This window comes from Streptococcus sp. M143 (assembly GCF_000162495.1).
Classification (GTDB): Bacteria; Bacillota; Bacilli; order Lactobacillales; family Streptococcaceae; genus Streptococcus; species Streptococcus dentisani.
Window position 1 is genome coordinate 56,564 of record NZ_GG730099.1, and the last position, 115,019, is coordinate 171,582.

Annotated in this window: 86 protein-coding genes and 1 other RNA gene (1 of these 87 cut by a window edge); 11 read left to right on the plus strand and 76 right to left on the minus strand. The window is 41.4% G+C overall.

Annotated elements, in window-relative coordinates; genetic code table 11:
* The 10 genes from mvaD to HMPREF0850_RS11890 form a co-directional block, all read right to left on the minus strand.
* On the minus strand, window positions 1–507 hold the 5' portion of the coding sequence (mvaD, locus tag HMPREF0850_RS11850) for a diphosphomevalonate decarboxylase (protein WP_000375371.1). 447 nt of this gene lie to the left of the window's left edge; 507 of the gene's 954 nt are visible here — the first part of the coding sequence; it begins with the start codon at window positions 505–507; its stop codon lies off the left edge, out of view.
* Window positions 489–1,367 carry a mevalonate kinase gene (gene mvk, locus HMPREF0850_RS11855; protein ID WP_000163330.1) on the minus strand — a complete coding sequence of 293 codons (879 nt, stop codon included), beginning with the start codon at window positions 1,365–1,367 and terminating at the stop codon, window positions 489–491. The genes mvaD and mvk overlap by 19 nt, the downstream gene beginning before the upstream one ends.
* A 119-nt stretch (window positions 1,368–1,486) precedes the next feature.
* Window positions 1,487–2,509 carry a choline-binding protein CbpF gene (cbpF, locus tag HMPREF0850_RS11860; RefSeq protein ID WP_000670349.1) on the minus strand — a complete coding sequence of 341 codons (1,023 nt, stop codon included), beginning with the start codon at window positions 2,507–2,509 and terminating at the stop codon, window positions 1,487–1,489.
* A 98-nt stretch (window positions 2,510–2,607) separates the two neighbouring features.
* The gene (locus HMPREF0850_RS11865; RefSeq protein ID WP_000517999.1) at window positions 2,608–3,297 is read right to left on the minus strand and encodes a response regulator transcription factor; all 690 of its coding nucleotides are present in this window, start codon (window positions 3,295–3,297) and stop codon (window positions 2,608–2,610) included.
* Between the two features lie 11 nt (window positions 3,298–3,308).
* Window positions 3,309–4,733 carry an NADP-dependent phosphogluconate dehydrogenase gene (gene gndA / locus HMPREF0850_RS11870; protein WP_000158790.1) on the minus strand — a complete coding sequence of 475 codons (1,425 nt, stop codon included), beginning with the start codon at window positions 4,731–4,733 and terminating at the stop codon, window positions 3,309–3,311.
* Between the two features lie 76 nt (window positions 4,734–4,809).
* Complete coding sequence (gene mapZ / locus HMPREF0850_RS11875) at window positions 4,810–6,258, minus strand: cell division site-positioning protein MapZ (RefSeq protein WP_000039117.1); 1,449 nt, start codon at window positions 6,256–6,258, stop codon at window positions 4,810–4,812.
* Window positions 6,259–6,270: 12 nt separating this feature from the next.
* A complete protein-coding gene (locus HMPREF0850_RS11880; RefSeq protein ID WP_000659722.1) occupies window positions 6,271–7,428 on the minus strand; it encodes a THUMP domain-containing class I SAM-dependent RNA methyltransferase in 1,158 nt (385 codons plus the stop codon).
* Between the two features lie 83 nt (window positions 7,429–7,511).
* An RNA gene (gene rnpB, locus HMPREF0850_RS12920) (RNase P RNA component class B) lies at window positions 7,512–7,893 on the minus strand.
* A 20-nt stretch (window positions 7,894–7,913) separates the two neighbouring features.
* Window positions 7,914–8,243, minus strand: a complete 330-nt coding sequence (gene gpsB / locus HMPREF0850_RS11885; RefSeq protein WP_000146526.1) for a cell division regulator GpsB — start codon at window positions 8,241–8,243, stop codon at window positions 7,914–7,916.
* 69 nt (window positions 8,244–8,312) lie between these two features.
* Window positions 8,313–8,840 carry a DUF1273 domain-containing protein gene (locus tag HMPREF0850_RS11890; RefSeq protein WP_000205313.1) on the minus strand — a complete coding sequence of 176 codons (528 nt, stop codon included), beginning with the start codon at window positions 8,838–8,840 and terminating at the stop codon, window positions 8,313–8,315.
* A gap of 66 nt (window positions 8,841–8,906) precedes the next feature.
* Between HMPREF0850_RS11890 and recU the strand changes: the two genes are divergently transcribed.
* Window positions 8,907–9,503: a Holliday junction resolvase RecU gene (gene recU / locus HMPREF0850_RS11895; RefSeq protein WP_000248780.1), complete on the plus strand. Its 597-nt coding sequence runs from the start codon at window positions 8,907–8,909 to the stop codon at window positions 9,501–9,503.
* On the plus strand, window positions 9,500–11,647 hold the full coding sequence (gene pbp1a, locus HMPREF0850_RS11900; protein ID WP_001041843.1) for a penicillin-binding protein PBP1A: 2,148 nt from the start codon (window positions 9,500–9,502) through the stop codon (window positions 11,645–11,647). Before recU ends, pbp1a begins: the two co-directional genes overlap by 4 nt.
* A 174-nt stretch (window positions 11,648–11,821) precedes the next feature.
* Here the strand turns inward: pbp1a and HMPREF0850_RS11905 are convergent, their stop codons facing one another.
* The 3 genes from HMPREF0850_RS11905 to HMPREF0850_RS11915 form a co-directional block, all read right to left on the minus strand.
* Window positions 11,822–20,164, minus strand: coding sequence for an SIALI-17 repeat-containing surface protein (locus HMPREF0850_RS11905; RefSeq protein ID WP_000357565.1), 8,343 nt, complete (start codon window positions 20,162–20,164; stop codon window positions 11,822–11,824).
* A 172-nt stretch (window positions 20,165–20,336) separates the two neighbouring features.
* A complete protein-coding gene (locus HMPREF0850_RS11910; protein WP_001042688.1) occupies window positions 20,337–26,882 on the minus strand; it encodes a SpGH101 family endo-alpha-N-acetylgalactosaminidase in 6,546 nt (2,181 codons plus the stop codon).
* A 283-nt stretch (window positions 26,883–27,165) separates the two neighbouring features.
* Window positions 27,166–29,148: a peptide ABC transporter substrate-binding protein gene (locus HMPREF0850_RS11915; protein ID WP_000842567.1), complete on the minus strand. Its 1,983-nt coding sequence runs from the start codon at window positions 29,146–29,148 to the stop codon at window positions 27,166–27,168.
* A gap of 245 nt (window positions 29,149–29,393) precedes the next feature.
* Between HMPREF0850_RS11915 and rfbD the strand changes: the two genes are divergently transcribed.
* Window positions 29,394–30,248, plus strand: coding sequence for a dTDP-4-dehydrorhamnose reductase (gene rfbD / locus HMPREF0850_RS11920; protein ID WP_000600920.1), 855 nt, complete (start codon window positions 29,394–29,396; stop codon window positions 30,246–30,248).
* Window positions 30,249–30,308: 60 nt separating this feature from the next.
* Here the strand turns inward: rfbD and rfbB are convergent, their stop codons facing one another.
* The 20 genes from rfbB to HMPREF0850_RS12020 form a co-directional block, all read right to left on the minus strand.
* The gene (rfbB, locus tag HMPREF0850_RS11925) at window positions 30,309–31,355 is read right to left on the minus strand and encodes a dTDP-glucose 4,6-dehydratase (protein WP_000170498.1); all 1,047 of its coding nucleotides are present in this window, start codon (window positions 31,353–31,355) and stop codon (window positions 30,309–30,311) included.
* Between the two features lie 9 nt (window positions 31,356–31,364).
* Window positions 31,365–31,961, minus strand: a complete 597-nt coding sequence (locus HMPREF0850_RS11930; protein ID WP_000131470.1) for a dTDP-4-dehydrorhamnose 3,5-epimerase family protein — start codon at window positions 31,959–31,961, stop codon at window positions 31,365–31,367.
* Window positions 31,962–32,831 carry a glucose-1-phosphate thymidylyltransferase RfbA gene (gene rfbA, locus HMPREF0850_RS11935; protein WP_000676133.1) on the minus strand — a complete coding sequence of 290 codons (870 nt, stop codon included), beginning with the start codon at window positions 32,829–32,831 and terminating at the stop codon, window positions 31,962–31,964. It lies immediately after the preceding gene.
* 38 nt (window positions 32,832–32,869) lie between these two features.
* Window positions 32,870–33,958 (minus strand): non-hydrolyzing UDP-N-acetylglucosamine 2-epimerase, encoded by a 1,089-nt coding sequence (wecB, locus tag HMPREF0850_RS11940; protein WP_025168410.1) that lies wholly within the window; start codon window positions 33,956–33,958, stop codon window positions 32,870–32,872.
* A gap of 60 nt (window positions 33,959–34,018) precedes the next feature.
* Window positions 34,019–35,464, minus strand: coding sequence for a flippase (locus HMPREF0850_RS11945; RefSeq protein ID WP_000527159.1), 1,446 nt, complete (start codon window positions 35,462–35,464; stop codon window positions 34,019–34,021).
* The gene (locus HMPREF0850_RS11950; protein WP_000451557.1) at window positions 35,454–37,388 is read right to left on the minus strand and encodes an HAD-IA family hydrolase; all 1,935 of its coding nucleotides are present in this window, start codon (window positions 37,386–37,388) and stop codon (window positions 35,454–35,456) included. The genes HMPREF0850_RS11945 and HMPREF0850_RS11950 overlap by 11 nt, the downstream gene beginning before the upstream one ends.
* Window positions 37,389–37,486: 98 nt before the next feature.
* Window positions 37,487–38,389, minus strand: a complete 903-nt coding sequence (locus HMPREF0850_RS11955; protein WP_000361937.1) for a glycosyltransferase family 2 protein — start codon at window positions 38,387–38,389, stop codon at window positions 37,487–37,489.
* Window positions 38,390–38,396: 7 nt separating this feature from the next.
* Complete coding sequence (locus HMPREF0850_RS11960; protein ID WP_000828637.1) at window positions 38,397–39,641, minus strand: hypothetical protein; 1,245 nt, start codon at window positions 39,639–39,641, stop codon at window positions 38,397–38,399.
* Between the two features lie 18 nt (window positions 39,642–39,659).
* The gene (locus HMPREF0850_RS11965; protein ID WP_001035790.1) at window positions 39,660–40,757 is read right to left on the minus strand and encodes a glycosyl transferase; all 1,098 of its coding nucleotides are present in this window, start codon (window positions 40,755–40,757) and stop codon (window positions 39,660–39,662) included.
* Window positions 40,758–40,766: 9 nt separating this feature from the next.
* Complete coding sequence (locus HMPREF0850_RS11970; protein ID WP_000458859.1) at window positions 40,767–41,648, minus strand: glycosyltransferase; 882 nt, start codon at window positions 41,646–41,648, stop codon at window positions 40,767–40,769.
* A 1-nt stretch (window position 41,649) separates the two neighbouring features.
* On the minus strand, window positions 41,650–42,474 hold the full coding sequence (locus tag HMPREF0850_RS11975; protein ID WP_001076787.1) for a LicD family protein: 825 nt from the start codon (window positions 42,472–42,474) through the stop codon (window positions 41,650–41,652).
* On the minus strand, window positions 42,471–43,214 hold the full coding sequence (locus tag HMPREF0850_RS11980; RefSeq protein WP_001005724.1) for a WecB/TagA/CpsF family glycosyltransferase: 744 nt from the start codon (window positions 43,212–43,214) through the stop codon (window positions 42,471–42,473). The genes HMPREF0850_RS11975 and HMPREF0850_RS11980 overlap by 4 nt, the downstream gene beginning before the upstream one ends.
* A gap of 5 nt (window positions 43,215–43,219) precedes the next feature.
* Window positions 43,220–44,587 carry a sugar transferase gene (locus HMPREF0850_RS11985; protein ID WP_001013651.1) on the minus strand — a complete coding sequence of 456 codons (1,368 nt, stop codon included), beginning with the start codon at window positions 44,585–44,587 and terminating at the stop codon, window positions 43,220–43,222.
* A gap of 21 nt (window positions 44,588–44,608) precedes the next feature.
* On the minus strand, window positions 44,609–45,292 hold the full coding sequence (locus HMPREF0850_RS11990; RefSeq protein ID WP_001142537.1) for a tyrosine-protein kinase: 684 nt from the start codon (window positions 45,290–45,292) through the stop codon (window positions 44,609–44,611).
* Between the two features lie 9 nt (window positions 45,293–45,301).
* On the minus strand, window positions 45,302–45,994 hold the full coding sequence (locus tag HMPREF0850_RS11995; RefSeq protein WP_000664138.1) for a capsular polysaccharide biosynthesis protein: 693 nt from the start codon (window positions 45,992–45,994) through the stop codon (window positions 45,302–45,304).
* Between the two features lie 8 nt (window positions 45,995–46,002).
* Window positions 46,003–46,734 carry a capsular polysaccharide biosynthesis protein Cps4B gene (cps4B, locus tag HMPREF0850_RS12000; RefSeq protein ID WP_000565374.1) on the minus strand — a complete coding sequence of 244 codons (732 nt, stop codon included), beginning with the start codon at window positions 46,732–46,734 and terminating at the stop codon, window positions 46,003–46,005.
* 1 nt (window position 46,735) lies between these two features.
* Window positions 46,736–48,181 (minus strand): LCP family glycopolymer transferase CpsA, encoded by a 1,446-nt coding sequence (gene cpsA, locus HMPREF0850_RS12005; RefSeq protein ID WP_000166971.1) that lies wholly within the window; start codon window positions 48,179–48,181, stop codon window positions 46,736–46,738.
* A gap of 188 nt (window positions 48,182–48,369) precedes the next feature.
* Window positions 48,370–50,331, minus strand: coding sequence for a peptide ABC transporter substrate-binding protein (locus HMPREF0850_RS12010; RefSeq protein ID WP_000593538.1), 1,962 nt, complete (start codon window positions 50,329–50,331; stop codon window positions 48,370–48,372).
* A gap of 146 nt (window positions 50,332–50,477) precedes the next feature.
* Entirely contained in the window at window positions 50,478–52,445 is a 1,968-nt protein-coding gene (locus HMPREF0850_RS12015) for a peptide ABC transporter substrate-binding protein (RefSeq protein ID WP_000837390.1), read from the minus strand.
* 169 nt (window positions 52,446–52,614) lie between these two features.
* Window positions 52,615–54,225 carry a glycoside hydrolase family 13 protein gene (locus tag HMPREF0850_RS12020; protein ID WP_001156778.1) on the minus strand — a complete coding sequence of 537 codons (1,611 nt, stop codon included), beginning with the start codon at window positions 54,223–54,225 and terminating at the stop codon, window positions 52,615–52,617.
* Between the two features lie 152 nt (window positions 54,226–54,377).
* Here HMPREF0850_RS12020 and HMPREF0850_RS12025 point away from each other — a divergent pair, with 152 nt between their 5' ends.
* Window positions 54,378–55,862 carry a DUF1846 domain-containing protein gene (locus HMPREF0850_RS12025; protein WP_000743606.1) on the plus strand — a complete coding sequence of 495 codons (1,485 nt, stop codon included), beginning with the start codon at window positions 54,378–54,380 and terminating at the stop codon, window positions 55,860–55,862.
* 132 nt (window positions 55,863–55,994) lie between these two features.
* Here the strand turns inward: HMPREF0850_RS12025 and HMPREF0850_RS12030 are convergent, their stop codons facing one another.
* The 5 genes from HMPREF0850_RS12030 to HMPREF0850_RS12050 are packed head-to-tail and all read right to left on the minus strand — an operon-like array spanning window position 55,995 to window position 59,923.
* On the minus strand, window positions 55,995–57,026 hold the full coding sequence (locus tag HMPREF0850_RS12030) for a sensor histidine kinase (RefSeq protein WP_001007875.1): 1,032 nt from the start codon (window positions 57,024–57,026) through the stop codon (window positions 55,995–55,997).
* On the minus strand, window positions 56,993–57,691 hold the full coding sequence (locus HMPREF0850_RS12035) for a response regulator transcription factor (protein WP_000404916.1): 699 nt from the start codon (window positions 57,689–57,691) through the stop codon (window positions 56,993–56,995). The genes HMPREF0850_RS12030 and HMPREF0850_RS12035 overlap by 34 nt, the downstream gene beginning before the upstream one ends.
* A 12-nt stretch (window positions 57,692–57,703) precedes the next feature.
* A complete protein-coding gene (locus HMPREF0850_RS12040; RefSeq protein ID WP_000588282.1) occupies window positions 57,704–58,426 on the minus strand; it encodes a hypothetical protein in 723 nt (240 codons plus the stop codon).
* Window positions 58,426–59,214, minus strand: a complete 789-nt coding sequence (locus HMPREF0850_RS12045; RefSeq protein ID WP_000665381.1) for a lantibiotic ABC transporter permease — start codon at window positions 59,212–59,214, stop codon at window positions 58,426–58,428. The genes HMPREF0850_RS12040 and HMPREF0850_RS12045 overlap by 1 nt, the downstream gene beginning before the upstream one ends.
* A 1-nt stretch (window position 59,215) precedes the next feature.
* The gene (locus HMPREF0850_RS12050; RefSeq protein ID WP_000400712.1) at window positions 59,216–59,923 is read right to left on the minus strand and encodes an ABC transporter ATP-binding protein; all 708 of its coding nucleotides are present in this window, start codon (window positions 59,921–59,923) and stop codon (window positions 59,216–59,218) included.
* A gap of 275 nt (window positions 59,924–60,198) precedes the next feature.
* Here HMPREF0850_RS12050 and HMPREF0850_RS12055 point away from each other — a divergent pair, with 275 nt between their 5' ends.
* Window positions 60,199–60,681: an S-ribosylhomocysteine lyase gene (locus tag HMPREF0850_RS12055; protein ID WP_000032544.1), complete on the plus strand. Its 483-nt coding sequence runs from the start codon at window positions 60,199–60,201 to the stop codon at window positions 60,679–60,681.
* A gap of 59 nt (window positions 60,682–60,740) precedes the next feature.
* Here HMPREF0850_RS12055 and HMPREF0850_RS12060 read toward each other — a convergent pair whose 3' ends face one another.
* Both HMPREF0850_RS12060 and pflB read right to left on the minus strand, forming a co-directional pair.
* Window positions 60,741–62,846, minus strand: a complete 2,106-nt coding sequence (locus HMPREF0850_RS12060; protein ID WP_001063429.1) for an ATP-dependent Clp protease ATP-binding subunit — start codon at window positions 62,844–62,846, stop codon at window positions 60,741–60,743.
* A 391-nt stretch (window positions 62,847–63,237) separates the two neighbouring features.
* A complete protein-coding gene (pflB, locus tag HMPREF0850_RS12065; RefSeq protein ID WP_000260613.1) occupies window positions 63,238–65,553 on the minus strand; it encodes a formate C-acetyltransferase in 2,316 nt (771 codons plus the stop codon).
* Between the two features lie 236 nt (window positions 65,554–65,789).
* On the opposite strand from pflB, the gene dinB reads away from it, so the two are divergent.
* Window positions 65,790–66,851, plus strand: a complete 1,062-nt coding sequence (gene dinB, locus HMPREF0850_RS12070; protein WP_000904542.1) for a DNA polymerase IV — start codon at window positions 65,790–65,792, stop codon at window positions 66,849–66,851.
* Between the two features lie 33 nt (window positions 66,852–66,884).
* Here dinB and HMPREF0850_RS12075 read toward each other — a convergent pair whose 3' ends face one another.
* Both HMPREF0850_RS12075 and HMPREF0850_RS12080 read right to left on the minus strand, forming a co-directional pair.
* The gene (locus tag HMPREF0850_RS12075; protein WP_000273565.1) at window positions 66,885–67,730 is read right to left on the minus strand and encodes an undecaprenyl-diphosphate phosphatase; all 846 of its coding nucleotides are present in this window, start codon (window positions 67,728–67,730) and stop codon (window positions 66,885–66,887) included.
* A 61-nt stretch (window positions 67,731–67,791) separates the two neighbouring features.
* A complete protein-coding gene (locus HMPREF0850_RS12080) occupies window positions 67,792–69,681 on the minus strand; it encodes a DUF2207 domain-containing protein (protein ID WP_000750615.1) in 1,890 nt (629 codons plus the stop codon).
* A 132-nt stretch (window positions 69,682–69,813) separates the two neighbouring features.
* Here HMPREF0850_RS12080 and HMPREF0850_RS12085 point away from each other — a divergent pair, with 132 nt between their 5' ends.
* Together HMPREF0850_RS12085 and HMPREF0850_RS12090 are read left to right on the plus strand one after the other, a co-directional pair.
* Entirely contained in the window at window positions 69,814–71,376 is a 1,563-nt protein-coding gene (locus tag HMPREF0850_RS12085) for an ABC transporter substrate-binding protein/permease (RefSeq protein ID WP_000732052.1), read from the plus strand.
* Entirely contained in the window at window positions 71,376–72,116 is a 741-nt protein-coding gene (locus HMPREF0850_RS12090; protein ID WP_001075499.1) for an amino acid ABC transporter ATP-binding protein, read from the plus strand. The genes HMPREF0850_RS12085 and HMPREF0850_RS12090 overlap by 1 nt, the downstream gene beginning before the upstream one ends.
* A 93-nt stretch (window positions 72,117–72,209) precedes the next feature.
* Here the strand turns inward: HMPREF0850_RS12090 and HMPREF0850_RS12095 are convergent, their stop codons facing one another.
* The 24 genes from HMPREF0850_RS12095 to HMPREF0850_RS12210 form a co-directional block, all read right to left on the minus strand.
* Entirely contained in the window at window positions 72,210–72,425 is a 216-nt protein-coding gene (locus HMPREF0850_RS12095) for a capsule biosynthesis transcriptional regulator (protein WP_001130035.1), read from the minus strand.
* A gap of 102 nt (window positions 72,426–72,527) precedes the next feature.
* Window positions 72,528–73,424, minus strand: a complete 897-nt coding sequence (locus HMPREF0850_RS12100; protein ID WP_000242874.1) for an SPFH domain-containing protein — start codon at window positions 73,422–73,424, stop codon at window positions 72,528–72,530.
* 77 nt (window positions 73,425–73,501) lie between these two features.
* Window positions 73,502–74,752, minus strand: a complete 1,251-nt coding sequence (gene ilvA, locus HMPREF0850_RS12105) for a threonine ammonia-lyase IlvA (RefSeq protein WP_000947308.1) — start codon at window positions 74,750–74,752, stop codon at window positions 73,502–73,504.
* Window positions 74,753–74,830: 78 nt separating this feature from the next.
* Complete coding sequence (gene ilvC, locus HMPREF0850_RS12110) at window positions 74,831–75,853, minus strand: ketol-acid reductoisomerase (protein ID WP_000290683.1); 1,023 nt, start codon at window positions 75,851–75,853, stop codon at window positions 74,831–74,833.
* 65 nt (window positions 75,854–75,918) lie between these two features.
* The gene (gene ilvN, locus HMPREF0850_RS12115; RefSeq protein ID WP_001253806.1) at window positions 75,919–76,395 is read right to left on the minus strand and encodes an acetolactate synthase small subunit; all 477 of its coding nucleotides are present in this window, start codon (window positions 76,393–76,395) and stop codon (window positions 75,919–75,921) included.
* A complete protein-coding gene (locus HMPREF0850_RS12120) occupies window positions 76,388–78,088 on the minus strand; it encodes an acetolactate synthase large subunit (protein ID WP_000411731.1) in 1,701 nt (566 codons plus the stop codon). The genes ilvN and HMPREF0850_RS12120 overlap by 8 nt, the downstream gene beginning before the upstream one ends.
* 263 nt (window positions 78,089–78,351) lie before the next feature.
* On the minus strand, window positions 78,352–80,433 hold the full coding sequence (gene fusA / locus HMPREF0850_RS12125) for an elongation factor G (protein WP_000090349.1): 2,082 nt from the start codon (window positions 80,431–80,433) through the stop codon (window positions 78,352–78,354).
* Window positions 80,434–80,712: 279 nt separating this feature from the next.
* Entirely contained in the window at window positions 80,713–81,183 is a 471-nt protein-coding gene (rpsG, locus tag HMPREF0850_RS12130) for a 30S ribosomal protein S7 (protein WP_000087873.1), read from the minus strand.
* 19 nt (window positions 81,184–81,202) lie between these two features.
* Entirely contained in the window at window positions 81,203–81,616 is a 414-nt protein-coding gene (gene rpsL / locus HMPREF0850_RS12135) for a 30S ribosomal protein S12 (RefSeq protein WP_001142332.1), read from the minus strand.
* A gap of 317 nt (window positions 81,617–81,933) precedes the next feature.
* A complete protein-coding gene (locus tag HMPREF0850_RS12140; RefSeq protein ID WP_000772068.1) occupies window positions 81,934–82,533 on the minus strand; it encodes a response regulator transcription factor in 600 nt (199 codons plus the stop codon).
* A gap of 1 nt (window position 82,534) precedes the next feature.
* Complete coding sequence (locus HMPREF0850_RS12145; protein WP_000890465.1) at window positions 82,535–83,632, minus strand: sensor histidine kinase; 1,098 nt, start codon at window positions 83,630–83,632, stop codon at window positions 82,535–82,537.
* A gap of 4 nt (window positions 83,633–83,636) precedes the next feature.
* On the minus strand, window positions 83,637–84,371 hold the full coding sequence (locus tag HMPREF0850_RS12150; protein WP_000794222.1) for an ABC transporter permease: 735 nt from the start codon (window positions 84,369–84,371) through the stop codon (window positions 83,637–83,639).
* 12 nt (window positions 84,372–84,383) lie between these two features.
* A complete protein-coding gene (locus HMPREF0850_RS12155; RefSeq protein ID WP_000216049.1) occupies window positions 84,384–85,259 on the minus strand; it encodes an ABC transporter ATP-binding protein in 876 nt (291 codons plus the stop codon).
* Window positions 85,246–85,440 (minus strand): hypothetical protein, encoded by a 195-nt coding sequence (locus HMPREF0850_RS12160; protein WP_000709165.1) that lies wholly within the window; start codon window positions 85,438–85,440, stop codon window positions 85,246–85,248. Before HMPREF0850_RS12160 ends, HMPREF0850_RS12155 begins: the two co-directional genes overlap by 14 nt.
* The gene (locus tag HMPREF0850_RS12165; protein WP_000390701.1) at window positions 85,437–85,643 is read right to left on the minus strand and encodes a hypothetical protein; all 207 of its coding nucleotides are present in this window, start codon (window positions 85,641–85,643) and stop codon (window positions 85,437–85,439) included. Before HMPREF0850_RS12165 ends, HMPREF0850_RS12160 begins: the two co-directional genes overlap by 4 nt.
* A gap of 124 nt (window positions 85,644–85,767) precedes the next feature.
* Window positions 85,768–87,435 (minus strand): DAK2 domain-containing protein, encoded by a 1,668-nt coding sequence (locus HMPREF0850_RS12170; protein ID WP_000036686.1) that lies wholly within the window; start codon window positions 87,433–87,435, stop codon window positions 85,768–85,770.
* Window positions 87,436–87,437: 2 nt separating this feature from the next.
* Window positions 87,438–87,803: an Asp23/Gls24 family envelope stress response protein gene (locus HMPREF0850_RS12175; protein WP_000216441.1), complete on the minus strand. Its 366-nt coding sequence runs from the start codon at window positions 87,801–87,803 to the stop codon at window positions 87,438–87,440.
* A gap of 152 nt (window positions 87,804–87,955) precedes the next feature.
* Window positions 87,956–88,144, minus strand: a complete 189-nt coding sequence (rpmB, locus tag HMPREF0850_RS12180) for a 50S ribosomal protein L28 (protein WP_001140948.1) — start codon at window positions 88,142–88,144, stop codon at window positions 87,956–87,958.
* Window positions 88,145–88,249: 105 nt separating this feature from the next.
* Complete coding sequence (locus tag HMPREF0850_RS12185) at window positions 88,250–88,924, minus strand: LiaF transmembrane domain-containing protein (RefSeq protein ID WP_000725706.1); 675 nt, start codon at window positions 88,922–88,924, stop codon at window positions 88,250–88,252.
* Between the two features lie 5 nt (window positions 88,925–88,929).
* Window positions 88,930–89,376: a LytTR family DNA-binding domain-containing protein gene (locus HMPREF0850_RS12190; protein ID WP_000776584.1), complete on the minus strand. Its 447-nt coding sequence runs from the start codon at window positions 89,374–89,376 to the stop codon at window positions 88,930–88,932.
* A 113-nt stretch (window positions 89,377–89,489) separates the two neighbouring features.
* Entirely contained in the window at window positions 89,490–89,993 is a 504-nt protein-coding gene (locus HMPREF0850_RS12195) for a phosphatase PAP2 family protein (protein WP_000800930.1), read from the minus strand.
* Between the two features lie 96 nt (window positions 89,994–90,089).
* The gene (locus tag HMPREF0850_RS12200) at window positions 90,090–91,850 is read right to left on the minus strand and encodes an ABC transporter ATP-binding protein (protein ID WP_000428389.1); all 1,761 of its coding nucleotides are present in this window, start codon (window positions 91,848–91,850) and stop codon (window positions 90,090–90,092) included.
* Window positions 91,840–93,609 carry an ABC transporter ATP-binding protein gene (locus tag HMPREF0850_RS12205; RefSeq protein ID WP_000731804.1) on the minus strand — a complete coding sequence of 590 codons (1,770 nt, stop codon included), beginning with the start codon at window positions 93,607–93,609 and terminating at the stop codon, window positions 91,840–91,842. Before HMPREF0850_RS12205 ends, HMPREF0850_RS12200 begins: the two co-directional genes overlap by 11 nt.
* Window positions 93,593–94,054 carry a MarR family winged helix-turn-helix transcriptional regulator gene (locus tag HMPREF0850_RS12210; protein WP_000360523.1) on the minus strand — a complete coding sequence of 154 codons (462 nt, stop codon included), beginning with the start codon at window positions 94,052–94,054 and terminating at the stop codon, window positions 93,593–93,595. The genes HMPREF0850_RS12205 and HMPREF0850_RS12210 overlap by 17 nt, the downstream gene beginning before the upstream one ends.
* A 192-nt stretch (window positions 94,055–94,246) precedes the next feature.
* Between HMPREF0850_RS12210 and HMPREF0850_RS12215 the strand changes: the two genes are divergently transcribed.
* Window positions 94,247–94,951 (plus strand): CD20-like domain-containing protein, encoded by a 705-nt coding sequence (locus HMPREF0850_RS12215; protein ID WP_000675581.1) that lies wholly within the window; start codon window positions 94,247–94,249, stop codon window positions 94,949–94,951.
* 49 nt (window positions 94,952–95,000) lie between these two features.
* On the opposite strand, the gene HMPREF0850_RS12220 is transcribed toward HMPREF0850_RS12215, so the two are convergent.
* Complete coding sequence (locus tag HMPREF0850_RS12220; RefSeq protein WP_000532894.1) at window positions 95,001–95,717, minus strand: YebC/PmpR family DNA-binding transcriptional regulator; 717 nt, start codon at window positions 95,715–95,717, stop codon at window positions 95,001–95,003.
* Between the two features lie 96 nt (window positions 95,718–95,813).
* Window positions 95,814–97,184, minus strand: coding sequence for an MATE family efflux transporter (locus tag HMPREF0850_RS12225; RefSeq protein ID WP_009014108.1), 1,371 nt, complete (start codon window positions 97,182–97,184; stop codon window positions 95,814–95,816).
* A gap of 109 nt (window positions 97,185–97,293) precedes the next feature.
* On the opposite strand from HMPREF0850_RS12225, the gene HMPREF0850_RS12230 reads away from it, so the two are divergent.
* A complete protein-coding gene (locus tag HMPREF0850_RS12230) occupies window positions 97,294–97,848 on the plus strand; it encodes a GNAT family N-acetyltransferase (RefSeq protein ID WP_000060282.1) in 555 nt (184 codons plus the stop codon).
* Between the two features lie 56 nt (window positions 97,849–97,904).
* Here HMPREF0850_RS12230 and recA read toward each other — a convergent pair whose 3' ends face one another.
* The 8 genes from recA to rpoB form a co-directional block, all read right to left on the minus strand.
* Window positions 97,905–99,053 carry a recombinase RecA gene (gene recA, locus HMPREF0850_RS12235; protein ID WP_001085442.1) on the minus strand — a complete coding sequence of 383 codons (1,149 nt, stop codon included), beginning with the start codon at window positions 99,051–99,053 and terminating at the stop codon, window positions 97,905–97,907.
* 54 nt (window positions 99,054–99,107) lie between these two features.
* Window positions 99,108–100,364: a competence/damage-inducible protein A gene (locus HMPREF0850_RS12240; RefSeq protein ID WP_000642699.1), complete on the minus strand. Its 1,257-nt coding sequence runs from the start codon at window positions 100,362–100,364 to the stop codon at window positions 99,108–99,110.
* Between the two features lie 72 nt (window positions 100,365–100,436).
* Complete coding sequence (lytR, locus tag HMPREF0850_RS12245; RefSeq protein WP_009014109.1) at window positions 100,437–101,471, minus strand: glycopolymer--peptidoglycan transferase LytR; 1,035 nt, start codon at window positions 101,469–101,471, stop codon at window positions 100,437–100,439.
* Between the two features lie 4 nt (window positions 101,472–101,475).
* Window positions 101,476–101,997: a GNAT family N-acetyltransferase gene (locus HMPREF0850_RS12250; RefSeq protein ID WP_000455526.1), complete on the minus strand. Its 522-nt coding sequence runs from the start codon at window positions 101,995–101,997 to the stop codon at window positions 101,476–101,478.
* Window positions 101,987–102,430: a tRNA (adenosine(37)-N6)-threonylcarbamoyltransferase complex ATPase subunit type 1 TsaE gene (gene tsaE / locus HMPREF0850_RS12255; protein WP_000288226.1), complete on the minus strand. Its 444-nt coding sequence runs from the start codon at window positions 102,428–102,430 to the stop codon at window positions 101,987–101,989. The genes HMPREF0850_RS12250 and tsaE overlap by 11 nt, the downstream gene beginning before the upstream one ends.
* 103 nt (window positions 102,431–102,533) lie before the next feature.
* Window positions 102,534–103,157, minus strand: coding sequence for a hypothetical protein (locus HMPREF0850_RS12260; RefSeq protein ID WP_009014110.1), 624 nt, complete (start codon window positions 103,155–103,157; stop codon window positions 102,534–102,536).
* A gap of 204 nt (window positions 103,158–103,361) precedes the next feature.
* Entirely contained in the window at window positions 103,362–107,027 is a 3,666-nt protein-coding gene (gene rpoC, locus HMPREF0850_RS12265; RefSeq protein ID WP_000228787.1) for a DNA-directed RNA polymerase subunit beta', read from the minus strand.
* 32 nt (window positions 107,028–107,059) lie between these two features.
* Complete coding sequence (gene rpoB, locus HMPREF0850_RS12270) at window positions 107,060–110,671, minus strand: DNA-directed RNA polymerase subunit beta (RefSeq protein WP_000907159.1); 3,612 nt, start codon at window positions 110,669–110,671, stop codon at window positions 107,060–107,062.
* A 442-nt stretch (window positions 110,672–111,113) separates the two neighbouring features.
* Between rpoB and HMPREF0850_RS12275 the strand changes: the two genes are divergently transcribed.
* Complete coding sequence (locus tag HMPREF0850_RS12275; protein WP_000723759.1) at window positions 111,114–114,830, plus strand: pullulanase; 3,717 nt, start codon at window positions 111,114–111,116, stop codon at window positions 114,828–114,830.
* Window positions 114,831–115,019 lie beyond the last annotated feature (189 nt).

Here is a 115,019-nt window from a genome sequence, read left to right on the forward strand (position 1 = left end):
TAGTTTCAAGTCTGTCTCTACAGGGTAAATTTCCCCACTATCCTTATCCCAAGCACCTAGTGGTCCATAAAAACTGCGAGAAGAAGAGCCTGAGGCAAACTTAGCCTCCTGAGCCAACTGACTCCGATTCAAACCAAGCTGGAAATAAGCATTGCAGGCCTTGACCAAGGCGGACAAACCACTGGAACTGGAGGATAAACCAGCCGCAGTCGGCATATTGTTTTGGGTATCAATACGGACAAAACCTTCCCCAGCCGGACGGTAACGGTCAATGATTTTGCTCATCTTGGCATGCTCAGCCTCACTCTGAAGCTGACCATTGATATAAAAGGCATCAGCAGTCGCATCCGTCGGTAGAGGCGACAAGGTCGTCTCTGTATACATGTTTTCCAAAGTCAGAGAGATGCTGCTAGTAGCAGGAACCATCTCTTTTTCTTTTTTCTTTCCCCAATATTTGATAATGGCAATATTTGCGTAGGAACGTACTGTTACAGGCTTTCGATCCATGTCTGAACAGCTCCTTTCTCTTCTAATCGTTTTGCTAGTTCTTGTGCTTGAGCTGGATTGGCTACCAAGGCGATAATACAGCCTCCTAGCCCACCACCACTCATCTTGGCACCCAGAGCACCATGGCTCAGAGCCGTTTCAACGAGGGAGTCTGCTTCAGGGCTACTGACACCAATTTCTTTTAGATGTAAATGCGCTTGACTGAGGATTTGCCCCAATCCTTCAGCATCTTTTCGTCTAATTGCATCTTCTGCCTGCTGGGTCAATTCTCCCAAGGCATGCAAAAACGGCAGAGCATCCTTCCCCTTGCTTTGAACCACTTGGATGGCTTCGCGTGTATGACCATAAACGCCTGTATCTGCAATCACCAAATGGACGGATAGATCCATCTCTAGCTCTGTAAATCCAACGTTCTTGATAAAGCGAATAGGTTGGTCACTGAGACAGGTCTTGGCATCCAACCCGCTTGGATTCATATGGGCAATCATCTCAGCCCGATTGACCAAGATTTCTAGTACATCATGAGGCAGGTCGGCTTGATAGTAGTCAAAAACAGCTCGAATGGCCGCTATGCTGATAGCTGCTGACGAACCCATTCCCCGTTTTTCAGGAATAGCCGAGTCAATCACACAGCGAATGCAGGCTTCTTTGATATCCAAATACTCCAGTGAAGCATACACCGCCATGGACAAGGTATCTTCCTCATAAAGACGCCACGGGCTTTCAGCAGGGACCACCTTGCAAGTCACTTCCACCTCTACGAGAGGTAGGGAAATGGCAGGATAGCCGTAGACAACTGCGTGTTCCCCTATTAAAATAATCTTACTATGTGCCTGACCGACACCCACTTTTTTTGTCATGTTTTCCTTTAACCAGACGAAAAGACCGTCTTACTTTTCATACAGTAGTATTTTCTCCTATCTATTTTATTATATTTTCACAAAAAAAGCGATTGTTTCCTTCACAATCGCCTCTTTCATTATTGGACCCATTCGCCATTATAGTTGACAGAATAGCCTTCTACAGTCGTATTCACTGCTAAAGCGCCTGAGCTATAAGCATAGTACCATTTGCCATTGACCTGGAACCAACCAGTCGTCATATCGCCATTACTTGCATTTAGATAATACCAAGCCGAACCTTCCTGATACCAACCGGTTGCCATAGCTCCTGATGAACGGAAGTAGTACCACTTGTTACCGACATAAGCCCAGCCAGTTTTCATATCACCATTTGATTGGTCTAGGTAATACCAAGTTGAACCATCTTTAATCCAACCAGTTGCCATAGCTCCTGATGAACGGAGATAGTACCACTTGTTACCAAGATATTTCCAACCAGTTTGCATAATTCCAGTTTCTGGGTCTAGGTAGTACCATGGAGCCGCTTTTAGCTTCTCTTCATCATAGGTTAGAGGATAAGCCTTGATCCAACCACGTGCTATCTCCCCAACAGTCAATCTGTTGATGCGAGAATCAAAGCCACCATCCTCCTGTAAATAATACCAATGCCCTTCGTCAGAAATCCAACCAGTTTTTAAAGTGTGATAGCTACGCTGATCTTCAAAATAATAGACTCGTTTCTCTGCTGGACTATCATATTGTTCCCCATGATGTTTGTTGGTATTTGTAGCGGTTTTTGCTTCTAACACTTGCTTGCCAACAAATTCTTGTAGTACCCCATCTTGACCAAAGTAAAACCAATCTGGTCTAAAAGCAATATCTTGCCTTAGAGAAGAACCAATCGTAACCCCTTTGTGCGGAGCAGGTATATATTGCCAGCCGACAACCATCTCTCCAGATAGAGGATCAAAGTAATAGTACTTCCCATCAATCACTCGCCAGTAGGTTTCTTTGAGGTCCCCCTTCTTGTAGTAGGTTCTACCATTTTCTTGGACAAATTGCCAGCCTTCTGAATCATCTGCCAATACTGTACTTGTCGCTAACAGACCAAGAAAGAAGACTGCTAGTGCGACTTGCATGATTTTTTTCAAGAATTTCATTTTAGTATCCTCCGCAACTGATTGTAGCAAAGACCTTACCGTATGTCAATATATAGGAAATCCTCAAAAAAAGCAGTCACACAACTGCAACTGCTTTTCTATTCTTGCATGGTATACCCAACACCACGCACGGTTTTAATGTAGCTTTTTTGACCCTTTACATCAAGCTTGCTACGTAGATAACGGATATAAACATCCACGATATTGGTTTCTGTCGCACTTTCGTACTTCCAAACACTTTCCAACAACTGCTCACGAGTCAAGACCTTCTTGCTTCCCATGAGAGTGGCCAAAAGGTCATACTCACGGCGCGTCAGAGCAATCATCTCCTCGCCACGATAAACGGTATGATGTTCTACATCCATACGCAGATTGCGGTAAGACGTTGGGACCTTCATCTGACTACAGTGTTGGTCGATAAAGTCCCGACCTCGGAAAATCGCTGAAATACGAGCCACCAGCTGATCAATAATCACTGGCTTATAGATGTAAGAAACGGCGAAGCGCTGGATTGTCTCAATCTGGTCTTGCAATTCTTCGCGATGGTCCAAGACCATGATCACTGAGGCTGGTTTTGTCCGACTCAGCCTCTCTGCAAAATCCTGAGCCGTCATATCCCCCAGACGAGCATTCAGTAAAATCAAGTCATAATCTATCTGGAGAGCCATGGAGAGGGCTTTTTGCCCCTCCTCTACAAGATCAACACGGTATTGCTCTTTTTGGAGTTCCAGACTGAGAAAATGAGCGAGATTTCGTTCTTTCTCAAGTAATAAAATCCGTTTCCCCATGGCAGACCTACTTATTTTTCGTCATACCAAGAGTAGTGGAATGTTCCTTCTTTGTCTTTACGTTGGTAAGTGTGGGCACCAAAGTAGTCACGTTGCGCTTGGATCAAGTTAGCTGGAAGGTCAGCTGAACGGTAGCTATCAAAGTAAGTAATAGCTGCTGAGAAGGTTGGTACTGGTACACCAGCTTGAACAGCAAGAGCTACGATATCACGAACTGCTTGTTGGTACTTGGCAGTGACATCCAAGAAGTATTCATCCAAGAGAAGGTTAGCAAGGTCTGCATCACGGTTGTAGGCATCTGTAATCTTTTGCAAGAAACGTGAACGGATGATACAGCCATCACGCCAGATAGATGCGATGTCCGCAAATGGCAAGTTCCAGTTATTTTCTTTAGAAGCCACACGCAATTGAGCAAAACCTTGTGCGTATGAAATGATTTTTGAGAAGTAAAGGGCTTGACGGATCTTTTCAATCAACTCAGCCTTGTCTCCTTCAAACTTGAAAGCAGCTGGTTTTGGAAGAACCTTGCTAGCATGCACACGTTCTTCTTTGTAAGTTGAGATATAGCGCGCAAATACTGACTCAGTGATAAGTGACAATGGTACACCAAGGTCAAGAGATGATTGGCTAGTCCATTTACCAGTTCCCTTGTTACCTGCAGCATCAAGGATGTAGTCTACGATTGGTCCATCCTGACCTTCATCATCTTTACGGCTCAAGATATCAGCTGTGATTTGGATCAAGTAGCTGTCCAATTCACCCTTGTTCCACTCAGTAAAGATTTCAGCCATGTCTTCTGCAGAAAGGCCTAGCAAGTGTTGCATCAAGTCATAGCTTTCTGCGATCAATTGCATGTCACCATACTCGATACCGTTGTGGACCATTTTCACATAGTGACCAGCTCCATCAGGACCGATGTAAGTCACACATGGCTTACCATCTTCTGGTGCTTTAGCTGAGATTTCTTCGAGAACATCAGCAACCAATTCGTAAGCTTCTTTTTGTCCACCAGGCATGATAGAAGGACCTTCAAGGGCACCTTTTTCACCACCAGAAACCCCAGTACCGATAAAGTTGATACCTGAGTTTGCTAGTTCTTCATTACGACGGATAGTATCTTTGTAGAAAGTGTTTCCCCCATCAATCAAGATATCACCCTTGTCAAGGTGTGGAAGAAGGGCTTGGATGGTTGCGTCTGTACCAGGTCCAGCTTGAACCATCAGCATGATACGACGAGGTTTTTCGATTGAGTTTACAAAGCTTTCAACGTCATAGCTTGGCACAAAGTTCTTTTCTGGATGGCAAGCAATCACGTCTTCTGTTTTTTCTTTACTACGGTTGTAAATGGCAACTGTGTAACCACGAGATTCGATATTTAGGGCAAGGTTACGACCCATTACGGCCATACCTACGACACCAAAGTTAGCTTTTGTCATGTGACACTCCTCTTGTTTAATATGTTTTATTTTATCATTTTTACCTATGAAAGGAAAGAATTTTGTAACAATTGGACTAGTAGTCCAAGTCATCCGCGTGACCAGCTCCATTACCGACAAAGTATCCAGTCTTACAGTTGAGGGTGAAGAGATAGGTTCCATCTGGTTTGTAGAGGTTGTAATAACCATTTCCGTTTACGATATTGACCCGTTCTAGGATATATTGATTGCCAGTGATATAGCCACGAGCACGTGATGTTGCTAGGATTTGTTCCAAAACACCATCTGCAAAATTCCAGGCAGGGTTGCTGCTATCCTCTACAGCTGATTGGTTGTACGGTACACGACTAGCACTTCTTTGAAGATTGACACCATCGCTAGACAAACCTCCACTTTCTGGTCTGCTGGCAGGCGCTGAACTTGATGAAGCAGACGAACTGCTCGTACTGCTATCAATCGTTGTACTTGAACTTTCTTGGCTACTGCTACTTGAACTTGAACTAGAGGCGCTTGTTTGCTGGCTCTTACCAAGGCTAATGGCCTTATCTAACAGTTTATCTAGCTCTGTATTCCCTGTTTTAATTTCTGTAAATTTAGCATCTGCCTTGACCTTCGCATTGGTATCCAAGACACCATCAGTAATTGCTGGAGTTTCAAACTGATTATTCACTTCTTGCACAGCCTTGATTTGAGTTTCTAAACTATCATACTTAGACTTGGCAAGGGTATATTCTCGACTGCCTTCGAGTTTATCTAGTTGAGCCTTGAGTTGGTTCAACTTGTCAAACTGACTATTTTTCAAGGCTGTTTTATTAGCATCCGTATAAAAGGCATCGTAGAGGGTATTAAACTCTTGTAGAGCCGCTTGTGTTTCTTGATTGCTAGAAGATGATTGAGAAGACTGGATAGCTTGGTTGGAGCGAGTTACTTGACGATAGATATAGTAACTACCTGCCAAGATAAGGGCTGTAGCCAAGGCTGAGCCGATAACAAACACGCGCTTCTTTTTAGAATTAGAAATTGTTTCTGATTCTGCCTGAGCTGAGCGTGAAAGTAGAGCTGTCTCTTCCTCTTCTTTCTCATCAGCAACCTCTGCTGGCGTTTGCTTTTCCAACACAAGCGGTTCCAAGTCTTGATTTTCTTCTCCCAAAGGAGGCAAAACCACATCCGAGCTTGTAGATTCCACTGAGTCTGACACCGTTTCTTCTGAAACTGTCTCGGGTTCCTCTATGATTGGTGCCGACTCTTCAGTGATTTCTGAGACTTCCTGTGTCAATTCTTCTTGAGCCTGAGCTTCCTGCAGTTCTTCTTTTTTAAATTGACGTGTTTCAAACTTGTCGGCTTCGATTTCCTCGCGGTGCTGTTTGATGTATTTATCCAAGATATTGTCCTCAGGCAATACTCCAGCTTCAACTTCTTCATTTTTACGGATGACTTGACCAACTGTCAGATCTTTCGCCTCGTCAAAATCAAATTTGGATTCTTGATGCTCTTTTTTATGGCGATTGTGTCTTTTTTTACTCATCTGTCTTCCTTTCTACTTTACCTCTTGGCGCTTCACACGCTGACCAAAGTATTGATACAAATCCACTTTTAAGGTTCCGTTATAAAGTTTGCGCTTTTTATCCGCTGGACTTCCGTACTTACTTTCAAAAGCTTCGTCACTCGTCAGGATAAATTTGCTCCAGGTTTTCAGTGGGGCAAAGACCTGTCCCATTTCTGCATAGAGCTTGGTAACTCCTGCATCATCAGATAAACGCTCTCCATATGGTGGATTGGAAATGATGACGCCATTTATTTTGTCTGAGCGCAAGTCCTGTACCCGCATTTGCTTAAAAGTGATATCTCCAGCCACACCAGCTGCTTGAGCATTGGCTTTGGCAATTTCCACCATACGAGCGTCTATATCACAGCCCATGATATCCAGTTCCAGTTCACGGTCAATTTTCTTGGCAGCATCAGTACGCACTTCTTGAATTAACCGGTCGCTGACCCAGTTCCATTCCTCAAAAGCAAAGGAACGGCGAAGGCCTGGTGCCATCTTTCTGGCAATCATAGCCGCCTCGATACAGAAAGTTCCTGAACCACAGGTCGGATCAATCAAGGGCTTGTCTGGATACCAGTTAGAGAGTTGTAAAATCGCCGCTGCCATATTTTCTTTTATAGGCGCTCCACCCTTTTCCGTACGATAACCACGTTTAAAAAGGCTAGAACCTGTCGTGTCAATCATGACAGTTGCCACATCCTTAAGGATGGATACCTCTATCTTAAACTCGGGACCAGTTTCCATCAAGGGAACACCTTCTGGGCGGGCATAGTGTTTTTGTAATTTCTTGACAACGGCTTTCTTAGAAATGGCCTGAACACTGGGCTCATTGTGAAGTTTAGACTTAACGCATTTGGCCTTTGAAATCGGAAAACGAGCCCCAAGCGGGAGATAGTTTTCCCAATCTAGAGCAAAAACGCCTTGAAAAAGCTCTTCAAAGGTCTTAGCTGGAAAACTCCCGACTACGATCTTGATGCGATCCGCTGCACGAAGCCAAAGATTGGTCTCGATGATAGCTCTCACATCTCCTTGAAAACGGACACGACCGTTTTCAACCTGGCAATCATAGCCTAACTCTCGCACCTCACGTCCAACGACAGCCTCGAGCCCCGCTGCAGCAGTTGCGATTAAATTAAATTTTTCTTTCATTTCTAGTCTTGCAAGACCTTTCTTTTGTTCACTTTAAAAAATGAGGTTGAGAAAGATTTCTCAGCCCCAACCTATATGCAATTTTCTATAAGCCATGTTTTGTTCCAGAAGTGACTAGGACCACTTCCTTCGATAATCATCTGTCTACCGCTAACAGCCTATAACTGATAGCAGTCAGAGTACTACGTTCGTTTCCGTGCACTCCATGCCCCGACCAAAATTTGGGTTGCTAGCTTGAGGGGTTTACCGCGTTCCACTCTCTCCGTTTCCAGAAAGACTCCGTCACTGTGGCACTTTCAAGCCTACTCTGACTTATCCGAAGACTTAGCCATTTCGACTGCCGTAACGATCTCTCGTCCCTAGGCTTATGGTTTCGCCTAGCACAAACACTACAGGCATCACAGCCTGTGCTAGCATGGACTTTCCTCATGAAAAGGGATTCTCTTCACGCGATTATCCAAAAATTGCATCTAATAGACACCTAATTACAACTCAGAATTGTCTACGATTTGTTTACCGAATACTTCTTTTTCAAGTCGATTCAATCGTTTCAAAATATCAAAATTTGTCATTGGAGTAGAACTTGTTACTTCGATAGAACTTTGTTGAGTAGAACTTGCCTGTGGCTTGTTAGACAATTCCTCCTTCAAATCAGCAATCTCCTGACGAAGAGATTTAACCAAAGCCGCGTAAGTCTCGTAGTCCTTGATCACATCGTCTAGGAACTCGTCTACCTCTGCCTTACTATATCCACGAACTTCACGTCCAAACTCTTGTTCAAAAATATCTTTTGCCGAAAAAATAATACTTGCCATTTCTCTCTCCATTCTTGATTGCTATTCTTATTATATAAAAAAAGACAAACAAAAATCAAGGTCAAAGCCTCACTTTTCGGAAAAATTTTCTGCTACTTCATTCAGATCCTCAAATGTTAATCTTTTTGTAATATAGCCTTCTTTATTTTTCATCATCTGGTAAAAATACTGTAACTTGGTTTCATTTTCTTCGTCATAAAAGAGGTAACAAGTATCTGTATTTTCCAGCAGGAATTTCTGATAATCGCGTAATTGTCCCTTGTGTTCATATTGTGGATAGGCATATTTGACAAAGTCAACCTGCTTAAACTCACTAAGTTTGATTTGATTGGCTTCATTCCAGTTACTACCATGGGTTTCAAAGGCAAAAATCGTTGCCAACTGAAAGCCATAGTCTGCTTGCATGTCTTTCGCCACTTGAAGTACCCAGTGCTCAAAGCCCAGAGTTCCTGTAAAGACAAGCCATGTCACTCCGTCCTCAGCTAGACGTTCCAGGTCTCTCCGAATGGCTGTCTTGATAATATCAACGCGAATATCCTTGTCATTAAAGAGACCAAGGTCGAAGGCAGAATAGCCTAAAATCAAGGCTGTTGTCATTTTTAACCCTTTCTTTGTAAATTTATGATATAATAGAGTGATGTTATTGTACCAATAAGGAGAATTATGGTCAACTATCCACATAAACTTTCATCACAGAAGAGACAAGTACCCCCGTCACAAACTAAAAATTTCGCAAATCGGGGAATGTCTTTTGAAAAGATGATCAACGCTACGAACGACTACTATTTGTCGCATGGGTTAGCAGTTATTCACAAGAAACCGACTCCCATCCAAATCGTACGTGTCGACTATCCCCAACGAAGTCGAGCCAAGATCGTTGAAGCCTACTTTAGACAGGCCTCAACGACTGACTATTCAGGGGTTTATGATGGATACTACATCGACTTTGAAGCAAAGGAAACCAGGCAAAAACATGCGATCCCGATGAAGAATTTCCATCTCCATCAGATCCAACACATGGAACAAGTTCTTGCCCAGCAAGGAATCTGCTTTGTCCTCCTTCACTTTTCTTCTCAGCAAGAAACCTACTTATTGCCGGCCATTGACTTGATTCGTTTCTATCATCAAGATATGGGACAAAAGTCAATGCCACTTGGATATATTCGAGAAAATGGATATAGGATTGAGCCTGGTGCCTTTCCACAGATTCCCTATCTCGAAGTTATCAAAGAACATTTACTAGGTGGTAAAATAAGATGAACAAACAAACTTTCCTGCGAATAGTTAAGTATGTCAGTATCTGCCTCTTGACTGTATTTATCGCAGCTATTATGCTAGGTGGAGGCCTTTTTCTCTACTATGTAAGCAAGGCTCCGGCTCTATCCGAAAGCAAACTAGTCGCTACAACGTCTAGTAAGATCTATGACAGCAAAAATGAACTGATCGCTGATCTGGGTTCTGAGCGCCGTGTCAATGCACAGGCTAATGAAATCCCTACGGAGCTGGTCAATGCAATTGTCTCTATTGAAGATCATCGTTTCTTCAGTCACCGAGGAGTAGATACAATTCGTATCCTAGGCGCTTCCTTACGAAACCTCCGTGGTGGGGGTGGTCTTCAAGGTGGTTCTACCTTGACACAGCAGTTGATTAAACTAACCTATTTCTCAACATCAACATCTGATCAAACACTTTCACGTAAGGCACAGGAAGCTTGGCTAGCCGTTCAGCTAGAACAAAAAGCGACCAAACAAGAGATCCTAACTTACTACATCAACAAGGTCTATATGTCCAACGGAAATTACGGAATGCAAACGGCAGCCCAAAACTACTATGGTAAAGACCTCAAAGATTTAAGTCTACCTCAATTGGCTCTCCTAGCTGGAATGCCCCAGGCTCCAAATCAATATGATCCCTATTCTCATCCAGAAGCGGCACAAGAACGCCGTGACCTTGTCCTCTCGGAAATGAAAAGTCAAGGCTACATTTCTGCCGAACAATACGAAAAAGCCATTAACACTCCCATTACAGATGGACTGCAGAGCCTCCGTTCTGGAAACAACTATCCAGCCTATATGGATAATTATCTCAAAGAAGTAATCGACCAAGTCGAACAGGAAACTGGTTACAACCTTTTGACAACAGGAATGGAAGTTTATACCAATGTTGATCCAGCCGTTCAACAACGTCTCTGGGATATCTACAATACCGACGAATACGTTAATTATCCAGATGATGAGTTGCAAGTAGCTTCTACCATCGTTGATGTCACAAATGGAAAGGTCATTGCCCAGCTAGGTGCACGCCATCAATCTAGCAATGTTTCCTTCGGTATGAACCAAGCTGTCGAAACAAACCGCGACTGGGGTTCAACCATGAAACCAATCACAGATTACGCGCCAGCCTTGGAGTACGATATCTATGACTCAACCGCTTCGGTTGTTCATGACGTACCATATAACTATCCTGGCACCAACACACCTGTCTACAACTGGGATAAGAGTTACTTTGGAAACATCACGTTGCAGTATGCTCTTCAACAATCACGGAACGTTACAGCTGTAGAAACCTTGAATAAAGTCGGTTTGGATAGAGCCAAGACCTTCCTAAATGGACTCGGTATTGACTACCCAGATATGCACTATGCCAACGCGATTTCAAGTAACACAACAGAATCTAACAAAAAGTATGGGGCAAGCAGTGAAAAAATGGCCGCAGCCTATGCTGCCTTCGCCAATGGCGGTATTTACCATAAGCCAATGTACATCAACAAAATCATCTTTAGTGATGGTAGTTCAAAAGAATTCTCTGACCCTGGTACTCGGGCAATGAAAGAAACTACTGCCTACATGATGACGGAAATGATGAAAACGGTTCTAACCTACGGAACTGGTCGTGGTGCCTACCTATCATGGCTACCACAAGCTGGTAAGACTGGTACATCAAACTATACAGATGACGAGATTGAAAAATACATCAAAAACTCTGGTTATGTAGCTCCAGACGAAATGTTTGTCGGCTATACTCGTAAATATTCAATGGCTGTCTGGACCGGTTACTCTAACCGACTTACTCCTATCGTTGGTGATGGCTTCTACGTTGCAGCTAAGGTCTACCGTTCAATGATGACCTATCTCTCAACTGATGATCACCCTGGAGATTGGACCATGCCTGAAGGCCTTTACAGAAGCGGAGAATTTGTCTTTAAGAATGGAGCACGCAATACGTGGACTCCTTCATCATCTACACAACAAAGTTCGACATCTGAAAGTTCTAGCTCAACATCTGAGAGCTCGACTTCTCAGTCAAGTTCAACTACTCCAAACACAAGTCAAACGCAGACGATTCCTCAACAATCAGGAACTACACCTGCTGAGCAAAACCAACCAAGTCAACCGCAACAATAAGCAAAATCCTGAGAATTTTACTTCTCAGGATTTTTATTCTTTATAGCTCAATAGTTTATCCCAACAGCACCATAACTCTTTTGATAGTTTCTCTAACTTTTGTAGAGGTTATGGTGCTGTCTTTTTCACTTTCTCTTGATGCTAAAATTTGTCAAAAGCAAAGGTAATCAGATGCTATTCCTTTTTCCCTTTCGCGATAAAGATAGCGGATAGAGCTAGGCTAACGCCTGCAAGGAAGAGAGCTGTGTCAGATTTGCTTTCACCTGTTGCCGGAAGCTCCTTCTGATCATCCTGTTTAACTTCTGGAGTCTTAGTATCAGCGAGTGGACTTAAGTTCAATTTGTACTCTGGTTTTTCAACTGTCGGTGCTGGTTGGTCTCCTGCTGTACCAAGTGGACCTGTGTACTCTGGTACTTCATGTACTGCTGCTTCTACCGCGTTCACACCACCTGTAAACTCTGGTTTCTCTACTGTCGGTGCTGCCTGGTCGCCTACTGTTGATAAGGGACCTGTGTACTCTGGTACTTCATGTACTGTTGCTTCTACCGCGTTCACACCGCCTGTAAACTCTAGTTTCTCAACTATCGGTGCTGGTTGGTCTCCTGCTGTACCAAGTGGACCTGTGTACTCTGGTACTTCATGTACTGCTGCTTCTACCGCGTTCACACCACCTGTAAACTCTAGTTTCTCAACTATCGGTGCTGGCTGATCTCCTGCTGTACTAAGTGGGCCTGTGTATTCTGGTACCTCATGCACTGCTGCCTCAGCCGCATTCACACCACCTGTAAAGTCCGGTTTGCTCAAAACTGGTGGTTCTTCTTCACCCTTGCTTGATTGAACCGATTCTTCTGTTAATGCTTGATGGAAGCTTGCCAATTCATAAAACTCAGCCTTGCCACCTTCCCAGACTAATTTGACGTCTAGAAGAGAGCCACCATTTCGGATAGCAAAGGTTTGGAGACTAGATGTAATGGCACCGAGGTCTGTCCAACTGTCTTGACCATCCTTGAGTGTTCTAGCAAGAACACGTGCTTTCGCTCCTTCAGGAAGACTGGAAACGAGACGAAGGTGGTTGGCATTGGTTGGCTCAGATAAGTGATACACCAATTCGCCCTTGTCTTTTTCAGACTTGTAGCTGGTCAAGACTTTGCCGTCTACAAGGTTGTTGTAGAGATTACCTTGGCTTTCTCCACTATTTCCTTCTACTGTTGGATCATTGATTGGTTTGACAAATTCACCGTCATTGATGACCAATTCTGTAAAGCCTACAAACCGGGCATCATAGTCTGCCGTATAGAGGACACGGAGATAGTTAGCTTTGACTGGTGTCGTCAATTCTCCTTCGATGTAGCGATTTCCTGGCATCTTAGAATCATGTGTCCAACCATCTGTCAGAGAATCATCGTGTTGGCTATTGGCTACACCATCTCCTACTGTCACGACATCTGTCCAAGTTTTACCATCTTGGCTGACTTGGATCTTGCCATCACGAAGGTAGTTTTGAGTTCCGTCTTGGATGTAGGCTCTAATCTTCTTGATAGTGCGTTCGCTACCAAGTTTCAAGGTCACATGACCATCTTTATGGGCATAGTCTGAAAACTCAACGAAGTTGTTGTAAACACCGTCAAATAGTTGATCTAGGTTGTTCAGTTTACGAACATCATTGCTGCCGTATGTTGGATGAATGCCCATAGTTGTAGATTCTAGTTTGGTTGGTTGCACTTCTTTGGTTGTCACAAGGAGAGAAGTGGCTGTGACAGCTTGTTCCTGATCTGTTTTGTTGACCAGACGCACATAACGTACTAAGTGGGTTGCCACAGATCTGTCTGTCAACTGGCTGGCTGGTGTCCATTCTTGTGCATTTGCAGAATACTCTAGGCTAAGAGAAGGGTTGGCTTGGCCTTTGAGCTGGATGCTCTTGATCTGATGGATACGGTCAAGCTTCATACCTAGATAGCTATGAGCAGGGAGTTTGGTTCCAGCTGGAATTTGAAGTTCGTAACTGCCTAAGCTATCCACTACTGGTGTTTCCTTCAAGGCGTCGACGTTGGTGTCTGTTAACTCACTGTTTCCAGAGCGTGTCTCAACAGAGAAGTCCTGAATACGCCACCAGAGGTCGAGGGCCTTGGTATTGCGTACTCGGATGTAACGAGCATTGATCGCTCTGGTCACTTCCTTGGTTTGTTCTCCTGATAGGCGATCCAACTCTTGCCATGCAGTTCCATCTGTAGAGTACTCAAGTACACCTGTGGCAAGCTTATCACCCGTTCCTTGGCGAAGTCGTACTTTAGTGACTGACTTGACTTCACCGAGGTCAAGTTGTGCCCAGGCATCTACTGGTGTCGTATTGCTACCGTCAGCATTTGCCATCATGGCTTCTGTATTGTCCTTGCCATCAGTGATTTGACGGGCTGAGGTATTTAGTTTGTAAACTAAGTTTGAGCTTAGACTAACTGTCGTTGCTTGCTGGCTACGAGCTTTTTCAACTGACCGGTTAACTGCAATTTCCTGAACTGCAAACCAAGTGTTCTCGCGATCTGCTGTCGCAATCATGCGAACTGCCTTGGCCTTGATATTGAGATTTTCAAACTTAAGAAGGGATTCATTTCCGACATAGCTTGGCTCTTTCAAGGTTACCCAGTTGTCATTTTCATCTTGATACTGTACTTCTGCCTTACTAAAGGTATCACGTGGATTTGCCTGCGTTCCCATTGCAAAGGTCAAGGTTTGAATCGCTACTGGTTTGTTGAACTTCATACCAATATAATCACCTGTCTTGATGCTATTTGGTGATTTAATAATCGCATGAGTTGCCAAATCGCCATCCGTTACTTCTGCCAAGCCACCCTCTACACCTGTTCGATTGGTGATAAAGGTACTGATGATTTGATCTGGATGCAAGACTTTTTGAACTTCAGACGCCAAAACTTCTTTCAAGGATAGGATAAATGGACGAATATGTTGAACACCCAATTCAGCTTTTTCCATATGGTCTACATAATGGAAGGTATGAGTTTGAGACTGTTCGTAGAACTTCAAGCCTTTATAGTAGCTATCCCAAAGTTTGGCTGCATCGTTGGTAGCCATGGCTTCAGTTCCTGTAAGGAAGGCATCGAGAGCATTCATTTGGTCGATTGCATTATCCAACCAATAGTGGATTTGGGCAACCATTTTTTTATCACCTGATGCTTTATAGAGCTCAGCTGCTTCTTTAATCTTGGCAAATTCTGCACGCAAGGCTATACGTTCAGCAGTCACATCCTGACCTGCTTTAAGCTTGGTCATGAAGTCTGTTAATTTTGGAGCCAAGTCTACAGATTCTTCTAGTTTGACGACACGATTATCCATGTTTTGGTTGATCATGTGCTTACCAAGTTCACGGAAGGCTGCCGATACCTTGCTATCTTCAAAATGACCATTTTCTACAAAGTTGAAGGCAATGTCATTGATTTTCTTAGCTTCTTCTTCTGATTTCCACTGTTTCCATGAGTATTGAGCTCCTGAAAAGAGGGCAATCTTAGATGGTTCAGACTGTTGCATTGGGTTCAACATGATACCAGACAGCAAACTTGGATCCACATTTGGATGAAGGAATTTCTCACCACCACCTAGAATCAAGTGTTGTTTAGAGTTATCTGTTACAGGCCAGTTAATCCAAAGTGAAACTGGGCGATAGGTTTTGCCACCTGCGGATAGATTGTTCTTGAGAGTTGATAGGAAGCTTTCAGAGACTTCACCCCAAATCTTACCACCCGTCAAGGTCATGGATGTTGAACTTGGGAGATTTTCATTGAGAGATTTCAACTCATCTTCACGTCCATTACCCCAATACTGTCCAGGAACAAAGATCATTTCTTTACGAAGACCGCTGTAAGTTCCCTGCATTTCAGTCAACCACTTGGTCATATCTTGCATCAAGCGGTTGTAGCTATTGTAGCCTCCAACTGGGCTTGGAGCATCATCTGCTAGGATACCAAATTCACGGACACCCACTTTCATCAACTGGGTAAATTTAGCCTTGATGGTTGCCAAATCTTCTTGGTAATGCGCTTCATTGCCAAAGCGGATGCGGTTGTTCATGAATGGATGGATGGTCCAGACATAGCGGGTTTTACTTTGATTTCCGACACGAGCAAGTTCACGGATTTCAGCTAGTTTTTCTTCTGGATAGAGTTCACGCCATTTCTTGTTGTGGTATGGATCATCTTTTGGTGCAAAGAAGTATTGGTTCAATTTCAAATCGCCACCGTAACGCATGAGCTCTGCACGATCGGCATTCGACCATGGATTTCCATAGTAACCTTCGATAAAGCCACGGTTCTTGAGCTCTGCGTAATCTTCTACTGTCACATTGCGAAGGACTGGCACTTGGCTTTCCTTAAGCATGTGTTTCAAGGTTGTCAAACCATAGAAGACTGCATCCGTGTCTTTTCCGACGATAGAAATTGAGTTATCCTTGATGGTCAAGGCATAGGCATCAATCTTGTCAAAGAGACCTGCTGAAACATTGGACAAGTTTTGCTCTGCTTGTGAACCTTGTCCATGCACTCCAAGATAGATATTGGTTGCGCCAGCGATTGCTGTCTTACCAGTTGTATAAGATACTTGATTATCCTGCAAGACACTCTTCAAGCGATTGCGAGTATAGATGTCGAGTTGATCCCCCATAACCAGATTGACTTGCTTACGAAGGGCTGTAACACCTTCGCCATAGGTCACTTTTTGTGGAGTTGGGAAGACCTTGTACTCTTTCTTGAGATAGTCTGCGCTCTTGCTAGCAGCTGCAATGCTGTCTTCGCTAGCTGGTTTACTTGCTGTGAATTGATCTGCCAATTCAACTGTTCCATCACCTGTTTGCTCTACTTTTGGTTTTTCAGGTGTAGTTGGTTTTTCTGGTTGACTCGGTGCAGGCGTTTCTTGCTCTTCTTTGACAGGTTTCAATAGATGAACTTCAGCTGCACTTGCAAAACCACCAACGCCTTCCAATACTTTCAACTCAATCTTGTTGGTATCTACCGCCGCAAAGTTGACTGTTTTTTCTTGGGCGTTGTTGTCCCAGCTTCCTTCTGAAACCTTGACCATTTGGCCATCTTTTTGTGCGTAGATTTCGTAGCGCGTCACGACACCATTTCCACCACCTGGACGTGGAAGATAAGTCAAGCCATTGACTTTTTCTGCTTCTTTCAAGGTCATAGTAAGAGTGTATGGCGCAGTGTCACCAGTCCACTTAGTATGCCAGAAGGTATTTGGATCATTGTCAAAGGCCTTTTCAACAGCGCCTTCAGTCGCGTTCCCTGGAAGTTGCTGACTGCTTGCGGTTGCAGTAATCTTATCATTTGCAATCAAACGAGGATTTACAAATGGTTTATCTGACAACTCTGCACTATGCAAGATTCCTTTGAAACCACCGATGCTTTCAAGCGGTAGTACCAAGCTATTGTGGGCAAAGCGAGGGTGAGCTGGATTTGTGATACGCTCAATCTTTTCACCATCTACATAGACTTCGGTTGACTGTGGTTTGGTTACGATGGAGATTTGATAACGTTTGTTCTTTTCAAGTTTTTTATTGAATTGAATATGGAACTGTTCAAATTGATAAGCAAGGTAGCCATCTTTATCAGCTAGATAGATACGGTTGTCCCCACTTGTTGAGAAGGTTTGTTCACCGTCTCCAGTGACAGTTACATCAAACTTCAAGACATGACTTGGACCAACATCACCTGCCAAGCCTTCGATACTGCTGTCTTTCTCAAAAGCCAATCCCTGCTCGCTTGTCTTCACTTTCTTGCTCGCATAGTTCTTGACTGTTTCAGGATTGATGGTAAACAAGTCGCTTTGATCAATCTCTTTATCAGGATTTGACTGTGGCGCATAAGGGCTCGTTGGTAGGGTGCGTTCTGCAAAGGTCGCAGCTGCACGGTCAGATCCCCAAGTGCGCTCTGCAGTGGTTTGCATGCTCTTGAAGAAGCGTTTGAAGATGTCATAAGAGGTCAAACCTGTCTCATGAAGGTCGATATTGTCATTCCAAACTGCGTGCCCACCACCAAGGATACTTGGATGAGAAGCTGGTAGAAGTGGACCGCCACCTGTTCTAAAATCATTCGGTGTCCAGCTATTGTACTGACGTTCGTAGTTTGCATAGTCCCCGTAGGCTGCTTGACTATTGCTTCCACTTGGCACACTATAGGTCGGTACATCCGTGATGTTGATAATCTTAGCTCCCTGAGCAATGGCTTCATTTGGTCGTTGCCAGCTAATACTCCAGATATCAACTTCTACTCCGTTCCAATCAACAGGAGTGTTCCCACGTTTCGCACTGAGTGAGCCCCAGATTCGAGGGGTATAGCCTTTTCCTTTAATGTATTTGATAAGGTCATTGACATAGCGACGATAGCTTTCTCTGCTGCCATAGTATTCATCCGTTCCGATATGAACAGTGGACACGCCATGAAGCGGTGCATCTGGACCATCGAGGAGTTTGTCATAAACTGATTTGACAAATTTAAGAGTTTCTTCGTACTTGTTATCCAAGTCTAGCATGGCTACGCGCTCAACATTGTGCTTGCCTGCATAATCGCTCAAACTACCTTGATACATGAGGTCTGGGCGAACTTTGACAAATGATAGTGCATGACCTGGTGTGTCAATTTCTGGCACTAGGTTGATATGCAAGGCCTTGGCAAGTTTAATCAGATTTTGCATTTCTTCCTTGGTATAATGCTCATCTGATGTCAATTTTTGGCCATTCTTACCGACAATGTCTGTCTCCACACGGAAACCAGTCTTGGCATGTTCAAGGACATACTTGAGTTCTTCCTCTTTAGAAAGATTCTTTCCTGCCAAGTGTTCCTTGAGAAAGATATAGTTATCATTAAGGTGCAACTGCAAGTCGTTCATCTTGTAGTAAGCCATGTTGAGCATGATGTCTACAAGGGTGTCGTAAGGGATAAATTTACGACCTGTATCTAGCATAAAGCCACGGTGGCTGAAACTTGGGAAATCACGAATTTCGCCATTTTGTAGGTCTGTTTCTCCCATTTGAAGAAGAGTCCGAGTGGCGTAAAAGGCTCCTGTGTTTGTGGCAGCTTCGATGGTAATCACATTATTTTGGATAGTGATGCCATACCCTTCCTTACCGTAACCCTTGTTTTCAACCTTTTTAAATTCGATTCGTTTTTGAGCTTGCTTGTCACCTGTTGCTAGTTCCAATCCACGGCTGGCAAGGTCTGACTGGTAGAAGGTTGCTGCCTGATCAAAGCCTGAATTTCCTGTCGCAAGAACTGTATCTGAAGTGATAGAAGATTGGCCTTCTTTCCCATACCATTGTTGAACAGCTGGTGCTACTTTTGGTTTGACACCCACACCCTCATCTTGATGTAGCCCCTTGATAACAACTTCAAACTCTTTGGTAAAGGTATGGCTGTCTTTGATTTGTTGTACCATGACCTTGACACGTTGATCTGTCAGAGGTTGGTAGATGCGATTTTGAAGGTCAATCACACCCTGCTTGTTACTGCCAATCAGACTAACCTGACCCGGCAAACTTGGTAGGACAAGAGACTTGCCATCTTCAGCCACATCCAACTGATCAACTTGGCGGATATCCGTTACCTTACTATGGTCCGGAACGTTTGAATAAGCTCGAATTTCTTGAATTCCAACGTTTCTCCAGCCCATTGTTCCCGCTTGATAATCATTGACTTCAAGTTTGAGATACTTAGCTTTGATACTCTCAGCTAAGTCTACTTTCTCATCTAAAACAGGGTCTCCAGTCTTGGTATGAGCGAGTTTCCATTGTTTTTCTCCATTAGCACCCACGTCTTCTTGACCTGCGTAATAGAGACTCCAAGATTTGATATTTGGGTCATTTTGCCCATTACGAAGACGACGATCCCAGTCAATTTCTACATGCTTGATGAGGGTGGTTTTTGGAAGAGTCAATTCGAAGGTTGGTTTTGGTACATCTCTGTCCGTTGCCCAACGAGTATTGTCATCTCCATCGATAGCCTTATCTGCAGTAAAGTGGGTCCCAGTCTCATGGTTGCTCGCCTGAGCAGTAGCGCCTTCGAGGTGGTTTACATCTTCTCTATCTTCGATTGTCTTTTCAGCTGGTTTTGTTGCGGGTGGAGTGGTTTCCGCAGGTTGATTATCCGCCTTTGGTGTTTCAACCGGTTTCGGCGTTTCTGCTGGCTTGGGACTTGCAGGACTTGTCTCTGGTTTTGCCTCCTCACTTGCTGCAGGTTTTGTTCCTTCTTCGGTTGCCTGACTACCCTCTTGATTTCCTTCTGTTGCAGCTTCTGCATCTGCTTTTTCAAGCGCAGCGGCTAAATCATCTGGTAACTTATCCAGGGCTTGAACATGAGTGATACTTCCCTCTGTCTCTGAAGGCGCTGCTGTTTCTGCTGCCTGAACCATATTGGCTCCAAAGATACTAGCACCAATCATAACTGAGGCTGCACCAATTGCAAATTTGCGGATACTATAATGACAGCGTTTCTCAAAAAAGTGTTTGTCCATATTTCTCCTATTTCCTTTCATCCGCCTACGCTAGTAAGCGTTATCATTTCTCCTTTTAAAAAGGAGAGAACCAAGAGGTCCTCTCCAGGTGTTTGATTCATTTTCCGACTCTGACTCCCATAGAAGTCCAAGTCACTTATCCAAACAATGTAGTTGTGGAATAAATAAATATCTATTCTTTTTTACTGTTAATAGCAAAGAGGGCAGCTGACAATGCTAGGCTGATTCCTGCTAGGAAGAGGGCTGTATCAGACTGGTCTTCTCCTGTTTCTGGGAGTGTCTTTTTGCTTTCTTCATTTTTCAGAGTATCTTTGATTTCTGATGTCTTTGTATCAGCTAGTGGAGCTGGTGTCAACTTATACTCTGGTTTCTCAACAGTTGGTGCTGGTTCATCACCTGCTGTACCTAGTGGGCCTGTGTACTCTGGTTTTTCATGTACAGCTGGCTCAACTCCATTGACGCCACCGGTGTATTCTGGCAATTCGTGAACCAAGGCTTCAACCGCATTGACTCCTCCCTTGAACTCAGGAACCTCATGAACAGCTACTTCTGCTGCATTGACTCCGCCCTTGAACTCAGGGACTTCATGAGCAGCTGCTTCTGCCGCATTAACGCCGCCCTTGAACTCTGGGACTTCATGAGCAGCTGCTTCTGCCGCATTAACGCCGCCCTTGAACTCTGGGACTTCATGTACAGCCACTTCTGCCGCATTAACGCCGCCCTTGAACTCTGGGACTTCATGTACAGCCACTTCTGCCGCATTGACTCCGCCTTTGAATTCTGGGACTTCAAGAACTGGTGGTTGCTCTTCACCCTTACTGCTTGTCGGAGCATCAGGTTTCGGAGCGGAATCTTTTAATTGATTGAGATAATCTGCAAAGTATTTCACCATTCTTTCCGTCAAGAGATGGCTATCCATAGCATATTTCATGCTTGCCTGAACTCCAGCTACTTCCTCTTGATTTTCTTTGTCTGTCAATTTTTGAGCCTTAGCTAAAGCCGCTTCATAGCCGGACATGTCAAGCGGTGTTTCTGCTACCTGTGGACGATTAAAGATAAGTTCTGCTGCAGATTGGTATTTATCTCCACCATCTCCGTATGTCTTGGTACCAGTAAGGACAATCTTCTTAGCCTTGATTATCTTACCAAAGTTAATATCTTTCGGCTTATTATTATCAGGCCAATCAGTTGCAGTAAAGGTGTGCTCCTTGCCAGACTCATCTGTGACAACCAGTTTCACATCTCTCAGGTTACCGTTTGAACCTGAACCACGTGGTACATAGCGAAGTCCTGTGATTTCAGTAGGTTCTTTCAATACCATGGTTGCAGGCTTGCCTACATCTCCACCATTCCAAGATGTATGCCATAGACTAGACACATTACCATCAAAGGCATTCTCTAGACCTTCACCTGGTTGAGCTGGCGCATCCAAACTTTCAAAGTCTTCTGCTACCAAGGCTGTCTTCTTCTGAACCAAAGCATTCTTCAAGGCTTCAATCTTGGCAATCTCTGCACGCGCTTCTTCGACACTGATATCATCATCTGCCTGACTGAGGTTAAAGACCGCTTCTTTCAATGCATCCATAGACTCTTTGGTGTAGTTGGTCATGGCAACCGTTGGCAAGTAGTTCTTCAGAGCATTTTCTGTCAACATCTTACCTGTTAGGGTAATTTCTTCGATTTGAAGATTATCCATCATGAAGTCGTTATATCCACGGAAGTTGGCATTTCCACCAGAATCACCACGAGTATTGCTTGCATTTCCAGTTGAGTAGATACCTACCCAAGTATCACCTGTTTCTGCACCAGTCACGAGGAAGGTTGCCTTCTTGGCTTTCTTAGAATCTGTCCAGGTATTTGGCAATTCATGCATTTCCAAGTTGCTTGCTTTCGTACCACGGTTACCAGATTGGAATTCTCCCTTACCAACTACAAAGGCGTAGGTATTGTCTGATCCTGCTTCGTATTCAAAAGTTACACGATAGGTCTTACCTGCTTCAAAGCGGAAGTTTTGTGGAATGGTTTGGTAAACCAAGTTACGACGGCTAACCAGTCCATTTGTCTTCAATGACCAATTTCCTTCAATAACATCATCGACTTTCTTACCGTTCCAACCACGCTGTGTATATGGATCGTGTTTTTCAGACAAGTGAGTGCGGTTGTCTTCAACACCTTCGACACCACCCACTACGAATGGGAAGATCCCCTGAGCAACATTTTCAAAGTCTTGTTTAAATGTTCCTTTACCTGTATCATGCTTATCTCCGTACATGCTTGAATTATTTTCAAAGGTACGAATTTCATCAAAGTAAGTTGCTTCATCACCAGCTTCACGACTCAATGTCAAAGTAACATTTGATACGTCCGATCCTGTTGTAAAGAAGGCGTACATGTTTTGGAAGTAACTTGTATCGTCAACTGTAGCATTGTCACGGCGATTGTTATGAGCGTATGCTTTGATATAGTTGAGAGCGAGTGACTTATTGGTATAAGTAGTCACTTCTTTCTCGCCAGTATTCACTGTGATACTTGCCTTAGCATTACTACGGTTATCAACACCGACATAAACAGCATACTTGGTATTTGGTTTCAAGCCAGTCAGTTTCTGAGTAAGGCTGACCTTGCTCTTATTGCCTTGTATACGAAGCATTTCATTTGCGCCTTGTGATTTGACAATTTCTGCCTTAGAAGCATCACCAGAAATGGTCCAGTGTTTCAAGGTCCCACTGTTAAATCCTTGGTCATAGATATGCATGCCTTCGCTCCATGACATTTCAGGATTGGTTTGTTTTGAACGATAGAGAACGTATGGTTGATTTGCTAGAAGGTCTAGGGTAATCTTGCCATCTTTTACAGTTAGTTCTTGCTCTTCTGTCTTACCTTGGTCAGTTAATTTATAAAGGTAAACCTTGCTATTTGCCCAATCACTTGGAAGTGTCCAAGTTGTTGCACCAGCTTGCGTATTGAAGTAGTACATCTTTTCCTTATCAGCAGGAAGTTTCTTACCATTTGCATCCCAGTTCCAAGGAGTCAAATAAGCTGAACCATCTTGGATAACACGTCCATTGAGCGTTACTGTACGTTCGCGGTATTGCGGGCTATTGACATCATTTGACTTACGAGTCACAACAACCTTGTTACCTGCTGCATCGACTAGCTCAACCTTCATTTCTGGAGTCCATTTATAGGTGCTACCGTTATCGGTCATGGTAACTGGTGTGCCATTTTCCCATTTGCTTACAGTGAAGTGTTGGAAATATTTGGTCATCAAGTCATGGGCAAACAAGTTGGTTACATAGCCATTGTAATCACTTCGTCCTTGCCAGCCTTCAAAGTCTTTCATGCTGTAGCCACCTAGAAGTGGATAGTCGGCTGCACCACCGTAACTTCTGTAGTCTCCTACCCAAGCATCTTTTTGGTGATTACGGATAAAGCGCGTGATGGCGCTGTTGATACCTTTATTAGTGTAGCCACCATAGGTCAAGTCAGCTGCCCAGTGTTGGAAGGTAGAGTCGTATTCACCACCATGGCCCCACTCAATCGCAAAGCGCCAGCCTTGTTTGTTGATTTCTTTTGCAAGAACGTGGGTAGCCCAGGCACCGTTATCACCTGATTGCCCATTACCCCAAACGTCCACATAGATAAAGTCGAGACCGTCACCAAGTTTTTTCTTCAAGTCTTCCCAACGAGCCAAGCGTCCATGTGCTAGGTCATAAGCAGCATCAATGTTGATACCTTGGTCTAGCCAGTTCCAGCCATAGCTATAGCTACCATCTGGATTCTTACGGAGGATTTTTTCATTGAAGTATTTAGACTCAGGATAAGTCTCAGAAGCGTTAACATGGATACCTAGATGAGCACCATATTTCTTCGCTTTCGCAATCAAGGTCTTGAAGTCTTCAACACCACCAATACGTTTACCAATATCAGCATAGTTCAAGTGACCAGAGTCATGACCTTCACTACCATAACCTTTAAGGAGAACACCTTGTCCTAGACCATCTGTATGAAGATTGATCTTCTTGATACCATCCAAGGTCATAAGGAATGGGTTTTGTGCTTGTGAACCAAAGTTCATCGCGATACGATAAGCTGTGATATCCTTGACTTTTTCCCAACCTTGAGGGTTGTTCATGATGCTACGATAAGCAATAGCTCCATCTTGCCAATCCACTTTATTGTCTGCATTGGCATCTTCAGTGATAACAACCTTAGCACTTGGAAGTTCCTTGGTATACTCTGGGAAGACAATGCCCTTATAAGCTTTTTCCCATTGCCATTCAGAACTATGAATTCCGACATAGTTAGCATTCCCGACTGTTTCCTTGTAGGCTGTCAAGCGGGTCCAGTCATAAGAACCTCCACCGTAGCTGTTTTGAGAGTTACTCCAAACACCTGCAGCAAGCTTGTCTGTAGAAACAAATCCATACATGTAACCCTTGGCCAAGTCTTTCATTGGATTGGTTACATCGATATGATCATCTCCGCTGACATGGGTATTGTTTGACATGGTTGCCCCGTCAAACTTGGCACCAGCTTGATCACTCGAAACAGAGACCAAAGCATTGCCAAGGAAACTAATAGAAGAAAGCAGTTTTCTTTCATCATCAATCTTTTGACCTGGAGTAACTTGATTATGGTTGACAATCTTGGTCACATCAAAGTGCAATTGATTATCCACAACTTGCAAACGAACTGTCATTTCCGCATTGATAAGATTAGCATCATCGCGAAGCTTCATCAAGTACTCTGCAGTTGTCTCATTGATTTTTTTGTAAGTAACTTCAGGTGTAACTTCGTGTTTGTTGATAAATACTTTATTGAATTGTTGGACTTGTCCTGGCAAGGTATGCCCGTTCAAACTGTATTCTTTAATACGTGGGAAGGCTTGGTCAATCACTGCTTTGAGGACCTTAGACTGAATAGTGTCATAAGTCACCTTGCTATCATCAACTTCAGGACCTGTTTCTTTTTCAGCAGGAGTATCCTCTGTTTTTACACCCTCTTGGTTATCAGTTTTAACACTAACAACTGTTCGCTCATCGCCATAAGAACCCGCCTTGAGAAGAATTTTCTTCTCATTTTTAAGATGGTCATTGACCGCAGCTGGTAGAGTTACTGTATCAAAGAGCTTCACATCATTATTCGTTGCATTGAGCTGACCATCTGACTTGAGGGTAATTGATAGGCGGTTAATTGATCCTGTTTCAGGGGCAGCGACACGACTACCTCTATACCAAGTGCTGGTTGTTGGAGATTTATACTCCCAGAACCAGCCATCCTTGTCATAACCGACAAAAACATTATTATTGGTATCTTTAAATTTCAGGAAGACACCAAAGCGTGATTTGCCCTTTTCAGAATCATCTTTGAAGGTTAAATCAACAGTCGCATTTCCATTGGCATCAACGGTCAAACCCTTCTTTTCAAATAGGGCTGGTTTGCCTGCGTTATCATTTTGAGCAGTTGAGGATAGTTGGTTGTAGCGGACACCTTTTTCTTCTCGGATAGTGACTGTTCCCTGTTGTTCTTTTTTCTCTACTGTTTGCCATTCAGGAGTTACTGTCTTAGGTGTTTCAGGTTTAGCAGCTGCAGGTCTGTCCTCTTTTGGTTTGTCTTCGGTTGGTTTTTCTTTCTCTTCCAAGTCTGCAGGTTTGACACTTGAAATTCCCTTCATGTGATCTTGGATCCATTTCAATTGAGCAGGTGAGAAGAGAATACCACCACTCCGTTGGCCAACAACTCCATTTTGATGAACACCGACCAGTTTTCCTTCTGTATCAAAGATACCGCCACCACTAGCACCTGGTTTTCCTCCTTGATAACCGATCCCTTGGACACCTTCTCCATATTGTTCTGCAAAATCAACTGTAGTGTTGACAATCGGATTCAATTTCCCTTCTGGATAACCAAAGACATGGAGCTTATCTCCGATTTTCTTAACTACTGGCTTTTTGGTTACTTCAACAGGCGTATTTTCCAGAACAGTTCGCAATCGAACAAGAGCCAAATCATTCTTGTAACCTTTTAGGAAACCTTCACGATCCCAGTGAATAATGTCTTTTTTACTAAATTTAACATCTGGTAGTCCTGGATAGGAAATGCTATAGATATCCCCATCCCCCTTATCATTATAAACAACCTTGCGATTATTACCATCTGGAACGTCTTTTATAAAGTTATGTGAAACAGTTAAAACCAGATTTTCGCCAATGACAATCCCACTACCTTCACCTGATGGTGTCTTGATTTTGACAGTTGCTCCGTAGTTTAATTCACCATTCTTTGTTTTAGCTACATCTTCTGGAACGAGATTCTCAGTATCTTTAGCTAATTGATCCTTATCAACTTCTTTCCCTTTATCTTCAGCCTTATCTAATTTGCCCTCTAAGCCTTCTGGTAACTTATCTGAACTAGCTGATTTTTCTTTTTCAAGTGCTAATAGTTCTTCTTCTGTCTTAGGTCCATCCGTAACTTCTGGAGAACCTTGGTCTTCTCCTGCCTTAGGCGCTTCAAAATCACGCCCATCATTTTCTTTTGCTGTTGCAAGAGCAGTAGCTAAATCCGCTGGTAAATTCGCCGTGGATCCAGACTGCACGCTATCTGCAAGAACTGTACTTGTCCCAAAGAATGCAGCCCCAATCATAACAGAAGCAACACCTAATGAAAATTTCCGAATACTATATTTACAACGTTTTTCAAATGATCTTTTATTCATAAACTCCTAAATCCTTTCATTTTTGAGTAAGCGTTTACATTTTCTTTTTAAAAAATACTCCTTCCTCTGAAAGTGCAATGCTTAACCCTGATAAATAAAAAATAATTATGTTTTTAATATAACAAATAATAGCTGAGAAAGCAATAGGAAACAAGTAAAATTAAGGAAAATTTTCTCTATTCTGACAAAAAGAAGCTCCAAATTTAGAATCTTTCTTTACAAATGTAAAAAAGGATTCAGCATTCAAGAGAAATACTAAATCCTTTCTTATATTCTGCAACAGTTATTTCACATGTTTTGCGAGATCTTCTTGAGCCTTTTTATTAGACTCTTCTTTTTCTTTCAGCCATTTTTCTTGGGCTTTTTGGTATTCTTCTGTTGTTACTGGCTTATCTTGTACTTCTAGATATTTGTACAAAAGGGCTTCGCTCATACCTTTGTTACCTGAGTAAGCAAACGGAAGAGTAAATGGTACCATCTTAGACAACATTGGACGACCAGTTTGAGAAGTTGTTGGGATGATCAAGGCACTATCTGTCAACCAAGCTTGGGCAGCAGCATATTTTTCATAACGTTTTGAAACGTCAGTAGTTTCTTCCCCAGCTTCCACAACCATTTTTTCGTAGTCTTCCAAACCAACTTGCTTGGCAGCAGCGTTGTTGGTTCCAGAGTCAAATCCTAGGTAAGTCTTTGTATTTTCTCCTACAGATGGTTTGATAATATCAAGGTAGGTAGATGGATCCGCAAAGTCTGGAGACCAACCAACGTTATCTGAGATATCCCAATCTTCACCAGCAGCAGTCTCGGCAAAGTAGGTGATGTTCAAGACATCGTCTTTTTGAAGTTGTTGGATATCCACAACTACATTATCTGTTCCCAAAGTTGCTTCAAGTGACTGTTTCAAAGATTGCACACGTTGAACTTTCGTTGTGTTTGTTTGGTCTACAGGCATATCCAAGTGGATTGGGAATTTCACACCTTCTGCTTGAAGAGCTGTCTTAGCCTTGGCGAATTCTGCTTTGGCTTTTTCTGGATTGTAAAGTCCATCTTGGGCATCATCCAAGTTCACGTTGCTCCACTCGTCACCGTATGTCACCAATTTTTCTTTGACCAACTCACCAAAGTTTTTACCATCTGCTTGAACAAATGTAGGTGGGACAAACAAGTTGCGAAGCAGTTTAGTCGCACCACTTGCGCCGTTTACTTGAGAGGCATAGGCAGTTCTATCAAAACCAAAGGCAAGCGCTTGACGGAAATCTTTATTTAGAAGAGCTTTCTTGGTAGATGTTTTTTGTTCATCAGCTGTCTTAGAAGTATGTTGATAAGACTGACGGTCGATATTGATACCAACTAAGAAAGTTGTTGAATCTTGTTGTGTGTAAACAATATTGTCTTTAAAGGCTTTTTCAGTCTCTGGGTAGCTCGCGCTTGTTGGGAAGAGACGTGCCATTGTATAGCTGCCATCTTTGAAGGCTTCAGTTGGTTTGTTGGTATCTTGGCCATCCCAGTATGACAATTTCACCTTGCCAATGTGGACATTATCTTTATCCCAATAGTTTGGATTCTTTTCAAACTCAACAGAAGATTTGGCTACAATCGATTTGAGCAAGAATGGTCCATTATAGAGAATACTACTAGGATCTGTCCCTTTGGCGAAGTCATCCCCTTTGGAGTTCAAGAACTCTTCATTTACTGGAGCCAAAACTCCCATCGTTGTCTTAGAATTCCAGAAGCTTTCTGGCTTGTTCAATGTGTACTGAACTGTATAATCATCAAGGGCTTTGATTCCTACTTGAGAGAAGTCTGTAATTTCTCCTTTAACATAGGCGTCCAATCCTTTGATTGATTCTTGAACTAAATAAAGACCATCAGATTTTTTATCAGCAGCATATTTAAGTCCTGTTACAAAGTCTTGAGCTTTGACTGCCGCGTATTCTTCACCTTCAGAAGTATACCATTTTGCATCCTTACGGATAGTATAAGTGTAAGTCAATCCATCCTTGGATACTGACCAATCCTCAGCCATAGACGGCACAAAGTTCCCGTAGCGGTCATTTTCTAGCAGACCATCAACCACGTTGCTGGTAATATTTGCTGTAGCTGCTTTATTAGTTGTCAAATAGTTCAGGTTATCAGGATCCGTCTCATAAATGTATGAGAATGTCTTCTCACCTTTGGCGCTTGAACCTGATCCAGAGCATGCAGCTAAAGTAGTCGCTGCCAATAATGTCACGCCCGCAAGGGCAAATAGTTTTGAACTTTTCATCATTTTCTCCTTTAAAACTTTCTCTCCATTATAGACTCTTTTCAAAAAGATGTCAACAGAATTTTCAGAATTTTTGTGTTAATTTGGTATATTCTGAAAAATAGTTTCAAGGATATTCTAAAGTAATAATTATTCGTCTCTCTTGGGCTTTACTAACAAAGTTTATACCGAAAAAAGTTTCACTAAAAACCAATTTTTCTATATTTTTGCTATAATTAAGTATAAGAACAATCAAGGAGAAAGATATGATCTTAATTACAGGTGCAAATGGTCAACTCGGTACAGAACTACGTTATCTGCTAGATGAAAGAAATGTGGACTATGTTGCGGTGGATGTGGCCGAAATGGATATCACTAATTCTGAAATGGTTGAAAAAGTATTTGCTGAGGTTAAGCCAACTTTAGTCTATCATTGCGCAGCCTATACTGCTGTTGATGCAGCTGAAGATGAAGGAAAAGAACTGGATTTTGCCATAAACGTAACTGGAACTGAAAATGTTGCTAAGGCCTCTGAGAAATACGGAGCTACTCTGGTCTATATCTCAACAGACTACGTCTTTGATGGAAAGAAACCCGTCGGACAAGAATGGGAAGTTGATGACCTACCTGATCCGCAGACAGAGTACGGACGTACCAAGCGAATGGGTGAAGAGCTTGTTGAAAGCCTTACGTCACAGCATTACATTATCCGCACTGCTTGGGTCTTTGGAAATTATGGAAAAAACTTTGTTTTTACCATGCAAAATCTAGCCAAAACCCATAAAACTCTCACTGTAGTCAACGACCAACACGGTCGCCCAACTTGGACACGTACCTTGGCCGAATTTATGACCTACTTGACTGAAAATCAAAAAGAATATGGCTACTACCACTTATCAAATGATGCAGCTGAGGATACCACTTGGTATGACTTTGCTGTTGAAATTCTTAAGGACAGTGATGTTGAAGTACTACCAGTAGACTCCAGCAAGTTTCCTGCCAAGGCTAAACGCCCCCTCAACTCAACTATGAGCTTGGCAAAAGCAAAGGCGACAGGTTTCGTCATTCCAACCTGGCAAGATGCCCTTAAAGAGTTTTATAAACAAGAAGTAAGAAAATAAAAGATTACGACACACATAAAAAGCAAGAGACCTTGAATTCTCTTGCTTTTTTGTATGCATTTATTTAATCACTTGTTGTTTCTTAGCATAGTTAGCTTCGACTGCTTCTTTTTCTGATTTCCACCAGTCTTGGTTATCCGTGTACCACTTGATGGTCTCTTTGAGACCTGCTTCAAAGTTGGTGAACTCTGGCTTCCATCCTAGCTCATCACGAAGTTTGCTGGCATCAATAGCATAACGCAAGTCGTGGCCAGCACGGTCGGTCACATGATCATAAGCGTCAGCTGGCTGTCCCATTTCCTTAAGGATGAGCTCTAACACTTCCTTGTTGTTCTTCTCACCATTAGCACCGATCAAATAAGTTTCGCCGATTTGACCCTTGGTCAGAATTGTCCAAACGCCTGATGAATGGTCATTGGTATGGATCCAGTCACGGACGTTTTTACCTTCACCATAGAGTTTTGGCTTGATACCGCTCAAGATATTGGTGATTTGTCGTGGAATGAACTTCTCAATATGCTGGTAAGGACCATAGTTGTTGGAACAGTTGGAAATAGTAGCTTTGACGCCAAATGAGCGCACCCAAGCTTTGACAATCAAATCTGAGGCCGCCTTGGTTGATGAGTAAGGTGAGCTTGGATTGTACTTGGTTTCAGCCGTAAATTTCTCACCCGGCCCTTCTCCATGACCTGGCAAATCTTCACGCAGAGGGAGATCCCCATAGACTTCGTCAGTTGACACATGGTGGAAACGAAGGTCGTATTTACGAGCCACTTCCAAAAGTGTGTAGGTTCCAATGAAGTTGGTGTGGATAAAGGGACTCGGGTCATTGAGCGAGTTGTCATTGTGGCTTTCTGCCGCATAGTGTACAATGGCATCCGCTTCAGCTGCTAACTTATCTACCAAGGCTACATCAGCAATATCTCCAACAACTAACTCAACACGGTCGCCTAAAATTTCTTCAATATTGGCACGATTACCTGCATAAGTCAGCTTGTCCAGCACTGTCACATGCACATCTGGAAAGTTATTGTAAACATAGTGGACAAAGTTAGAGCCAATAAAACCAGCCCCACCTGTCACGATGATGTTTTTATATTTAGTCATATTATTTCCTTATTCCAAATCTTCTTTTTTCAAAGGCTTCACGTCCTTAAGTAGGGGATGATGTTTGTCCGCTTCAGATACCTCTGCTTCTTCCAGATTTTCCCACTCAATTCCTAATTCTGGGTCAGAGTAGTTAACAAAGGCATACTTAGGTTTGAGTTCAAGCGCCCAATAGTCATTAACCAGATAGCTATAAGAAACTGTATCAGATAGGACTTGAAATCCATTGGCTACGCCACGAGGGACAAAGATTCCCTTACTAGCATCAATCTCTGTCTGGTAAACATTCCCAAAAGTTTCACCCTCACGCAAATCAACCCATGATCCTAGAACCTTCCCATTATCTGCAACAGAGATGTACTTGTCCCAAGGCTCAGCATGGAGGCCTCGAAGAACATTTTTGCGAGAAAAGCTGACGTTATTTTGCAGTTTCCCTTCAGCAAAGAAGCTTTCAGGAAAGCCAAGTGGCAGCATTTTTTCCTTTTGGAAATTTTCCTTAAACCAGCCACGATTGTCTCCATGAACTGGAATGTCAAACTCTAACAAACCTGGAATTGCATCAATCTTACGCACTGCAAGTGTTTTTCCAAAAAAATTATCTGTCATCTAAATTTCTCCAATCAAACGGAGCAAGTATTGTCCGTATTCATTCTTCTTCAACGGCTGCGCCAATTCATGCACTTGCTCTTTACTGATATAGCCCATACGATAAGCAATTTCTTCCAGATTTGCCACTTGCACGTTCTGCATACGTTGAACCGTTTCGATATATTGAGCTGCTTCTAAGAGACTTTCGTGAGTTCCTGTATCCAACCAAGCAAAACCACGTCCCATAAGCTCAACAGACAAATCACCACGATCCAAGTAAGCCTTGTTGACATCTGTGATTTCTAATTCTCCTCGAGGACTTGGTTTGATACTCTTGGCAATTTCGACAACATCGTTATCATAGAAATACAGTCCTGTCACTGCATAGTTAGAGCGCGGCTGTTCTGGTTTTTCTTCGATGGAGATAGCATTCATATTTTCATCAAATTCTACAACACCAAAACGTTCTGGATCCTTAACGTGGTAACCAAAAACAGTCGCACCTTTCTCTTTCTTGGCTGCTTTTTGAAGCATTGTGCTCAGACCAGGACCATGGTAGATATTGTCGCCTAAAATCAAGGCAACGCTATCGTCACCGATAAATTCTTCACCGATAATAAAAGCCTGAGCAAGCCCATCTGGATTTGGCTGTACCGCATAGGAAAGCTTAATCCCAAATTCGGAGCCATCCAATAGCAAGTCCTTAAAACGGGGTAAATCTTGTGGTGTTGAGATAATCAAAATGTCCTTAATCCCGGCCAACATCAAGGTTGACAAAGGATAGTAAATCATGGGTTTATCATAAACCGGCATCAGCTGTTTTGACGCAGCGCGTGTAAGGGGGTACAGTCGGGTACCTGAGCCACCCGCAAGAATAATACCTTTCATAATAGGGTACCTTTCTATATTACTTTATCTGAACACACTCAAATTCCACGTAAAATTCGAACAATCTGTTTACTAGCATCACCATTTCCATAAGGGTTACTTGCTTGACTCATTTTTTTATACTCTTTAGGATCATCCAAAAGCATCTTAAAACTTTGATAAATTGTCTCTTCATCAGTTCCTACTAATTTCAACGTTCCAGCAGTCACTCCTTCAGGTCTTTCTGTAGTATCACGCATGACCAATACGGGCTTACCTAAAGAAGGCGCTTCTTCTTGAACTCCTCCCGAATCAGTTAAAATCATGTAACTATGATTCATAAAGTTATGAAAGTCAAGGACATCTAAAGGTTCAATAATCTGAATCCGTTCTGTGTCTCCAAAAATTTCCGCGGCTGTTTCACGCACCAAAGGATTCTTATGAATTGGATAAATTACCTTAACATCGTCATATTCATTTAAAACTCGTTTAACAGCTCTAAACATATGCCTCATAGGTTCTCCGAGATTTTCACGTCTGTGAGCAGTCAATAGAATGAGACGATTATCAGCGTTTAAATCTAAATCAGGGTGTGTATAATCCTTTTGTACTGTGGTTGTAAGTGCATCAATCACCGTATTGCCAGTCACATAAACATTGTTCCTACCCTCTTTTGTTAGATTTTCTTTAGCTAATTCTGTAGGGGCAAAATGATAATTTGCAATAATAGAAGTCGATTGTCTATTAAATTCTTCTGGGAAGGGACTTTGCAGGTTGTAAGTTCGTAACCCAGCTTCAACATGGCCAACCTTAATTCCAAGATAAAATGCTGCCAAAGCTGCTGCATATGTTGTAGTAGTGTCACCATGAACTAGAACAATATCTGGTTGTTCTTCTTCTAAAACAGGTTTAATTTTTTCTAAAATACTTGTTGTTATAGAGAACAAGGTTTGATTAGCTTTCATTATTTCTAAATCATAGTCTGGTTGAACTCCAAACAATTCCAAAACAGGGCTAACCATCTCCTTGTGCTGACCAGTTACACAAACAACTGTTTCCATATCTGCCTGTTTTTTCAACTCATTCACTAATGGACACATTTTTATCGCTTCTGGACGTGTACCAAAAACTAGCATTATCTTCATGATTTCCTCCTAAATCAATAATTAAATTCTTTATTTGTTTATACATTTCAATTTCTGACCAATTTACTTCTTCTTTGCAAGAAGAGAAAATAATTGAATCGTCACTTCCTCCTTTAATAAAAGCAGAATTACTAAATATAATGAAAAGAAAGCAAAACCTGCTAGCATTAGAGAATAAAATGGTATAGTTATCGTTATCAGCTGATTCAAAATGATTAGTGGTATTGTAGAAACAACTGTTGCAATTATCACATTAACCAAACTCTTTATCGATATATTTGATACTAAATATTCTTTTGAAAAATGTAGTTGTACCATCATCTGCGACAATTCCGCAAAAAGAGTTGCGACAGAAGCACCAATAATTCCAAACTTAGGCATTAACAGTAGATTCAAAATAAGATTAATCATAGCACCAATCGTTACTGCAACCATAAAATATTTTTCTCTATTCATTGGAATCAATATTTGATTTCCTGTAATATTCGAAAAACCAGAAATAAGTAAAATTGGCATAAGTATTTGCATGGCTAAAGTCGCAGGAAGATACTGACTTCCTCCTAGTAATAAGATACTATCTTTCGCCTCTACAATAAAGAATACCATCAATGGAATCGCAATAAAAAATATAACCGCAGATGACTCCTTTAATATTTTTCTAAAATTCGAGGTGTCATTTTTACTAATATAAAATGAAAGTCTCGGTAGCAAAACTGCACTAATAGATGTAATAAGAGAAAGCAAAATCCACTTAACCTTTGATGCCACAGAATAGTATCCCACAGCCTCATTACCATTAATAAAACCGAGCATAACTGTATCTAAATTAGTATAAATATTTACTGCAAGTAATGAAGCAAATAAATACCACATCGGTTTAAAATGATGTTTAAATTGTAAATTTTTATATAATTTAATATTAATGAAATGTCGGCTATGCCATAGATTTAAGATATTTGAACTTAGAGAAGAAAACAATGAAATACTAGCAAAAACAATATAATCCTCTGGCCTTTTCACAAGTAGAAAAATCAATATTAATGATAGAATTTTAAACACTACTGACCGAGTAGTAATATAAGTATACTCTTCCATTCCACTATACAACCAATTTAAGGCAAAAGGAGAAGATAAAATTGTCCCACATGTGAGCAATAAGAGTGAAAATTCTTTATTCAATTGTGTTATAAATATAGTCAAAAATAATAGTATTGCAGTTGTTATTATAGACATAGCAACGTTTATAATCATTAACTCCTGCACTACCTTTGACAACTTGTCTCTATCATCTCTAACACTTGCTACTGCTTTGATACCATAAGTTGAAATTCCCAGAGAAGCAAGTAAAATACCATAATTCCCTATTGAACTAAAAAATGAAGTTAAACCTATACCAGTTGGATTCAATATTCTAGATATATAAGGAAAAGTGATTAATGGGAAGATGATATTTGATAGCGTCAGGACAATATTTAATAATGCATTCAACTTTATGGATTTATTCCCCATAATTTTTCAACCTCAATTTCAAATCTAAATATTTCAATAAAAATATAACTCTTGTATATAATTCTGGAATAAATAGGAAATTGACACCACCAAACAATCTATAAACGAAATCAACCCAAAGTAGATCGCTTTTCTCTCTTAATAACGTTTTTAAAGATTTTTTCGTAGTCTTAAGAGTTACTATCTCACCAAAATTTTCAACAACTTTTTCTTTTAAAGATTCAGAAAATGATTGTAACTTAGGTATATAAATACATTCTTTTTTTAGCGACATCATTAGCCATAGATTTTTTTGTTCAAAAGGGAGAAACTTCATTTTCTTATAAGCTTCCAAAATTTCTGAAAATCCAAATACTAACTCTTCTTGATAATCTTTAACTGCCTGATAAATACTCACATGTTTCTTATCATCTTCAAGAATGGGAATAATTTCACTATCTTTTTTATATTTCAAAACTGGACCATGATCTGCTACAAAAATATCTTCATAAAATTCAAAATTTCTACTCACAATATCATAAAATTCCGATTTATTTGGATAATCAGAAAATAATAGACCAGTTTTATCCGTTTTATTTTCTACTGAGTAAACATTGAGCATCAATCCTAGATAATAACCTACTATTCTCTTGTCTGGAAGAGCCTTTTTGATACTATCTTGTATCGTTCCTTTCCAACCCACATCGACTAAATATACTTCATTTTGATTTTTAGTTAAACGTTCTATATAATCACGTAGTAATTGACTGTCTTTTTTCTCTTTATTGAACTTCGTAATGAACTGAGGATGTTTTTTTAGTTTCTCTAATAAATGATCGTCTACTGTTAATACATATGTTGGTTTCTCTTTTAAATCTTGACAAATCGATGTGATTTCATTATTAGCAAAGTTCAAGTTTAATAAGAAATTTTGTAATGTAATTTTTTTATATTGACGAAAAATCATCTCAAATTCTTCATTCTCTAAAGAAGTAAAAGAAGAATATAATGTCGATCGTCTAGAAACATAAAAATATTCTGTACAAATCTTTTGATTTTTCCCAAAAAAAGTATCTTGATATATATCAAAAAGTCTTTTCAATAACTGTCCTTCTCTTGAGCAAAAGAGTGCTATTTGAACATCATCTTGAATCATCTTTTTATGCAATTTCGAAATAAAGAATACGATGTCAGCTAAAAAAATATTAAACGGTGCTTTTTTACTGTTAGAAAATAAAATTTGATTATAGAGTCTTACCAACTCTTTCTCTGCTACTGTTGTATTTTTATCTATGTATTGTCTATAAATAGCATTTAATCCTAGAGAACGCGGTACTTCATAATCAGATTTATAATTATCTCCTATCATGGTAATGTCTGTAGGATTTAAATTTAATTCTTTCAAAATTAGCTTATATAAATTTCCTGTGGATTTACGGCAAGCTTTCTCACTCGAAATATAGATAGAAGAAAAATAATCAAAAATTTCAAATTTTTTTAATATAGTTTCTATTAATTCTCTATCAGTATAAAAATCCGAAACTAAGATAATCTGTTTTGAATCACTTTTCAATTTTTTTAAAACTTCTTTAATTTCCGAATCCAAGTAAATATGTTGTAATTCAATTTTCAATTCTAGAATTTTAGCTCTATGAATAAACTCTTCTTTCGATGTATTTTTTATCTTATCTTTAATTTCATTATATATTCCAGACAAAAGATCTAGATAACACATTTCTTCAGTGCCTAACTCTTTATTGTTTTCGACACTTTTTCTGATCTTGTATAATATTGCAGGAGATACATCAAAATTCAGCTCCAAAGCCATTTCCTTAGCCCACTGATACAAAGTTTGCTCAGGATGACAATTCCTATGTACAACAGTATCAAAAAAATCAAATGCAACTATTTTTGTTTTTATTTGAGATATATCAAACACTTCCATGTTTCACCTAACTATTTTAAATTATGATCCTATAATGACCACTCTCTTTGCTTATTTAATCTAATTATCTTAGTGCATCTACAGTTATAAGCAGTAACTTATTCGTTTATGAAAATAAATGGATAGGATGGATCAATTCTATTAAATACACCATCTAAATAATATTTATACTTTCTTCTAGAACAATCTCTTCTCAAGAAACAATGATAAAGTTGTTGCAGGAATAAATAGAACAAGAAAACAGTATACCTTAGTTTACTATTTACATTTCTTCGAACAAATACAACTCTATTTCTTGCCATTAAATATTCTTGAAGTCCATTAACCGCTTTTATAGAGACCGAACCTTTATGATAAACATAACTTTGAGTAAGACATATATTCTTATATCCTAATTTTTTAGCTCTATAACACCATTCAGTTTCTTCATAAAATAGAAAATAGCTTTCAGGTATATATCCAATAATTTTCAAGATAGAGGTTTTGAACATCAAACACGCTCCCCCAATATAGTCACTTTCGATTTTAGAAGGAAGTTTGTCTCTCTGAGCACCATGATTTTTTAAAGTTACAATTCCTCTATTAATAAAAATATCACCACCTGTAGATTGTACCAAGTTATTATTTTTATATTCAACTAACACTGGACTAACAAAAGCAACAGAGGAATTATCTTCTAGTTCTCGTTTACACGATTCCAAAAAATCAACCTCAATTAGTGTATCGTTGTTTAATATACAAATGTAGTCATATCCATTATCCTCAGCATACTTTATTCCAATATTGTTTCCATTCGCATATCCTCTATTTTCTAGACTAGTGATAATCTTAATAGGGGATAGCGCCCTGGATAACTCTTTGACACTATCATTAACCGAATTATTATCTACAATCACGATGTCATACTCATTTGATTTTATAGTACTTCTCAAACTTTGTACACATTCAATCGTATCTTCATAATTATTATAATTGAGAATAACTATACATACTTTATCCATTATACACCTAATTTTCTATGTCATTTTTTAGCCTATAGTCATAGTAGAATATTAATGCAAGAACAATTGCCAATGAGAAACTTCTCTGCGCTCCAAAGATATTTAAAGAAATTGAAGTAATTATTAAATTAGTTAAGAGTGCAATAAAAAAGGCTCGGTCAACTCTATATTTATCATTTGACATTCTTAGAATTAAATTGATTATTTTATAAAATATATAACCATACATAAAAATTGCGGCCACACCAAATTGAACAAACAACTCTAAAAAACCTAAATCATCTAGGTACATCTTAACAGCACCTGGCCCAGCCAAAATAAAATTACTATTTATATTACTTGATGTTAGAATTCCAACCCCAAGTTTCCATACACCATTAGCTAATAAACCAAGATAGTATTTCAACTCCCAGTATCTAAATCCTAACCCCATATCAAATGATCCAGTATCTATATTTAAATACGCTTTAATATAATCCAATCCACCTCCATAAACGAATACTATAATTACAGTTATAAAACTTAAAGAGGTGAGCAATCTAGAAGTTCTTCTAGAATATACAAACATGAGAAAAATTGAAATCAAAACAGAAACCAATAGCATTCTTGTCTGATTTACAAATGTTATATACATTAATATCAAGAACAAATAATAAAAGTATTTCCTATTTCCAAATTTAAAATAGAAAAAAGCGGAGATTAGCAAACCTATTATAATTAATGGCGTTCCATCTATTCGTACCGAAAATTCATTTCTATACCACAAATCTCCGAATTCTCTTAAAATAGATGGAAATAGTTCAACTTGAAATAATGTATATAAAAACCAAGTGAATGCTCTAATCCCAAGAGAAAACATAAAAATATTGAGTGTATTATCTAAAATTTTTCTCATGTTTTCTTGTTTGTTTTTAAAAAGGTAAATCAATACAAAAAATAGAAAAATCCATATATATTGCCTAGATGCCAAAAAAATACTACTCACACTGTAATTATAAAGAGTTTTAGCTCTTAAGATCTCATATATAATACATATAAATAAAAAAGTACCATAGATAAAAGCAGATTTAGAAATTCTTTTAGCATTAACAATCAGTATAGGAATCATTAAAAATAAGAGTGCAATAGATAAAATAGTTAATAAGTTTCTGTGCCAATATAAGTTGAGGGAAAACATAAGAAACATTCCCACTGATAGCATCACTGTAAAATAGTATAGAATCTCTATAAATTCAAACTTCTGTCTCTTCATTCATCTCTCCACAAAAAATTACAATTGATTAATCAACTGATGAATCATCTCCGCTCTTTTTTCCCAAGTATTACTTTTCAAAAAATCTTCTCTAGCTATACTGTCATATTTCAAATTATTATTTTCAATCAATTGCACCAGATTCATTTGGTAATCTGAATAATTTGAATACATGTATACAAATGGTTCAAATCTCAGAATTTCCTTATAACATACCGTAAGTATATTTTTGTTAAAGTTAATATATTCATACAACTTGACTGGATCCACTGCTTCAACAATATCATTAATTTGAAACGGCATAATAAGAACATCTGCATTCTCAATATACTGATAAATCTTCTCGTGTGGTACACTTCCTAAATAATGAATTCTATCATGTTCAGGAATAACAGCTTTACTAATCGGACCAATCAACTTATATTCAATATTATCAAAATCTTCTAAACTTCGTAAAATGATATCAAAATCAAACCAATGACTGATAGTTCCAACATATGCAAGTACAAGCTTTTGGTTATTCTTTTTATGCTGAGTAGGAATGCTTAAGATTTTACCATTATAACCATTTCTAACCACCACTATTTTATCAACCTGTTCTTCCAAGTTATAATCAGAAATAATATTTTCTCTTAATTTCTCACTCGAAACCAAGATTAAATTAGCTCTATTGACCAGTTTCTCTTCTAAATCCTTTAATCGCTGGCGTTCCTCTCTATCCTCTATAAAAGCCACATGATAATCCATACAATCATATATTATTTTTTGTTCTGAATTGTCTACAAGAGATGCAAACTGCATTGGATTTGTCAAATATACATATTCTGGTTTAAAGGTCTTAACTTTTCTTCGAATTTTCCAAGCAACAATTTTATCATTCAGTTGCTTTAGTTTAGGTGACCTATTAACAAAAGGTAGGGCATAAATACGTGATATATTTGTAATGTTAGTATTTCTATCCTCAGTCAACCCTTTTCTATTATACCAATAGCGATACAGAACTAGTATCTCATAAAAATTAGATAAGCTTTCTGCAATAAATTGTGGACGCTGTTTTATCCAATTCCAATCAACATTTGTCACATATAAAATTTTTTTCATCATTTTTTTATTCATTTTTAATAATTACCGACTAATTTTATTTTTCTCCATTAAAGTTAAAAAATAACTAGTGGATTCAAAGTTGCATTTGTTTGAAAATAAAGTTTTTTCTACTAAGTTTGTATAAACCTGATTAGTTGCAACATTTTGATGGTGCAATACCTTAATCTTCGGTGTGTAAATTCTCTTGTATCCTTTTAATTCAGCTTCATAATCTAATATCTCTGTTTCATAGTAGAAGAAGGTGTTAGGGTTAAAAGCATACTCCTCTTTTTCGATAAAATCTCTTGAATATACAATAAACGAACCATGAAGAATTGGGTTTTCTACCTGTTTTCTATAGTCTACTGATCCTTTTTTACGTCTATTTTGATAGATTGCTGTTCGAAGAGTTTTACTAGCTTTCATCCAACATTTGATTTTTAAAACTAGACTAACTTGGCTCCCTTTTTTAAATTTTTCATTTAGAGTTTTAACTTCTTCATAAGTATAATGTGTCAACCGTTTTGGGTTTTGGTGAAGTTGATAAGTAGTCGAGAAGATATCTGGCCCAAGCAAATGGAATTTCTCCTCACGATAGATATCTGTCACGATTTTTTCAAAATCTTCTGTTTCTATCTCAATATCGTTATTCATGATAACCATGAAATCGGGGTTATACTTTTCCTTAGCAAATTGATAAGCTACATTATTTCCACGAGCAAAACCAGCATTTTCATGATTAATCAATACATCAATCTCTGAATCCGACTCATAAAGCTCTTGTAGTTTTTCACCCGTACCATTATTAGAAAAATTATCAATAATGATTATCTGTTTTGAATTGGAATTCGCTTCCTTTATTGATTTAACACAAGAAATAGTTTCCTCTAATACTTTGTAATGCAAAATAATATAACAAAACAAATTATTGTCCTCCTAAATGCGATTTCTTTTCATCATCACTAGGCTCTTCGTGAAGATAGTTTTCCCCATAAAGTCTTTTCAAGTAGCGATCATACTCCGTTGGAACTTTAAAGAAGGTATCCTCAAAAGGCTTCTCTACTCCTTCTCCCCAAATCTCTACTGGCATAACTTCTTTAGCAAATAAAGAGGCATTGATAGTTCCAGCATACCTCTGCTTTTTCCAATCATACTTTTTATAGAGATTATCCAAGCGTCTATAAACAGAATTTTGAGGAAATAGTTTTGCAAATCCTAGCTTTTTAAAGAAACCGATGATTAGTTTTTGCTTAACGGAATGCATATCCACATGATCTCCAACATAAGTAGTTCCTAAACTTGCTAAAAAACGATACCAGTATACTTTACCGAAGTAAAGCTTTCTTGAAAATGAATGATTTGGGGCACCATCCAAAGGAATGATATCAATCAAATGCAGGCCTAAATTGGTATTTCGTGGCAAGCCCAAACGTTTCCGTTCATCTTCTAAAAGGAATAAGCGAGGAAAGTAGCAATGTAAAGTATCGCAATATTGATAAGCAAGAACCTGATATTTGCCTGCGATAATTCTACCCTTAAAGATACCTGGAAGTTTATCGTAGCCTTCACGGGGCACAGCAATATCCATGTCATCATCCCATGGAATAAAGCCATCATATTTGACTGCCCCAAGTACACTCCCCCCACGAAGGAAGAAATCTATTTTGTTCTCTTTACAAATTTTTTGAAACTCTTTTATAGCATCCAATTCAACTTTCTGAATCAATTTAACCATTTCTGTTTGGTTCAAAATTTATATCCCCTTTTCGCTCTTAAGACTTTTCTTATAAATGAAATATTCCCTACAAAATAACGCTTAAAAAGGCGTTTAGGTTCATTAGCTACGCGGAATAACCATTCCAGATTCAATTTTTGCATCCATAATGGAGCTCGTTTGATGTGCCCTGATAATACATCAAAACTGCCACCAACACCCATAAAAACAGCATTAATTCCATTATCCATGAATGATTGGATAATATATTCTTTCTTAGGAGAAGTAATCCCTACAAACACAAAGTCTGGTTTTCTATCTTTAATATCTTCCTGAATCTTTTCTTCATCTTCAGGTGAAAAATATCCATTTCTATAACCAACAACATCAAGATCAGGATATCTTTGTTTAAAAGCTTTTAGCATATCTTGCAAAATTTCTTCTTTGGCTCCAAAAAAGTAAACTGAGTATCCTTTTTTATTTGATAACTCTAGCAAATTTTGCATCAAATCTATACCAGCTACTCGTTCAGGGACAGGCGCTCCTAAAAACTTACTCGCTAAAACCACTGAAGCACCGTCGGCATTAATTATTCCTGATTCATTAACGATTTTTTTAATTTTCTCATCTTCATGGCACTGATTAATTTTATCCGCGTTAACTCCCATCAAGTGCAAAGGATGCTTCTTTAAAACATACTGTTCAACAGCATCCACTGTTTCTTTCATCGTTAATGGATCAATAGTAATTCCTAATATTTGAATTCTCTCATTCATATGAACTATTTCGCTCCATCCTTCATCAATACAACTTTAACTGTCTTCAATAAAATTTCAACGTCTTTCCAGATTGTCCAACCATCAATATAGGCCACATCTAATTTGACAACTTCATCGAAATTCTTGATTTCACTTCGTCCACTGACCTGCCATAATCCTGTTATCCCAGGTTTAAAACTTAAACGACGTTTTTGTTCTGGGGTATAGTGTTCATACTCGTCCACTGTTGGTGGTCGTGTACCTACCAAACTCATATCTCCCTTTAGAACATTATAAAACTGTGGCAGCTCGTCCAAGCTAGTCTTTCGTATAAAACGACCAATTTTCGTGATACGTGGGTCATCATCCACCTTAAACATTCCACCCTGCATGGTATTTTGTTCCATGAGTTCTCTTTTTTTGTCCTCAGCATCTACACACATGGAGCGGAACTTGTAAAAAGTGAAGTGGCGACCATTTTTTCCTATACGCGTCTGAGCAAAAATAGCAGAGCCCCCATCCTTTCGAATCAAAGGGACCAGTACAATACTGACTAGACCACATAGTATCAGCCCTACTAGAGAACCGATAATATCAATAATCCGCTTAGCAATCACGTGGCTAGTCTTATAAAATGTTGTAGAAAAAGTCACAACGTTTAATCCTGCCATCTCACGAATTTGCTTGTTACGTGCCAAACTACGATCAAAAGCATTTAGATTGACTGTCACATCAATTCCCATCGTTTCAAACTGAGAGATAAGCTCTCCAATATTGTATTTTTCACTTGGAAGATTGATAAAGACTTCATCGACCACCTCATGAGTCGCAAAGTCTACTATCTCCTCCTCTGCTACTACCTTTAAAGAATTATGCTGAAAATCTGGTTTGTCTAAAACACTGACAGCTACCAACTCCCCAACAACCTCATTTGATTCTATTAATCTATCCAGTACCTTTTCGGCACGAGAAGTTGCTGTGAGCAAGAGGATCTTCTTACTTCCTTTAAAATTGGGGTAAGCCCGCTTCCAATACCACTTGATAAATAGGTTTAGCACATAGACTAAAAGAGCATCTAATGTGAGGAAGTAAATCATGCCTCGTCTGGAAATACTAAATCGATCTTCTAAGAAAAAATTAGAAATACTAATCGCTAGCGCAAAGAATAGGATATATTTCAATGTCTGGACAAGTTCAAGCAAATATCCCCTTTTAAAGAAATCTTGTCCATAATCACTGATATAAAAGACAAAATAATGGAGGATATAAAGTGCAATAGCTGTTGTTGAAACAATCTCCGTTTCTCTCACAGCGCTAAGCAGATAAGTCAATAAAATAACAAGAAAACTCTGGATTATGGCCAATGAAGGCTTTACTACTTTTCCATTCATCTCTATCCCCCAACCTATTTTTTATTTTTTCCCGTAATCTCCATAATTTCCATAAGGACTGTGTTTGTATACTGAAGTATCGAATTTATTCAACACAACTCCCAAAAACGGCTTCCCAGTTTGTTCCAACTGTTCTTTCGCTTTTTGAATATCTCGTCGATTTGTTTCACCTGCTGCTGTCACTAAAATAGAAGCATCACATTTTCGCGTAATGATAGCCGCATCAATCACGACACCGACAGGAGCAGTGTCTACAATGATGTAGTCAAAATATTTACGCAAGGTTTCAAGCATTGTACTTAAATTCTTACTTTGAAGAAGGGCCGTCGGATTTGGTGACACAGTACCAGCCTGAATCACAAAGAGATTTTCGATATTGGTATCACAAAGTCCTTGTGACAGGTCTGTAGTTCCTGATAGAAATTCTGTCAGACCTGTGATTTTATCCCTTGCTTTAAAGACACCTGACATAACAGAATTGCGGATATCTCCATCAATCAACAGCGTTTTGTAACCTGCACGCGCAAAAGCCCAAGCGATATTAGTGGAAGTCGTTGATTTTCCTTCTCCTGGTTTCACAGAAGTGATAGAAAATACTTTCAAATCATCTCCACTTAACTGTAGGTTCGTGCACAAAGCATTATAATACTCCTCTGCCTTTTTTACAAGATCCAATTTTGCCTGTGAGATTTCTAACGTTGGCATAACTTCCTCCTATTTCATTTTGTCCAAATCTGGAACGACCCCTAGAAGTGGAATTTGCAGTAAATCTTCGACATCTTCAGGACGTTTCACACGGGTATCGAGCAACTCAATCAAAAGAACAGTAATTACTGTTACGACGGCTCCTCCAAGAAAACCAAACAAGGTGTTGCGTCGAACATTTGGAGAAGAGGGAGTCGTAGCTGGTCGCGCTTCTTCAAGTGTCGTTACATCAGATACTCGCGTTACAGCGATGATCTTTTCTGCAGCAGCTTCTCGTAGAGAATTAGCAATGCGGCTGGCTTCCTCTGGTTGTTTATTCTTGACAGAGATTGAGACGATACGAGTGTCAGTTGGTACCGTCACTTGAACTTTGCTGGCTAACGTTTTTGCTGGCATATCCAATTTCAAATTTGTCGCTACCTTTTCCAATACATCCTGCGAAAGGATAATCTCGCGGTAGTCTTTTACCAGATAAGATCCTGCCTGCAAGTCCTGATTCGTCAGTCCCGGCTTATCTCCTTGATTACGGTTGACTACGTAAATACGCGTGGTACTCGTATATTCTGGCTTAACAATAAAAGCGCTATATGCAAAAGCTCCCGCCCCCGTCACCAGTGCCACTAATAAAATAATTAGCTTGCGTTTCCATAAGGTTTTAAATAATTGAAATACATCGATTTCTATCGTATTTTGTTCTTTCATCATTTCTCCTAAATTAGTTGATCCATTACAATTTTTCGAGGATTGTCTATAAAGAGTTCCTGAGCCTTCGCTTCTCCGTATTTTTGGGTAACAAGGTCATATGCTTCTGCCATATGAGGAGGTCTACCGTCTAGATTGTGCATATCACTTGCAATCACATGAACCAAATCCTGCTCTAAAAAATACTGAGCTCTTTTTTTCATGAATTTATAACGTTCTCCAAAAAGTTTGGGTTTGAGGATGTGTGAACTATTTACTTGCGTGTAACAGCCCATATCGATCAGTTCTCGAACGCGTTTTTCATTATTTTCAAGAGCATCATAGCGCTCGATGTGGGCAATGACTGGAGTAATTCCCAACATCAAGATCTTGCTCAAGGCGCTATGAATATCGCGATAAGGGGTGTTCATACTAAACTCTATCAAGGCATAACGACTATCATTGAGGGTTGGAATCCGCTTTTTTTCCAGCTTGTCCAGAACATCTGGTGTGTAGTAAATTTCAGCCCCGTAAGCAATGACCAAGTCACTCGCCACTTCCTTAGCTATTTCCCGAACCTGAAGAAAGTTTTCTGCTATCTTCTCTTCCGGAGTTTCAAACATGCCCTTGCGACGGTGAGAGGTAGAGACAATGGTTCGCACCCCCTGCCTGTAGGCTTCTATCAAGAGAGACTTGCTTTCCTCTCTTGACTTGGGACCATCATCTACATCAAAGACAATGTGCGAATGAATATCAATCATTTCATCTACCCTCCAACACGTCTTGAATAGCAGTTTTGACAGATGCAAGGCTACTGTCGTCAATTTCCATCATATAGAGGTTACTATCTGGCATCGCATAAGAAGGAAGATTCATCCGTCCTGTACCTTTCAAGTCTTGCGAATTCACTTTGTAAGTTCCACCACTTTCCAACTGAGCATTGACCAAGTTCATCATGGTCTCAAGCGGCATGTTTGTTTGGATAGAATCTTGCAAACTATCAATAATCGTACTATAATTTTTCAGTGCTTCGGTCGACGTTAATTTTTGAAGGATAGCCACAATCACCTTTTGTTGATTGCGCCCGCGGTCACGATCGCCATCTGCTAGGGAGTAGCGCTCGCGAACAAAACCGAGAGCCTGTTCTGAATCAAGATGAACATTGCCTACAGGGAATTGAAACTTCCCGTGTAGAGCTGTGAATTCCTGATCATTATAAACATCTACCCCACCCAACAAATCAATCAATTTCAAGAAAGAAGTGAAGTTCAATCGCACATAGTAATTGATATCCACTCCATAGAGATTTTCTAAGGTGTGGATGGATGAATCAACTCCATAAATGCCCGCATGGGTTAATTTATCTTTTTGATTATTTCCACCGTCTGCGATTGGTACATAGGCATCACGTGGCGTTGTGGTCAAGAGGATTTTCTTGGTATCTCGATTGACAGTCATCAGGATATTGACGTCTGAACGCGACACTGAACTAATCGGGCCATAGGTATCAATTCCACTCACATAAATATTGAAAGACTGATTCTTAGACGTCTTAGGAGCTTCTACTTTTTTAGTGAATCCCTTAGTATAAATCTTTTTTATCTTCGATGCGTAATCTGGATACTCTGACTCGATGATATTTTCAAAGACACTGTTTAAGACAATAGCCTTAGTATCACCTGCAATCAGACTCTTGTAAGCCGCCAAGTAAGACGAACTCTGATTGACCGTCAAATCGGTATTCTGACTTGACTTGATATCAGCTAGTAGTTTTTGAATATTTTCATTATCAGTCCCAGTCGGTGCTGTCACACTCGTCAGTTGCGTAACATTTCCAACCTCACTATCTGCTAAAACAGCAACACTGATAGAATATTCTGAGTAATTAGAAGTCGCATTTAAACGATTGGTCAGTCCAACAAACTGCTGTACTGCAAAGAGCGACACAGAGCTGACAAGGATAGAGAGCACCAATAGAAAAATGGTGAACTTTTCAGCTTTTTTATAGATAATCAAGAGCAGCCCTACTAAGGCAACTAGTAGAACTAACGCAGTTGCCACTAGATTAAGATATCTAAAAGCAAGGATATGGTATTTAAAAATCAAAAACAATAAAAAGCCAGCCAACAATAGATAAATAGCTAACAAGGCTATGTTAACGCTTCGCTTTACTTTCCCCGAGCGAGATCTCTTTGAACGTTTCGTCATGACACTCCCCTATACTATAATAATTAAAGTAATTATATCACAAAAGTAGGACAAATTCCATTCATTCCCACAATTCTCAGCGTTTTCATTCCTTTTTTCTTAGCTATATTTTGAAGTGACCGCTTTCATTATTTAGGACCTTGAGCAAACAAAAACAAGATCTCTTGCAAGAGACCTTATTTAACTTTTTATTTGATATGATTTTCAAATTCTTTTTGACTTTGTTCGATGGCTTTTTTTCGTTCTTCTTCCCACTTAGTCTTGGCTTCATCAAATTGTTTCTTGGTAACAGGGTCTTTTTGTAATCTCATATACTTATAATTATTTCCGTCACCCTTGATACCTACTAGGGAGTAGGCACGTGTAAACGGAGTTACTTTAGTTACAGAGGCTGTACCACCATTTGACATAGCAGACATGACTAGAGAATTGTCAATCATCCAAGCTTGAGCTTCAGCGTATTTTTCATAACGCTTAGCGACATCTTTGTTCTCAGCATCTGCTTCTTTTAAAAGTTTCGTATAGGTATCTAATCCCAGACTCTTGATGAGCTCTTGGTCTTCCTTGGCATCAAGACCAAAAATCTTGAGATAGAAGCCAGTTTCAGCATTGAATGGATCTAGATAAGTTGATGGATCCTGGTAATCACCAACCCAACCATCAAAGTTTAGGTCGTAGTCACGAGCTGCTGGATTTGGTGCTAGGAAGGCAACATTTCCAAAGTCATCTGTAGAAAGCTGTTGAACATCAATGACGATATTGTCAGAACCTAGTACTGTTTCAAGGGTTTGTTTAACCGAGTTCATACCAGAAACCGCATTTTTATTCGTCTGATCAACAGGGACATCCAAATGGATTGGGAAAGTCACGCCTTGGGCTTCCAATTCCTTTTTAGCTTCCGCAAATTTTGCTTGGGCCTTTTCCTTGTTGAAGTAAGCATCTTGAGCATCTGCCAAATTGATACCTGACCACTCAGTTCCATAGTTTACAAGTTTAGATGCTGTTACTTCTCCAAAGGTCTTATCTCCCACCTGGACAAATGTTGGGGGAACCAGAGTATTACGAAGGGTTTTGCTCGCTGCTTCTTCACCGTTAGATTGAGCAGAGTAGGCTGTTCGATCAATTCCAAAGTTGATAGCCTGACGGAAATTTTTATTTAAGATAGCTGTTTGAGCTGATTTCTTTTGTTCGTCCGTTGTTTTAGCGGTATGATTATAGGTTTTGCGGTTGACGTTAAAGTTAAAGTACCAAGATGTCTTGTCTTGTAAGCTATAGAGGATATTGTCTTGGTATTTTTCTTTTGTCTTAGCATAATTCGAACTGTTTGGATAGACTCCTGCAATCGAGTAAGCACCACTTTCAAAGTTTCGAATGGTCATCTCCTGATCTGACCCATCAAAGTAGGCTAACTTAACTTTTTCAATGGTTACTTTATCATGGTCATAATAGTGTGGATTCTTCACATATTCGATCGAAGATTTTGATGTGAAATCTTTTAACAGATATGGACCGTTATAAAGGATGCTGTCTGGTGTCAAGGTACCAAAGTCTTTATCTTTTGATTTCAAAAACTCTTCGTTGACTGGGAAAAGAATACTATTGGTTGTCTTAGAGTTCCAATAAGGTTCTGGTCGTGTCAAAGTGTACTCAACCGTATAGTCATCCAAGGCTTTGACACCAACAGTTGAAAAGTCATTGGTCACACCCGTCACATAGTCATTCAATCCCTTGATTGAATTTTGAATCAGATCCATGGCTTGCCCCTTGTTGTCCGCAGCATATTTGATCCCAGTGACAAAATCCTGAGCTTTGACTGAAGCGTATTCCTCACCATCAGCCGTATACCACTTGGCATCTTTTCTAAGCTTGTAGGTATAGGTCAAACCATCTGATGAAACAGACCAATCCTCCGCAAGAGCAGGTACGAGGTTCCCATAGCTGTCATTTTCTAGCAATCCATCTACGAGATTGGTAATAACGGCAGTGTTATCTGCATAATAATCTAGAAGATAGTTAAAAGTTGTTGGATTCGCACTAAATGTTGATGAATAAGTGCTAGTATCTGTGTTGGACTGTCCACATGCAGAGAGCAAAATCCCTGTCGCTAAGACAAGACCTGTCCCGATTAGTCTTTTTTTCAGTTTGATCATCATTCACTCCTTTATGTCACTTTTTATAACATAACCATATTTTATCAAATTTATTCAAAAATGTAAAGTTACTGCCTTTATGACAACTGGTGTCTCAAAACAAAAAAGAAGCACAGTTTCCTGCAACTTCCTTTTCTGTTTATAGATTACTTGACGTGTTTTTCAAGTTCTTTTTGGTATTTGGCATTTGTCTCGATTTTTTCTTGTTGCCATTTCTTGAAGGCTTCTTCGTATTCTTTTGCAGTCACAACGTCATTTTGCAATTCCAATCCTTTGAATACAAATGGGTCTCCCTTGATCCCGACTTGAGAGTAAGCTTTTGTAAATGGTACAGTACGGCTAACCGTTGGAGAACCACCTGAAGAAGCAACTGGGATTAAAAGTGAACTATCCGATACCCAAGCTTGAGCTTTAGCATATTTTTCATAACGCTTATTAAGGTCGCTGGTTTCAGCTGCGGCATCATCCAAGAGTTTCTTGTATTCGTCTAGACCGACCTGAGCCATCACTTCTGGATCTTTTCCGCGAGTGATCCCCAAGTGTTTAAGAGCAGAACCCTTCTTAGCATCAAGAATGTTGAGGTAGGTAGCTGGGTCCTGATAGTCTGGCCCCCAACCAGTTCCATTCAAGTCATAATCTTTTTGGGATGGCACTTTGGCTTGGGACGTAATACTCATTTTTTCATTATCTGTCATTTGAAGGACATCAACAATGACATTCTCTGTACCAAGTGTTGACTCGATAGACTGCTTGAGTGAGTTGGTTTGTTGAACGGCAATGACATCGGTCTGTTCAACTGGAACATCCAAACGGATTGGGAAGGTGACACCCTTGGCCTGCAATTCTGCCTTAGCCTTTGCAAAGGCTGCCTTGGCTTTTTCAGGACTGTATAGCGTATCCTTGCCATCTGTAAGGGCTACATCTTTCCACTGGTCACCATAAGAAACGAGCTCTGCCTGAGCCAACTCTCCAAATGTCTTTTCACCTACTTGAACGTAGTCATGAGGTACTAGGCTATTACGGATAATCTTGTCCGCCCCTTCTTCACCATTCAACTGAGCCGTGTAAGAGTGACGGTCAAGGGCAAAGTTCAGTGCCTGACGGAAGTTCTTGTTGAGAAGAGCTTCTTTGGTTGATGTTTTTTGAGCTTCGTCTGTTTTGGCTGTTTTATTGTAAGACTGGCGGTTTACGTTAACAGTGAGGTAGTAGCTTGTCGCTTCTTGTGGACTGTAGACAATCTTATCGCCGTACTCTTTCTTAGTTGACTCAAAGTTTGAGCTTGTTGGGAAGAGACGGGCTGTTGTATAAGCACCTTGTGTAAAGCTGCGAATCAAAGATTCTTGGTCAGATCCATCGTAGAAAGTTAGTTTGATGTTGTCAATCTTAACATTGTCCTTATCCCAGTAGTTTGGATTCTTTTCATATTCGATGACTGATTTTGAAGTCAATGATTTCAAGAAATAAGGACCGTTATAAAGAATACTTGATGGTGTTGGTGCACCATAGTCACTCCCTTTAGAATTCAAGAATTCTTCATTAACTGGAAGCATGGTTGCAGTTGTGACTTTAGAGTTCCAGAAACTTTCTGGTTTATTGAGTGTATATTCAACCGTATAATCGTCAACAGCCTTGACTCCTACAGTAGAAAAGTCATTGCTTTCACCACTAATGTAGGCAGCCAAACCTTTGATAGAATCTTGAAGGAGAGAGAGGCCGTCTGATTTACCATCAGCTGCATGTTTCAGACCCGTAACAAAGTCCTGAGCCTTGACTTCAGCATACTCTTCTCCCTCAGAAGTATACCATTTTACACCCTTACGAAGTTTGTAGGTATAGGTCAAGCCATCTTTAGAAACAGACCAATCTTCTGCAAGCGACGGAATCAAGTTCCCGTATTTATCGTTTTCCAAGAGGCCATCGACAACGTTGGCTATAACGTCAGAAGTTGAGCTCTTGCTCGTCACGCTGTAGTCCAAAGATGATGGATCTATTGCATAGACATAAGAAAATGTCTTGGGAGCATCAGCCTTCTTTTCACTTTGCCCACAAGCAGTTAACAGTAGGGCTGCACTCAAAACAGCACCTGCTCCTAAGAGCCACTTTTTCGATTTCATAAGTAATCTCCTTAAAGATAGTGTTTTCACCATTATACCCTATTTTTTCATAAAAGCAAGGACTTTCGACAGATTTTTTAGAAAATTCTAACAAATATTTTTTAAAGATTTTTCTACATAATTTTTAGTAAAAGAACCTCAAGCATCAAAGACTTGAGGTTCTCTCATTTTAGTCAGTCATTTCCACACAGAAGGCATCCCATGGAGCCAAGGTCTGTTTCTCAAGCGCTTCTTGAGCCACAGTGTTTTCAATCAAGACAGATTTCACTTTTCCTTCTACTGAAAAGTTTTGTTTTTCATTGGACAAATTAGCCACGACTAGGAATCGACGGTCACCGTCCTTACGGATATAAGCAAAGACCTTATCAGTCGTATCAAGTAGTTCAAAGTCAGCTCGAATCAGCCAGCTATTCTCCTTACGGATTTGAACCAGCTTCTGATAGGTATAGAAAATAGAATCTGGATTTGCCAGTGCTTCTTGAACGTTGATTTCTTCGTAGTTTGGATTGACTGCCAACCAAGGGTAACCTGTTGAGAAGCCAGCATTTTTACTCTCATCCCATTGCATCGGAGTACGGGCATTATCACGACCGATGACACGGATACTGTCCATAATTTCCTCCAGAGAAACACCTTTTTCAAGAGCTTCACGCGCATAGTTGAGGGATTCTATATCCTCTACTTGGTCCAGTGTTTCAAACGGATAATTGGTCATCCCAATCTCCTCACCCTGGTAGATATAAGGTGTCCCTCTCATGAGATGAAGCAGGATTGCAAAGGCTTTAGCAGATTTTTCACGGTATTCTTGGTCATTTCCCCAGATAGAGACGATGCGAGGGAGGTCATGGTTGTTCCAGAAGAGGGAATTCCAACCGTCTTCAACTCCCAACTCTGTCTGCCATTTGTTGAAAATTTCCTTTAATTTCCCTACATTTAACTCTTTTTGGTAGTGCCACTTAGGTTGCCCTTCCTGATACTGAAGACAGATGTGTTCAAACTGGAAGACCATTGACAATTCTTGTCCTTTTGGATCCGAGTAAAGCTTAGCAATCTCTGGCGTTGCTCCCCAGGTCTCTCCTACTGTCAAGAGATCTTTGTCGCCAAAGGTTGCTTGATTCATTTCCTTGAGATAGGGATGGAGCATAGGACCATTATTCACTACCTTCTCATCAGGAATTTTCCCAATCATGTCAATGACATCCATACGGAAACCGCCAATGCCTTTATCAATCCAGAAGTTCATCATCTCATAAATTTTCTGGCGCACTTTTTCATTTTCCCAGTTGAGATCAGGCTGTTTCTTACTGAAAAAGTGGAGATAGTATTGACCCGACTTTTCATCGTATTCCCAAGCAGATCCACTAAAGATAGACTCCAAATCATTGGACTCATCCCGCCAGATATAGTAGTCTCGCTCAGGGCTGTCAGGATTTTCACAGGCCTCTACAAACCAGGCGTGTTCATCCGAGGTATGATTGACCACCAAGTCCATGATAATTCGAATATCACGCTTCTTAGCTTCTGCGATCAGTTCATCCATATCCTCCATGGTTCCGAAAATAGCTGCAATGGCTTGATAATCAGCAATATCATAGCCATTATCGTCCATAGGGCTGTCATAAACAGGAGAAAGCCAAATCGCTGTGATTCCTAACTTAGCTAGATAGTCTAACTTACTAGTAATTCCTGGCAAATCGCCAATCCCATCTCCGTTGCTGTCCATAAAACTCTTTGGATAGACTTGATAGACTACGGCATTGTGCCACCATTTTTCTTGCATTTTCTTACCTCATTGTTTTAATAATCTACAGTCTATGATAGCGCTTTTTTTAACTTAGTGCAAGCGTTTGCCTAATCTTTTTAATTTCTTTTTTAGCTCCGTAGTTTCCTATCTTCCAATTTTTTATTATAATAGAGGTCAGAGGTAAAAAAATGAAAAAACAAGCTTTTAGTTCTGAACAATATTTGAATCTACAGCGCGACCATATCTTGGAGCGCATCAACCAATTTGATGGCAAGCTCTATTTGGAGTTTGGTGGCAAAATGTTAGAAGATTTCCACGCTGCCCGTGTTCTTCCCGGTTATGAGCCTGACAACAAAATCAAGCTCTTGCAAGAATTGAAAGAGCAGGTTGAGGTTGTGATTGCTATTAACGCAAGCAACATCGAGCATTCTAAAGCGCGTGGCGACCTAGGCATTTCTTATGACCAAGAAGTTCTTCGTTTGATTGACAAATTCAATGAGCTGGGAATTTTTGTTGGTTCCGTTGTCATCACACAGTACGCTGGCCAACCAGCTGCAGATGCCTTCCGCAACCAACTTGAGAAAAACGGGATTGATTCTTATCTTCATTATCCAATCAAAGGATACCCGACTGATATGGACCACATCATTTCTCCAGAAGGTATGGGGAAAAACGACTACATCAAAACCAGTCGCAACTTGATTGTCGTAACTGCTCCTGGACCTGGTTCTGGGAAATTGGCAACTTGTATGTCAAACATGTACCATGACCAAATCAATGGTATCAAGTCTGGCTACGCTAAATTTGAAACCTTCCCTGTCTGGAATCTGCCCCTTCATCATCCAGTCAACTTGGCCTACGAGGCTGCCACAGCAGACCTTGATGATGTCAACATGATTGACCCCTTCCATCTCCAAACCTACGGAGAAACCACTGTCAATTACAACCGTGATATCGAAATATTCCCAGTGCTCAAACGTATGTTGGAACGCATTCTCGGTGAATCTCCGTACGCTTCACCAACAGACATGGGTGTCAACATGGTTGGTTTTGCTATTACAGATAATGAAGCTGCTATCGAAGCTTCTAAACAAGAAATCATCCGTCGCTACTATCAGACTGTACTTGATTTTAAAGCTGAAAAAGTCGGAGAATCTGCTGTCAAGAAGATTGAACTTCTCATGAACGACCTCGGTATCACACCTGCAGACCGTAAGGTTGCTGTTGCTGCACGCCAAAAAGCAGAAGAAACTGGTGGCCCTGCCCTAGCTCTCGAATTGCCATCTGGCGACATTGTCACTGGTAAAAACTCAGAACTCTTTGGTCCTACAGCCGCTGCCTTGATTAATGCCATCAAGAAATCAGCTGACATCGCTAAAGAAGTGAAACTAATCGAGCCTGAAGTTGTCAAACCAATTCAAGGCCTTAAGATTAATCATCTCGGCAGTCGCAATCCACGCCTGCATTCAAATGAAATCCTGATTGCTCTTGCAATCACAGCTATGGAAAATCCTGATGCTGCGCGTGCCATGGAAGAACTTGGCAACCTCAAAGGAAGCGAAGCCCACTCAACCATCATCTTGACCGACGAAGACAAGAATGTCCTTCGCAAACTAGGCATCAACGTAACCTTTGACCCATTCTACCAATACGATCGCTTGTATCGGAAGTAAATAAACAAGGCTGGATAAAACTCAATTCGAGGGAAAAATCCAGTAAATCTTTACATGATAAAAGATAAAACGCATAATATCAAGGCTTTTGAACACTTGATATTATGCGTTTTTATGATTTTCAATTCTCATTTATTTCAATGAAGTTGTCAACTCGACACAGGCGCCTCCTTGGTCTGGATTGAGCAGGGTCAGACGACCACCGTGCAAGAAAGCTACCTGCTTAGAAAAGGCTAAGCCGATACCATGATGGGGATTAGCTGAATTGCGGCTTTGGTCACTCTGATAAAAGAGCCGTTCCGCTCCCAGCAGCATCTCCTCTGAAAATGCAGGGCCATTGTTCCAGATAGCAAAAACCAACTGGTCCTGCTGCACTGATACCATCAGCTTTACTTCCTTTTGATTCTGGTCTGCATGTTCAAGCGCATTCAGTAAAATATTGAGCAAAGCTCGCTTGAGATAGTCCAAATGAATTGACAAAATCAGACTAAGCTCACAATCTTCTTGGAGGTAGAAACGATGGCTTTCCTGTTTGCTGAACAGCGCCCAGTCGTCCTGTAAAGAAGCCAAAAAGTCCTCCAAGGAAAGCTGAATGAACTGATTAGAATCAATCTGAAAAGTCTTAGCGTAATCAATCAAAGAGCCACAATACTCTTCCATCTTGTGACTAGCCTGCAAAATCTCAGCAGCATAGTCTGCCTGAGGCTGGCTCAACTGCGCCAATTCCAAGAGCTCAGCATTCCCCTTAATCACAGTTAAGGGCGTTTTCAAATCGTGCGATGTCGCTGATAGCTGTAGAATCAATTCCTGATTATGCTGCTGCTCTTTTTCTAGAAGACGAGCATTTTCTTGATGGCTGCTTCGTAAATCGCTATAAACTTCTAGCATTTCCTCGATCCGAAAAAGCTGGCTTTGATTTTCTTCTAAAAGCTTCTCGCTCCTTAGCATTTTTATTTCCCTGTCGATTTTTCGGAGCAATTTCAAAATATGATAAAAAGTAATCAGCAGCAAGCTCCCTGCCCAAAAGAACAAGGTGAAAAGGGCATAATCGCTGCCTTGTGTAAATTCATAGCCGATAAGCACAAAAATCAAAACATGAAAAAAGACGATTTTTAAACTGGTTGTCCAGACTAGGCTTTTGAAATTTCGGGTTCTAATTGCCATCTATAGCCTACTCCTCTCACTGTTGCGATTGCTTGCAGCCCTTCTTGTTTGCATTTTTGGCGAATCTGATATACATATTCTGAGATGGAGCGAAGCTGTGTTTCTGAGCTTTCTGGATAAAGTAAGGTATGCAGGCGTTCAGCTGAAAAGGTCTGTTTGGGATTGCTAGCTAGTAAATGCAGCAATTTAAACTCTCGCTCTGAGAATTTCAAGACTTTACCAAAACAGGCAACTTCATAGCGCTCCGGATAAAATTGACAAGAAGCAATTTCAGAATAGCGCTCCTCACGTCTTTCCTCCCGCCGAAGATGAGCTCTGACACGCGCCAGCAATTCTTTGGTTCCAAAAGGCTTGACAACATAGTCATCTGCTCCACGAAAGAGCCCTTCCACCTTGTCCGCCTCCAACTCCTTGGCCGTCAGAAAGATGATTGGACACGAAAGATGAGGACGAATGTAGGAACACAGCTCAAAACCATTTACAGGCTCCATCATCACATCCAGCAGAATCAAGTCATATCCGACAAAATGCGTCAGCTCTAGCTCTTCTATCTGATCAAGCGTCGTCACATCATAAGCATCAAGCTCTAGGACGTTTTTCACCAGCTTCAAAATGCTTTGGTCGTCATCAACCACCAAAATACGATACTGTCTCATAATTTCCATTATAGCATACCTCTAGCGAACATCTCGTTTCAAGGTTAAGAATATAGCAGAGCTCCAAACCAAAGCTAACCATAACAGCTGTGTTCCCAGCCCTGATAGATCTATTGAATGCTGAAGCCCTTCATACTCAAAAAGATTTAGCGTAGCCAGATCGGGCAGGTATTTTGCTTCTTTGATGAAAGTTGCCAATAGACGGCTGAGACCAATCAAGAGAGGAAAGAGCACCGACACCGGCACAATCCAAGATTGAAAGAGCAAAGCGAGTCCAGCTGCTAAAAAAGCCAGAAAAAGATTGCTGAGAAGACCAAAAGAGCTGTAATAGAGGAATTCCCCCAGTAAGGACCAGCTGAAGGCTAGGTCAAAACGAGCCAGCATAACAAGGAAACAACTGCCTATCACGACACTGTAGAGAGCCAAGAGCAGCAAGGCCAGAAAAAGGCTTTTCCCAGCCAACCAAGCCTTTCTATTTGATACGGTTAGAAAATTCGTTCGCATCCCTGACTTGACAAACTCCTGGGCAAAATAGAGGGAAGTAAAGATGACGATGACAGGCTGCGCCAGATAGAGGGCATGCAAAGCCTCGCTCAGAGCCTTCGTCTGGCCAACTGCTGTCTGACTGTAGTCAAGATTCATCAGAAAAAAAGGAACGACTACCAGAGCCACCAAGGCGGCACCAAGAGCGAGATAGTAAGAACGGAACTTAATCCATTCGCTTCTAAGTAGAGCTTTTATCATCAGTATCGCCCTCCTAAATCCGTCTTCAAAAAGCGCAGAGAGGTAATACCGCCGATGACTAGTAACCATGCACCAAGTATCAACAGTCCTTGTGAGGGATTGTTGGCATATTGGGAAGTCGGCGTTGCAGTAAACAACTCTCCTGCCGGCTGTGGCAAATAAGCCCCCCAACTCGTGTGAGCTGCCAGGTAGTTTCCCAGATTATAGATCTGTGGCACGAGAAAAAGCAGAGGAACTAGCATGGTCCGAGCCAATAAACCTAACAAAAACGAAAGGATTCCTAATAAGGTTAGAGATAAAGTTTTCCACAAAATCAAACTCCAAGCTACCTGATTGAGCAGAATCGGATCAAGCCCTTCCTTTCCTAAAGCCAGATGCATGACCATATAACTAAAGTAAATTGATAAAAAGCTAGTGGCAAGAGAAAAGCAAGTGAAGGTCATGAGTTTTCCGACAAGCAGCTTCAGACGGTTATTACAGGATAAAAGACTGGTTCTCAAGCTATGAGACTGAAATTCCATAGCTCCCAAAATTCCAGCTAAGATGACCAAAACCATGCCCGCCATAGATGCCCCGTTGAGACCCAGATATTCCAGCGGATCAATGGCTTCTGCCAGACCGGGAACCATCTCAGGGGTGGCATCCAAGCCAATGGACAAATACTGTCGGCCCTCTAGCCAGGATACGGCAGGCACCAAGAGCAGCATGAAGGCCATACTCACTCTGAAAGCCTTGGTTGAGCGAATTTTCAACCATTCTGAATGCAATAAAGACATCGTTTCTTTCATCCTAAACCTCCTCTGTCAAATCAAAGAAGAGATCTTCTAGACTGTCTGAATCTTGTAGCACCTCTTCCAATCGTCCCTGCTCAATAATTCGCCCATGATGAATCAAGACTACATCATCTGTCACCATTTGCACCTCTGACAGGATATGAGAAGATAGAAGTACCGTTTTCCCTAAATCAGCCTGCTGACGAATGAACTTTCTAAACCACTTAATCCCACTTGGATCCAGTCCATTAGTCGGCTCATCTAATATAAGAAACTGAGGATCGCCCAGCAAAGCTGCTGCCAAACCCAGCCGCTGACTTTCCCCTAGAGACAGGCTTGATAAGAGGTCCTTCCTCTTATAAGCGATTCCAGTCATCTCCAAAACCTCATCGATCCGAGACTTGGGAATGGCATTACTCGCTGCAATAATCCTCAAGTGGTCATAGACCTTTCGATTTGGCAAACCGCCAATGCCGTCAAAGGCTGCACCTACCGTTCTGAGCGGATAGGTCATTGACTGATAGGTTTGCCCATCAAAAGTCGCAGTCCCAGACGTCGCCCGATCTAACCCCAAGAGAATCCTCAAGGTCGAACTTTTCCCTGCACCATTTGGACCCAGAAAAGCTGTAATCCGACCGCTTCTAGCTGTAAAAGAAATATCTTCCAAAATCTGCTTGCTGCCATGCTTCTTGCAGACTCCTTCTATTTTCACCATATGTTCCATACTGAACTCCTTTATCTTTATTTTCTCCAGTATATCCAATCTAGTTCAGAATTAGTTCAGAGATCGAGCAAAAATTCTAAAAGTTGATCCCACCTTTCAAAAGTCACTCTAGCTTCATTAGAAAGAACTCAGTTTTTCTTTTCCTTTATCTTTATAATCCTGAGGGTTTTGTATGGAGACTTTGTTATAATGCTAGTCTCAAAAAGTCATTTATTAAACTCCATCAAGAGCAGGCTTTATGATATAATGAAAGAAGAAAACTGAAAGGAACGACCATGTCAAAAGAAGTTATTGTTGAAAGTTTTGAACTTGACCACACCATTGTTAAAGCACCTTATGTTCGCTTGATTGGGGAAGAAACGGGGCCAAAGGGAGACATCATCTCCAACTTTGATATTCGCTTGGTACAGCCAAATGAAGACTCTATCCCTACTGCTGGGCTTCACACTATCGAACACCTCTTGGCCAAACTCATCCGTACCCGAATTGACGGCATGATTGACTGTTCACCATTTGGGTGTCGCACAGGCTTCCACATGATTATGTGGGGTCGCCATACCAGTGCTGAAATTGCAGCTGTTATCAAGGATTCGCTCAAGGAAATTGCTGAAACCACTACTTGGGAAGATGTCCCTGGAACAACCATCGAATCTTGCGGAAACTACAAGGACCACAGCCTCTTTTCTGCTAAAGAATGGGCAAAACTCATCCTGGAACAAGGAATCTCAGATGATGCCTTTGAGCGCCATGTCATCTAAACACAAAAAGGAACCAGCTTTTAGCTAGTTCCTTCTTTTTTTATTCTCAAAATCTTGAGTTAGGCTTTTTCACGAATAACCAAAACGCCATCTTCCATATCTGCTTCCAAATGTTTAGCATCTAGATGATCCAAGTGGAAGTCCGTCACCTTATCACGAATTTGTTGTTCAACCACGCGACGGAGAGGACGAACACCCATAACTTCGTCATAGCCTTCTTCTGTGATAAAGTCCTTAGCTGCTTGGCTGACTTCCAAATCAATGTCTTTCTTAGCCAAGGTTTGGTTGACTTCAGCCAACATCAAGTCCACAATCTTAGAAAGGTCTTCCTTATTCAAGTGTGAGAACTCGATAACTGCGTTAAAGCGGTTAAGGAATTCTGGACGGAAGTATGGTTTCAAACGATCCATTAATTCTGGTTTATCTGCATCTTCTGTCAAGTTAGCTTCATAGCCAAATCCAGCATTTGATGTCGCGATAATGACCGTGTTCTTGAAGTTCACTGTATTTCCTTGACCATCAGTCAAACGACCGTCATCCAAGACCTGAAGGAGAAGGGTGATTACTTGAGGATCCGCCTTTTCAATTTCGTCCAAGAGAATGATAGAGTAAGGATTACGACGAACACGTTCTGTCAAAGTATTGCTATTGTCATCATAACCCACATAACCTGCTGTTGTACCGATTAACTTAGATACAGCTGTGCGGTCACTGTATTCAGACATATCCAAACGAATGATAGCATCCTTAGTTCCAAACATATCCAGTGCCAATTGCTTAGCGAGCTCGGTCTTACCAACCCCAGTTGGACCTACAAAGAGGAAGCTACCGATTGGGCGATTGCCTTCATCAAAACCAGCACGGTTACGACGGATAGCACGAGCTACTGCTTCAACCGCCTTATCTTGGCCGATTACCTTGTGTTCCAAGCGATGAGCCATATCTTTCAAACGTTCGATGTCTGACGCTCCCATTTGTGACACTGGAATACCTGTCATTCGTTCCACAGATTCAGCCACATCGTTGATGCTTGCAGTCACTTTCATGTCTTCTGTGTGGTTTTCGACTTTTTTCTCCAATTCTGCAATGCGTGTCTTGGCATTAAGAGCTGCTTCAAAATCTTCTGCCTCAACAGCTTTTTCTTGCTTGTCTTTTTCTGCCTCGATTTCTCGTTCAACAGCATGAACATCTGTTACAGGATGTTGAGCTGCCAAGTGAGCTGCCGTTACATCGACAAGGTCGATAGCCTTATCTGGCAAGCTGCGTTGTGGAATGTATTGGATAGAATAATCCACTGCTGCCTTCAAGACTTCGTCTGGCAAGATAACATTGTGATGTTGTTGATAGAGGTCACGAATCCCTTGAAGGATTTTAAAAGTATCCTCTGCTGAAGGAGCATTGACCTTGACTTCGTTGAAACGACGAGCAAGAGCTGCATTTTTCAAGATGGTGTTACGGTATTCGTCTTGAGTTGTCGCTCCAATAACAGTCAACTCACCACGGGAGAGAGCTGGCTTGAGAATGTCCGCAAGCCCTTTAGAACCACTGTCTCCGCCGATTGAGCCAGCGCCAAGGATTTGGTGAATTTCATCAAAGAAGAGGATAATATTTCCTGCTTCTTTCACTTCGCTAACAAGATTTTGAACATTTTCTTCAAAGCTACCACGGTATTGAGTACCAGCCTCAAGACCTGAGATATCAATAGAAATAATTTCCTTGTTCTTGATGGCAGCTGGAACATCTCCATTCACAATCGCTTGTGCTAGACCTTCGACAACGGCTGTCTTACCAACACCTGCATCTCCTACAAGTACAGGATTGTTCTTCGTACGACGTGAGAGGATTTCAGATGTTTCTTGAATTTCCTTGTTTCGTCCGATAACAGGATCCAATTTGCCCTCGCGAGCTTCTGCTGTCAAGTTACGACCTAGTTTAGCAAGGACACCATCTTGCTTCATACCTGAAGCGTGTTGTTGCATTTGCGCATCAGATTCTACATTTCTTGGTAATTGACCAGTTGCACGATAATGAGCAAATTCCTCAGGAGTCACTTCACGTCCATTAATCAAGTAGCGACGGTTTTCAGAACTGTATCCTCGCATACCACCCATCAATTGGTTAAACAAATCATCCATGTTGTTAAAGTTATTAAAGTTGTTGTTCATATTCTTTACCTCGTTTATTGTTAATTAATTGCGATCTCTGATATTGACTATCTTTGACCTTTGTTTTAAAAATTTTAGACTAGCTAACTCGCTACTCTACGTATAATTTCTGGTTTTTCTTTTTTAAATAAGCCTTCTATCATCTTCTTTTCAAAGTCTGTTAGATTTAACATAGGCCTCACCCCTTTCTCGGGATTCTATACCTCATTCTCAAAGACTAATTCGTTGAAAATGAGCTTTTTAAGGAATTCATTTTCCTTATGTTTCTACTATATCACATTGGTCAGTAAAAGTCAATAATTTTTGACCAAATTTGACTATTTTTTAAAAAATTTTTAAGCACACAAAAAGCCAGTCATATCGACTGGCTTTTCTCTATTACAATTGAATCTTAGCTCAATGCGTCATCCATTGAAAGAACTTCGTGGAAGACACGTTGTGTCAATTCAGTTTTTTGTTCTGGAGTGAGGTATTTAGTGTTTACACAGTATCCAGAGATACGTACGATAACGTCTTCACCTGACATGATCTTTTCGTAAACATCGTTCAAGTCCATAACGTTCAAGTTAACGTGTTGTCCACCGTTTTCAAAGTAACCATCAAGGATTGTTACCAAGTTATCAACTTGCTCGTCACGAGTCTTACCAAGAGCACGTGGAGAAACTTGAGTTGTCAATGAGATACCGTCAGCTGCGTAACCAAAGTCTAGGCTAGCAAGTGAGTTCAAGTTTTGCAACCATCCACCTTTAGCTTTGTTAGATGGGTTAGCACCTGGTGAGAAGAATTCAAGTTTAGACAAGTTCACAGAACCATCTTCGTTGAGGTATACACCTTTGTGGACTGGTGAGTTACCAGTTTGTTTAGAGTAAGCAACGTTAGATGTGATTGTCAAAAGTGATACTGTAGCTTCTGCGTCTTTGTAAAGTTTGTGGCTACGTAGACGAGTTGTGTAAGCTTCGATCAACCATTCTGCCAATTCGTTTGAACGTGGGTCATCTTCACCCCAACGTGGGTATTCACCGATTGTTTCGTAATCGTATATGTAGCCATCTTCATCACGGATTGGTTTAACGGTAGCGTATTTGATAGCTGACAATGTATCAACAGTGTTAGCAAATCCACAGATACCGAATCCCATGTTGGCACGTTGTTTAGTTGGCAAGAAGGCCATTTGAACAGCTTCGTAGTTGTACTTGTCAGTCATGTAGTGGATGATGTTCAAAGCATCTACGTAAGTGTCAGTCAACCAGTCAAGAGATTTTTCAAAGTTCGCTTTAACTGATTCGAATTCAAGAACTTCGTCACGGATAGGATCGATGTCAAATACTTTGTAGTCTTTGTGGACATCGTCGTAACCACCGTTCAAACCAGTAAGAAGAGCTTTAAGAACGTTTACACGAGCACCGAAGTACTGGATGTTGTGGCGTTGATCTTCGTTTTCTGGGTCAAGTGGTGACACACAGCATGAGATACAGCTCATTTCTCCGTATCCGTCTTTAGCCATTGTTGTTACACCTTCGTATTGGATAGAAGAGTGTTTGTGGCTCATATGCATACAGTAGCGACGGAAGTTGTATGGCAATTTGTCAGTCCAAAGAACTGTCAAGTTTGGCTCTGGAGAGTTACCGATGTTGTCAAGAGTGTTCAAGAAACGGTAGTCCATCTTAGTAACACGGTGACGACCATCGTTACCCATACCAGCCATTGAAGTTGTGATGAAGGTTGGATCACCTGAGTACAATTGGTCATAAGCTTTTGTACGAGCAAATTTAACTGTACGAAGTTTCATAACGAAATCATCAACGAACTCTTGGATTTCTGATTCAGTAAATGTACCACGAGCAAGGTCACGTTCTGCAAAGATATCCAATACGATTGGCACACGTCCTAAAGATGTAGCAGCACCATTGATAACACGGCAGACAGCCATGAAGGCGATGTTAACCCATTGGATAGCTTCTTTCGTGTTCATCGCTGGTTTGCGGACATCAACTCCGTAAAGGTCACCCAAGCGAACAACTTGTTGCAATGCTTGGTATTGAAGGTTTACTTCTTCACGAAGACGGATTGTTTCTTCATCAATTTCTTTAATTGCATTCCAGTCGTTTACTTTTTCTTGCATCAAGTAGTCTGCACCGTAAAGAGCAAGACGTGCGTAAACACCGATGATACGTCCACGTGAGTAGGCATCTGGAAGACCAGTTACAGTGTGAGCGTGACGAGCACGACGAATGTTTGAAGTGTAGGCACGGAAGATACCGTCGTTAACTGTTGTTACGTATTTAGTAAAGATTTCGTGAACAGCTGGGTCTGGTTCGTATCCATTTTCTTTCAAAGTAGTTTCAGCCATACGGATACCACCTTTTGGCATGAAGTTCAATTTGAAGAGTTCATCGTTTTGGATACCAAAGATCAATTCGTTTTCTTTGTCGATAAATCCAGCAGGAATATCAGCAATAGATGTTGGACGAGTGTCCATTGGGAAACGAGTTTCTTCGTAGTGTGCTTTTGTTTCTTCTACGATTTTTTTGATGTGAAGTGAACGTTCTGTTGGTCCAGCAAGGAAACTTTCATCTCCATCGTAAGGTGTGTAGTTGGCTTGAACGAAGCGAGAAATACTTGCTTTTTCTTTCCAATCTACGCCTTTGAAGCCTTCCCAAGCTTTATCAAAAATATCTTGTGCTTCAACAACTGTCTTAACAACCATGTTAATGTCCTCATTTTTCTTTCTAGTAACAGTCATCTGTTACATTCATGAGATCAGTATACCATACAGTAACCGATTTCAACAAGCGAAAAAAGGCTTTTTTATCACTTTCTTTTCTAATACAGTCCGTTTATCGGTACGATCTGTATTATATATTTGAAAGAATGAGTACTCTTTTCCATTTTTTCAGAAAAAAAGGTATAATGAATAAAAAATGACATTAGAAAGGAAGCAAAATGCTCATATTTCCATTGATTAATGATTTGTCCAGAAAAATCATCCATATCGACATGGATGCCTTTTTTGCTGCGGTGGAAATAAGAGATAATCCTAAGTTAAAGGGCAAGCCTGTCATCATTGGGAGTGATCCCAGACAAACAGGCGGACGGGGAGTTGTGTCTACTTGTAGCTACGAGGCACGAGCCTTTGGCATTCACTCTGCCATGAGTTCTAAAGAAGCTTATGAGCGTTGTCCTCAAGCCGTCTTTATCTCGGGCAATTATGAAAAATACAAAACTGTGGGACTTGAGATTCGAGCTATTTTTAAACGTTACACCGATCTGATTGAACCTATGAGTATTGACGAGGCCTACTTGGATGTGACAGAAAATAAACTCGGTATCAAGTCAGCCGTCAAAATAGCTCGTCTCATCCAACAGGATATCTGGCAGGAACTACACCTGACTGCTTCTGCTGGCGTTTCTTACAATAAATTTTTAGCTAAAATGGCCAGCGATTATCAAAAGCCACATGGTTTGACAGTTATCCTCCCTGACCAGGTCCAAGATTTTCTCAAACAAATGGATATTGCTAAATTTCATGGAGTGGGCAAGAAAACAGTGGAAAGGCTTCATGAAATGGGTATTTATACTGGCGCAGACTTATTAGACGTTTCTGAAGTCACTTTAATCGATCGGTTTGGCAGACTCGGTTTTGATCTTTATCGAAAGGCTAGGGGCATTCACAATTCTCCAGTCAAATCCAATCGTATTCGTAAGTCCATCGGCAAAGAGAAAACCTATGGTAAGATTCTCCAGGCTGAAGAGGACATCAAAAAAGAGCTGACTCTTCTATCTGAAAAAGTAGCTCACAATCTCAGCAAACAAGACAAAGCTGGAAAAATCATTATCCTTAAAATTCGTTATACTGACTTCTCCACTCTAACTAGGCGGAAAAGCCTCTCACAAGCAACACAGGACGCTAGTCAGATTTCTCAAACTGCCCTTCAACTCTACGAAGAACTAGCTGAAAAAGAGAAAGGTATCCGTCTACTAGGAATTACAGTGACAGGATTTTAAAAAGCTTGAAGGAAAATTCCCTCAAGCTTTTTCTTATACAAACAAACGCACAAAACTATAGAGCAACAAGACACTACCGAGTACAATACGGTATTTACCAAAGAGTGTAAAGTCGTGTTTCTTCACATAGCTGGTCAAGAAACGAATAGCAACCATGCTGACCGCGAAGGCAACACCCATAGCGACTAAGAGCAGGAATAATTGCCCAATACTCAAGAGTTGACCTGCTTTAATAAATTTGAAAATCTTCAAAGCACTAGCTCCGAACATAACAGGAATTCCGAGATAGAAGGTGAACTCTGTTACAACAGAGCGACTCGTTCCATTCAACAAACCACCGACGATAGTGGCACCTGAACGGCTCGTTCCTGGGAAGAGGGCGAGGACTTGGAAGAGTCCAATGTAAAGAGCTGTTTTATAAGGCAACTTGTCTAGCTCTGTTACTGTTGGTTCAATGGCTTGCGCCTTATTTCGTTTTTCAAGATAGATAAAGGCAACACCATAGATAATCAACATAATGGCAACCGAAACCATGTTATGGAAATTGGCATCAAACCAATCATCTAGTTTAAAGACCAATAGCAAAGGCAAGGTTGCAACGAAGACTTTTGACCACAATTGCCAAGTTCTACGAACTTCGACCTTGTTTTTACCAGGTTTGAAGGGATTGAGCTTGTTAAAGTAAATGACCATAACTGCTAAAATAGCGCCAAGCTGAATGACAACATTAAACATGGACATGAAGGCTTCATTTTGGTCCTTGTATTGGACAAATTCTTCCACCAAGATCAAGTGTCCTGTACTTGAAATGGGCAACCATTCTGTAATTCCTTCAACAATCCCAAAAAAGATTGACTTCAAAATTTCAATAAAATACATACATTACTCCTTTTTCTGTCCTCTATTATAGCATAATTTCGGATGTTGCGATAGATTTTTTCTAGAAGGCTCCGATACTACCACCGCCACCTCCTCCTGAGAATCCTCCGCCAGAACTTCCACTTCCAGAAGATACAGAGTAGGTACTTGCTGTGTTTGCAATACTAGCATAGTGACTCATTTGAGCAGTTGAATGATAAAACATACTGTGCCAGCCATAAGCTACGTAAAGATTGATATCTGGGTTCTCAACTTGAATCTGATAAGATTTCATCAAATGACTCACCTTGTCCGCATAACCAAATAAAGTAGCATAGACAAGGAGGCGATTCCAAAGAACAATACTTTCTAATTCTGCCTTGTCTAGATGGGCGATATCGCGAAGCATGTTTTCAAAACTAGTCCAGAGATAGTACGCTTCTAACCCTTCTTCATTTAAAACACCATCACGAGTATCAAATCGGGTTGTCCAATAATAGACGGCAGCTAACATCAAGCTCACAAACCCAAGGATAGGAAGTGGCAGGGAAAGATACCCATGAGCATCCAAACTGTACAAGAACCAGCCAAAACCAACGAAAGCAGGTAGAAGCGTAGAGACACCTATCGTCAATCGCAAGATTTTTTCTCCATTACTCAGTGGACGATAATAATCTGGAAGTTGCAAAGAGGAAACCCGCTTTCTCACCCCATCCTGCATCTGCTTCAGAGCTTGCTCGAAAGACGACTTAAGCTTACGTCCTGTTTTCTGAATCCTTTTTTCATCAGCTGCTTTTGCACCTTGGTAAAGACTAGTTGACACTTGGTAATCTGCAAACAAATCTGAAACAAGCACTTCCTCTCTTCCTGAAAAGGTCAAATTAAGGCAATCTTTTTCAAAACTTGCTAATCCTTTTTCTTTTACGACTTTTAGACGGACCTCGTCTCCATTTGAGATGATTGAAACATTTCCACGGTCGATTACATCCAACAAGGTTGCCTGAACGAGTTGGTCAAAGGTGAACTTCCCGCCTCCCTTGGTCAAGGGACTGACTTCCTCTAAAGAAGTGGAGTAAACAGCTTCCGATAAAACCATCGGTTCTAAGTCCATTGGCGGTTCATAGAGACGGTGATTTTTAGCATATTTCTTCGATGGGGAGGTTTTTCTTCTGTAAATGTGGTAGAAAATGACACTTAAGACTAAAGAAATCGAGAGCAGTAAAGGGATAATCCACGTAGCCAGAGCTTTACTTTGAGTTTTTTCAGCAGTAATGGATTCCTCTATTTTTTCAAATTCTGCTAAACGATTGCCTTTCAATCCCTGATCCAAAGCTGTTCCAAAATCTTTTCTAGGCCAATATGCATGCAATTCAACCCCACGCTGGCGAGGTAGATTCTGTAAATGAACACGATAAACACTATCTATCTTCTCTACATTGCCCTCTGTAAAGAGTTTCCCTGTATGAAAGAAAAGTTTTTCTGCTCCATTAAAGCCCATTACTCGAAACTCAAAATTTTCGATAGGTTCTGAACTATCCGTCAGAGGTTGCCAATTAAGTTCCGCAATATCATCATATAGAAATAGGAGATTTTTTAGTTGCCATGTGATTACCACTTCAACGGTATCCCCCTCTTGGCCTGGATTATACACTTTTACAGTATACCCTTCCGATTCTTCTATCACTTCACTATTGACATTTTCAATGGCAGCAGCATTTTTCCATACCTGAACCTTCGGACTGGAATCTATTTCAAAGCCCTTTGGCATCTTACCAGCACGACCAAGTCCTACTAGTTGTCCATTAAAATCCTCATCAAAATGATATACTACTTTCTCCCTAAATTCTGCCATATTATCTGCATGAATATACAAATCACCTTGATAAGAGCGAATCTTGAAATCAACCGCAAAAACAGAGAGTGGTAAAATACAAAACAAGCTAAATAAAAGCAAGAAAAAAGTCTTTTTCACAACACAATCCCCCTTTTTATCTTTGCTATCATTATATCATTTTTTATAAGTAAAGGCTTACTTGTATTGAAAATCTCACTATTTTTCGATACAATAGAGAGAGTCATTTTTAGACTAGAAATAGGAGAAAACATGAAAAAATTATGCTTATCTATCCTTGCTAGCCTAGCCCTTACACTGGGATTAGTTAGCCAGGTCCAAGCCGACGAATATTTACGCATCGGGATGGAGGCAGCTTACGCTCCCTTCAACTGGACCCAAGACGACGATAGTAACGGTGCCGTCAAAATCGACGGTACCAACCAATATGCCAACGGCTACGATGTTCAAATTGCTAAAAAGATTGCCAAAGATCTAGGTAAGGAACCTTTGGTCGTTAAAACCAAGTGGGAAGGACTTGTTCCTGCTCTTACTTCTGGCAAAATCGATATGATCATTGCAGGTATGAGCCCAACGGCTGAACGTAAACAAGAAATTGCCTTTTCAAGCAGTTACTATACTAGTGAACCTGTTCTATTGGTCAAAAAGGACTCTGCCTATGCCAACGCCAAATCTTTAAACGATTTTAGCGGAGCAAAAATCACGTCTCAACAAGGCGTTTACCTTTATGACTTGATTTCCCAAATCCCAGGTGCCAAAAAAGAAACAGCCATGGGGGATTTTGCTCAGATGCGTCAAGCACTTGAAGCAGGTGTCATCGATGCCTATGTTTCAGAACGCCCTGAAGCCCTGACCGCTGAATCTGCCAACTCCAAATTCAAGATGGTCCAGCTTGACAAAGGCTTTGAAACCGGAGAAGAAGACACCGCTATTGCCATTGGACTTCGTAAAGATGACAGCCGCATCAGCCAAATCAATGCCAGCATCGAAACCATTTCTAAGGACGAACAAGTAGCTCTTATGGATCGGATGATCAAAGAGCAACCAGTTGAGGCGACAACAACGGAGGAAGAAAGTAGTTTCTTTAGTCAAGTCGCTAAGATCCTTTCTGAAAACTGGCAACAACTCCTGCGTGGTGCTGGCATCACACTCTTGATCTCCATTATCGGAACCATCGCAGGGCTTATTATCGGGCTTGCAATCGGAGTCTTCCGTACGGCCCCTCTATCTGAAAACAAGGCCATCTATGGCTTGCAAAAACTACTTGGCTGGATCCTTAATGTCTATATTGAAATTTTCCGTGGTACGCCTATGATCGTTCAATCTATGGTTATCTACTACGGTACAGCACAAGCCTTCGGTATTAACCTTGACCGTACACTGGCTGCCATCTTCATCGTTTCAATCAACACTGGTGCCTATATGACAGAAATCGTCCGTGGAGGTATCCTAGCAGTCGACAAGGGACAATTTGAAGCCGCAACTGCTCTTGGTATGACCCATAATCAGACCATGCGCAAGGTTGTCCTACCTCAGGTCGTTCGCAATATCTTACCTGCTACTGGTAATGAGTTTGTCATCAATATCAAAGATACCTCTGTATTGAATGTGATCTCTGTGGTAGAACTCTACTTCTCTGGTAATACTGTGGCCACCCAAACTTATCAATACTTCCAGACATTTACAATCATCGCCGTGATTTACTTTGTCCTCACCTTCACAGTGACCCGTATTCTACGCTTTATCGAAAGACGCATGGACATGGATACCTACACTACAGGTGCTAATCAAATGCAAACGGAGGACTTGAAATAATGAATCAACCCATTCTTGAAATTAAACACCTCAAAAAATCCTATGGACAAAATGAAGTCTTAAAAGACATCTCTCTGTCAGTCCACAAAGGAGAGGTTATCTCCATCATCGGGAGCTCAGGAAGCGGAAAATCAACCTTCCTACGTTCTATCAACCTACTTGAAACACCTACAGAGGGAAAGATTCTCTATCGAGGAGAAAACGTCCTTGCGAAAGGCTATGACCTTACTCACTATCGGGAAAAACTCGGAATGGTTTTTCAATCCTTCAATCTCTTTGAAAACCTCGATGTTCTCGAAAATACGATCGTCGCCCAAACGACTGTCCTTAAACGAGAACGCTCTGAAGCTGAAAAAATTGCCAAAGAAAATCTTGAAAAAGTCGGCATGGGAGAACGCTACTGGCAAGCCAAACCCAAACAACTCTCTGGTGGCCAGAAGCAACGTGTGGCCATCGCTCGCGCCCTCTCCATGAATCCTGACGCCATCCTTTTTGACGAACCAACATCTGCCCTGGATCCAGAAATGGTCGGTGAAGTCCTTAAAATCATGCAGGATCTAGCTCAAGAAGGCTTGACCATGATTGTCGTCACCCACGAAATGGAGTTCGCCCGCGATGTCTCACACCGTGTCATCTTTATGGATAAGGGTGTCATTGCCGAAGAAGGCAAGCCAGAAGACCTCTTCACGAACCCTAAAGAAGAACGAACGCGAGAATTTCTTCAGCGCTATCTCAAATAACAAACAAAGACTGCATAAAATATGTAGTCTTTTTACTAACTCTTTTCAAAACAAAAGGCAGATCCATTTTAAGAATCTGCCTGTAAGCCTAGTTTAATCTTCAAATTTTTCATGATTCTTGTCATAAAAATCAATCAAACCTAGGGCTGTTTCAAATGAAATATTTTTCACTTTTGCACGACCTTGTGCCAAAGCAATAATTGACATTTCACGTGCATTTGTTTCCTTAGAGATACGGTAACCTGTGATTTTCTTATCACGAACCCAGCCAACAACTGATTCTACTTTTTCAAAGTTTGATTTAGCCATGTTCTTCTCCTATTTTGTTCTTTACGATACTGAAATATATCCATTCTTTTAGGATTATCTACAAAAAACATCTACTTATTGAAAACAAATAATGAATTGTTATTACTTAGCTTTTAAAGCTGATAATATGCTTGTTCGTATATCTTCAACTCCATCAGGATTTGCTGGTAGGAAGATGGTATTATTGCCCTTATTGTCTGCGAAATTATTCAAAGTATCCAAATACTGATTTGTTAATAGAATGGACATAATCTGGGCTTCCGTGAGTTCAACATTGGCTCCTTTTAATTCTTGAATAGAATCAGCAAGTCCGTCAACAATAGCCTTACGCTGTTCTGCAATCCCTACCCCGTGTAGGCGATCTTTTTCTGCCTCTGCTTCCGCTGCTGTCACGATTTTAATCTTATCTGCTTCTGCAAGTTCTTGCGCAGCGACTCTCTTACGTTGAGCAGCATTGATTTCATTCATTGATTGTTTAACTTCAGCGTCAGGCTCAACCTTCGTAATCAGTGTTTTTACAATGATGTAACCATATGTAGACATTTCTTCTGCTACTTGCTTTTGAACTTCTAATGCAATTTCATCTTTTTTCTCAAATAGTTCATCCAAGGTCAATTTCGGCACGGACGAACGCAAGGCATCCTCAATATAGGATTTGATTTGAGCTTCTGGTCTCATTAGTTTATAGTAAGCATCTGTGACATTGTTTTCATTCACTCGATACTGAGTTGCCACATTCATGGTCACAAATACATTATCTTGTGTTTTTGTTTCCACGACGATCTCACTTTGCAATAGACGCAACTGCACTCTGGCTGCAATTCTATCAATTCCAAAAGGCGCTCGTACATGAATACCACTATTACTCAACTTTTGATATTTACCAAAACGCTCGATAATAGCGACAGACTGTTGTCGTACCACATACACAGAGCTGATAATAATCGCTGATGCAATCAGCACTAGAATAAAGAGAACAAGTAAAACATGTAAAACCATGGGAATCTCCCCCTTTCGTCACCATCATTATAGCATCATTATAGGAAATTGGCAAATAATATGATAGCAAATTTATTTTAGACTAGCATATTATACAAGGTCTCATTTCCGTTTAGATTGATATAAGATGGGTCAAACTTTTCCATCCGATGAATCAAGCCAGCATAATCATGCTTATCAGCAAGAGCAATCCCAATCAAGACTGGCCCTGTCCCCTTGCTTGCTCGTTTGATATATTCAAAACGAGTGATGTCATCATTTGGCCCCAAAATGTCATTTACAAACTCTCGTAGAGCTCCTGGACGTTGTGGGAAATTGACTACAAAGTAATGCTTGATGCCATCGTAAATCAAGGCACGTTCTTCCATCTCTGGCATACGGTTGATATCGTTATTTCCCCCAGAAATGATACAGCAAATCGTCTTACCTTTGATATAGTCTGATAGAACTTCCAAGGCTGCAATGCTGGCCGCTCCAGCAGGTTCGGCGACAATCCCTTGCTTAGAATAAAGATCAATCAAGGTCTCCGAAATCAAACCCTCATCTACTCCAATAAGAGTTTCAACATTCTGACGAGTTGCTTCATAAGTCAACTGCCCAACTTTCTGCACAGCTATGCCATCAGCAAATTTGTCAATTTCTTTGAGTTTAACTGGTCCTCCAGCCTCAAAGGCTGCCTTCATCGAACGGGCACCATTGGCTTCTACACCAATCACCTCGATAGCGGGATTGGTTTCTTTGATATAGGTCGAAACCCCTGCAATCAGTCCGCCACCACCTACCGGAACTAGTACTGTATCAAAATCAATAGACTCTTTACGGGCTTCTTCAAGAATTTCATAGGCCACAGTCCCTTGACCAGCTTGAACATGGATATCATCAAAAGGATCAATGAAGGTACGGTTTTCTGACAACGTAAACTCTTGCGCTGCCTTAGCAGAAGCATCAAAGGTATCCCCAACCAACTTGATTGTCACAAACTCTCCACCAAAAAAGCGAACCTGCCCAATCTTTTGTTGCGGTGTTGTGATGGGCATAAAAATTGTCGCAGGAATCTTCATCTCCTTACAAGTGTATGCGACACCTTGGGCGTGATTTCCCGCTGATGCACAGACCACACCTCGCTCACGTTCTTCTTTTGTCAATTGTGAAATGGCATAATAAGCTCCACGAATTTTAAAAGAGCGAACTCGTTGCGCATTTTCCTTTTTCAGATAAATCTTAGCACCATATTTCTCCGATAAATAATGATCATATTCCAGTGGTGTATTGACTACTACACCACTTAAAACTTTGTGGGCTTTCACCACATCTTTTGCACTTAGCATGTCTCCTCCTCAAATACTTTACAAGGTAAAAAGCGAGTTAGGTACCCCCCAACTCGCCTTCTGTTTTTATTCTAAGAATTAGTTGTAGATTTTGAAAGCATCGTCATCGTTTTTACCAACGAATGGCATTGCTTTACGTAATTCTGCACCAACTTTTTCAATTTCAAGATTAGCTGCTTGTTCACGGTAAGCAGTGAGCTTTGGACGGCCAGCCTTGTAGTCATTTACAAAGTCATTTGCAAATTTACCATTTTGGATGTCTGCCAAGACAGCTTTCATGTTTTCTTTAACTTGCTCAGTAATCACACGTGGACCTGATACATAGTCACCGTATTCAGCAGTGTTTGAAATAGATTGACGCATTTTCTTGAATCCACCTTCATAGATCAAGTCAACGATCAATTTCATTTCATGAAGAACTTCAAAGTAAGCCAATTCTGGAGCATAGCCTGCTTCTGTCAAGACTTCAAAACCTGCTTCGATAAGGGCAGTCAAACCACCACAAAGTACGGCTTGTTCACCAAACAAATCTTCTTCTGTTTCTTCTTTGTAAGTTGTTTCAAGCAAACCTACACGAGCTGCTCCAACCCCTTTACACCAGTCCATGGCAATATTTTTCGCATTTCCTGTAGCGTCTTGGTAAACTGCATAAAGAGCTGGAACACCAAAACCTTCTTCATAAGTACGACGTACCAAGTGACCTGGTCCTTTAGGAGCACACATGAAGACATCTACATCTGCAGGAACTTTGATAAATTCAAAGTGGATGTTGAAACCATGGGCAAATCCAACTGCATTTCCAGCTTCCAAGTTTGGAGCGATTTCTGCTTCGTACAATTCTTGTTGGATTTCATCTGGTGCCAAGATCATGATAACGTCAGCCAATTTAGTGGCTTCTGCTACTGTATAAGTGTCAAATCCATCTTCTTTTGCTTTGTCAAAAGATTTACCAGGACGTACACCGATGATGACATCACGACCTGAGTCACGCAAGTTTTGCGCATGCGCATGTCCTTGTGAACCATAACCGATAACGGCGATTTTTTTTCCGTCAAGTGCTGCTACTTTTACATCTTTTTCGTATTCCATTTGAACTGCCATAGTTTTTCTCTCTTTTCTATTATTTATTGCCTTTTAGGCTAGTTTAACAAATTTAAGTAGGATTTTTAATCACGGGTAAATCCAGTTGCACCCGTACGAGCGATATTTTTAATACCATATGGTCGAATCACTCGCAATAAAGCTTCACTCTTTTCAGCATTTCCCGTCATCTGGATCGTAATCGAACTTGGAGCCACATCCACCACCGTTGCACGGAAAGGTTGGATAATGGCCAAGATTTCTGCACGCTTCTCAGCAGGAGCAGATACCTTTACCAAGATAACTTCTCTTTCCAAATGTGGTTTGTCTGTGATATCTCGAATGCGAATCACATCAATCTGACGATTGAGTTGCTTGATAATTTGCTCCACTTCATCATGTGAAGCCACATCAATAATGATGGTAATCCTTGATACATCAGGATTCTCTGTTGCACCAACTGAGATACTCTCAATATTGACCTGACGACGAGAAAGGACACCTGTAAAGCGATTGAGGACTCCTGAACGATTTTGTAGTTTTGCTGTTAACATTCTACGCATGGAACTTCACCCCCAACATCTCATGATTGCTCTTACCAGCTGGTACCATCGGTAAGACCTGTTCCTTACGAGAAATATCCACCTCGATAAACATCGGCACATCCTCTAGAATAACCTCTAGATCCTTCTCTATCGTCTCTGGATTATCAAACTTGTAGTTTTTGATTCCGTAAGCCTGTGCCATCAGCTGGAAGTCAGGAAGAGTATCAAAGACTGACTCTGACGTTCTACCTTCATAGAAGGATTCCTGCCACTGACGAACCATTCCTAGGGAGTGGTTGTTCAACATGACTACCTTAATCGGTACCTTGTAGATGTTTAGGATGGCTAGTTCTTGGTTGGTCATTTGGAAACCACCATCACCGACAAAAAGAACCACTTCTTTTTCCGGATTGGCAATCTTGGCTCCTATAGCTGCAGGAACTCCGAATCCCATGGTACCCAAACCTCCCGAAGTGACTAACTGACGCTCATTTTGGTAAGGATAATACTGAGCTGTCCACATTTGGTGTTGGCCAACGTCTGTGACAACAATGGCATCTCCATTCGTCAACTCGCCGATGCGTTCAATAACGGCCTGCGGTTGAACCACACGTTCTTTCTTATCATAAGAACGAACGCGGTTCTTGTCCTTGGTAACTTTGTCAATCCACTTTTCAGTATTGTTATGAACAGTTGGTTCTGCCAGTAGCATCTGCAAGGCTTTCTTAGCATCCCCCACTACAGGAATATCTGCACTGATAATCTTACCAATCTCAGCTGGGTCAATGTCAATATGGGCGACCTTGGCATTCTTAGCAAAGGTCTTAGGATTTCCAGTTAAGCGGTCATCGAAACGGCAACCAATACTAATCATAAAGTCCGCTTCGGTCATGGCAATGTTAGCTGCGAAAGAACCGTGCATGCCTCCCATACCAAGAAAGAGCGGATGGCTTGTCGCAATCGTACCTTGCCCTAAAAGACTGGTCACCACTGGAATTTGGTAACGTTCAGCAAACTCATTGAGCTCGGCAGCTGCTTCTGCATAACTAACCCCGCCACCAGCTAGCAATACAGGTTTTTTAGCCTTAGACAATTGCTTCAAGATTTTCTTGATTTGCATGTCATTCGGATCAAGCGTTGGTTGGTAACTTGGTAAATTCACCTCTGGTGAATAGATGAAGTCCGTCTCTAAGGCAGATACATCCTTTGGCAAGTCAATCACAACAGGACCTGGACGACCTGTCGTTGCAATATGAACAGCTTCCGTAATGATACGAGGAATATCTGCTGTCTCACGAACTTGGTAATTGTATTTGGTAATGGGCATGGTAATACCCACGATGTCTGCTTCCTGAAAGGCATCTTTCCCAATCCCTGCTCGCGCCACCTGACCCGTAAAGACCAAAAGGGGAACGCTATCGCTCATGGCATCTGCAATCCCTGTAATGGCATTTGTTGCTCCTGGTCCACTCGTGACGACAGCAACACCCAACTTTCCAGTTGATTTGGCATAACCTTCAGCTTCATGCAAACAGCCTTGTTCATGGCGACCCAAGATGTGGCGAATGCCTTTGAAATTATAAATCGCATCATATAAAGGCAAGACAGCCCCACCAGGATAACCAAATATGGTATCAATTCCTAAATCACGGAGGGTTTCCAAAACTAGATCCGATCCCGTCTTAGGAGCGTCTAAACTGATTTTTTCCATTGTTCCCCTTTCTCTTCTCTTAAAAATAGCTTGTTACTATCATACCATTTTTTCAAAAATTTTCAAGACAAAAGAAGCAATTTTCTGAATTTTCTATCTAAACGTGTTTTTATGAATGTTTTTCCTATTTTTATAAATATGAATAGGGAATTGAACAATTTTATTACTGCCAAATTTAGTTTAGGGTATATTTTTCTAACCTTCCTTGACATAGAACATAAAAAGGAAGCCACTAAGTGACTTCCTTCTAGAGTGAGGACTGATTAGTCTTCACCTTTGTTTTTCTTAATGATTTCTTCTTGTACTGACTTAGGTACATCTTCGTAGTGGTCAAATACCATCATGAATGTACCACGTCCTTGAGATGCAGAACGAAGAACTGTTGCGTAACCAAACATTTCAGCAAGTGGAACGTAAGCACGAACGATTTGGCTGTTACCGTGTGCTTCCATACCATCAACACGTCCACGACGAGCAGTTACGTGACCCATAACATCACCAAGGTTTTCTTCAGGAACAGTGATGGTTACAAGCATCATTGGCTCAAGGATAGCTGGTTGTGCAGTCTTAGCAGCTTCTTTAAGAGCAAGTGAAGCCGCAATCTTGAAGGCAGTTTCAGATGAGTCGACATCGTGGTATGAACCATCGTAAAGCTTAGCTTTAACGTCAACCATTGGGTAACCTGCAAGAACACCGTTAGCCATAGATTCTACCAAACCTTTTTCAACCGCTGGGATAAATTCACGAGGAACCACACCACCGACGATTGCGTTTTCGAATTCGAATCCTTTACCTTCTTCGTTTGGAGTAAATTCAATCCATACATCACCGAATTGACCTTTACCACCAGACTGACGTTTGAAGAATCCACGTGCTTGAGTAGAAGCGCGGAATGTTTCACGGTAAGATACTTGAGGAGCACCTACGTTCGCTTCAACTTTGAACTCACGACGCATACGGTCAACAAGGACGTCAAGGTGAAGTTCACCCATACCAGAGATAACTGTTTCACCAGTTTCAACGTTTGTTTCAACGCGGAATGTTGGATCTTCTTCAGCCAATTTTTGAAGGGCAATACCCATCTTGTCTTGGTCTGCTTTAGATTTTGGCTCAACCATCAACTGGATAACTGGTTCTGGGACGTTGATTGACTCAAGGATGATTTTAGCTTTTTCATCTGTCAATGAATCACCAGTTGTAGTATCTTTCAAACCAACGGCAGCAGCGATATCACCTGAGTAAACAGTGTCGATTTCTTGACGGCTGTTAGCGTGCATTTGAAGGATACGTCCGATACGTTCACGTTTACCTTTAGAAGTGTTCAATACGTATGAACCTGATTGAAGAACACCTGAGTATACACGGAAGAATGTCAAACGACCTACGAATGGGTCAGTCATAATCTTGAAGGCAAGAGCTGCAAATGGCTCTTCATCAGATGCTGGGCGAGTTTCTTCTTCGTCTGTATCTGGGTTGATACCTTTGATTGCTGGGATATCAAGTGGGCTTGGAAGGTAGTCGATAACCGCATCAAGCATCAATTGAACACCCTTGTTCTTGAAGGCAGAACCACACAATACTGGGAAGAATTCAACGTTGATAGTCGCTTTACGGATACCAGCTTTCAATTCTTCGTTAGTGATTTCTTCACCTTCGAGGTATTTCATCATCAATTCTTCGTCAGTCTCGGCAACTGCTTCAATCAATTTTTCACGGTATTCTTGAGCTTGGTCAAGGTATTCAGCTGGAATATCTTCTTCAAGGATATCTGTACCAAGGTCGTTAGTATAGATTTCAGCTTTCATCTTGATCAAGTCGATGATACCACGGAAGTCATCTTCAGAACCGATTGGTAATTGGATTGGGTGTGCGTTTGCTTGAAGACGGTCGTGAAGTGTGCTTACTGAGTAAAGGAAGTCAGCACCGATTTTGTCCATTTTGTTGGCAAATACGATACGTGGAACTCCGTACTCAGTTGCTTGACGCCAAACTGTTTCAGTTTGAGGCTCAACACCTGATTGTGAGTCAAGAACAGTAACCGCACCGTCCAATACACGAAGAGAACGTTGTACTTCGATAGTGAAGTCCACGTGTCCTGGTGTGTCGATGATGTTTACGCGGTGGTTATTCCATTGAGCTGTTGTCGCAGCAGATGTGATAGTGATACCACGTTCTTGCTCTTGCTCCATCCAGTCCATTTGTGACGCACCTTCGTGAGTTTCACCGATTTTGTGGATTTTACCAGTGTAGTAAAGAATACGCTCAGTAGTTGTTGTTTTACCGGCATCAACGTGAGCCATGATACCGATATTACGAGTTTTTTCAAGTGAAAATTCGCGTGCCATGAGGTTAGTTTCTCCTATTTTTTATTTTACAATCTATTATAACATTATTTAGAAAAAACGGATAGGCAGGACCTACCCGTTCTCAATGTTTATCTTGTTTTTGTTGGTTTCAACTTACGAGATGGTAAGTTAAATTGAACTCGGGCTAAAAGCTTAAGTTAGCTAAGTTGAACTCAAGCTAAAAGTCTGGAGAAAAAGATGAATCTCATTGGTTGCAATCGCAACCTACTTCGATTCCCTATTTTCTCTTGGACTTTCTTAACGCTTTCGTATCCTATCTTACCAACGGAAGTGTGCGAAGGCACGGTTAGCTTCAGCCATACGGTGAGTGTCTTCACGTTTCTTAACTGCTGCACCAGTGTTGTTCGCAGCATCCAAGATTTCTTTTGCAAGACGATCTTGCATTGTGTGTTCACCACGAAGACGAGCGATTGTTACCAACCAACGAAGTCCAAGTGTTGTACGACGTTCTGGACGAACTTCAACTGGGACTTGGTAGTTAGATCCACCAACACGACGTGCACGTACTTCAAGTACAGGCATGATGTTTTCCATAGCTGTTTCAAATACTTCAAGTGCATCGTTGCCAGTAGCTTCTTTGATTTGCTCAAAAGCACCGTAAACGATTGAAGCAGCTGTACCACGTTTACCATCAAGCATAACGCGGTTGATAAGACGAGTAACTAGTTGTGAATTGTAAAGCGGATCTGGCAATACGTCACGTTTTGGAGCTCTATTTTTACGACTCATTTCTCTTTATCCCCTTTCCTTATGCTTTTGGACGTTTAGTACCGTATTTAGAACGGCCTTGTTTACGATCGTTAACACCTGCAGTATCAAGTGCACCACGGACGATATGGTAACGTACCCCTGGAAGGTCTTTTACACGTCCACCACGAAGAAGCACCACGCTGTGCTCTTGCAAGTTGTGTCCGATACCTGGGATGTAGGCAGTAACTTCGATAAGGTTGCTCAAACGTACACGAGCGAATTTACGAAGGGCAGAGTTAGGTTTTTTAGGTGTCATTGTTCCAACACGAGTCGCAACACCACGTTTTTGTGGTGAAGAAACGTTTGTTTGAACTTTTTTATGACTGTTGTAACCAACGTTCAAAGCTGGTGATTTAGATTTTTCTACTTTTGATTTACGCGGTTTGCGAACCAATTGGTTAATTGTAGGCATCTACATTCTCCTGTGTTTTTTTATTTTTGGTGATGATACACTTGGTGACAGCTACCATCTGTGTGTACTTTTGCAACATTTGTCAGCACGTCCCTGTACACTTTTGAGAGACCAAAAGTAAAAAGTACCGTCTATTATTGTAACACATTTTTTCCTTCATTGTCAAGATATTTTTCGTTTTTATTCTGATCTTTTATCTCTTTGACACTAGCTCTAACCGCTTTTTTAAACAAAGAAAAGGAGGCAATTTTGCCTCCTAAATTCTATGGATTTCCTTCGATTCAAGTTATCGTTTCGGAATTTTTTAACTCTTCTTATCAAAGCCAACCAGATTCTTTTGCAATGTTGGCTGCCTCTGTTCGATTACCAGCATCTAGTTTCGAAAGAATATTGGTGACATAGTTTCGGACGGTTCCATTTGATAGATAGAGTTGGTCTGCGATTTCTTGATTAGATAAGCCCTGAGCGATTCCCTTTAAAACAGCGATTTCTTGCTCTGTTAACGGATTGGGATGCGTCATCACCACTTCCATCAATTCAGGGGAATATTCCTTGCGCCCTTCGAGAACAGTGTGCAAGGTTTGCATGAGGTCTGCAATGCTTCTTTCTTTTAAGACATAAGCATCCACTCCAGCCTTGATCGCTCGTTCAAAATAGCCTGGGCGCTTGAAGGTTGTCACCACAACTACCTTTGTTTCTAACTTTTCTGCTCGTATCCACTCCAAGACTTCGAGACCTGTCTTAACAGGCATCTCTACATCAAGAATGGCGATATCTACAGACTCTTTTTCTAAAAGTTGGATTGCTTCTTGCCCATTCTTGGCTTGTAGGACAGACTCTACATCTGGTTGAAAGGTAAGCAACTGGCACATAGCATCTCGCAACATACTTTGATCTTCTGCAACAAGTAGTTTCATCTTAGTTTCTCTCCTTATAAGGTAGTCGAACCTGCACTTCAGTCGGCTGTTTCTGACTGATTACCTTTACTTCTCCTGAAAAAGGAAGGACACGGTCTCGAACGGTATGGAGCTCATCTCCTTTTAGAGAAGCAAAGCCACAGCCATCATCTCTTACTGTTAAAATGAGTTCTTTCTCTGTTCGTTCTAATTTTAAGTAGGCTTTCGACGCTTTGGCATGTTTGATGATGTTGGTCACTAACTCAAGTAAAATCATGGAGGCCGTTGATTCTAATTCCTGAGTTAGGCTAGCAGTATCTAGTTGGTGATTGATTTCCGTTTCAATTCCTGCAATTTCCAGCATTTTTTTAACAGTCACAAACTCGGAAGCAAGTGTTCTGGTTTTGAGATTTTCAATGATGGTACGAACTTCATTCATAGATTCTTTACTGATCTGATGAATTTCTTTTAATTCTTTTTCCACTTGAGGATAGGCCTGCATTTGAAGAAGTTGGAGGGCAAGATCCGTCTTCACACTCAGCATGGCGAAGGTATGGCCTAGACTGTCATGGAGATCCTGGCCGATACGACTGCGTTCATTTTCAGCCAAGAAAAGATTGAGCTTAGCATTTTGCTTTCTCTTTTCTTCTTTTATTTCCTCTGATACTCGAATTCGGTAGAGACCAAAGGTAAAAGCATCAGAAAAGACAAAGGTCAGCAAGAAAAAGAGCAGTTGCCAGGGACTAACATGATTGACCATATAAATCCCGGTTAAAATCAATGGCTGCAAGACAACAAAACTGACAAAACGCCAAGAGTGAAGAGAAATCTCATCCAGCTCATAAATGAGGAGATTAGATAAATAAAAGATAAACCATGTGAAACCCGAATTCAGCCAAACCGATGTATAAAAAATGTAGGCAATCATGACCCACCAAGCCAGCCACTGCACAGTACGGTTTTGACTTAATAAAATCGAATAAAAGGCTAAGACAAATAATAATGTCCAGAACAAGGTTAAAAGCGGGTACTCTCCACTGATGACACCCGCTATAGGAAAGATGATAAACACTAATGAAATATGAAACATATAATGAGTGTTTTTTAATTTTTCCAACATAGATTTATTTTACCTCGATCCGTTTTTTCAGCTGGATTACCAGTACACCAAAGAAAACTGTATAACCTAGTACAACCAAGGTGGCAAGAATGTTAAACTCGTGGTGTTCCATATAAGTAGAGACGACCTGCATCAGTTGATAGGTTGGAGTCAGTTTTCCAATGGATTGGAGCCATTCTGGGAAGGAACTCAAAGGGAACCAGAGTCCACCTAGGACAGCCAAAGCAATATAGGCAATATTTCCAATAACCGTCATCAATTGAGCACTGGGAAGCAAGCTCACCAAGACACCCATGCTGATAAAGACCACGCTTCCGACCAGCAAAATAACTCCAATCACCAACCAATCAAGCCAAGGCAGAGTCACTCCACGGACAAAATGACCAACCGAAAAGACAACTATAATTGATAACAAGAAAGTCAGCAGAGTACTGAACAGTTTTGATACATAATATTCTACCATAGATACTGGAGAATGTTGAATCAATTTTTGCCAGTTGTTTGTCTTATCAGACTCGAGTGTGCTAGGGATACTGAAAAAGGCGCTTGACATGATACTAAAGAGCGTCATGGCAAAAAGATAGGCTTGAAGAGCAATTTCTGGAATGTCTGACCCTGACATCATACCAGAGAAAATAAGGTAAAACACACTTGGAAGTCCGATGGATAGCAAGTAGTAGACTGCTTGCCGTTTCATCAGAATGATTTCCACTTTCATGAGACTTGTCATATTTTTCATCGTCAATCTCCTTTAGTCTTGAGTCGTTTCGAAAATACTGTCTAAGAGAGTTCGATTGCGAACTTCAATTTCTTCGATCGTGCAGCCCTGTTCTTGCAAGGCTTCCCATACTTGGCTGGCTTCTTTGGTTGTGAAGGAAAGAGCATTTTGCTTGATTTCAAGCTCTTGAACCATAGTCAAGGTACTGACAAAATCTTGATAAGTTAGAGGTACGGTAAAGTGTTTTTCTTGTTCTTCACCACGCATGGCATAAGGTGTCGTATCACGAATCAATTCACCCTTGTGGAGGACTAAGATGCGATCAGCCGTATGCTCCACCTCTTCGATATAGTGAGAAGAATAGACAATGGTCACACCATTTTTCTTCAAGTGATCGACAATCTCCCAAAAATGCTGACGTGTCGAGGTATCCATGGCAGCAGTTGGCTCGTCTAAAAATAGAATTTTCGGACGACCGATTAAAGTCAACACGAAAGAGAACAAACGTTTTTGCCCACCAGACAACTTGCCCGCTAGCTGATTTTTCTGCTTGTCTGAGAATCTCAGCAAGTCATCAATTTCTTTGTCTGAAAGACTGTCGGGATAAAGTGACTTGAAAAATGATAGAAGTTCTTTCACTTTCAAGCTTTGGACAACTGCATTTTCTTGGGGTAAGACAGAAATAAGCTGCTTTAATCGAGGATCTGTTGGTGCAAAGCCTTGAATGGCTATCTGACCTGAGCTCACGAACTTGTCGCCCAAGAGGCAATCAATCAAGGTTGTTTTTCCTGCTCCGTTAGGCCCGATCAAGGCGACACATTCACCATCGTTGATTTCAAAAGAGATGTTCCGCAAGATCTCCTTGTCTTTTATTTTCTTACTCAATTTCTCAACTTTAATCACAGTCATGAGATTCTCCTTTCAACCACTTCATTCCCATAGGGAAAACGACAAAAATCATAAATCCAAACCCCCAAGCACCACGAATGAATTGGCGAAGCAAGGTTTGGTCAAACCAACCAGTAAACATTTCCACTAACCATACCAAGAGTGACAGGCCGATAAAGAAATAGATGATTGCTTTTTTCATTCCTCAAACTCCTTTTTCACATCTCTGACCAATTTCAAACCTTCTCTGACAAGCCAAGACATCATTCCAAAGCCAGCAAAGAGCTCCCAAGGAAAATGATAGAAACCCTCGTCCAATCCTGAAAACATGAGATAGGTCATAACTCCTGCTGCTACTAAACTCACTGCGACAATCATTTTATTTTTCATTTCTTCTTCCTCCATTTCATACTTCAATTATAGTCTTTTGAATTTGGCGGAGCTAGATGCTTCTGTCACTAGGAAATATGACAAATGTCATAAAAAAAGAAAGTTGCAAAATCAACTTTCTTTTTAATCGATTAAATTTTTATTCCACACTGAAAAGATATGGATATACAGGTTGTTGACCTTGGTGAATCTCTACTTCAACATCTTCAAATTCTTCTGCGATTTCTTGGGCAATTTCATTGGCAAGTTCTTCGCTTCCATCTTCACCGACATAGAAAGTCACGATTTCACTATCTTCGTCCAACATATGTTTCAAGGTTTCTGTCAAGGTTTGATGCATGTCGGGATTTGACACGAGGATTTTTCCATCTACCATACCAAGATTGTCATTTTCATGAATTTCCAAGCCATCGATAGTTGTATCACGAACGGCTGTTGTTACACTACCGCTGATGACATCACTGAGGGCTGCAGTCATGCGTTCTTTGTTTTCTTCGATTGATTTGCTTAGATCAAAGGCAAGCAGGCTTGTCAACCCTTGAGGAATTGTACGTGCTTCTACCACAACAGCTGGTTGTTCAAGCACTTCAGCTGCTGACTGAGCTGCCATAAAGATATTTTTATTGTTTGGCAAGAAAATGATGTTGCGAGCATTGACCTGTTCAACAGCCTTGATAAAGTCCTCTGTTGAAGGGTTCATCGTCTGACCGCCTTCGATGACATAATCCACACCTTGGGCACGGAAGATATCTGCCAATCCTTGACCAGCTACTACTGCGATAAGGGCATACTCCTTCTCTTCAGCTGGCTTGCTGACTTGTGCTGCTTCTTTTTCAACTTGTGCTTCGTGTTGGTTGCGCATGTTGTCCACTTTAACCTTGACCAAGCTACCATATTTAAGTCCTTCTTGCATGACAAGACCTGGATCTTCTGTATGGACGTGAACTTTGACAATCTCATCATCGTTGACAACAAGGAGCGAGTCCCCAAGTTCATTCAAGTAGTTACGGAATTCATCATAGTCAAAGTCCTTAGAATAAGTTGGTCCTTGTTTGAGAGCAACCATGATCTCCGTACAGTAACCGAAGGTAATATCTTCTGTTGCCACATGTCCAGCAACTGACTTGTGGTGTTCAGCATTGATCATTTCACTCATGTTGGCAGGGGTCGCTACAAAGTCCTCAGAAGCGCTGTATTCACCAGTGAGTGCTGAAAGGAAACCTTCATAGATGAAGACCAAACCTTGACCACCAGAGTCCACGACACCAACCTCTTTCAAGACTGGGAGCATATCAGGAGTCTTAGCCAGAGCTCTCTTAGCACCTTCCAAGGCTGCACGCATGACCTCAACAGCATCATCTGTCTCCTCGGCTTTTTTCTTAGCCCCAATGGCCGCACCACGAGAAACTGTCAAAATAGTTCCCTCAACTGGTTTCATAACCGCCTTGTAGGCTACTTCGACACCAGATTGGAAAGCAAGAGCCAAGTCTTGACCTGTTAATTCGTCTTTTTCCTTAATAGCTTGGGAAAATCCACGGAAGAGCTGAGAAGTGATAACCCCTGAGTTTCCACGCGCACCCATCAAGAGTCCCTTAGCAAGAATGCTCGCCACTTCTCCAACTGTAGAAGCTGGCTTGTCTGCTACTTCTTTGGCACCATTCTCGATGGTCATTCCCATGTTTGTCCCAGTATCTCCATCTGGAACTGGAAAGACGTTTAATGAATTGACATATTCAGCTTGCTTATTCAAACGAGTTGATGCAGCCTGCACCATTTCTTGAAATAAGCTGGTAGTAATTTTTGACACGATTATTCTCCTACAACTTTGATATTTTGAATGTAGACATTCACAGTCTGAGCAGTGATTCCTAGTTGGTTTTCCAAACTAAAACGAACGCGCTCTTGGATGTTTTTTGAGACTTCACTAATCTTTGTTCCGTAGCTCAAGACGGTATAAACATCAACTGCAATGCTGCCATCTTCGGCTGCCTTCACGACTACACCTTTTGCATAATTTTCCTTGCCAAGAAGGGCTTGGAAATTATCTTTGAGGGTATTTTTGCTAGCCATACCGACCACACCAAAAATCTCAGTTGCTGCACCACCTACAACGGTTGCAATCACTTCATCTGTCAGCTCGATTTGACCATCTTTTGTATTAATTTTTACAGTCATTTTTTTTACCTCAACTAGTTGATACTCTATTTTATCATATTTCATTCCAAGTGTAAAAGCAGAATGCTGTATCGGCGGATATTTACTCTATTTTTCAAATGGTTTTATCTATCGAGCAAAAGAAAAAGACCTAAGCGGCCTTTTCATTTTTATTAAACGCGTTCAACTTTACCTGATTTCAAAGCACGAGCTGAAGCCCAAACTTTTTTAGGTTTACCATCGATAAGAACAGTAACTTTTTGAAGGTTTGGTTTTACGGCACGTTTTGTTTGGTTCATCGCGTGTGAACGGTTATTTCCAGATACAGTCTTACGACCTGTAAAGTAACATACTTTAGCCATTGTGTTTTCCTCCTATTAGATCTAATATAGCGGATGTGCTAGCACCACATACCGTACTATGTTATCACACTTTCTTGAATTTATCAAGAGAATTAAAATATTTTTTTATTTGACGTAAACAACTCCAAGTTTACCAAAAGCAACTTCCCCACGAATAATCAAAGTTTTGCTGGTTGGTGCTACAGGAGCATCTGCCTTAGCTGCACCAAAGGATGTTTCTACTTTCAAATCGACACGCCAGTGTTGTGGAACATAGACAGTTGCATTCCCGAAGGCCACTTCAATATTTAAAGTTGCAAAATCACCTAGCATCTCTGCATTATCATAGTAGATTTTAGCATCCCCAAAAGCGACTTCCACTTGGTCATCTACGAGATCTTGATCTTGCTTATAGAAGGTCCCGCTACCAAAAGCGACTTCCTTATCCGTGACGACTGTTCGTTCACCGTTGTACCACCATTTTTTGCCATACCAAAACTTACTTGAATGCGTCAGATAACCAACACCTAGCACTGCTAAGATACTAGCCCAGATGAGAGAATGATTAGGCACCGGCAACAAGTCATAAGCGTAATTTGCAATGATGAGCGCCAGTAAACCTGTAAAAACTGCCGAAGTTAGATGGCGTCTAAGGATGGACTCAATGGACTTATAAGCAAAAAAAACAATTCCTAGCAAAGGCCATATTTTGCCATCCAAAGAAGGAATGCCAAAATTTCCTTGCAGCAAAATCCAAGCTGCTAAAACCAATAGAATAATACCAAATGCTTTCTTTTTCATGTCTTTTACCTCATGTTTCTTAGGTTTTCTTTTAGGAGGGATTGGTAATGTCGTGACACATGAACCTCCTTGTGGGTCTGATAAAAGGAAATGGTGCCAGTTCCTGAAAAGGACTTGTCCACTGAGTAGATCTGACGGATGTTGGCGATGGTCGACTTGGATACTCGGCTAAAATAGTGAGGCAAGATGGTCTCCAACTCATAGAGTTTGAGCCGAACTTCATAGGCTTCTTTGTGGGTATGGGCGTAGATTTTGCTACCGTCGGTTTCAAAGAAGAGAATCTCTGACAGGTCTAGATAATATTCACCTGTCCCCTTGTAAAAAATCAACCTCGGAGCTGTTGACTCTTGCAAGAGCCGTTGCAAGTCCGCAATTTCATCTGTCAAAGCAGGGGTCTTGATGACAATTTCAGTTTCTTCTAAATTGCCGTCAATCTCAATTCGTAACTTCATCACATCTCCTTTCTGACTCTACTATATCAAAGCTAAATTAGGAAAACAAGGGGAAAAAAGCAAGTGGTCAATATGGAGCAGTAAGTGGTTGTCAGACTAGCTTGACTTACATGTCAGAATAGGTAGAAAAGGAACCCCCACACCAGACCACAAGCATAGCCAGCCAAGACATCTTTGGAATAATGAACACCCCCTAAAACCCTCACCAACCCCAACAAAGCTGAAAAGAGCAAGCATATCAATCCAACAGGTAGACTAGCATGCAGACAGGCCATGGAGATGATGGTTGCAGAAAAGACATGGCGACTAGGCATAGACTGCCCCGAACTATCCTTTTCAAGCAGGGGACTGATGTCCCAAGTTTCATAAGGTCGCGGGTGATTGATTTTCTTACGGAAAAGAGACAAAATTACAAAACCTGTTGCAGGAATAAGCAAATAAATCCCAACTTGCTGACCAAGTCCTAGTTGCAGGTAAGTGGTGGCTAGCAAGATCAGATAGACCATGGGCATGGCGACTGTCATCAAACGATTGAAACTGCGTAATAGAAATAAAAGGGTGGGATAGTTGGTTAGTCTGGAGCTGATATTTCGATACCATTCTTGATAATTTTTCATTAAATTTCTCATTCATTACCTTGTTTTTGTCTACTGGTGAGACATTTGTCTTCTAGTATAGTGCAGAAAAAGAAGACCGTCAAGCCTTCTTTTGATTTATTCTTCTGCTTCGTCTTCTGTAAATTGACTATTGTACAAGTCAGCGTAGAAGCCACCTCGTGCCATCAGTTCCTCATGGTTGCCTTGTTCGATGATATTGCCATCTTTCATGACAAGAATCAAGTCGGCATTACGAATAGTTGACAAGCGGTGGGCGATGACAAAGGAAGTTCTACCCTCCATCAAACGGTCCATGGCTTTTTGAATCAACTCCTCTGTCCGTGTGTCAACAGAAGAAGTCGCCTCATCCAAAATCAAGAGTGGCGCGTCCTTGAGCAAGGCACGAGCAATGGTCAAGAGCTGTTTTTGTCCAACAGACAAGGTTACGGTGTCATCCAAGATAGTATCGTAACCATCTGGCAAAGTCATGATAAAGTGGTGGATTCCCACAGCCTTGCTGGCTTCCATCATTCGTTCATCACTGATGTCTGTCTGATTATAGATCAGGTTCTCTCGAATCGTTCCTTCAAAGAGCCAAGTATCTTGCAAGACCATTGAAAAGGCATCGTGTACTTCTGAGCGTTTCATGTCCTTAGTATCCACGCTATCGATGCGGATACTTCCCTTATCTATCTCATAGAACTTCATCAAAAGATTGACAATGGTTGTCTTACCAGCTCCAGTCGGTCCAACAATCGCGACTTTCTGACCTGCATGAGCTGTCGCAGAAAAATCATGGATGATAGTGCGCTCTGGTGTATAGCCAAAGGACACATGATCAAAGACTACTTCCCCTTTCATATGGGCCAATTGTCTTTCCTTATGAGATTCATCCTGCATCTCTGCTTCAGCTAGAAATTCTAATACACGAGTCATGGCTGCACTCGCTTGTTGCAGGCTCGTAATCCCTTGGGCAATCTGTGACAGAGGTTGGGAGAAGGTCCGTACATAGACCATAAAGGCTACAATAATCCCGATACTGATATGCCCTTCTAGAGCAAGCGCTGCACCAACGATGATGACCAAGACATAACTAAAATTCCCAACAAAAATCATGGCTGGCATCATGATACCAGAGATAAACTGAGATTTCCAGATACTGTCATGCAAGTCTTGGTTTAAACCTGCAAATCTCGCTTTGGAGGTGTCCACTGCGTTGTAGCTAGTCACTACATTATGGCCAGAGTACATCTCTTCCACATAACCATTGACGGCCGCTAGATTATTTTGTTGGGCTTTAAAATAACCCTGTGACTTGGCCATGATTACGGAAACCACCGCAAAACCAACAAGGGTTGATACAACTGTTACCAATGCCAAAATCCAGTTCATCCCAAACATGGTCACCAAGACAGCAATCAACAAGAAACTAGCTGAAAGAACTGTCCCTAGACTTTGGTTGAGAGATTGCGCTGCTGTATCCACATCATTGGTCACGCGCGAAAGGGTATCTCCTTGTGAATGACGGTCAAAATAGCCAAGTGGCAAACGATTGATTTTTTCAGCGATTGCTGTCCGCAAGCGTTTTGAAAAATGCTGAATGCTCGTTGAAAAGATATAGGCCTGTGTATAATTAAGGATAGCTCCAAATACATACAGAACAACCAAAAATCCAGCAATGTTTGACACAGCTACCAAGTCGATTTCTGTAGCCAAGCCATCTGAAATCAAGTTAGTAATTTCTTTAATCTTAGTTGGACCATAAACGGTAATGATACTTGAAATGACTGCAGCCACAACTGCTATTAGGAGAGGGAGTTGGAGGCCTGCCATATAAGGTTTGCACTGTTTCCAGACCGAAACTTTTTTATTTTCCATGTTCCAATTCCTCCTTCGATAGTTGTGAGTAGGCAATTTCTTGGTAGACTTCATTGGTTGCAAGAAGTTCCTTGTGGGTGCCTTGTCCCACGACTTTACCTTGATCCAAAACTAAGATCAGGTCGGCGTCCATAATGGTAGAAATCCGTTGCGCTACGATGAGCTTGGTCATGGATTTTGTTTTCTCAGCTAGCTCTTGGCGAAGGACACGATCTGTCTTGTAGTCCAAGGCTGAGAAAGAGTCATCAAAGATGAGAATCTCTGGTTTACGAGCCAAGGCACGCGCAATGGCCAAACGCTGTCTTTGACCTCCTGAGAAGTTGGTTCCACCTTGGGCTACTTCTGATGCAAGACCTGCTTCCTTGTCCTCGATAAATGCTTTAGACTGGGCCAATTCAAGAGCTTGCCACATAGCAGCCTCGCTTAGAGGAGTTTCTTTGCTCTTACCAAAGTCCAAGTTCCCCTTGACATCTCCAGAAAAGAGGACTGCTTTTTGAGGAATATAGCCGACCTTATTGCGTAAATCTTCCAAGTCATAATCTTGCACATTGACACCATCAACTAGGATTTCTCCATCTGAAACGTCGTAAAAACGAGGCAAGAGGTTGACTAGGGTGGACTTACCTGATCCAGTCGATCCGATAAAGGCTACGGTTTGACCCGCTTCTGCTTTGAAAGTGACATGTTCCACGACTGCTTCTGAGTTTTTAGAGTAACGGAAAGTCACATCACGGAATTCCACTTGTCCTTGAACTGAAGGGTCCGCTGTCTGTGCATGACTAGGATTTTCAATAGAAGAATGCAGATCCAATACTTGATTGATACGTCCTGCCGAAACCAAGGTACGTGGAAGAACGATAAAGAGTGCTCCCATGAGAAGGAAGCCCATCACGACCTGCATAGCATAGGACATGAAGACCACCATATCACTAAAGAGCGGTAGACGTTCTGTCAAACTTGCATCGTTGATGATATAGGCACCAATCCAGTAAATAGCTAAACTTAGTCCACTGGAAATCGCCATCATAATCGGGTTCATAATAGCCATCAATCGATTGACAAAAAGATTGAGACGAGTGACTTCATCGTTGGCTACTTCAAATTTTTCATCTTGGTAATCTTCCGCATTGTATGCGCGAACAACTCGAATCCCAGTCAAACTTTCACGAGTGATGCTATTGAGTTTATCTGTCAATTTTTGGATGACCGATTGTTTTGGAAAGGCCAGAGTCATGAGAACGGTGGTCATCAAGACATTCACAATAACAGCCACAACGACCGCCCAGAGCCAGTATTCCGATTTCCCAAGGATTTTTCCAATGGCCCAGATAGCCATAATTGGCCCACGAGTGACCACTTGCAAGCCCATGGTAAAGAGCATCTGTACCTGGGTAATATCATTGGTCGTCCGAGTCAAGAGACTGGGGATTGAAAAACGTTTGATCTCTGTCTGCGAAAAATCTAAAACACGATGAAATACGTCTCTACGTAGATGGGTTGTATAGGATGCTGCAACACGAGCGGCAAAGAAACCAACCATAACAGATGAAAAGAAAGCCAATAAAGACAAACCAATCATCTTCGCAGCTGGTGACCAGAGTTCACCCAACTGCGTTCCAGACGTTCCCAGTAATTCTGTAATTTGCGAAATATAGGTCGGCACTTCTAACTCGAGATAGACCGAGAAACAAGTGAAAAGAATCGTAAGGACAATCATCCCCCACTCTTTTCCTGTAATACGTTTAGCGAGTTTCTTCATCTTCTCCTCCTATCTTCTCAACATTTTTTTGCAACTGACCGAGAACTTTTTCAAATATTGCCAAGTCTGACTTTGAAACACCCTCTAGCAGACTCTGATCAATCCGATCAAAAAAAGCCTTAACTTCTTGCATCTGCGAACGCGATTTATCCGTCAAACGAACAAATTTTGCTCGTTTATCACTTGGACTGGCCTCTAACTCGACCAAACCATTTTGTACCATGCGCTTGACTAAATTACTCGCCACAGATTTGGTAATATTGAGTTCCTGCTCGATATCTTTAATCAGGACCAATTCCTCTTTTTGCTCACAATGATCTAAAAAACGCAGAACCTGCCCTTGCGGTCCACCCATGAATTCAATGCCACATCGCTTGGCTTCTTTTTGTACCATCAGGTGAACCTGGTGCCCAAAACGTTTAAACATCAACATCGGCTTGTCCATGATTGCTCCTTTCTCACGATAAATATAGTTCTCTGGAGAACTAATTAAGTTTCTATGAGAACTATTCTATCACTTCCAGAAGAAATGTCAAGAAAAAAGTTTCCAAGAGAACTATTTTAGTTTAAATTGACATTAGGCAATATTTTTTCTATAATAAGCACTAACTACCGTGGATAGAAATCCATTCACTCGATGAAGGGAGAAAACTTTCAAATGAAACCAGAAGAACAAAAAGTTTTAGGGATTTTAGCAACTATTTTTGGAGCCATCGCACTTTTAGGGTCTTGGATTCCGTTTATTAACTATCTGTCTTTTTTCATCGCTATTGTCGCTTTGATCTTGGGCATTATCGGCCTTATCGTCAACCTTAAAAAACGGAAAACGATGGCCATTATCGGAACATCCCTAGCAATTGCTTCTGTTGTACTTTTCTTTACGACCCAGATACTTTACGCTAATGTCTACGAAGAGTTTGCCAGGGAGTTTAACCGTTCCTACAGCGAGGCAAGTGCCTCAATGGAGCGCGAAGAAGAAAGCGACTTGACAGATGATAGCGCCTATTCCATCCCAGAGGAGGAAGAAGACGATAACTTCACCTGGACCCAGGAACAGTTCGACGCCTTAATCGAAGGTGACCTTGATAACAAAGGAAAAGGTGGTACCAACTACAAGGATATTATCAAAAAACACGGACTACCAGACTCCGAGTTTGACTCCACTATCGGAGGCTATGATACGAGAAAAATCACCTATATCTCCATTGGTGACAAGATCAAGACTGTTACCTTAACTTTTGCAAAACAGGACAATGGACAACTCTTGCTCGTCCAAAAACATGCAGTCGGTCTAGGTCTAGAAAAAAGCAAGAAACAAAACGATTCTGAAACCAGAGTCTAAGTTCAAATATCAAAAAAACGAACAGCTAGTAAAACTGTTCGTTTTTCTATTAGAATCCATCTACGTTTGTGTAGATCTTTTGTACGTCTTCGTCGTCCTCAAGAACGCTGTAAAGTTTTTCAAAGGTTTCAAGGTCTTCGCCTGACAATTCCACTTCAGACTGAGGAATCATTTCCAATTCAGTCACTTGGAATTCTTCGATACCAGACTCACGAAGGGCAACGATAGCCTTGTGAAGGTCTGTTGGAGCTGTGTAAACAGTGATTGTTCCTTCTTCTGCTTCTACATCGTCCACATCCACATCTGCTTCTAGCAATTGCTCAAAGACTGCATCAGCGTCCTCACCCGCAAATACGATCACACCCTTGTTATCAAAGAGGTATGAAACTGAACCTGAAGCACCCATGTTTCCGCCGTTTTTACCAAAAGCTGCACGGACATTGGCTGCGGTACGGTTGACGTTTGAAGTCAAGGTATCCACAATCAACATAGAACCATTTGGTCCAAAACCTTCGTAACGTCCTTCTGTAAAGGTTTCGTCTGTGTTTCCTTTTGCTTTATCAATCGCTTTATCGATAACGTGTTTTGGCACTTGGGCTTGTTTCGCACGGTCGATAACGAATTTCAAAGCAGTGTTTGATTCTGGGTCTGGATCACCTTTTTTAGCTGCTACATAGATTTCTACACCAAATTTTGCATATACTTTAGAGTTAGCTCCATCTTTAGCCGTTTTCTTGGCTACGATATTGGCCCATTTACGTCCCATTAGGAATCTCCTTTTTTCACATTTTAATCTTTCTTATTATAACACAAGTTTTTTCGATTTTCACTAGAGGAAATGGATTTTATTCAGCAAATCCAGCTAGGATTGTCCTTTGGCTGCCAAGATTGCCTTGCCTTCTTTTATCAGGGGATGACGGAAAAGTGAAAAGTACAGTTGGGTGGTCATGGCAACCCAGATAAGGGGTTCACAAAGGATAACTCCCCTATACCCTGCCCAAGGGATAATCAAAACCACAAAAACGATTTTCCCGATTAGTTCTATAAAGCTGGAAACTAGAGGAAGGACTTTCTGCCCCAATCCCTGCAAGCAATTGCGATAAATCAGCAAAAGGCTCAAAATCGGATAAAAGACTGAACTGATTTGCAGGTAGAGAGTGCCATTTTCTACCAAGTAAGTATCTGTCGAACTGGCCAAGAAGGAAACCAAGGTGGGACTGGTAAAAAAGAGGAAAATACAAACAAAACCTGCCCAGGACATGCTCAAACGACTACCGATTCGAAGTCCTTGAACAATGCGGTCTGGTCGCTTAGCCCCGAGATTTTGAGAGGCAAAGGTCGGCATGGCAGAAGAAATAGCCGTCATCGGAAGCAGAGCAAAGGCCATAATGCGTCTAGCTGCTGTTTGAGCACTAATAATCACAGCTCCAAAGGTATTGACCGAAGATTGTAAAATCACGCTACCGATAGACACAATCGAACTCATCAAACCCATAGCCAAACCTTGTTCCAAGAGATCCGCATACAAAGCCTTGTTCCATTTAAAATGCTTGAATTGAGGGAGCAGTTCTGGAACACTCTTTCGGATATAATAAAAGCAGAGAACCACTGATAAGCCTTGCGAAATAATGGTAGCAAGACCCGCAGATTGAACTCCCAGATGCAGTTGCGTAATGAAATAGAGATCCAGAACCACATTGACTAAGGCAGAGAAAATCAGAAATCCAAGAGCCGCTAGACTATCACCAATGGACCGCAACAAGCCAGCAAAGAGATTATAGGCAAAACTGACACCGACACAGGTCACAATCATAGAAATATATTGATAGGATTGAGGAAGGATTTCTGCAGGGGTATCTAAATATTGCAAGAGTGGATACAGACCAACAAAGCCCATCAGCATGACCACAATGCTCAAAAGAGCACCTAAAATCCAAGTGGCTGCTACTGCTTCTTTAATTTTAGTGAAATTACGAGCCCCATAATAGCGGGCAATGACAATCCCCATGCCATTTCCAACACCAAGCGTAAAACCTATAATCAAGTCAAAAATGGCAGTTGTTGCCCCTACTGCAGCCAAGGAATCTTGACCAAGAAAACGCCCAACAATCAAGACGTCAGCTGTATTATAAAGCTGTTGGAAAATATTTGACAGCAAGATTGGAAAGGCAAAGCTTAACAGCGCAGGAAGAATAGGACCATGTATCAAGTCCACGGATCGTTTCTTATTCATAAAGCTATTATATCAGCTTTCCAGAGGACCGACAAGATTCTTTAACGAATCCTGAAATCAATTGCTTACAGAGAGACAATTTGCTATAATCAAGAAAAGGAGGTCACTTATGAGTTTGACCAGTCAATTAATAACCGATGTATTTCCTGATCTTGATAAGGTTGAAAAGCTAAACAAGGAAGCTTTCCCCGAGGAAGAACGAGTTCCTCTGTCAGAGTTCTTACGCTATCAGGACCGAGATGACGCCCACTTTTTTGCTTTTTATAACCAAGAAGAGTTTGTTGGCTTTGCCTTCTCCATCTCCAATCAAAAAGCCTTCTATATTAGCTTTTTTGCTATCATGCCCCACTTGAGAAGCCATGGGTATGGAAAAGAAATCATTGAAAAGCTGACTGATTTTTACCAGCGAACCATGTTGTTGGAAGTCGAGCGCTTGGATGAAGAATGCGATAACTTGGAGCAAAGAAAGGCCCGCATGGACTTCTATCGACAAAGTGGCTTTAAAACAGCCAATGCTTTCCTAGAGTACGATGATCTGAGTTTTGAAATCCTCTATCGTGGCGACCACTTTGACGAAGAAGCCTATCGCGACATCTTCCAGAAGTTGCAAGATGAACATTATTTTGACTTTCATATCGAATACCGTCGTTTTAGTGACCATTAGTTCTTTCATCTGGAATAAACATAAAAAGTAGCAGTTCCTATCTGCTACTTTTTATGTTATTCTTCGATTTCGATTTCAAGTCCATCGCCTAGGTCAAGTGTCACTTCTTGGTTAGGTGCTAGATCCTCAACGACAGAAGTAGGAGTTGTTCCTTCTTCATCTTCAATCAAGCCATATTGAACACGCACTTGATGGTCAATCTCATCAAAGACTTCTGGGTGATCTGCCAAGTATTTCTTAGCATTTTCAGAACCCTGACCGATCTTTTCATCCTTATAAGAGTACCAAGCTCCTGCTTTTTTGATGATATCCAAATCACTTGCAATCTTCAAGAGCTCACCGGTCTTAGAAATCCCTTCTCCGTACATAATTTCAACAAAGGCTTCCTTAAACGGTGGAGCCACCTTGTTTTTCACGACCTTGATCTTGGTTTCCTTACCGACATTGGTATCTTTTTGGTCACCAGTTCCCTTGATTTGTGTGCTTCCACGAACATCCAAACGGACTGAAGCGTAGAATTTCAGAGCACGTCCACCAGGAGTTGTTTCTGGGTTTCCAAACATGACTCCAACTTTTTCACGCAACTGGTTGATAAAAATGGCAATTGTTTTGGTTTTATTGATAGAAGCTCCGAGTTTACGCATGGCCTGGCTCATCATACGAGCCTGCAAACCAACGTGGCTATCTCCAATATCCCCATCAATTTCCGCACGAGGTACAAGGGCTGCAACTGAGTCGATAACGACGAGGTCAACTGCACCTGAGTCAATCAATTTTCCTGCAATTTCAAGACCTTGCTCCCCTGAATCTGGTTGTGACAAGAGCAATTCGTCAATGTTCACACCAAGGGCTGCAGCATAGGCTGGGTCAAGAGCATGTTCCGCATCGATAAAGGCTGCAATACCGCCTTCTTTTTGCGCCTGCGCCACCGCATGAAGGGCAACCGTTGTCTTACCAGAAGACTCTGGTCCATAGATTTCGATGATACGTCCTTTAGGATAACCACCTGAACCAAGAGCAATATCCAGAGCCAACGACCCTGAACTCATCACTTGCACTTTTTGCTCCGCACGTTCACCCAAACGCATGATTGAGCCTTTACCAAAGTCTTTCTCAATCAATTTCAGAGCATCGTTCAAGGCTTTTTCACGATCAGCTCCGAATTTTTTTGAAATTTCATCTAATTTTTTTGGTTTTTTCGCCATTCTATTCTCCTGTATTCTAATAGTCCTAAGACCTATTTACTATTATATCAAAAGTTAGTCACTTAATAAAGCCTTGCGAACTAGGTTAAAGGCATGCATGACCGCGATGTGACGTACATCTGCTCGACTCCGTCCTGCGATATTAGCCTTGATAACTTCTGTCCCTTTTGCATGTGCCAATCCGATAAAGACTGTCCCAGCTGGATGCCCCTCTAGGCTATCTGGCCCAGCCACACCCGTCAAACTGACTCCGTAGTCAGACTGAGTCTTGAGCCGTGCCTGCTCTGCCATCTTTTGAGCCGTAAACTCTGAGACAACCCCGTGTTCTTTCAGCTCTTGCTCGGAAATATCCAGCATCTTGGACTTTTCTTCTAGACTATATGTGACAAAACCACCATTAAAGATAGCAGAAACGCCTGAAAAGTTCGCTAAAGTAGCCTGAAAGAGGCCTGCCGTCAAGCTCTCTGCTGCAGTAATGCTTCTCTTTCTCTTCTTAAGCTCTTCTACAACGACACTTGCTAGGCTGGTCTCCTCCCCATATCCATAACAGATGTCTCGCAGAGAAAGTTCTTCGAAAGTCTGGCGATCTAAGATTTGATTTTCCAAGGTGTCCAATGCTTGATCAGCCTTTTCTTGACTGAGTGCTTTTGTGGACAAGCGCAAGGTCACCTCTCCCGTTTTGGCATAAGGTGCCAAGGTCGGATCGGTTTGATTATCAATCAAATCCGCCAAAATGGTCACCAACTGACTTTCACCAATCCCAAAGAAACGGAGCACACGTGAGTATAACTTGGTACCAGTCATTAACTTAGGTAAGAGCTGATTTAAGACCATGGGTTTCAGCTCACTAGGAGGTCCTGGAAGGACTACGTAAGTCACGCCATCCACTTCCGATACCCCTCCTACTGCTAAACCTGTCTCATTTGGCAGTGGAGTTGCCCCTTCTACAATTTGAGCTTGCCTCTCGTTATTGGGTGTCCGAGCATAGTCAGGTCTATGAGCAAAAAAGACATCCAGTTTCTCTTGCGCTTGAGGGTCAAACACTAAACCTTTTCCCAAAAATTTTGCCAGAGTTTGTTTGGTCAAATCATCCTCAGTTGGCCCTAAGCCCCCTGTCAAAATGACTAGACTACTACGCGAACTCGCAATCTCTAGCAAGGACATGAGACGCGCTTCATTATCTCCGACAGCTGTTTGGAAGTAGACATCTACTCCAATTTCTGCTAGCTTTTCTGATAAAAACTGTGCGTTGGTATTGACGATCTGCCCTGTTAAAATTTCCGTTCCTACAGCAATGATTTCTGCTTTCATCTTTCCTCCTACCTATCTATTCGAATTTTTTTGAAAAAATCGCAGGAAAGTCCCACGATTTGATTCTTTGTTTTATTCTATCTCTTCGTTTGAAGCATTTGTGGAAGGTGCTGTTCGACCATAAAGATTTTCATACAGAACAGCGTTGGTCTCCAACTCTGCTACGTCCTCTCTCCCTAGGGAACGACGCAAGAGATTTTGCATTTCCAGCATATGCTCTCTCGTTACGATTTGGTAAGAGATTCCTTGCAACTCAGCATCTTCACCACGAAGTTGATGAGTTTCGATGTTTTTAAAGGAATCTTGGTAACCAAGTAGTTGTGGGATACTGGAGGCAGACAAATCAACATTTGTCTGCATATTATCACTAAGCGCTTTTAAGATAGCTTGATAATGACTGATACTATTGAGGCTCAAGACCTTTTCCATAATCTTTTGAATGACTTCACGTTGACGTTTTTGACGACCATAGTCTCCCTCAGGATCCTGATAACGCATCCGTGAATAGACCAGAGCTTCCTCACCATTCAAAGTTTGCTCACCGACTCCAATCGAGATTTTATTAAATTCTTCCTGATCAGCAATCGAAATTGGAAAACCGAGTGTGTTGTTGACTGTGATGCCCCCAACTGCATCAACTAGCTGTTGGAGTCCTTGCATGTTGACCATCACATAACGATCAATATGAATGTTCATCATTTTTTGAATGGTTGAAATAGCCAACTCTGCACCGCCATTGGCATAGGCAGCATTGAGTTTCGCTTCCTGAACTTGGCCATTTCCAGTCTCAATCTTGGTCAAAATATCCCGTTCTAAACTCATCATAGTGGTTTTCTTGGTTTTCGGATTGACTGTCAGAAGAATCATGGAATCACTATTCCCCGCCCAAGGGTCTGTACGTTCTACATTTCCCGTATCTACCCCCATCAAAAGAATGGTCAAAGGCTCAGTCGCCTCAATCACGTTGGTTTCTTCACCAATTTTCTTATAAGTTTTTTTACTTAAGGTTTCAGTTCCTTGATAATAAATAGTATAGGCATACGCACCCACACCTAAAGCCGTTACTGCTAGAAAAGCTAGTAGCATTCCGATTATTTTTTTTACCATCTTATCATTTATCTATCAGTCTACCCATCAGGTAAACGTCTAAAAATATCCCTTCTTTTAAATAGGCTCCTCTTTCTTGTAAGCCTTCTGTAACAAATCCAAATTTTGAATAGAGGTGGATAGCCGCCTCGTTGCGCTTTTGTACACTGAGCTGCAAACGACGCAGAACTCCACTGGTTTTAGCCCACTCAATTCCCTCTTCAAGGAGTATGCTTCCTAAGCCATGATTCCAAAACTTCCTTTGGATGACCAAAAAGATATCCCCGATGTGACGAATCCGTATACGTTGCTCTGCCGTGATGTTCAAAACACCTGCAATTTCATGATTCAGGAGGGCTAGGAGAGTGATTTGGTTATCTGAAGTCGCTTGCTTTTCAATAAAAAGCACTATTTCAGATTCTGTCATCAGGATACCATTTTCATCCAGACTGGTGAAATCTGTCTCCTGTCCAACTAAATCCAAGAATGCAACCAAAGCAGCCGCATCCTGAACTTCAGCCTCACGAATACAAAGTTCATACTCCATCTTGAAGCTCCTTGATCAATTCCTCAGCACGAGAACCCTGAGCGGCAAAATAGAGGCGACGACCCTCAGCCTCTTTCAAGAGTTCCAACTCCAAGTAGGAATCTGGCAAATCCTCACCCAAAAGATGTCCCCACTCGATAACGGTCACACCACCACCAAAGAGAAACTCATCCAAGTCAATCGAATCAGCATCCCCCTCAATCCGATAGACATCCAAGTGGTAGAGCGGAAGGCGACCCTCATACTCTCTCACGATGGTGTAGGTTGGACTTTTGATCATCTGACGAATCCCCAAGCCCTTGGCAAGACCCTTTGTAAAGGTTGTTTTACCAGCACCCAATTCTCCGGACAAGATCAAAACATCATTTTTTTGGAGCAAGGTTCCTAGGCGTTCTCCCAGATTGATCAGCTCTTCTTCATTTTTTGTGTACATGCTACTATTATACCAAAAAGTTCTATTTTATGTAAATTTTCTTTACAAACTTACTATAACAACTTTGGTAAAATAAGGGATTTTTATTGATAGAAAAGTGTTTTTAAAAAAATATACACATGACGCTAACAAGTAAAATATCTCGGATTACGTGACCGTAAAAGGAAAATTCTCTTCTCATAGATTTTGGAAATAAAAACCGAGCAAAAATGAAGCCTAAACCAACATAAAAAACAATGGATAAAACTGTCATTGGATTTCTCAAGAACAGCAAGGTTGCGAGAACTGTCAGGACAACTGTTTTTTTCTTATTGAGAGTGTTTCCCAAATCTCGGCTGTATTTTTCAAGCGGTAAAAAGACAAGTAAATCAATCCCAAACAAGAAAAAGAAGGAAGGCAAGAAAAGATCTACCAACTCTTGCTGAACAGCTGTCTGTGTTAAAATAGTCTCCGACAACACCAGACAGACGCCTACTAGGTTTAAAACCAACAAGATACTATAAAATAGTTTCACTTTTTTCTGACTGTTTATAATGCTATGAACATTCTGATCTCGAGTATAAAAGAAATTCATCCCTGCGCACAGACCTGATGCCAATACGATAAACACTAGAAAATAGGCGCTTGATTGCTTTAAGGTTAAGATGGCTCCCTTCCACAGTAAACAGCTACTCAGACTAATCTGGATCAAAGCCAGCAACAATAAGATGCGAATTGATTTTATCATTTTCAGTTCTCCCTTCGTATACATGATTATACTCTGCGAGAAAGATAAAAATTCCCCTCTCTTCTCAAATGTCCAATTTTGACGCTCAACTGACAAAAATGAAAAACAGTTGAAGCGATTTGAGAGATATTGCGTCGTGCTCACCTAACCCCAATAAACAGAAGAGTAAAACAAAAGAGAACCCAAAGGTTCTCTCGTTTGCTTTTATTCTACTGTTTCTTCAACTTGGATTTCCACAGTTTCGTCTACTGGAGCATTTTCTGTCTCTTCTTGTTCTGGAGCCAGATATGCTGCTTCATTGATAGCCTGTGGTTCAAGGTTACGGTAGCGAGCCATACCAGTACCTGCTGGGATAATCTTACCGATGATAACATTTTCCTTGAGTCCAAGGAGATGGTCTTTCTTACCACGGATGGCCGCATCTGTAAGGACACGGGTTGTTTCCTGGAAGGAAGCCGCTGACAAGAAACTGTTGGTTTCAAGTGAGGCTTTGGTGATCCCCATAAGAACTGGGCGACCAGTCGCTGGAACTCCACCTGCGATAAGGACGTCTTTGTTGGCGTCTGTAAAGTCGTTGATATCCATGAGGGTACCCATGAGAAGATCTGTGTCACCTGGATCCATGACACGAACTTTACGGATCATTTGACGAACCATTACCTCGATGTGTTTGTCACCGATTTCTACCCCTTGGCTACGGTAAACTTTTTGTACTTCACCGAGGAGGTAGGTTTCAACTGACAAGACATCGCGAACAGCAAGGAGACGTTTTGGTTGGATAGATCCTTCTGTAAGGGCTGCACCGCGAGAGACTTGGTCTCCAACTTCAACACGCATACGGGCTGTAAATGGAACCACGTACTCACCTTCGCCAGTTTCACCCTTAACAAAGACTTTCTTGGTACGAGTTGATGCATCTTCTTCGATAGCAGTAACTTGCCCTTTGACTTCTGTGATGACCGCTTCCCCTTTAGGATTGCGGGCTTCAAAGATTTCTTGGACACGAGGAAGACCCTGAGTGATATCGGTATTTGAGGCAACCCCACCTGTGTGGAAGGTACGCATTGTAAGCTGTGTACCAGGTTCCCCGATAGATTGGGCAGCGATTGTACCAACTGCTTCACCAACTTCAACCGCATCACCTGTCGCCAAGTTGATACCGTAACAGTGACGGCAGACACCATGACGAGTGTTACATGTAAATACGGAACGGATAGTAACTTCTTCCACGCCAGCATTGACAATTTCACGCGCCTTGTCTTCTGTAATCAACTCATTTGGACCGATGATCACTGCACCAGTTTCTGGGTGTTTAACAGTTTTCTTCGTGTAACGACCATTGAGGCGCTCTTCGAGAGACTCGATCATCTCTTTTCCTTCTGCGATAGAGCGGATCAAGAGACCACGGTCTGTGCCACAGTCGTCCTCACGGATGATAACGTCTTGGGCAACGTCAACCAAACGACGAGTCAAGTAACCTGAGTCGGCTGTCTTAAGGGCCGTATCGGTCATACCCTTACGGGCACCGTGAGTTGAGAAGAACATTTCAAGTACTGACAAACCTTCGCGGAAGTTTGAAAGGATTGGCAATTCCATGATACGTCCGTTCGGAGCGGCCATCAGACCACGCATACCGGCAAGCTGTGAGAAGTTTGAGATGTTACCACGGGCTCCAGAGTCCATCATCATAACGATTGGGTTCTTAGGATCTTGGTTGGCAACCAAACGTTTCTCCAATTTTTCACGGGCAGCACGCCATTCAGCTGTAACAGCGTTGTAGCGCTCGTCGTCTGTAATCATACCACGACGGAATTGTTTGGTGATTTGCTCTACACGTTTGTGTGATTCTTCGATGATTTCAGCCTTGTCTTCAACGACTGGGATATCGGCAATACCCACTGTCAAACCTGCAAGAGTTGAGTGGTGGTAACCGAGGTTCTTCATGCGGTCAAGTAGGGCAGAAGTTTCTGTCGTACGGAAACGTTTGAAGATTTCAGCGATGATATTCCCAAGATTTTTCTTCTTGAATGGAGGATTGAGTTCAAGATTGCTGATTGCTTCCTTGATATCTCCACCTAGTGGCAAGAAGTATTTAGCTGGAACACCTTCTGTTAAGTTGGCATTTGTTGGTTCTTGCAAGTAAGGCAGACCCTCTGGCATGATGTCGTTGAAGAGGATTTTACCAACTGTTGTCAGCAAGACCTTGTGTTTTTGTTCTTCAGTCCAAGGTTTGTTGAGGCTGTCTGTCGCGATACCAACACGTGAGTGGAGGTGAACATAGCCATTGCGGTAAGCCATAACAGCTTCGTCACGGTCTTTGAAGACCATTCCTTCACCTTCACGACCAGCTTCTTCCATCGTCAAGTAGTAGTTACCCAAAACCATGTCCTGAGATGGGGTAACAACTGGTTTACCATCTTTCGGGTTCAAGATGTGCTCAGCAGCGAGCATGAGGATACGAGCTTCTGCTTGAGCCTCTTCTGAAAGCGGTACGTGGATGGCCATTTGGTCCCCGTCAAAGTCGGCATTGTAGGCTTCACAGACAAGCGGGTGCAAACGAAGGGCCTTACCATCGATCAAGACTGGCTCGAAGGCTTGGATACCCAAACGGTGAAGGGTCGGTGCGCGGTTCAAAAGGACTGGGTGTTCTTTGATTACTTCTTCGAGGATATCCCAGATACGTTCATCTCCACGTTCTACCAAGCGTTTAGCCGCTTTAACGTTTTGCACGATGTCACGGGCAACGATTTCACGCATCACAAATGGTTTAAAGAGCTCGATCGCCATTTCGCGTGGCACACCACATTGGTACATCTTAAGAGTTGGACCAACAGCGATAACGGAACGTCCTGAGAAGTCAACACGTTTACCGAGCAAGTTTTGACGGAAGCGTCCTTGTTTACCTTTGAGCATGTGACTCAATGATTTTAGTGGACGGCTACCTGGTCCTGTGATTGGACGACCACGACGACCATTGTCAATCAAAGCGTCAACCGCTTCTTGAAGCATACGCTTCTCATTTTGAACGATGATACCTGGTGCATTCAACTCAAGCAAACGAGCCAAACGGTTGTTACGGTTGATAACACGGCGGTAAAGGTCGTTCAAGTCAGATGAGGCAAAACGGCCACCATCCAACTGCAACATTGGACGGAGATCTGGTGGAATAACTGGGAGGATGTTAAGAACCATCCATTCAGGTTTGTTCCCAGACTTGTAAAAGGCATCCAAAACATCCAAACGACGGATAGCTTTGACACGTTTTTGTCCAGTAGCTGTTTTCAACTCTTCTTTAAGTTCAGTAATTTCTTTTTCAAGATCTACTTGTTTCAAAAGGTCTTGGATGGCTTCGGCACCCATCTTGGCAACGAATGATCCATAGCCATACTCACGCAAGCGCTCACGGTATTCGCGCTCTGTCATGATAGACTTGTGCTCAAGTGGTGTATCCTTAGGATCAATCACCACATAAGCCGCAAAGTAGATAACTTCCTCGAGGGCACGAGGGCTCATATCAAGGGTCAAGCCCATACGGCTTGGAATCCCCTTGAAATACCAGATGTGAGATACAGGAGCTTTCAACTCGATGTGCCCCATACGCTCACGACGAACTTTTGTACGCGTTACTTCAACCCCACAGCGGTCACAAACAATCCCTCTGTAACGAATGCGTTTGTACTTACCACAAGCACATTCCCAGTCTTTTGTAGGACCAAAGATGACTTCGTCAAAGAGTCCTTCACGTTCTGGTTTCAAGGTACGGTAATTGATTGTTTCAGGTTTTTTGACTTCTCCATAAGACCATGAACGGACTTTGCTTGGAGAAGCTAGGGTGATTTGCATACTTTTAAAACGATTTACATCAACCACTATTTCTTCCCTTTCTATTCTAAGTGAACTGCTTATTCTTGTTCAGCAGTTTCTTCTGTTGCTTCCGCTTTTGTTGCTTTCTCTGCTTCTTCAGCTTCAAAGGCTGCTTTAGCCTCTTGGGCTGCTTTTTCGCGGGCTTTTTCAAGGTCATCTACGTGGATGACATCTTCGTCCATTCCTTCATCCAAGTCGCGAAGTTCCACTTCTTGGTCATCTTCGTCAAGGACACGCATGTCAAGACCAAGAGATTGCAATTCTTTCACAAGAACTCGGAATGATTCTGGAACACCTGGTTTTGGAATTGGTTTTCCTTTTGTAATAGCTTCATAAGCTCTCAAACGTCCGTTAATATCGTCAGACTTGTAAGTCAAGATTTCTTGAAGGACATTTGACGCACCGTAGGCTTCAAGGGCCCAAACCTCCATCTCACCGAAACGTTGTCCACCAAACTGAGCTTTACCTCCAAGTGGCTGTTGGGTAACGGTTGAGTAAGGCCCGACTGAACGCGCGTGCAATTTATCATCAACCATGTGGTGGAGTTTGATCATGTACATGACACCAACTGATACACGGTTGTCAAATGGTTCACCAGTACGGCCATCGTAAAGGATTGTCTTGGCATCGCTATCCATACCTGCTTCTTTGACAGTGTCCCAAAGGTCTTCAGAACTTGCTCCGTCAAAGACTGGTGTTGCGATGTGGATACCAAGAGTACGTGCTGCCATACCAAGGTGGAGCTCCATAACCTGACCGATATTCATACGTGATGGCACCCCAAGTGGGTTCAACATGATATCAACTGGAGTTCCGTCTGGAAGGTAAGGCATGTCTTCTACAGGAACGATACGAGAGACAACCCCTTTGTTTCCGTGACGTCCGGCCATCTTATCTCCGACCTTGATCTTACGTTTTTGAGCGATGTAGACGCGAACCAGCATGTTAACGCCTGATTGCAACTCATCTCCATTTGCACGTGTAAAGATCTTAACATCACGAACGACACCATCGGCACCGTGTGGTACACGAAGAGAAGTATCACGCACTTCACGAGACTTGTCTCCGAAGATAGCGTGCAAGAGACGTTCTTCAGCTGAAAGATCTTTTTCACCTTTAGGCGTTACTTTACCTACAAGGATATCGCCTTCTTTAACCTCGGCACCAATACGGATAATTCCCATTTCGTCAAGGTTTTTAAGGGCATCTTCCCCAACGTTTGGAATCTCACGAGTAATTTCTTCAGGCCCAAGCTTTGTATCGCGCGTTTCTGATTCGTATTCTTCAAGGTGGACAGATGTGTAGACATCGTCTTTCACCAAGCGTTCGCTCATGATAACGGCATCTTCGAAGTTGTAACCTTCCCATGTCATGTAGGCAACGATTGGGTTTTGTCCAAGCGCCATTTCTCCATTTTCCATAGAAGGTCCATCTGCGATAAAGTCGCCTTTTTCTACAAGATCACCAACTTTAACAAGCGTACGTTGGTTGTAGGCAGTACCTGAGTTTGAACGACGGAATTTTTGGATGTGGTAAACATCTAGCGAACCATCTTCACGGCGTACTTCTACCTTGTCAGCATCTGCGTAAGTAACTTTACCACCATACTGAGCAATAACAGCAGCACCAGAGTCATGAGCTGCTTGGTATTCCATACCAGTACCAACGTAAGGAGCTTTTGGATCAATCAATGGCACAGCCTGACGTTGCATGTTGGCACCCATGAGGGCACGGTTGGAGTCATCGTTTTCCAAGAAAGGAATACATGCAGTCGCAACGGCAACTACCTGTTTTGGTGACACGTCCATGTAGTCAACCACTTCTGCTGGATACTCTTGGTTGACCCCTTGGTGACGTCCCATGACAACTTTCTCAGCAAAAGTACCATCTTCGTTGAGGCGAGAGTTAGCCTGTGCTACAGTAAATTCATCTTCTTCATCGGCTGTCAACCAAACGATTTCGTTGGTAACAACACCTGTTTCACGGTCAACCTTACGGTATGGTGTTTGAACAAAACCATATTTGTTCAAGTGCCCGTAAGATGACAAGTTATTGATCAAACCGATGTTAGGTCCTTCAGGTGTCTCGATTGGACACATACGACCATAGTGAGTGTAGTGCACGTCACGTACTTCATATCCAGCACGGTCACGTGTCAAACCACCAGGCCCTAAGGCTGACAAACGGCGTTTGTGAGACAACTCAGAAAGCGGGTTGTGTTGGTCCATGAACTGTGACAACTGTGATGAACCAAAGAATTCTTTAACCGCAGCTGTTACAGGACGGATATTGATGATTTGTTGTGGTGTTAAAACTTCATTGTCCTGAACAGACATACGTTCACGGACATTACGTTCCATACGAGAAAGTCCAAGACGTACTTGGTTAGCAAGCAATTCACCAACTGCACGGATACGACGGTTTCCAAGGTGGTCGATATCATCCACACGGCCGATACCTTCCGCCAAGTTGAGGAAGTAGCTCATCTCTGCAAGGATATCTGCAGGAGTTACAACACGAACCTTGTCGTCTGGATTGGCATTTCCGATGATGGTTACAACACGGTCTGGGTCTGTTGGGGCAACAACCTTGAATTTTTGAAGGACAACAGGTTCTGTCAGAACAGCTGCATCGTTTGGAATATAAACGATCTTGTTCAAGTCGCCATCCAAGTGACTCTCGATACTTTCAATCACGCTACGAGTCATAACGGTACCAGCTTCTACCAAGATTTCACCAGTTTCAGGGTCTACCAATGGCTCCGCAATGGTTTGGTTAAGCAAGCGTGTTTTGATGTTGAGTTTTTTATTGATCTTGTAACGACCAACAGCTGCCAAATCGTAGCGGCGTGGATCGAAGAAACGTGCGACAAGCAAGCTACGTGAGCTTTCAGCAGTCTTAGGCTCACCTGGACGAAGCCGTTCGTAGATTTCTTTCAAGGCCTCGTCTGTACGAGAGTCCATTGGATTCTTGTGGATATCTTTTTCAACAGTATTGCGAACCAATTCGCTATCACCAAAGATATCAAAGATTTCATCATCACCTGAGAAACCAAGCGCACGAACCAAGGTCGTAAATGGAATCTTACGAGTACGGTCAATACGAGTATAGGCGATGTCTTTTGAGTCGCTTTCAAGTTCCAACCAAGCCCCACGGTTAGGAATGACAGTTGAACCGTAGCCTACTTTACCGTTCTTGTCTACTTTGTCATTAAAGTAAACACCTGGTGAGCGGACCAACTGAGAAACGATAATACGTTCACCACCATTGATGATGAAAGTACCCATTTCGGTCATGATTGGGAAATCACCAAAGAAGACTTCTTGAGTCTTGATTTCGCCTGTTTCTTTATTGATCAAGCGGAAGGTTACAAAAATTGGTGCTGAGTAGCTAGCATCGTGGATACGTGCTTCTTCGAGCGTGTATTTTGGTTCCTTGATTTCATAGCCAACAAATTCTAACTCCATTGTGTCTGTGAAGTTTGAAATTGGCAATACATCTTCAAAAACTTCCTTGAGACCGTGGTCTAGGAAATCCTTGAATGAATCCGTTTGAATTTCAATCAAATTTGGTAAGTCAAGAACTTCTTTGATTCTTGAAAAACTACGACGGGTACGATGTTTCCCGTATTGAACGTCATGTCCTGCCAAGATGATTCTCCTTTGTAAATAAATTCCAAGCCTTATCAATCAGGCTTTTCTAATCGTCATATGGTTTTAAAAACCCCTATCACCATGTCCCTTTGATGAATTTTCAGAATCTTTAAATCTTTGTTACAAGCACTCGAAAACCTGAAAAAAAGCACAAAAAGAGCAGCTAAATCTGACTTTTTCAGAAGATTTAACTGCTGTGAGCCTTGTCTGGACAATATTTCAGACAAAACCGACGACAAATGATTATTTATATTATACCCTATTTAGCCAGATTTTTCAAGGTTTTTTTACTATTTTTTAAACAATCTTTTCCTATATATTATTTTAAAATTTCAAGAGAATGAAGCATTATATTTTCTCTCAAAAACTAGGAAAACGCTTGCACTAATATTTACCTCGTGCTATACTGATAAGGAACAACTACACAAGGAGAATTGTGATGAAAAAGATCCCATCTCAAACTGAGAAAAAAATGATTTACGGTATCCGTTCCTTGAAGAACGGAACTGGTTCTGTCCTTATTGGTGCTAGCATTGTCTTGCTTTCTGCTACAATGCCAACTATTTCGGCCAACGAAAACCTTCCTCAAACTCAGGAAAATACCAGCGCTGTGACCAAGGCCCCTACTGAGACTGAAATTAGTCAAACTCAAACGGGAACGCCTATTTCTGAACAAAAGAATGCAAACGCTTCCCTGGACGCTAAAAAAGAAGCTCCAGCTGTGGAAACTACTACAGCACCAGAAACACCTAAAACAGAAGATACTACTACAAGCCAAGCTAACAGCAAGGAAGAGAAAGTAAATGCCAGCACTTCGACGCCAACTTCAGATCAAAAACCACAAGCTGATACATCCTCTGAAGAACCCATCGCAGACAACCACTTCCGCATCCATGTAAAAAAACTCCCTGAAGAAAACAAAGATTCTCAAGGTCTTTGGACTTGGGACGATGTTGAAAAACCGTCTGAAAACTGGCCCAATGGAGCCAAGTCCTTCAAGGATGCCAAGCAAGATGACTACGGCTATTATCTAGATGTCAAACTCAAAAATGTGCAAGCCAAGAAAGTCAGCTTCCTTATCAACAATACCAAGGGGGATAACCTGACAGGGGATCGTTCTGTAGAGCGCCTCTCTCCAAAAATGAACGAGGCCTGGCTAGATGAAAACTACAAGGTATACAACTACCGCCCTCAACCAGCAGGAACTATTCGTGTCAACTACTATCGCACCGATGGCAACTATGACAAAAAATCTCTCTGGTATTGGGGCGATGTCAGAAATCCAAGCAGTGGAGAATGGCCTGACGGTACTGACTTTACCGCAACTGGAAAATATGGCCGTTACATTGATATCCCACTCAATGAAGCTGCGAGAGAATTTGGATTTTTATTACTAGACGAAAGCAAGAAAGGCGATGATGTGAAAATCAGAAAAGAAGATTATAAATTCACTGATCTAAAAAATCACAGTCAGATTTTCCTCAAAGATGATGACGAAACCATCTATACCAACCCCTACTACGTTCACGATATCCGTATGACTGGTGCCCAACACGTGGCTAAATCTCGTATCGAAAGCAGTTTTTCTACCCTCGTTGGAGCTAAGAAAGACGATATCCTCAAACACTCCAGCATCACTGATTACCAAGGGAATAAAGTAGCTATCACAGACGTGGAAGTGGATGAGGCAGGTAAAAAAGTGACCTATATCGGCGACTTCTCTGACACCCAACACCCTTACACTGTCAGCTACAATTCAGATCGCTTTACCACACGTTCAAGCTGGCGCCTCAAGGATGAGTCCTACAGTTACGATGGTCCACTCGGCGCAACTCTAAAAGAAGATGGCAAGCGTGTTGACCTCACCCTCTGGTCTCCAAGCGCTGATAAGGTTTCCGTTGTCGTATATGACAAGAAAGATCCTGAAAAAGTAGTCGGAACTGTTGCCCTTGAAAAAGGAGAAAAAGGCACCTGGAAACAAACTCTGGATGTAAACTCTGGTCTCGGTATCAGCAACTACACTGGCTATTACTACCACTACCAAATCGAGCGACAAGGTAAAACTGTCCTCGTTCTTGACCCTTATGCCAAATCATTAGCGGCTTGGAACAGTGACCTAGCAAAAACAGATGCCGCTCATAAGGTCGCTAAAGCTGCCTTTGTCGATCCAGCGAAGTTAGGTCCGCAAGACTTGACCTATGGGAAGATTCACAACTTCAAATCGCGTGAAGATGCCGTCATCTATGAGGCTCATGTACGTGACTTCACTTCGGATCCTGCCATCGCAAAAGACTTGACCAAACCATTTGGTACCTTTGAAGCCTTTATCGAAAAACTAGACTATCTCAAAGACTTGGGTGTGACTCATATCCAGCTCCTTCCAGTCTTGTCTTACTACTTTGTCAATGAATTGAAGAACCAAGAACGTTTGTCTGCCTACGCTTCAAGCAACAGCAACTACAACTGGGGATATGACCCTCAAAACTACTTCTCCTTGACTGGTATGTACTCAAGCGATCCTAAGGATCCAGAAAAACGTATTGCCGAATTCAAAAACCTCATCAACGAAATCCACAAACGTGGCATGGGGGCCATCTTGGACGTGGTCTACAACCATACTGCCAATGTTGACATTTTTGAAGATATTGAGCCAAACTACTATCACTTTATGGACGCAGACGGAACTCCACGTACTAGCTTTGGAGGCGGTCGTTTGGGAACAACCCACTACATGTCTAAACGTGTCTTGGTAGACTCTATCAAGTATCTGGTTGAAACCTACAAAGTGGATGGCTTCCGCTTCGATATGATGGGTGATCACGATGCGGCTTCAATCGAAGAAGCATATAAGGCTGCACGCGCCCTCAATCCAAATCTTATCATGCTAGGTGAAGGCTGGAGAACCTATACTGGCGATGAAAATACGCCTGTACAACCTGCTGACCAAGATTGGATGAAGAAAACAGATACTGTCGCTGTCTTTTCAGACGACATCCGCAACAACCTCAAGTCTGGCTATCCAAACGAAGGTCAACCTGCCTTTATCACAGGTGGCAAACGCGATATCAATACCATCTTTAAAAATCTCATTGCCCAACCAACAAACTTTGAGGCTGACAATCCTGGAGATGTTATCCAGTATATCGCAGCCCATGATAACTTGACTCTCTTTGACATCATTGCCCAGTCTATCAAAAAAGACCCAAGCAAGGCTGAGAACTACGCTGAAATCCATCGCCGTTTGCGACTTGGAAACCTCATGGTCTTGACTGCTCAAGGAACTTCGTTTATCCACTCTGGTCAGGAATACGGACGTACCAAACAATTCCTTGATCCAGCCTACAAGACTCCTGTCTCAGAGGATAAGGTTCCAAACAAGTCTCACTTATTGCGTGATAAGGACGGCAAACCATTTGTCTATCCTTACTTTATCCATGACTCTTACGACTCTAGTGATGCTGTCAACAAGTTTGATTGGACCAAAGCTACAGATAGCAAAGCATATCCTGAAAATGTCAAGAGCCGTGACTACATGAAAGGATTGATCGCTCTTCGTCAATCTACAGACGCCTTCCGACTCAAGAGTCTACAAGATATCAAAGAGCGCGTCCGACTCATCACTGTCCCAGGCCAAAATGGTGTTGAAAAAGAAGACGTGGTCATCGGCTACCAAATCACTGCTCCAAATGGAGATGTCTACGCTGTCTTTGTCAATGCGGATAGTAAGGCTCGCGAATTCAACTTGGGAACTGCCTTTGCTCACTTGAGAAAGGCTGAAGTCCTCGCAGATGAAAATCAAGCCGGACCAGTAGGAATCGCTAAACCTCAAGGTCTCGAATGGACTGAAAAAGGCTTGAAATTAAACGCTCTCACTGCCGTTGTTCTCCGCTTGTCTCAAGGTGGTGCTATTGTCGCTCCAGCTGTGGAAGAAAAACCAGAATTTGATCTTTCTAGCTTGAAAGTTGAACCAGAACAAGGCCAAGCTCAAAACCTAGCAGCCAATCCTGAAACTCAAGAAACTGCTGCAGAGGCTCACTCTCAGAACCTCCTTCCAAACACAGGTACTGAGAACAAATCCCTTCTTGCCCTTGCTGGATTCAGCATCCTTGCCCTTCTCGGACTTGGATGGTTGATAAAAAACAAGAAAAAGAACTAATACTCAATGAAAATCAAAGAGTAAACTAGAAAGCTAGCCGCAGGCTGCTCAAAGCACAGCTTTGAGGTTGTAGATAAGGCGAAGCTGACGTGGTTTAAAGAGATTTTCGAGGAGTATAACCTAGCCCTCCTATAGAGAAAACACCCCATGGTTAGAAGAATCTTCTAGTCATGGGGTGTTGTTTGCAGA

Excerpts from the sequence above, each read along its gene's own strand:
- HMPREF0850_RS12030 (WP_001007875.1), bottom strand. The coding sequence starts at position 57,026 with ATGGCAATTAGAACCCGAAATTTCAAAAGCCTAGTCTGGACAACCAGT.
- HMPREF0850_RS11930 (WP_000131470.1), bottom strand. The coding sequence starts at position 31,961 with ATGACAGATAATTTTTTTGGAAAAACACTTGCAGTGCGTAAGATTGAT.
- rfbB (WP_000170498.1), bottom strand. The coding sequence starts at position 31,355 with ATGACTAAATATAAAAACATCATCGTGACAGGTGGGGCTGGTTTTATT.
- HMPREF0850_RS12040 (WP_000588282.1), bottom strand. The coding sequence starts at position 58,426 with ATGATAAAAGCTCTACTTAGAAGCGAATGGATTAAGTTCCGTTCTTAC.
- HMPREF0850_RS12165 (WP_000390701.1), bottom strand. The coding sequence starts at position 85,643 with ATGGAGGAAGAAGAAATGAAAAATAAAATGATTGTCGCAGTGAGTTTA.
- HMPREF0850_RS12215 (WP_000675581.1), top strand. The coding sequence starts at position 94,247 with ATGAAGGGAGAAAACTTTCAAATGAAACCAGAAGAACAAAAAGTTTTA.
- HMPREF0850_RS11965 (WP_001035790.1), bottom strand. The coding sequence starts at position 40,757 with ATGAATAAAAAAATGATGAAAAAAATTTTATATGTGACAAATGTTGAT.
- gpsB (WP_000146526.1), bottom strand. The coding sequence starts at position 8,243 with ATGGCAAGTATTATTTTTTCGGCAAAAGATATTTTTGAACAAGAGTTT.
- HMPREF0850_RS12275 (WP_000723759.1), top strand. The coding sequence starts at position 111,114 with ATGAAAAAGATCCCATCTCAAACTGAGAAAAAAATGATTTACGGTATC.
- HMPREF0850_RS11945 (WP_000527159.1), bottom strand. The coding sequence starts at position 35,464 with ATGGGGAATAAATCCATAAAGTTGAATGCATTATTAAATATTGTCCTG.
- HMPREF0850_RS12205 (WP_000731804.1), bottom strand. The coding sequence starts at position 93,609 with ATGAAGAAACTCGCTAAACGTATTACAGGAAAAGAGTGGGGGATGATT.
- rfbD (WP_000600920.1), top strand. The coding sequence starts at position 29,394 with ATGATCTTAATTACAGGTGCAAATGGTCAACTCGGTACAGAACTACGT.
- dinB (WP_000904542.1), top strand. The coding sequence starts at position 65,790 with ATGCTCATATTTCCATTGATTAATGATTTGTCCAGAAAAATCATCCAT.
- HMPREF0850_RS11890 (WP_000205313.1), bottom strand. The coding sequence starts at position 8,840 with ATGACAACAGCCTTGATTTTAGGCTATTCTGCCTTCGACCTTGGTCTC.
- HMPREF0850_RS11905 (WP_000357565.1), bottom strand. The coding sequence starts at position 20,164 with ATGGACAAACACTTTTTTGAGAAACGCTGTCATTATAGTATCCGCAAA.
- HMPREF0850_RS12050 (WP_000400712.1), bottom strand. The coding sequence starts at position 59,923 with ATGGAACATATGGTGAAAATAGAAGGAGTCTGCAAGAAGCATGGCAGC.
- HMPREF0850_RS12230 (WP_000060282.1), top strand. The coding sequence starts at position 97,294 with ATGAGTTTGACCAGTCAATTAATAACCGATGTATTTCCTGATCTTGAT.
- pflB (WP_000260613.1), bottom strand. The coding sequence starts at position 65,553 with ATGGTTGTTAAGACAGTTGTTGAAGCACAAGATATTTTTGATAAAGCT.
- HMPREF0850_RS12075 (WP_000273565.1), bottom strand. The coding sequence starts at position 67,730 with ATGTATTTTATTGAAATTTTGAAGTCAATCTTTTTTGGGATTGTTGAA.
- fusA (WP_000090349.1), bottom strand. The coding sequence starts at position 80,433 with ATGGCACGCGAATTTTCACTTGAAAAAACTCGTAATATCGGTATCATG.
- HMPREF0850_RS12085 (WP_000732052.1), top strand. The coding sequence starts at position 69,814 with ATGAAAAAATTATGCTTATCTATCCTTGCTAGCCTAGCCCTTACACTG.
- HMPREF0850_RS12090 (WP_001075499.1), top strand. The coding sequence starts at position 71,376 with ATGAATCAACCCATTCTTGAAATTAAACACCTCAAAAAATCCTATGGA.
- ilvN (WP_001253806.1), bottom strand. The coding sequence starts at position 76,395 with ATGCGTAGAATGTTAACAGCAAAACTACAAAATCGTTCAGGAGTCCTC.
- HMPREF0850_RS12020 (WP_001156778.1), bottom strand. The coding sequence starts at position 54,225 with ATGCAAGAAAAATGGTGGCACAATGCCGTAGTCTATCAAGTCTATCCA.
- tsaE (WP_000288226.1), bottom strand. The coding sequence starts at position 102,430 with ATGTACACAAAAAATGAAGAAGAGCTGATCAATCTGGGAGAACGCCTA.
- HMPREF0850_RS11980 (WP_001005724.1), bottom strand. The coding sequence starts at position 43,214 with ATGAATGAGAGAATTCAAATATTAGGAATTACTATTGATCCATTAACG.
- HMPREF0850_RS12055 (WP_000032544.1), top strand. The coding sequence starts at position 60,199 with ATGTCAAAAGAAGTTATTGTTGAAAGTTTTGAACTTGACCACACCATT.
- HMPREF0850_RS12160 (WP_000709165.1), bottom strand. The coding sequence starts at position 85,440 with ATGAAAAAAGCAATCATCTATTTCTTTATCGGCCTGTCACTCTTGGTA.
- rpsG (WP_000087873.1), bottom strand. The coding sequence starts at position 81,183 with ATGAGTCGTAAAAATAGAGCTCCAAAACGTGACGTATTGCCAGATCCG.
- HMPREF0850_RS12220 (WP_000532894.1), bottom strand. The coding sequence starts at position 95,717 with ATGGGACGTAAATGGGCCAATATCGTAGCCAAGAAAACGGCTAAAGAT.
- HMPREF0850_RS12150 (WP_000794222.1), bottom strand. The coding sequence starts at position 84,371 with ATGAAAAATATGACAAGTCTCATGAAAGTGGAAATCATTCTGATGAAA.
- rpsL (WP_001142332.1), bottom strand. The coding sequence starts at position 81,616 with ATGCCTACAATTAACCAATTGGTTCGCAAACCGCGTAAATCAAAAGTA.
- HMPREF0850_RS11985 (WP_001013651.1), bottom strand. The coding sequence starts at position 44,587 with ATGAATGGAAAAGTAGTAAAGCCTTCATTGGCCATAATCCAGAGTTTT.
- HMPREF0850_RS12100 (WP_000242874.1), bottom strand. The coding sequence starts at position 73,424 with ATGGTTTTACATGTTTTACTTGTTCTCTTTATTCTAGTGCTGATTGCA.
- ilvA (WP_000947308.1), bottom strand. The coding sequence starts at position 74,752 with ATGCTAAGTGCAAAAGATGTGGTGAAAGCCCACAAAGTTTTAAGTGGT.
- HMPREF0850_RS12095 (WP_001130035.1), bottom strand. The coding sequence starts at position 72,425 with ATGGCTAAATCAAACTTTGAAAAAGTAGAATCAGTTGTTGGCTGGGTT.
- HMPREF0850_RS11960 (WP_000828637.1), bottom strand. The coding sequence starts at position 39,641 with ATGAAGAGACAGAAGTTTGAATTTATAGAGATTCTATACTATTTTACA.
- HMPREF0850_RS12015 (WP_000837390.1), bottom strand. The coding sequence starts at position 52,445 with ATGAAATCGAAAAAGTGGCTCTTAGGAGCAGGTGCTGTTTTGAGTGCA.
- HMPREF0850_RS12010 (WP_000593538.1), bottom strand. The coding sequence starts at position 50,331 with ATGATCAAACTGAAAAAAAGACTAATCGGGACAGGTCTTGTCTTAGCG.
- recU (WP_000248780.1), top strand. The coding sequence starts at position 8,907 with ATGGTCAACTATCCACATAAACTTTCATCACAGAAGAGACAAGTACCC.
- HMPREF0850_RS12185 (WP_000725706.1), bottom strand. The coding sequence starts at position 88,924 with ATGAAAAAGAAAGCATTTGGTATTATTCTATTGGTTTTAGCAGCTTGG.
- HMPREF0850_RS11955 (WP_000361937.1), bottom strand. The coding sequence starts at position 38,389 with ATGGATAAAGTATGTATAGTTATTCTCAATTATAATAATTATGAAGAT.
- HMPREF0850_RS11910 (WP_001042688.1), bottom strand. The coding sequence starts at position 26,882 with ATGAATAAAAGATCATTTGAAAAACGTTGTAAATATAGTATTCGGAAA.
- rpmB (WP_001140948.1), bottom strand. The coding sequence starts at position 88,144 with ATGGCTAAAGTATGTTACTTTACAGGTCGTAAGACTGTATCTGGAAAT.
- HMPREF0850_RS12200 (WP_000428389.1), bottom strand. The coding sequence starts at position 91,850 with ATGGAAAATAAAAAAGTTTCGGTCTGGAAACAGTGCAAACCTTATATG.
- HMPREF0850_RS12025 (WP_000743606.1), top strand. The coding sequence starts at position 54,378 with ATGAAAAAACAAGCTTTTAGTTCTGAACAATATTTGAATCTACAGCGC.
- pbp1a (WP_001041843.1), top strand. The coding sequence starts at position 9,500 with ATGAACAAACAAACTTTCCTGCGAATAGTTAAGTATGTCAGTATCTGC.
- HMPREF0850_RS12155 (WP_000216049.1), bottom strand. The coding sequence starts at position 85,259 with ATGACTGTGATTAAAGTTGAGAAATTGAGTAAGAAAATAAAAGACAAG.
- ilvC (WP_000290683.1), bottom strand. The coding sequence starts at position 75,853 with ATGGCAGTTCAAATGGAATACGAAAAAGATGTAAAAGTAGCAGCACTT.
- HMPREF0850_RS12260 (WP_009014110.1), bottom strand. The coding sequence starts at position 103,157 with ATGATAAAATCAATTCGCATCTTATTGTTGCTGGCTTTGATCCAGATT.
- cpsA (WP_000166971.1), bottom strand. The coding sequence starts at position 48,181 with ATGACGAAACGTTCAAAGAGATCTCGCTCGGGGAAAGTAAAGCGAAGC.
- HMPREF0850_RS12045 (WP_000665381.1), bottom strand. The coding sequence starts at position 59,214 with ATGAAAGAAACGATGTCTTTATTGCATTCAGAATGGTTGAAAATTCGC.
- HMPREF0850_RS11990 (WP_001142537.1), bottom strand. The coding sequence starts at position 45,292 with ATGCCAACGTTAGAAATCTCACAGGCAAAATTGGATCTTGTAAAAAAG.
- HMPREF0850_RS11995 (WP_000664138.1), bottom strand. The coding sequence starts at position 45,994 with ATGAAAGAACAAAATACGATAGAAATCGATGTATTTCAATTATTTAAA.
- HMPREF0850_RS12140 (WP_000772068.1), bottom strand. The coding sequence starts at position 82,533 with ATGAAACTACTTGTTGCAGAAGATCAAAGTATGTTGCGAGATGCTATG.
- HMPREF0850_RS12190 (WP_000776584.1), bottom strand. The coding sequence starts at position 89,376 with ATGAAGTTACGAATTGAGATTGACGGCAATTTAGAAGAAACTGAAATT.
- mapZ (WP_000039117.1), bottom strand. The coding sequence starts at position 6,258 with ATGAGTAAAAAAAGACACAATCGCCATAAAAAAGAGCATCAAGAATCC.
- rfbA (WP_000676133.1), bottom strand. The coding sequence starts at position 32,831 with ATGAAAGGTATTATTCTTGCGGGTGGCTCAGGTACCCGACTGTACCCC.
- mvk (WP_000163330.1), bottom strand. The coding sequence starts at position 1,367 with ATGACAAAAAAAGTGGGTGTCGGTCAGGCACATAGTAAGATTATTTTA.
- cps4B (WP_000565374.1), bottom strand. The coding sequence starts at position 46,734 with ATGATTGATATTCATTCGCACATTGTCTTTGATGTAGATGATGGTCCC.
- HMPREF0850_RS12225 (WP_009014108.1), bottom strand. The coding sequence starts at position 97,184 with ATGAATAAGAAACGATCCGTGGACTTGATACATGGTCCTATTCTTCCT.
- HMPREF0850_RS12210 (WP_000360523.1), bottom strand. The coding sequence starts at position 94,054 with ATGGACAAGCCGATGTTGATGTTTAAACGTTTTGGGCACCAGGTTCAC.
- HMPREF0850_RS12145 (WP_000890465.1), bottom strand. The coding sequence starts at position 83,632 with ATGTTGGAAAAATTAAAAAACACTCATTATATGTTTCATATTTCATTA.
- HMPREF0850_RS12240 (WP_000642699.1), bottom strand. The coding sequence starts at position 100,364 with ATGAAAGCAGAAATCATTGCTGTAGGAACGGAAATTTTAACAGGGCAG.
- HMPREF0850_RS12035 (WP_000404916.1), bottom strand. The coding sequence starts at position 57,691 with ATGGAAATTATGAGACAGTATCGTATTTTGGTGGTTGATGACGACCAA.
- HMPREF0850_RS11880 (WP_000659722.1), bottom strand. The coding sequence starts at position 7,428 with ATGAAAGAAAAATTTAATTTAATCGCAACTGCTGCAGCGGGGCTCGAG.
- HMPREF0850_RS12120 (WP_000411731.1), bottom strand. The coding sequence starts at position 78,088 with ATGGAAAAAATCAGTTTAGACGCTCCTAAGACGGGATCGGATCTAGTT.
- HMPREF0850_RS12250 (WP_000455526.1), bottom strand. The coding sequence starts at position 101,997 with ATGGAGTATGAACTTTGTATTCGTGAGGCTGAAGTTCAGGATGCGGCT.
- recA (WP_001085442.1), bottom strand. The coding sequence starts at position 99,053 with ATGGCGAAAAAACCAAAAAAATTAGATGAAATTTCAAAAAAATTCGGA.
- HMPREF0850_RS12175 (WP_000216441.1), bottom strand. The coding sequence starts at position 87,803 with ATGACTGTAAAAATTAATACAAAAGATGGTCAAATCGAGCTGACAGAT.
- HMPREF0850_RS12060 (WP_001063429.1), bottom strand. The coding sequence starts at position 62,846 with ATGAACAACAACTTTAATAACTTTAACAACATGGATGATTTGTTTAAC.
- lytR (WP_009014109.1), bottom strand. The coding sequence starts at position 101,471 with ATGGTAAAAAAAATAATCGGAATGCTACTAGCTTTTCTAGCAGTAACG.
- cbpF (WP_000670349.1), bottom strand. The coding sequence starts at position 2,509 with ATGAAATTCTTGAAAAAAATCATGCAAGTCGCACTAGCAGTCTTCTTT.
- gndA (WP_000158790.1), bottom strand. The coding sequence starts at position 4,733 with ATGACAAAAGCTAACTTTGGTGTCGTAGGTATGGCCGTAATGGGTCGT.
- HMPREF0850_RS11950 (WP_000451557.1), bottom strand. The coding sequence starts at position 37,388 with ATGGAAGTGTTTGATATATCTCAAATAAAAACAAAAATAGTTGCATTT.
- HMPREF0850_RS11915 (WP_000842567.1), bottom strand. The coding sequence starts at position 29,148 with ATGAAAAGTTCAAAACTATTTGCCCTTGCGGGCGTGACATTATTGGCA.
- HMPREF0850_RS12195 (WP_000800930.1), bottom strand. The coding sequence starts at position 89,993 with ATGAAAAATTATCAAGAATGGTATCGAAATATCAGCTCCAGACTAACC.
- HMPREF0850_RS11865 (WP_000517999.1), bottom strand. The coding sequence starts at position 3,297 with ATGGGGAAACGGATTTTATTACTTGAGAAAGAACGAAATCTCGCTCAT.